The organism is Arthrobacter sp. P1_B9 (genome assembly GCF_056406495.1).
On record NZ_JBFUAA010000005.1, the window covers coordinates 115344 to 229322 of the forward strand.

Annotated in this window: 97 protein-coding genes, 1 tRNA gene, 1 other RNA gene and 1 pseudogene (2 of these 100 running past the window's edge); 52 read left to right on the top strand and 48 right to left on the bottom strand. The window is 68.3% G+C overall.

Features of this window, described 5'->3' with window-relative positions; translation table 11 throughout:
* The 11 genes from AC1D1A_RS09320 to AC1D1A_RS09370 all read right to left on the bottom strand — a co-directional run.
* Window positions 1-1382, bottom strand: the 5' portion of a protein-coding gene (locus tag AC1D1A_RS09320; protein WP_476947600.1) for a LutB/LldF family L-lactate oxidation iron-sulfur protein. The gene continues 211 nt to the left of window position 1, outside the view; the window shows 1382 of its 1593 coding nt (coding positions 1-1382); its start codon is at window positions 1380-1382; its stop codon lies off the left edge, out of view.
* Window positions 1379-2182 carry a (Fe-S)-binding protein gene (locus AC1D1A_RS09325; protein WP_476947601.1) on the bottom strand — a complete coding sequence of 268 codons (804 nt, stop codon included), beginning with the start codon at window positions 2180-2182 and terminating at the stop codon, window positions 1379-1381. Before AC1D1A_RS09325 ends, AC1D1A_RS09320 begins: the two co-directional genes overlap by 4 nt.
* A complete protein-coding gene (locus AC1D1A_RS09330; RefSeq protein ID WP_476947602.1) occupies window positions 2179-3696 on the bottom strand; it encodes a rhamnulokinase in 1518 nt (505 codons plus the stop codon). Before AC1D1A_RS09330 ends, AC1D1A_RS09325 begins: the two co-directional genes overlap by 4 nt.
* A gap of 11 nt (window positions 3697-3707) precedes the next feature.
* A complete protein-coding gene (locus AC1D1A_RS09335; RefSeq protein ID WP_476850643.1) occupies window positions 3708-5747 on the bottom strand; it encodes a bifunctional aldolase/short-chain dehydrogenase in 2040 nt (679 codons plus the stop codon).
* A gap of 5 nt (window positions 5748-5752) precedes the next feature.
* Entirely contained in the window at window positions 5753-6931 is a 1179-nt protein-coding gene (gene rhaI / locus AC1D1A_RS09340) for an L-rhamnose isomerase (protein WP_476850644.1), read from the bottom strand.
* Entirely contained in the window at window positions 6928-7311 is a 384-nt protein-coding gene (locus AC1D1A_RS09345; protein WP_223914439.1) for an L-rhamnose mutarotase, read from the bottom strand. Before AC1D1A_RS09345 ends, rhaI begins: the two co-directional genes overlap by 4 nt.
* The gene (locus AC1D1A_RS09350) at window positions 7308-8756 is read right to left on the bottom strand and encodes an arabinose isomerase (protein WP_476850646.1); all 1449 of its coding nucleotides are present in this window, start codon (window positions 8754-8756) and stop codon (window positions 7308-7310) included. Before AC1D1A_RS09350 ends, AC1D1A_RS09345 begins: the two co-directional genes overlap by 4 nt.
* 185 nt (window positions 8757-8941) lie before the next feature.
* Window positions 8942-10009, bottom strand: coding sequence for a rhamnose ABC transporter substrate-binding protein (rhaS, locus tag AC1D1A_RS09355; protein ID WP_476947603.1), 1068 nt, complete (start codon window positions 10007-10009; stop codon window positions 8942-8944).
* 74 nt (window positions 10010-10083) lie between these two features.
* Window positions 10084-11166, bottom strand: coding sequence for an ABC transporter permease (locus AC1D1A_RS09360; protein WP_476860444.1), 1083 nt, complete (start codon window positions 11164-11166; stop codon window positions 10084-10086).
* Window positions 11159-12205 (bottom strand): ABC transporter permease, encoded by a 1047-nt coding sequence (locus AC1D1A_RS09365; RefSeq protein WP_476857786.1) that lies wholly within the window; start codon window positions 12203-12205, stop codon window positions 11159-11161. Before AC1D1A_RS09365 ends, AC1D1A_RS09360 begins: the two co-directional genes overlap by 8 nt.
* Entirely contained in the window at window positions 12202-13746 is a 1545-nt protein-coding gene (locus AC1D1A_RS09370; RefSeq protein WP_476860445.1) for a sugar ABC transporter ATP-binding protein, read from the bottom strand. Before AC1D1A_RS09370 ends, AC1D1A_RS09365 begins: the two co-directional genes overlap by 4 nt.
* Window positions 13747-14005: 259 nt before the next feature.
* Here AC1D1A_RS09370 and AC1D1A_RS09375 point away from each other — a divergent pair, with 259 nt between their 5' ends.
* The 7 genes from AC1D1A_RS09375 to AC1D1A_RS09405 all read left to right on the top strand — a co-directional run bounded on the left by AC1D1A_RS09375 (window position 14006) and on the right by AC1D1A_RS09405 (window position 23078).
* Entirely contained in the window at window positions 14006-15016 is a 1011-nt protein-coding gene (locus AC1D1A_RS09375; protein WP_476947604.1) for a LacI family DNA-binding transcriptional regulator, read from the top strand.
* 12 nt (window positions 15017-15028) lie between these two features.
* Window positions 15029-15616 (top strand): SRPBCC family protein, encoded by a 588-nt coding sequence (locus tag AC1D1A_RS09380; protein ID WP_476860446.1) that lies wholly within the window; start codon window positions 15029-15031, stop codon window positions 15614-15616.
* Between the two features lie 171 nt (window positions 15617-15787).
* Window positions 15788-16033 (top strand): hypothetical protein, encoded by a 246-nt coding sequence (locus tag AC1D1A_RS09385; protein ID WP_028277167.1) that lies wholly within the window; start codon window positions 15788-15790, stop codon window positions 16031-16033.
* The gene (locus AC1D1A_RS09390) at window positions 16020-16154 is read left to right on the top strand and encodes a hypothetical protein (protein WP_275450882.1); all 135 of its coding nucleotides are present in this window, start codon (window positions 16020-16022) and stop codon (window positions 16152-16154) included. The genes AC1D1A_RS09385 and AC1D1A_RS09390 overlap by 14 nt, the downstream gene beginning before the upstream one ends.
* 142 nt (window positions 16155-16296) lie before the next feature.
* Window positions 16297-16929, top strand: coding sequence for a DUF4232 domain-containing protein (locus AC1D1A_RS09395; protein WP_476860101.1), 633 nt, complete (start codon window positions 16297-16299; stop codon window positions 16927-16929).
* Between the two features lie 133 nt (window positions 16930-17062).
* Complete coding sequence (locus AC1D1A_RS09400) at window positions 17063-22219, top strand: DNA glycosylase AlkZ-like family protein (protein ID WP_476947605.1); 5157 nt, start codon at window positions 17063-17065, stop codon at window positions 22217-22219.
* Window positions 22212-23078, top strand: a complete 867-nt coding sequence (locus tag AC1D1A_RS09405) for a DNA-formamidopyrimidine glycosylase family protein (RefSeq protein ID WP_476874482.1) — start codon at window positions 22212-22214, stop codon at window positions 23076-23078. Before AC1D1A_RS09400 ends, AC1D1A_RS09405 begins: the two co-directional genes overlap by 8 nt.
* A 29-nt stretch (window positions 23079-23107) precedes the next feature.
* Here the strand turns inward: AC1D1A_RS09405 and yczE are convergent, their stop codons facing one another.
* Complete coding sequence (gene yczE / locus AC1D1A_RS09410; protein WP_476857790.1) at window positions 23108-23821, bottom strand: membrane protein YczE; 714 nt, start codon at window positions 23819-23821, stop codon at window positions 23108-23110.
* Window positions 23822-23882: 61 nt separating this feature from the next.
* On the opposite strand from yczE, the gene yczR reads away from it, so the two are divergent.
* Entirely contained in the window at window positions 23883-25448 is a 1566-nt protein-coding gene (gene yczR, locus AC1D1A_RS09415; protein WP_476857791.1) for a MocR-like transcription factor YczR, read from the top strand.
* Between the two features lie 158 nt (window positions 25449-25606).
* On the opposite strand, the gene AC1D1A_RS09420 is transcribed toward yczR, so the two are convergent.
* Together AC1D1A_RS09420 and AC1D1A_RS09425 are read right to left on the bottom strand one after the other, a co-directional pair.
* Window positions 25607-26299 (bottom strand): SRPBCC family protein, encoded by a 693-nt coding sequence (locus AC1D1A_RS09420; protein WP_476888271.1) that lies wholly within the window; start codon window positions 26297-26299, stop codon window positions 25607-25609.
* Window positions 26292-27008, bottom strand: coding sequence for an ArsR/SmtB family transcription factor (locus AC1D1A_RS09425; protein ID WP_476947606.1), 717 nt, complete (start codon window positions 27006-27008; stop codon window positions 26292-26294). Before AC1D1A_RS09425 ends, AC1D1A_RS09420 begins: the two co-directional genes overlap by 8 nt.
* 676 nt (window positions 27009-27684) lie before the next feature.
* Between AC1D1A_RS09425 and AC1D1A_RS09430 the strand changes: the two genes are divergently transcribed.
* Entirely contained in the window at window positions 27685-28650 is a 966-nt protein-coding gene (locus tag AC1D1A_RS09430) for an RluA family pseudouridine synthase (RefSeq protein ID WP_476947648.1), read from the top strand.
* A gap of 27 nt (window positions 28651-28677) precedes the next feature.
* Window positions 28678-29313: a DedA family protein gene (locus AC1D1A_RS09435; RefSeq protein ID WP_476850577.1), complete on the top strand. Its 636-nt coding sequence runs from the start codon at window positions 28678-28680 to the stop codon at window positions 29311-29313.
* Here the strand turns inward: AC1D1A_RS09435 and AC1D1A_RS09440 are convergent.
* The 3 genes from AC1D1A_RS09440 to AC1D1A_RS09450 all read right to left on the bottom strand — a co-directional run bounded on the left by AC1D1A_RS09440 (window position 29310) and on the right by AC1D1A_RS09450 (window position 33480).
* Window positions 29310-29615, bottom strand: a complete 306-nt coding sequence (locus tag AC1D1A_RS09440; protein ID WP_476850576.1) for a hypothetical protein — start codon at window positions 29613-29615, stop codon at window positions 29310-29312. The two genes, AC1D1A_RS09435 and AC1D1A_RS09440, sit on opposite strands and share 4 nt — an antisense overlap.
* 131 nt (window positions 29616-29746) lie before the next feature.
* Window positions 29747-32560 (bottom strand): phosphoenolpyruvate carboxylase, encoded by a 2814-nt coding sequence (gene ppc, locus AC1D1A_RS09445; protein WP_223914454.1) that lies wholly within the window; start codon window positions 32558-32560, stop codon window positions 29747-29749.
* Window positions 32561-32799: 239 nt separating this feature from the next.
* Window positions 32800-33480 (bottom strand): NADPH-dependent F420 reductase, encoded by a 681-nt coding sequence (locus AC1D1A_RS09450; protein WP_028278076.1) that lies wholly within the window; start codon window positions 33478-33480, stop codon window positions 32800-32802.
* Between the two features lie 165 nt (window positions 33481-33645).
* Between AC1D1A_RS09450 and AC1D1A_RS09455 the strand changes: the two genes are divergently transcribed.
* From AC1D1A_RS09455 to AC1D1A_RS09470, 4 genes are all read left to right on the top strand, one after another.
* Window positions 33646-34662 (top strand): aldo/keto reductase, encoded by a 1017-nt coding sequence (locus AC1D1A_RS09455; RefSeq protein ID WP_476857861.1) that lies wholly within the window; start codon window positions 33646-33648, stop codon window positions 34660-34662.
* A complete protein-coding gene (locus AC1D1A_RS09460; RefSeq protein ID WP_476871000.1) occupies window positions 34659-35252 on the top strand; it encodes a TetR/AcrR family transcriptional regulator in 594 nt (197 codons plus the stop codon). The genes AC1D1A_RS09455 and AC1D1A_RS09460 overlap by 4 nt, the downstream gene beginning before the upstream one ends.
* Window positions 35253-35352: 100 nt before the next feature.
* Complete coding sequence (locus tag AC1D1A_RS09465; RefSeq protein ID WP_476857860.1) at window positions 35353-35973, top strand: TetR/AcrR family transcriptional regulator; 621 nt, start codon at window positions 35353-35355, stop codon at window positions 35971-35973.
* A gap of 18 nt (window positions 35974-35991) precedes the next feature.
* On the top strand, window positions 35992-36852 hold the full coding sequence (locus AC1D1A_RS09470) for a DUF1684 domain-containing protein (RefSeq protein ID WP_476860091.1): 861 nt from the start codon (window positions 35992-35994) through the stop codon (window positions 36850-36852).
* Window positions 36853-36879: 27 nt separating this feature from the next.
* On the opposite strand, the gene AC1D1A_RS09475 is transcribed toward AC1D1A_RS09470, so the two are convergent.
* Together AC1D1A_RS09475 and AC1D1A_RS09480 are read right to left on the bottom strand one after the other, a co-directional pair.
* A complete protein-coding gene (locus AC1D1A_RS09475) occupies window positions 36880-38124 on the bottom strand; it encodes an acyl-CoA dehydrogenase family protein (RefSeq protein WP_476887698.1) in 1245 nt (414 codons plus the stop codon).
* Between the two features lie 11 nt (window positions 38125-38135).
* Window positions 38136-38957 carry an SDR family NAD(P)-dependent oxidoreductase gene (locus AC1D1A_RS09480; RefSeq protein ID WP_476860089.1) on the bottom strand — a complete coding sequence of 274 codons (822 nt, stop codon included), beginning with the start codon at window positions 38955-38957 and terminating at the stop codon, window positions 38136-38138.
* 194 nt (window positions 38958-39151) lie between these two features.
* On the opposite strand from AC1D1A_RS09480, the gene AC1D1A_RS09485 reads away from it, so the two are divergent.
* The 5 genes from AC1D1A_RS09485 (at window position 39152) to AC1D1A_RS09505 (ending at window position 45638) form a co-directional block, all read left to right on the top strand.
* Window positions 39152-40342: a glycoside hydrolase family 76 protein gene (locus tag AC1D1A_RS09485; protein ID WP_476857858.1), complete on the top strand. Its 1191-nt coding sequence runs from the start codon at window positions 39152-39154 to the stop codon at window positions 40340-40342.
* A 180-nt stretch (window positions 40343-40522) separates the two neighbouring features.
* On the top strand, window positions 40523-41578 hold the full coding sequence (locus AC1D1A_RS09490; protein WP_476947607.1) for an iron ABC transporter substrate-binding protein: 1056 nt from the start codon (window positions 40523-40525) through the stop codon (window positions 41576-41578).
* 110 nt (window positions 41579-41688) lie between these two features.
* Window positions 41689-43188: an ABC transporter permease gene (locus AC1D1A_RS09495; protein ID WP_476947608.1), complete on the top strand. Its 1500-nt coding sequence runs from the start codon at window positions 41689-41691 to the stop codon at window positions 43186-43188.
* Window positions 43185-44369 (top strand): ABC transporter ATP-binding protein, encoded by a 1185-nt coding sequence (locus AC1D1A_RS09500; RefSeq protein ID WP_476857856.1) that lies wholly within the window; start codon window positions 43185-43187, stop codon window positions 44367-44369. The genes AC1D1A_RS09495 and AC1D1A_RS09500 overlap by 4 nt, the downstream gene beginning before the upstream one ends.
* Window positions 44370-44498: 129 nt before the next feature.
* Complete coding sequence (locus AC1D1A_RS09505; protein ID WP_476947609.1) at window positions 44499-45638, top strand: aminopeptidase P family protein; 1140 nt, start codon at window positions 44499-44501, stop codon at window positions 45636-45638.
* Window positions 45639-45775: 137 nt separating this feature from the next.
* Here the strand turns inward: AC1D1A_RS09505 and AC1D1A_RS09510 are convergent, their stop codons facing one another.
* Complete coding sequence (locus AC1D1A_RS09510) at window positions 45776-46051, bottom strand: DNA gyrase subunit A (RefSeq protein WP_476850567.1); 276 nt, start codon at window positions 46049-46051, stop codon at window positions 45776-45778.
* 108 nt (window positions 46052-46159) lie between these two features.
* The gene (locus AC1D1A_RS09515; RefSeq protein ID WP_476860086.1) at window positions 46160-47011 is read right to left on the bottom strand and encodes a lysostaphin resistance A-like protein; all 852 of its coding nucleotides are present in this window, start codon (window positions 47009-47011) and stop codon (window positions 46160-46162) included.
* Window positions 47012-47358: 347 nt separating this feature from the next.
* On the opposite strand from AC1D1A_RS09515, the gene AC1D1A_RS09520 reads away from it, so the two are divergent.
* Window positions 47359-49296 (top strand): glycogen debranching N-terminal domain-containing protein, encoded by a 1938-nt coding sequence (locus AC1D1A_RS09520; protein WP_476947610.1) that lies wholly within the window; start codon window positions 47359-47361, stop codon window positions 49294-49296.
* Here the strand turns inward: AC1D1A_RS09520 and AC1D1A_RS09525 are convergent.
* Together AC1D1A_RS09525 and AC1D1A_RS09530 are read right to left on the bottom strand one after the other, a co-directional pair.
* The gene (locus AC1D1A_RS09525; RefSeq protein ID WP_476947611.1) at window positions 49249-50031 is read right to left on the bottom strand and encodes a phosphatase PAP2 family protein; all 783 of its coding nucleotides are present in this window, start codon (window positions 50029-50031) and stop codon (window positions 49249-49251) included. The two genes, AC1D1A_RS09520 and AC1D1A_RS09525, sit on opposite strands and share 48 nt — an antisense overlap.
* 78 nt (window positions 50032-50109) lie before the next feature.
* Window positions 50110-50709, bottom strand: a complete 600-nt coding sequence (locus AC1D1A_RS09530) for a YdeI/OmpD-associated family protein (RefSeq protein WP_476887692.1) — start codon at window positions 50707-50709, stop codon at window positions 50110-50112.
* A 92-nt stretch (window positions 50710-50801) separates the two neighbouring features.
* Between AC1D1A_RS09530 and AC1D1A_RS09535 the strand changes: the two genes are divergently transcribed.
* Entirely contained in the window at window positions 50802-51575 is a 774-nt protein-coding gene (locus tag AC1D1A_RS09535; RefSeq protein ID WP_476947612.1) for a VOC family protein, read from the top strand.
* Window positions 51576-51653: 78 nt separating this feature from the next.
* Here the strand turns inward: AC1D1A_RS09535 and AC1D1A_RS09540 are convergent, their stop codons facing one another.
* The 5 genes from AC1D1A_RS09540 to AC1D1A_RS09560 are packed head-to-tail and all read right to left on the bottom strand — an operon-like array spanning window position 51654 to window position 59114.
* Window positions 51654-52916, bottom strand: a complete 1263-nt coding sequence (locus tag AC1D1A_RS09540) for a M20 family metallo-hydrolase (protein WP_476947613.1) — start codon at window positions 52914-52916, stop codon at window positions 51654-51656.
* A 9-nt stretch (window positions 52917-52925) separates the two neighbouring features.
* A complete protein-coding gene (locus AC1D1A_RS09545) occupies window positions 52926-54680 on the bottom strand; it encodes an amidohydrolase (protein WP_476947614.1) in 1755 nt (584 codons plus the stop codon).
* A gap of 19 nt (window positions 54681-54699) precedes the next feature.
* Window positions 54700-56127: a gamma-aminobutyraldehyde dehydrogenase gene (locus AC1D1A_RS09550; RefSeq protein WP_476857848.1), complete on the bottom strand. Its 1428-nt coding sequence runs from the start codon at window positions 56125-56127 to the stop codon at window positions 54700-54702.
* 12 nt (window positions 56128-56139) lie between these two features.
* Window positions 56140-57780 carry a thiamine pyrophosphate-dependent enzyme gene (locus tag AC1D1A_RS09555; RefSeq protein WP_476947615.1) on the bottom strand — a complete coding sequence of 547 codons (1641 nt, stop codon included), beginning with the start codon at window positions 57778-57780 and terminating at the stop codon, window positions 56140-56142.
* Window positions 57777-59114, bottom strand: coding sequence for an MFS transporter (locus AC1D1A_RS09560; protein WP_476850557.1), 1338 nt, complete (start codon window positions 59112-59114; stop codon window positions 57777-57779). The genes AC1D1A_RS09555 and AC1D1A_RS09560 overlap by 4 nt, the downstream gene beginning before the upstream one ends.
* A 222-nt stretch (window positions 59115-59336) precedes the next feature.
* Here AC1D1A_RS09560 and AC1D1A_RS09565 point away from each other — a divergent pair, with 222 nt between their 5' ends.
* The 8 genes from AC1D1A_RS09565 (at window position 59337) to tgt (ending at window position 67063) form a co-directional block, all read left to right on the top strand.
* Window positions 59337-60530, top strand: a complete 1194-nt coding sequence (locus AC1D1A_RS09565) for a PucR family transcriptional regulator (protein WP_476871011.1) — start codon at window positions 59337-59339, stop codon at window positions 60528-60530.
* A gap of 133 nt (window positions 60531-60663) precedes the next feature.
* On the top strand, window positions 60664-62064 hold the full coding sequence (locus AC1D1A_RS09570) for an MFS transporter (RefSeq protein WP_476871012.1): 1401 nt from the start codon (window positions 60664-60666) through the stop codon (window positions 62062-62064).
* Window positions 62061-62531, top strand: a complete 471-nt coding sequence (locus AC1D1A_RS09575; protein ID WP_476947616.1) for a RidA family protein — start codon at window positions 62061-62063, stop codon at window positions 62529-62531. The genes AC1D1A_RS09570 and AC1D1A_RS09575 overlap by 4 nt, the downstream gene beginning before the upstream one ends.
* The gene (locus AC1D1A_RS09580) at window positions 62528-63184 is read left to right on the top strand and encodes an RraA family protein (RefSeq protein ID WP_476947617.1); all 657 of its coding nucleotides are present in this window, start codon (window positions 62528-62530) and stop codon (window positions 63182-63184) included. Before AC1D1A_RS09575 ends, AC1D1A_RS09580 begins: the two co-directional genes overlap by 4 nt.
* 44 nt (window positions 63185-63228) lie before the next feature.
* Window positions 63229-63768: an NUDIX hydrolase family protein gene (locus AC1D1A_RS09585; RefSeq protein ID WP_223914477.1), complete on the top strand. Its 540-nt coding sequence runs from the start codon at window positions 63229-63231 to the stop codon at window positions 63766-63768.
* Window positions 63769-63888: 120 nt separating this feature from the next.
* Window positions 63889-64953 (top strand): DUF6707 family protein, encoded by a 1065-nt coding sequence (locus AC1D1A_RS09590; protein ID WP_476947618.1) that lies wholly within the window; start codon window positions 63889-63891, stop codon window positions 64951-64953.
* A 52-nt stretch (window positions 64954-65005) separates the two neighbouring features.
* Complete coding sequence (locus AC1D1A_RS09595) at window positions 65006-65731, top strand: SRPBCC family protein (RefSeq protein ID WP_476850551.1); 726 nt, start codon at window positions 65006-65008, stop codon at window positions 65729-65731.
* Between the two features lie 33 nt (window positions 65732-65764).
* The gene (tgt, locus tag AC1D1A_RS09600; protein ID WP_476947619.1) at window positions 65765-67063 is read left to right on the top strand and encodes a tRNA guanosine(34) transglycosylase Tgt; all 1299 of its coding nucleotides are present in this window, start codon (window positions 65765-65767) and stop codon (window positions 67061-67063) included.
* Window positions 67064-67185: 122 nt separating this feature from the next.
* On the opposite strand, the gene AC1D1A_RS09605 is transcribed toward tgt, so the two are convergent.
* Both AC1D1A_RS09605 and AC1D1A_RS09610 read right to left on the bottom strand, forming a co-directional pair.
* Window positions 67186-68205, bottom strand: a complete 1020-nt coding sequence (locus AC1D1A_RS09605) for a sugar phosphate isomerase/epimerase family protein (RefSeq protein WP_476887687.1) — start codon at window positions 68203-68205, stop codon at window positions 67186-67188.
* Window positions 68202-69380, bottom strand: coding sequence for a Gfo/Idh/MocA family protein (locus AC1D1A_RS09610; RefSeq protein ID WP_230008471.1), 1179 nt, complete (start codon window positions 69378-69380; stop codon window positions 68202-68204). The genes AC1D1A_RS09605 and AC1D1A_RS09610 overlap by 4 nt, the downstream gene beginning before the upstream one ends.
* Window positions 69381-69533: 153 nt before the next feature.
* On the opposite strand from AC1D1A_RS09610, the gene AC1D1A_RS09615 reads away from it, so the two are divergent.
* Window positions 69534-70547, top strand: coding sequence for a LacI family DNA-binding transcriptional regulator (locus AC1D1A_RS09615; protein ID WP_476947620.1), 1014 nt, complete (start codon window positions 69534-69536; stop codon window positions 70545-70547).
* A 190-nt stretch (window positions 70548-70737) separates the two neighbouring features.
* Window positions 70738-71679, top strand: coding sequence for a type IV toxin-antitoxin system AbiEi family antitoxin domain-containing protein (locus tag AC1D1A_RS09620; protein ID WP_476947621.1), 942 nt, complete (start codon window positions 70738-70740; stop codon window positions 71677-71679).
* Window positions 71680-71841: 162 nt separating this feature from the next.
* On the opposite strand, the gene AC1D1A_RS09625 is transcribed toward AC1D1A_RS09620, so the two are convergent.
* A complete protein-coding gene (locus AC1D1A_RS09625) occupies window positions 71842-72537 on the bottom strand; it encodes a queuosine precursor transporter (protein ID WP_476857838.1) in 696 nt (231 codons plus the stop codon).
* A 215-nt stretch (window positions 72538-72752) separates the two neighbouring features.
* Here AC1D1A_RS09625 and AC1D1A_RS09630 point away from each other — a divergent pair, with 215 nt between their 5' ends.
* Both AC1D1A_RS09630 and AC1D1A_RS09635 read left to right on the top strand, forming a co-directional pair.
* A complete protein-coding gene (locus AC1D1A_RS09630) occupies window positions 72753-73577 on the top strand; it encodes an ABC transporter ATP-binding protein (protein WP_476947622.1) in 825 nt (274 codons plus the stop codon).
* Window positions 73577-74359 (top strand): ABC transporter permease, encoded by a 783-nt coding sequence (locus AC1D1A_RS09635; RefSeq protein WP_476887683.1) that lies wholly within the window; start codon window positions 73577-73579, stop codon window positions 74357-74359. Before AC1D1A_RS09630 ends, AC1D1A_RS09635 begins: the two co-directional genes overlap by 1 nt.
* A 138-nt stretch (window positions 74360-74497) precedes the next feature.
* Here AC1D1A_RS09635 and AC1D1A_RS09640 read toward each other — a convergent pair whose 3' ends face one another.
* Window positions 74498-75952 carry an MFS transporter gene (locus AC1D1A_RS09640; RefSeq protein WP_476947623.1) on the bottom strand — a complete coding sequence of 485 codons (1455 nt, stop codon included), beginning with the start codon at window positions 75950-75952 and terminating at the stop codon, window positions 74498-74500.
* A gap of 157 nt (window positions 75953-76109) precedes the next feature.
* Here AC1D1A_RS09640 and AC1D1A_RS09645 point away from each other — a divergent pair, with 157 nt between their 5' ends.
* On the top strand, window positions 76110-77006 hold the full coding sequence (locus AC1D1A_RS09645; RefSeq protein ID WP_476857835.1) for a hydroxymethylpyrimidine/phosphomethylpyrimidine kinase: 897 nt from the start codon (window positions 76110-76112) through the stop codon (window positions 77004-77006).
* 31 nt (window positions 77007-77037) lie between these two features.
* Complete coding sequence (locus AC1D1A_RS09650; protein ID WP_476947624.1) at window positions 77038-77400, top strand: iron chaperone; 363 nt, start codon at window positions 77038-77040, stop codon at window positions 77398-77400.
* 91 nt (window positions 77401-77491) lie between these two features.
* Here the strand turns inward: AC1D1A_RS09650 and AC1D1A_RS09655 are convergent, their stop codons facing one another.
* The 3 genes from AC1D1A_RS09655 to AC1D1A_RS09665 all read right to left on the bottom strand — a co-directional run bounded on the left by AC1D1A_RS09655 (window position 77492) and on the right by AC1D1A_RS09665 (window position 82369).
* Entirely contained in the window at window positions 77492-78763 is a 1272-nt protein-coding gene (locus AC1D1A_RS09655; protein WP_476947625.1) for a serpin family protein, read from the bottom strand.
* A 107-nt stretch (window positions 78764-78870) separates the two neighbouring features.
* Complete coding sequence (locus tag AC1D1A_RS09660) at window positions 78871-80619, bottom strand: pyruvate dehydrogenase (RefSeq protein WP_223914492.1); 1749 nt, start codon at window positions 80617-80619, stop codon at window positions 78871-78873.
* 238 nt (window positions 80620-80857) lie between these two features.
* Window positions 80858-82369 carry a helix-turn-helix domain-containing protein gene (locus tag AC1D1A_RS09665; RefSeq protein WP_476947626.1) on the bottom strand — a complete coding sequence of 504 codons (1512 nt, stop codon included), beginning with the start codon at window positions 82367-82369 and terminating at the stop codon, window positions 80858-80860.
* Window positions 82370-82509: 140 nt separating this feature from the next.
* Between AC1D1A_RS09665 and aceA the strand changes: the two genes are divergently transcribed.
* Both aceA and aceB read left to right on the top strand, forming a co-directional pair.
* A complete protein-coding gene (gene aceA / locus AC1D1A_RS09670; RefSeq protein WP_476850538.1) occupies window positions 82510-83841 on the top strand; it encodes an isocitrate lyase in 1332 nt (443 codons plus the stop codon).
* Between the two features lie 200 nt (window positions 83842-84041).
* Complete coding sequence (gene aceB, locus AC1D1A_RS09675; protein WP_476860060.1) at window positions 84042-85706, top strand: malate synthase A; 1665 nt, start codon at window positions 84042-84044, stop codon at window positions 85704-85706.
* Between the two features lie 196 nt (window positions 85707-85902).
* Here the strand turns inward: aceB and AC1D1A_RS09680 are convergent, their stop codons facing one another.
* Window positions 85903-87087 carry an MFS transporter gene (locus AC1D1A_RS09680; protein ID WP_476857830.1) on the bottom strand — a complete coding sequence of 395 codons (1185 nt, stop codon included), beginning with the start codon at window positions 87085-87087 and terminating at the stop codon, window positions 85903-85905.
* A 137-nt stretch (window positions 87088-87224) separates the two neighbouring features.
* A complete protein-coding gene (locus AC1D1A_RS09685) occupies window positions 87225-88436 on the bottom strand; it encodes an ROK family transcriptional regulator (RefSeq protein ID WP_476947627.1) in 1212 nt (403 codons plus the stop codon).
* Between the two features lie 255 nt (window positions 88437-88691).
* Here AC1D1A_RS09685 and AC1D1A_RS09690 point away from each other — a divergent pair, with 255 nt between their 5' ends.
* The 8 genes and pseudogenes from AC1D1A_RS09690 to AC1D1A_RS09725 all read left to right on the top strand — a co-directional run bounded on the left by AC1D1A_RS09690 (window position 88692) and on the right by AC1D1A_RS09725 (window position 97090).
* On the top strand, window positions 88692-89447 hold the full coding sequence (locus AC1D1A_RS09690; protein ID WP_476947628.1) for a sugar phosphate isomerase/epimerase family protein: 756 nt from the start codon (window positions 88692-88694) through the stop codon (window positions 89445-89447).
* Complete coding sequence (locus AC1D1A_RS09695) at window positions 89444-90586, top strand: Gfo/Idh/MocA family protein (RefSeq protein WP_476947629.1); 1143 nt, start codon at window positions 89444-89446, stop codon at window positions 90584-90586. Before AC1D1A_RS09690 ends, AC1D1A_RS09695 begins: the two co-directional genes overlap by 4 nt.
* A gap of 9 nt (window positions 90587-90595) precedes the next feature.
* Window positions 90596-91617, top strand: a pseudogene (locus AC1D1A_RS09700) (Gfo/Idh/MocA family protein).
* Between the two features lies 1 nt (window position 91618).
* Window positions 91619-92614 carry a sugar phosphate isomerase/epimerase family protein gene (locus tag AC1D1A_RS09705; protein WP_476947630.1) on the top strand — a complete coding sequence of 332 codons (996 nt, stop codon included), beginning with the start codon at window positions 91619-91621 and terminating at the stop codon, window positions 92612-92614.
* A 470-nt stretch (window positions 92615-93084) separates the two neighbouring features.
* A complete protein-coding gene (locus tag AC1D1A_RS09710; protein ID WP_476874092.1) occupies window positions 93085-94188 on the top strand; it encodes a baeRF11 domain-containing protein in 1104 nt (367 codons plus the stop codon).
* 66 nt (window positions 94189-94254) lie between these two features.
* Complete coding sequence (locus AC1D1A_RS09715) at window positions 94255-94791, top strand: N-acetyltransferase family protein (RefSeq protein WP_476850529.1); 537 nt, start codon at window positions 94255-94257, stop codon at window positions 94789-94791.
* A 112-nt stretch (window positions 94792-94903) separates the two neighbouring features.
* Window positions 94904-95638: a DsbA family oxidoreductase gene (locus tag AC1D1A_RS09720; RefSeq protein WP_476947631.1), complete on the top strand. Its 735-nt coding sequence runs from the start codon at window positions 94904-94906 to the stop codon at window positions 95636-95638.
* A 129-nt stretch (window positions 95639-95767) separates the two neighbouring features.
* Entirely contained in the window at window positions 95768-97090 is a 1323-nt protein-coding gene (locus AC1D1A_RS09725; RefSeq protein ID WP_476947632.1) for a nicotinate phosphoribosyltransferase, read from the top strand.
* 51 nt (window positions 97091-97141) lie between these two features.
* Here AC1D1A_RS09725 and AC1D1A_RS09730 read toward each other — a convergent pair whose 3' ends face one another.
* Window positions 97142-97684, bottom strand: coding sequence for an ArsR/SmtB family transcription factor (locus AC1D1A_RS09730; protein ID WP_476871030.1), 543 nt, complete (start codon window positions 97682-97684; stop codon window positions 97142-97144).
* A gap of 74 nt (window positions 97685-97758) precedes the next feature.
* Here AC1D1A_RS09730 and AC1D1A_RS09735 point away from each other — a divergent pair, with 74 nt between their 5' ends.
* On the top strand, window positions 97759-99009 hold the full coding sequence (locus AC1D1A_RS09735) for an MFS transporter (RefSeq protein ID WP_476857675.1): 1251 nt from the start codon (window positions 97759-97761) through the stop codon (window positions 99007-99009).
* Between the two features lie 58 nt (window positions 99010-99067).
* Here the strand turns inward: AC1D1A_RS09735 and AC1D1A_RS09740 are convergent, their stop codons facing one another.
* The 3 genes from AC1D1A_RS09740 to AC1D1A_RS09750 all read right to left on the bottom strand — a co-directional run bounded on the left by AC1D1A_RS09740 (window position 99068) and on the right by AC1D1A_RS09750 (window position 102048).
* Window positions 99068-100048 carry an aldo/keto reductase gene (locus AC1D1A_RS09740; protein ID WP_476850524.1) on the bottom strand — a complete coding sequence of 327 codons (981 nt, stop codon included), beginning with the start codon at window positions 100046-100048 and terminating at the stop codon, window positions 99068-99070.
* A gap of 175 nt (window positions 100049-100223) precedes the next feature.
* Window positions 100224-101087 carry an SDR family oxidoreductase gene (locus AC1D1A_RS09745; protein WP_476871031.1) on the bottom strand — a complete coding sequence of 288 codons (864 nt, stop codon included), beginning with the start codon at window positions 101085-101087 and terminating at the stop codon, window positions 100224-100226.
* Window positions 101080-102048: a helix-turn-helix transcriptional regulator gene (locus AC1D1A_RS09750; protein ID WP_476857672.1), complete on the bottom strand. Its 969-nt coding sequence runs from the start codon at window positions 102046-102048 to the stop codon at window positions 101080-101082. Before AC1D1A_RS09750 ends, AC1D1A_RS09745 begins: the two co-directional genes overlap by 8 nt.
* A gap of 170 nt (window positions 102049-102218) precedes the next feature.
* Between AC1D1A_RS09750 and AC1D1A_RS09755 the strand changes: the two genes are divergently transcribed.
* Complete coding sequence (locus AC1D1A_RS09755) at window positions 102219-102857, top strand: TetR/AcrR family transcriptional regulator (protein ID WP_476860048.1); 639 nt, start codon at window positions 102219-102221, stop codon at window positions 102855-102857.
* Between the two features lie 49 nt (window positions 102858-102906).
* Here AC1D1A_RS09755 and AC1D1A_RS09760 read toward each other — a convergent pair whose 3' ends face one another.
* Entirely contained in the window at window positions 102907-103584 is a 678-nt protein-coding gene (locus tag AC1D1A_RS09760) for a LytR C-terminal domain-containing protein (RefSeq protein WP_476947633.1), read from the bottom strand.
* Window positions 103577-103876: a type II toxin-antitoxin system VapB family antitoxin gene (locus AC1D1A_RS09765; RefSeq protein ID WP_026266597.1), complete on the bottom strand. Its 300-nt coding sequence runs from the start codon at window positions 103874-103876 to the stop codon at window positions 103577-103579. The genes AC1D1A_RS09760 and AC1D1A_RS09765 overlap by 8 nt, the downstream gene beginning before the upstream one ends.
* Window positions 103877-104071: 195 nt before the next feature.
* Between AC1D1A_RS09765 and AC1D1A_RS09770 the strand changes: the two genes are divergently transcribed.
* Both AC1D1A_RS09770 and AC1D1A_RS09775 read left to right on the top strand, forming a co-directional pair.
* Window positions 104072-104986: a Cof-type HAD-IIB family hydrolase gene (locus tag AC1D1A_RS09770; RefSeq protein WP_476850520.1), complete on the top strand. Its 915-nt coding sequence runs from the start codon at window positions 104072-104074 to the stop codon at window positions 104984-104986.
* A gap of 203 nt (window positions 104987-105189) precedes the next feature.
* Window positions 105190-106728, top strand: a complete 1539-nt coding sequence (locus tag AC1D1A_RS09775; RefSeq protein ID WP_230007875.1) for a stealth family protein — start codon at window positions 105190-105192, stop codon at window positions 106726-106728.
* Between the two features lie 43 nt (window positions 106729-106771).
* On the opposite strand, the gene AC1D1A_RS09780 is transcribed toward AC1D1A_RS09775, so the two are convergent.
* From AC1D1A_RS09780 to AC1D1A_RS09795, 4 genes are all read right to left on the bottom strand, one after another.
* Complete coding sequence (locus AC1D1A_RS09780) at window positions 106772-107713, bottom strand: phosphodiesterase (RefSeq protein WP_476857671.1); 942 nt, start codon at window positions 107711-107713, stop codon at window positions 106772-106774.
* A gap of 243 nt (window positions 107714-107956) precedes the next feature.
* Window positions 107957-109168, bottom strand: coding sequence for a formaldehyde dehydrogenase, glutathione-independent (gene fdhA / locus AC1D1A_RS09785; protein WP_028278013.1), 1212 nt, complete (start codon window positions 109166-109168; stop codon window positions 107957-107959).
* Window positions 109169-109389: 221 nt separating this feature from the next.
* Window positions 109390-109875: a glutathione peroxidase gene (locus tag AC1D1A_RS09790; protein ID WP_476947634.1), complete on the bottom strand. Its 486-nt coding sequence runs from the start codon at window positions 109873-109875 to the stop codon at window positions 109390-109392.
* 138 nt (window positions 109876-110013) lie between these two features.
* The gene (locus tag AC1D1A_RS09795) at window positions 110014-111540 is read right to left on the bottom strand and encodes a M23 family metallopeptidase (protein WP_476887666.1); all 1527 of its coding nucleotides are present in this window, start codon (window positions 111538-111540) and stop codon (window positions 110014-110016) included.
* A 216-nt stretch (window positions 111541-111756) separates the two neighbouring features.
* Here AC1D1A_RS09795 and AC1D1A_RS09800 point away from each other — a divergent pair, with 216 nt between their 5' ends.
* Window positions 111757-112668 carry an oxygenase MpaB family protein gene (locus AC1D1A_RS09800; protein WP_476947635.1) on the top strand — a complete coding sequence of 304 codons (912 nt, stop codon included), beginning with the start codon at window positions 111757-111759 and terminating at the stop codon, window positions 112666-112668.
* A 307-nt stretch (window positions 112669-112975) separates the two neighbouring features.
* Here the strand turns inward: AC1D1A_RS09800 and AC1D1A_RS09805 are convergent.
* Window positions 112976-113060: transfer RNA gene (locus tag AC1D1A_RS09805), tRNA-Ser, on the bottom strand.
* 451 nt (window positions 113061-113511) lie between these two features.
* Between AC1D1A_RS09805 and ffs the strand changes: the two genes are divergently transcribed.
* Together ffs and AC1D1A_RS09815 are read left to right on the top strand one after the other, a co-directional pair.
* Window positions 113512-113608, top strand: an RNA gene (gene ffs / locus AC1D1A_RS09810) — signal recognition particle sRNA small type.
* Between the two features lie 27 nt (window positions 113609-113635).
* Window positions 113636-113979, top strand: the 5' end (the start) of a protein-coding gene (locus AC1D1A_RS09815) for a DNA polymerase III subunit gamma and tau (protein WP_476947636.1). The gene runs 2764 nt beyond the window's last position; 344 of the gene's 3108 nt are visible here — the first part of the coding sequence; it begins with the start codon at window positions 113636-113638; its stop codon lies off the right edge, out of view.

Consider the following 113979-nt stretch of genomic DNA (forward strand, 5'->3'; position numbering starts at 1 on the left):
TCCGGGCCGGCGGCGATCCGGCCCAGCGGGAGCGCCTTCTCCACGAGGCCGAGATTCTTTCCGGAGGACAGTGCCCAGGAGGCCGCCTTCATCCCCAGGTCCATCTGGCTCGGCAGGCGCTCCCTCCCACGCTTCCCGCGCTTGCCGCGTTTGCTGTCCACGTCCTCGCCGCGCAGGTGCACCAGGATGTCCGGGATGTTGATCTTCACCGGGCAGGCGTCGTAGCAGGCGCCGCACAGGGACGAGGCGTAGGGCAGGGAGTTGTTCTCCTCGGCCGTGATCCCGGTCAGCAGCGGCGACAGGATCGCGCCGATCGGGCCCGGGTAGGTGGATCCGTAGGCGTGCCCGCCGGTGCGTTCGTAGACGGGGCACACGTTCATGCAGGCGCTGCAGCGGATGCAGTGCAGCGCGGAGCGGCCCATTTCGTCGGCCAGGGCGGCGCTGCGCCCGTTATCCAGCAGGACCAGATGGACGTTCTGCGGCCCGTCATCGGGCGTGACGCCGGTCCACAGCGAGGTGTAGGGGTTCATCCGCTCGCCCGTTGAGGACCGCGGGAGCAGCTGCATGAACACTTCGAGGTCCTCCCAGCCCGGCAGCAGCTTTTCGACGCCCATGACGGTGATGAGCGTTTCTGGCAGCGTCAAGCACATGCGCCCGTTGCCTTCGGATTCGACGACGGCGAGGGTCCCGGAGTCTGCGAGGGCGAAGTTCGCGCCGGACACGGCCACCTTGGCGCTGAGGAACTTGCGCCGCAGGTGTGCCCGGGCGGCCGCGGCGAGGCGGGCCGGCTCGTTGGTGAGCTCGGGATCCACCCCCTCCATTTCGCGCAGGAAGATGTCCCGGACCTGGCTGCGGTTCTTGTGGATGGCCGGGACCAGGATGTGGCTGGGCTTGTCGTGGTCCAGCTGGACGATGAGCTCGGCGAGGTCGGTCTCGTAAGCCGCGATGCCCTGTTCTTCGAGGTATTCGTTGAGGCCGATTTCCTGCGTGGCCATGGACTTGACCTTGACCACCTCGTCGGCGCCCTGGTCCCGGATGAGGGCGGCGACAATGCTGTTGGCTTCGCCGGCGTCGCGGGCCCAGTGGATGGTCCCGCCTCTTGCGGTGAAGTTCGCCTCGAACTCTTCGAGCAGTTCCGGCAGCCGGGCCATGACGGATTCCTTGATCGCCCGGCCCGCCTCGCGCAGCTCCTCCCAGTCGGGGAGTTCGGACACGACGGCCAGCCGCTTGTCCCGGATGGTCCGGGTGGCGTGGCCGAGGTTGGCCCGCAGCTGGGTGTTGCCGAGTTCGCGGCGGGCGGCTTTCGGGAAGGGCTCGTGTTCGTGCAGGTTGCCGATGCCGAAGACCGGCAGGGACGGCATCCCCAGGAATGTGCCGCTCATCGTGCGGTCCTTCCGGTGGTGAGGCGGACGTCGCCGGAGACGGCGGCGGGATTCTCGAGGGTGCTGGCCAGGATCTCGGCGAAGTGCATCGTGGTGACGCCGCTGCCCTGCCGGGACAGTCCGCCGCCGATGTGCATCAGACAGGACGCGTCGCCGCCGGCGCAAAGTTCCGCGCCCGTGCCGCAGATGTTGGCGGTCTTGTCCGCCAGCATCGCCGAGGAGACGTCCGCGTTCTTCATCGAGAAGGTGCCGCCGAAGCCGCAGCACTGGTCGGCCTCGGGCAGTTCGGCCAGTTCGATGCCGCCGACCGAGCGCAACAGGTCCAGTTGGCGGTCGCCGAGCCGGAGCAGGCGCATGCCGTGGCAGCTGGGGTGGTAGGTGATCCGGTGCGGGAAGTACGAGCCCAGCTGCGCCGCTGCGTCGGTGACGCCCAGGACATCCACCAGGAGCTGGGAGAGCTCGTAGGTTTTGACTCCGACGGCGGCGGCCCGGGCTTCCAGCCCGGCGTCCCCGCAGCGGCGGGCGACCATGGGGTGCTGGTGCTTCACCGAGGCGACACACGAACCGGAAGGTGCGACGGCGACGTCGTACTCATCTTCTTCGAAGGCCTTCACATGGTTGGCGACGACGGGCAGCGCTTCCTTGAGGTAGCCGCTGTTGACGTGCATCTGCCCGCAGCAGGCCTGGCCGGCCGGAAAGATGACCTCGTGGCCGAGGCGTTCCAGGATGGACACCGTGGCGCGGGCCGTGGCCGGGTACATGGCGTCAACGATGCACGTGGCGAAAAGCGCGATCCTCACTGGGCACCTCCGCTGGGGACGACACTCTGGTGTGCGGCCCGGGCTGAGGGCACGTACTCCGCCGGGTGCTGGGAGGCACGCACCACGGCGCGCAGCTCCCCCAGCCCGCCGCTGAGCACGCCGGCGGCGCGGGCCTGGACCAGGACGTTGCCCAGGGCCGTGGCTTCCACGGGTCCGGCGATCACGCGTTTGCCGGTGGCGTCGGCGGTGAGCTGGCACAGGAGCCGGTTCTGGGATCCGCCGCCCACAATGTGCACGACGCCGGCCCGGACGTCCGCGAGCCGTTCGGCGTCGGCGATGGTCCGGGCGTAGCCGGCGGCAAGGCTGTCCAGGATGCACCGCACGATGTGCGCGGGATGCTCCGGCAAGACAGCGCCGGTGTTCCGGACCGCGCCCCGGATCCGTTCGGGCATGTTGTCCGGAGCGATGAAACAGGGGTCGTCGGCGTTGATGACCGGTCCGCCGGGCGGAAGAGTCGCTGCCGCGTCGAGCAGTTCCTCGAGCCCGGGCCGGTAGCCTTCGGCGGCCCAGGTGCGCTGGCATTCGCTGAGCAGCCAGAGGCCGCCGACGTTGCGCAGGTAGCGGATGGTGCCGTCCACGCCGCGTTCGTTGGTGAAGTTCGCGGTCCGGCTGGCCTCGGTCAGGACCGGGTGGGACAGTTCGACGCCGACCAGAGACCACGTGCCGGAGGAGACGTAGGCGAAATCGCGGCGGTCCGCGGGCACGGCGGCGACGGCGGAGGCCGTGTCGTGCGAGCCCACGGCCACCACAGCGGTGCTTTCGGGCAGGCCAGTCCGTTCCGCGATCTCCGGCAGCAGGGTGCCGACGGTCTCCCCGGGCTGGACCAGCGGCGGGAACAGTCCCGCCGGCAGGCCTAGGGCGGCCAGGAACTCCGTGGCCCACTCCCCCGCGACGGCGTCGAAGAGCCCGGTGGTGGAGGCGTTGGTGGCCTCAGTGCGGCGCTGGCCGGTGAGCAGGAACCCGATGAGGTCCGGGATGAGCAGCGCCTGCAGCCCCTCCAGCGCCGGCTCCGTGGCGAGCTGGTAGATCGTGTTGAACGGCAGAAACTGCAGCCCGGTGGTGGCGTAGAGCCGGGCCGGATCGAGTTTTTCGTGGACCCGGGAGATGGCGGCACGGGACCGGTCGTCGCGGTAGCTGAACGGCGCCGCGACCAGTTCACCGGCGTCGTTGACCAGCCCGTAGTCCACGGCCCAGGTGTCGATCCCGATGCTGGCGATGCTCTCGCCGCGGGCCGCGGCCGCCGTGGCGGCGGCCGCGAGCCCCGCGAGGACCTCGGCGAACAGCGCGTCGAAGTCCCAGCGGAGGCCGCCGTCGAGCTCCTTGACCCCGTTGGGGAACCGGTGCACGGTCTCCAGCTCGGCCCTCGCCCCACCGGGGCTGCCCGCGACCCGGCCCAGGATGACCCGGCCCGAGGACGCACCGATGTCGATAGCGACAAAGGAACTGCCGGCAAACCGGCCGCCGTCGGTATCCGCTGGTGGCACCGCGTTCATCGCAGGAAGGCTCATCGCAGGAAGGCCGCGGCCACGCCGGCGTCCACGGGGATGTGGAGCCCCGTGGTGTGGGAGAGCTCGCTGCCGGTGAGCACGGCGGCGGCGTTGGCCACGTTTTCGGGCAGCACTTCGCGCTTGAGCAGGGTGCGCTGGGCGTAGTACTTGCCCAGTTCCTCTTCCTGCACGCCGTAGACGGCGGCGCGCTTGGCGCCCCAGCCGCCGGCGAAGATCCCGGAGCCTCGGACCACGCCGTCGGGGTTGATGCCGTTGACCCGGATCCCGTACTCGCCCAGTTCCGCGGCGAGGAGCCTGACCTGGTGGGCCTGGTCTGCCTTGGTGGCGGAGTAGGCGATGTTGTTCGGGCCGGCGAACACGGAGTTCTTGGAGGAGATGTAGATGATGTCCCCGCCCATCTCCTGGCCGATCATCACCTGCGCGGTCGCCTTGGCCACCAGGAACGAGCCCTTGGCCATGACGTTGTGCTGGAGGTCCCAGTCCTTTTCCGTGGTTTCCAGCAGCGGCTTGGAGATGGAGAGCCCCGCGTTGTTGACCACCAGGTCCAGTCCGCCGAAGGCCAGGACGGCTTCCTGGATGGCGGCGGCGATCTGGGCTTCGTCGGTGACGTCGGCCTGGACCCCGATGGCGACGTCGGCGCCGCCGAGTTCCGCGGCCACGGCCCGGGCGTTGTCCAGGTTCAGGTCAGCGATGACCACGCACGCGCCGTCGGCGGCGAAGCGGGTGGCGATCGCCTTGCCGATGCCCGACGCCGCCCCGGTCACCAGTGCGATCCGGCCAACATGGGATTTCGGCTTGGGCATCCGGGCCAGTTTGGCTTCCTCCAGGGCCCAGTATTCGATCCGGAACTTCTCGGCTTCCTCGATCGGGGCATAGGTGGAGACGGCTTCGGCGCCGCGCATGACGTTGATGGCGTTGAGGTAGAACTCCCCCGCCACCCGGGCGGTCTGCTTGTTCGCGCCGAAGGAGAACATGCCCACGCCGGGCACCAGCACAATCGCCGGGTCCGCGCCGCGCAGGGCGGGGCTGTCCGGGGTCGCGTGCCGGTCGTAATACCCCTGGTAGTCCTCGCGGTAGGCGGCGTGGAGTTCCTTCAGCCGGGCCACAGAGTCTTCAACCGGGGCGTCGGCGGGCAGGTCCAGGACCAGCGGCTTGACCTTGGTGCGCAGGAAGTGGTCCGGGCAGGACGTGCCCAGGGCCCCGAGCCGCGGGTGTTCGGCGGCTTCGAGGAACGCCAGGACGGCGGGGTCGTCGCTGAAGTGCCCCAGTTGCGGCTTGTCGGTGGAGGCGAGTCCGCGGATCACGGGGGCCAGGGCGGCGGCCTTCGCGCGGCGCTCGGTTTCCGGGAGGGCGGCGTAGCCAGGCAGCTTGGGACCGAACGGTTCGTTCTTGCCGTGGTCCTTGATGTACTGCTCGGCCTGCTCAATGATCCACAGCGAGTTGGCTTCGGCTTCCTCGCTGGTGGCGCCCCAGGCGGTGATGCCGTGGCCGCCCAGGATGGTTCCGACGGCCTGCGGGTTGGCGTCCTTGATCGCGGCGATGTCCAGGCCGAGCTGGAAGCCGGGGCGCCGCCACGGCACCCACGCCACTTTCTCGCCGAAGATCTCCTTGGTCAGGGCCTCGCCGTCGGCGGCCGTGGCGATGGCGATCCCGGAGTCCGGGTGCAGGTGGTCCACGTGGGCGGCGTCGACCAGGCCGTGCATGGCGGTGTCGATCGAGGGGGCGGCGCCGCCCTTGCCGTGCAGGCAGTAATCGAACGCGGCCACCACGTCGTCTTCACGCTCGACGCCGGGGTAAACGTTCTTGAGCGCCTGCAGCCGGTCCAGCCGCAGCACGGCAAGGCCCTCGGCCTTCAGCGTGCCCAGATCCCCGCCGGAGCCCTTGACCCACAGGAGCTCGACGTCCTCGCCGGTCACGGGGTCCTTTTCGGTGCCCTTGGCGGAGGTGTTGCCGCCGGCGAAGTTGGTGTTCCGCTTGTCCGCGCCGAGGCGGTTCGAACGGGAGATCAGTTCTTCGACAGTCTTGTTCTCAGTCATAACTCTTAAGCGCCCCATCCGGCCTGGTGGCCGCCGACGCGGTCCTCGTTGATCTTCTTCTGGTAACCGCTGGCCTTGAAGGCGGCCATCGGGTCCGCGGGCAGGCCGCGGGATTCACGCCACTGCGCCAGCGCGGGGCGGACATCGGTGTAAAAGGCATCGTTGAAGATGCCGTTGGCGGCCAGGACGTCGCCGCTGCGCTGGGCCTCGGCCAGCGCATCGGTGTCGATCAGCAGGGCGCGGGCGGTCATTTCCTGGACATTGAGCACGGACCGGATCTGGCCAGGGATCTTTTCCTCCAGGTTGTGGCACTGGTCCAGCATGAGGGCGACGGCTGAGTTCTCTCCTGGGGACTTACCGAACCCGCCGCCGCGGATGACCTCGTGCATGATGCGGAAGAGCTGGAAGGGATCCGCCGCACCGACGATCAGGTCATCGTCAGCGTAGAAGCGGGAGTTGAAGTCGAAGGAGCCGAGCTTGCCCAGGCGCAGCAGCTGCATGACGATGAACTCGATGTTGGTGCCGGGGGCGTGGTGGCCGGTGTCGAGGCAGACAAAGGCTTTCTCGCCCAGGGCCAGGGTCTGGGCGTAGGAAGTACCCCAGTCCGGAACGTCGGTGTGGTAGAAAGCCGGCTCGAAGAACTTGTACTCCAGCACCAGGCGCTGCTCGTCGCCCAGGGCCGCGTAGATTTCCTGCAGCGACTCGGCCAGGCGGTCCTGCCGGCCGCGCATGTCGTCCTGGCCCGGGTAGTTGGTGCCGTCCGCGAGCCAGATCTTCAGATCCCGCGAGCCCGTGGCGTTCATGATCTCCAGGCACTCGAGGTGGTGGTCGATCGCGCGGCGGCGCACCGCAGGGTTCGAGGAGGTCAGGGAACCAAACTTGTACTCGTCGTCCTGGAAGGTGTTGGAGTTGATGGTGCCGAGTCCCACGCCGAGCTCCGCCGCGAACTCCTTCAGGGCCGCGTAATCATCCACCTTGTCCCAGGGGATGTGCAGCGCCACGGTGGGCGCGAGTCCGGTGAGTTCGTGGACCTTCGCGGCGTCGGCCAGCTTCTCGTGGACCGTGCGCGGGGTGCCGGGAGTGCCGAACACCTTGAAGCGGGTGCCGGAGTTGCCGTAGGCCCAGGACGGGACCTCGATGGCGAGTTCCCCGAGGCGGCCCAGGGCCGTTTCTGTGGTGTTCATGGTTGTTCCTTCTGCGGTTGGTGGTTGTCCCCGGCGGCGTTTGCTGCGGACAACTGGTCCTCGAGATTGAAGATTTCGGTGAGCTGGAGGAAGCCTTGGTCCGGCGCTCCGGCGAGGTCGTCGAAGAAGCCGGCCATGTCGGCCTGCCAGTGGGCGTTGACGTCAGTGGCTGCCATCCGGGCCTGGGCTTCGGTCAGGCTGTCCGTTTCGAAGTAGCCGATAAGTAGCCCGTCGGGCCGGAGGAAGAGTGAGTAGTTGTTCCAGCCCGAGGCCTTCAGGGCCCGGAGCATCTCCGGCCAGACGGCGGCGTGCCGGCGGGTGTATTCCCCGATCAGCGCGGGCTTGACCTGGAGCTGGAAGCAGACGCGTTGCGTGCTCATGAGAGCACCACGTGGCGGTGTTCGATGCCCAGCAGGGATGCGGCGGCCTTGATGTCGGCGGCGCGGTGGCCGACGCACAGGGCCCAGTGGTGGCCGATTCCGGTCTGGCTCCAGACGTCCACCCAGAGCCCGGGGTCCCCGCCGAAGTCCACCCGGGAGGTCGTGTTGCCGATCTGCAGGAGCGGGCCGGGAACCACCTCGCCCTCGGAGGTGACGAACACGTAGCTTCCGTCCGGGTCCTGGCCGAGGCCGAAGGTCGTGACGGGGCCGTGGCGAACATCGAATTCGACCGAGACGCCCCAGCCGCGTTTGCCGTGGTAGATGCCGAGTCCGCGCAGGAGCGGGTCCTGGGCGGACACGGCCAGGTGGGCCGGGCCGTCGTGTCCCATTTCGACCACGTTGTCGAGGAAGTTCAGGGCCTGGATCTCGGTAAATGATCCCCCGGCGCCGATCGCCTGGGCCGCCAGCATGGCGATGGAGGTCCGCAGCTCGAACTCGCCGGCCATCGGGATGCCCCGGGCCGTCAGGATGGAGGAGCCCAGGATCATCCCGGCGCCGAGCCGTTCGTGCTGTTCGCCGGCCAGTCCGCGGTGATAGTAGGCCACGGAGTCCAGGTCAAAGTCCTCCACAAGGCGGTCCAGGCCGACGGACACCTTGGCGCCCCACGCGAAGTCGTCGTCGTTCACGGAGTCATCCACAACGAAAAGTTCGCGGGCGAGCCCGAGCCGTTCGGTCACCTCCGCCTCCGTGACGGCGTTGACCCGTTCGCGGAGGTCATCGAATTCGAGCACCTCCACGTGGGAGCCGAAGGTGGTGGACACGGTGGTGAGGTCGGTGGCGACATCCAGCATGCCCGGATAGAGGTGGCCCATGAGCCCGTGCCGGGCATTGCGGAGCCGGGCGCGGACGCCGGCGGCGTGGACCCACGCGGTGATCCGCTCCCAGGCGGACTCCTGCTTAAGGTGCCCCGAGACTGAGCGGAAGTCGATCCCGGCCCGGCGGAAGACGTTGGCGACCTCCGGCACCGGGCACTGGCCGCAGTAGGCCAGCCACTTGCCGGTGTCAAAGTTGGCGTGGTCCATCGCTTCGGTTGGCTGCAGGTCGATCACCAGGACGGGGGTCTTCGCGCGCTGGGCGATGGGCAGGACCATGGAGGATGTCAGGTACGTGGTGAGGAAGATGACGATGAGGTCGCAGTCGGCGACGCGGAGCTTTTCGCCGGCCGCGGCGGCCTCCTGCGCGTCGGAGATGAAGCCGGTGTCGACGACGTCGGCGTCGAGCTCCTGGAAGCGGCCGGTGACGTACCGGACGGACTCCCGCAGCTGCGGCAGCAGCTCCGGGAACTGGGGCCAGTAGGCGCCGAGACCGCCGGAGACCAGCCCGATGCGGGTGGGGCGGCGCCGGTGCGGTTGCAGCAGCCGGTCTGCCGGTTGTTTCTGGTTCATGTGGGGGCCTTCCGGCATGAAAAGGGGGATCTGGGGCTCCGGAACGTGGTTTCCGGGCACGGCTGTGGAGTTGACGCCGTGGGCCCGGTGCTGCGGCACCGGTGAAGTGGAACGGAGTGAAGTGGTGAGGTGCCGGGCGGGCTGTCGGCGGCCCGCCCGGCCGCTCGGGATGGGTCAGGAACGGATCAGAAGTTGTACTTGTCGATGTTCTCGGCGTTGAAGACCGTCGGCGGGCCGACGATCACCAGGCCGCCCTTTTCGACCTTGCGTTCGCCCAGTTCGCCGGCGGTGAAGGTATCCCCTTCGGCGCCGGTGATCTTGCCGTCCTTGAGGGCCTTGCCGGCGAACGCCGCCACGTAGCCGAGCTGTGCCGGATCCCAGAGGGCGAACTCCTTGACGGTGCCGTCCTTCACGAAGGGCCGCATTTCATTCGGCAGTCCGAGCCCGGTCAGGGCAACCTTGCCCTTGTAGGCGGACGTTGAGAGGTACCGGGCGGTGGCGGCGATGCCCACTGTGGTGGGCGAGATGATGCCCTTCAGGTTCGGGTGGGCCTGCATGAGGCCCTGGGCTTCCTGGAAGGACTTGGTGTCGTTGTCATCGCCGTAGACCTTGGCCACAAGCTTGATGTCCTTGTACGCGGGGTTGGAGGCGAGCTCCTCCTCCATGTACTTGATCCACTCGTTCTGGTTGGTGGCGTTGGCGGTGGCGGACAGGATGGCGATCTCGCCGCTGCCGCCGATCTGCTCGGAAATCAGCTTGGTCTGGATCAAGGCAACGTCCTTGGCGACGACCTGGCTGATGAAGATGTCGCGGCAGTCGGGATTGGTATCCGAGTCGAACGCGACGATCTTGGCGCCGGCGGAACGGGCTTCGCCGAGGGCGGTGCAGACGGCGTCGGGGTCATTGGCGGCAATCGCGATGACGTTCGTGCCGGCCTGAGTCTCGGCGTTGATGAACGAAACCTGGCTGGAGGCGGAGGCTTCCAGCGGTCCGACGACCTGCGAGGAGGCGAATCCTGCCTCAGTGGCGCCCTTCTTGCCGCCGCCCAGAACAACGTCCGTGTACGGGTTGTTCAGCTGCTTGGGGATGAAGGTGATCTTCTGGTCCCCGCCCCCTGCCGAGGGGCTGCTGGTGTCGGTCGAGGATGCAGAGCCGCTGTTGCAGGCTGTCAGCGCCAGTGCGGCCACGGCGGTGATGACCACCATGCTTCCCAGTCGGCCGGTCCGGCCCTTGTTCTTGCGGTTCAACATCATTGTTCTTCCCTTTTCCTTCGTGCGGTCGGTACAGCCGGTCCCAGGCGGGCGCGGTTTGTTGTGGTGTGCAGATTTCAGGTGGCCTTGCGGGTGAAACTTCGGCGGACGCGGCGGGTGTGCCGCCATTGCCTGATGGCGGAGCCGATGCTCGGCGCCACCACTGAGAGGATCAGCAGCAGTCCGGTCACCGTGATGAGGACGACGTCGGACACCCGGGCCAGGCGGAGGGCGTAGTTGAGCGTGCCGATCAGCAGGACGCCGGCGATGACGCCGGGGATGGAGCCCTTGCCGCCGAAGATCGACACGCCGCCGAGCAGGACGGCGGCGATGACGGCCAGTTCCAGGCCGGAGGCGTTGTCGCTGCGGGCGCTTGTGTAGCGCAGCGTCCAGTAGATGCCGGCGAGAGCCGAAACGGCGCCGGACCCGACGTAGAGCCAGAACTTGCTGCGGGCGACGTTGATCCCGACGAAGCTGGCGGCTTCCTTGCTGTAGCCCATCGCATAGAGGCCGCGTCCGAACGGTGTGAAGTGCAGCAGCACGCCGAAGAAGACCATCACCACCACGACGCCGATCATCACCGTGGGGATGCCGGTACCGCCGATTTTGGAGGTGAAGAAGGCGGTCAGCGCCTTGGGGAAGTTGGCCACGGCGTTGTCGCCGATGATGACCAGGGCCAGGCCGCGGAACAACGCCAGGGTGCCGATGGTGACCGCCAGGGAGGGCAGTCCGAGGACCGCGATCAGGAAGCCGTTGAACATGCCGGCGGCAATTCCTGCCAGCAGGCTGATTGCCAGGGCCAGCCAGATGTCCGTCCCGCCGGCCCAGAGGACGCCCATCAGGGCGCTGGTCAGGCCGGCGGTGCTGGCCACGGACAGGTCGATTTCGCCCGTGATGATGATCAGCGTCATCGGCATGGCAATCAGCAGGACCGGGATCACGTCCAGGAGCAGGAAGCCGGTGGTGACCGGCGAGGCGAAGCGCGGGATGGCGATGGCGGCGTAGATCAGGAAAGCAATCAGGGCGTAGATGGTGACCGCGTCACGGCCCATCAGGATCCGCGCGGCCCCGGTCCGGCCCTTCGGTTCGCTGGCCAGCGGCTTGGTGTTGTCAGCCACGGGAGCCGGCGCCGTGCTGGTGGTGGACGTGGTTTCAGACATTGCGAGCCTCGCTAATCCGCAGTTTCTTGGCTGTGCGCAGGCTGGCCACGCGGTCGATGATGATGGCGGTGAGGATCAGCACGCCGACGATCGCCTGCTGCCAGAACTTGTCCACCCGCAGGGCGGTCAGGGAGCTGGTTATGGTGGTCAGGAGGACGGCGCCGAGCGCGGCCCCGGTCACCGATCCGCTGCCGCCGAAGATGGCCACACCACCGACGACGGCGGCCGCCACTACGGTCAGTTCCATCCCGGTGCCGGTGGTGGCGCCGACGGAGTTGAAGCGGCTGGCGTAAAGCACACCGGCCAGGCCGGCGAGCGCGCCGTTGGCCAGGAACGCGAGGAACACGCGCTTGGAGACCTTGATGCCGAAGGCGGTGGCCGCGTCCGGGTCCGAGCCGATGGCGTAAAGGTCACGGCCCGGGCGGGTGCCGGACATGTAGATGGCGACGGCGATTACGACGACGATGGCCAGCAGCGTGATGACGGGGAACCCCAGAAAGGTGTTCACCGAGAGGGCGCCAAACTCCTCCGGACGGTCGCCGGCGAAGTACTGCTTGCCGCCGGCCCAGGCGTTGTTCAGGCCGCGGTACACGTAGAGCGTCCCGAGGGTGATGACCAGGGCGGGTACTTTGGCGAGGGTGACCAGTGCGCCGTTGACGGCGCCCAGCAGCGCCCCGAAGGCCATGCCGATCACAAAGACTGCGATGATCGGCACGTCGGGCATGGCCGAGAAAAGGGAGCCGGTGCCGAAGGCGACCAGCCCCAGCATGGAGCCGACGGAAAGGTCGATGTTCCTGGTGATGATCAGCAGGGTTTGCCCCACCGCCAGAATCATGATGATCGTGGCGTTGAGCAGCAGGTCCTTCACGCCCTGCGCGGTGAGGAACAGCGGGTTGATCAGGTAGGTGACGAGTACCAGCAGTGCCAGCGCGACCAGCACGGGGAGTTCGCGCATCCGCAGCAGCGAGGCGACGGCGCCCCGGGCTCCGGCGTCGGGTGCCGGCGTCGTTGCGTTCTTGTGGTCCAGAGCTGAGCTCACAGGGTTCCTCCTGCGGAAGACGTGGCGGCGTGCATGACCGATTCGGGGTTCGCATCGGCACGGTCGAGTTCGGCGGTGATCCGGCCTTCGCGCATGACCAGGACGCGGTCCGCCATGCCGAGGACCTCGGGCAGTTCGGAGGAGATCATCAGGATCGCGATCCCGCGCCCGGCGAGGTCCGATATGAGCCGGTGGACCTCGCTCTTGGTGCCGACGTCGATGCCGCGGGTGGGCTCGTCGATGATCAGCAGCCGCGGGTCCGTGGCCAGCCACTTGGCGAGCACCACCTTTTGCTGGTTGCCGCCGGAGAGCGTGGAGACGGCGTACTCCTGCGAGCCGGTCTTGACCTGGAGCCGTTTGCTCCATTCCTGGGCCGCGCGCCGCTCCGCGCCCCCGTTGATCAGGCCCGCCGTCGTGTACTTGTTGCGCAGCGTGAGCGTGACGTTCCGGGCCACGGACAGGTCCATCACGAGGCCCTGCTTGCGGCGGTCCTCCGGCACGAAGCCCATGCCGGCGGTGATGGCCATCTGGGGATTCCTCGGCCTGAGCTTGCGTCCGTCGAAGGTGATATCGCCGGCGTCGTAGGGGTCGATTCCGAATACGGCACGGGCCACCTCTGTGCGGCCGGCGCCGACGAGGCCGGCCAAGGCAACGATTTCCCCGGCGCGGACCTCGAAGCTGATATCGCGGAACACCCCGGCGCGGCTGAGGCCGTCCACTTTCAGGACCACGTCGCCGATCTCGGCAGGGGTCTTGGGGAACAGGGCGCCAATGTCGCGGCCCACCATCTCGCGAACGATCTGCTCGACGGTGACGTCGGCCGTGCGGTGGGTGGAGATGTACCGGCCGTCCCGCATCACGGTGATGCGGTCGCACAGGTCAAAGACTTCGTCGAAACGGTGCGAAATGAAGAGGATGCCGGTCCCGCGGTCCCGGAGGCTCCGGGCCACGGCGAACAGCCGTTCCACCTCGACGCCGCTGAGGGCTGCCGTGGGCTCGTCCATCACCAGGACTTTGGCGTCCAGCGAAATGGCCTTGGCGATTTCAATGATCTGCTGGTCCGCGATGGACAGGCCTTCGGCGATGCGGGTCGGGTCGATCGGAACGCCGAGCCGCTCGAACAGCTTGCGCGCCTCCCTGACCATGGTCGCTTTGCTGATGAGCCCGAAGCGGCCCTTGGGCTGGCGGCCGATGAAAATGTTCTCCGCGACGCTCAGGTCCGGGAAGAGCGTGGGTTCCTGGTAGATGACCGAGATTCCGGCGTCCTTGCTCTCGGCAACATTGCGGAACTGGACGCTCTGGCCTGCCACCTGGAAGTCGCCGGAATCGGGGTGGTGCAGGCCTGCGAGGATTTTCACCAGCGTGGACTTGCCGGCGCCGTTCTCGCCGACGAGTGCGTGGATTTCGCCAGCCTCGATGTGGATGGTGCCGTCGGCCAGGGCGACCACCGGGCCGAAGGTCTTGGCTGCGTGGGAAAGCGAGAGGACCGGAACCTGCTCCCCCTCAGCGGGGCCGGACCGGGAACTGTGTGTCTGCTGCATAAAATTGACCGCACCTTTGGGGCTTAGTGAACTGTGCCTAGTGAACACGCAATGAATCGTTTCATAACGAGTTGTGATTTGAATCATAAGGTCTTCAAATCAACACGTCAACTGACGTCAGGCATTCGTGATGCGGCTTTTGATTCGTTTCAATGAAAGGGTTCAAAGTGGACCCCGGACGGGTATCCTGAAGTGACTATTTTGCGTACGCGCCGCCTGGCCCCAGGGGCTGCGGCGTCCACCTTCAGGAGCACAGGAAATGGTTTCAGCGAGCGTCAAGGACGTCGCGGCACTGGCCGGCGTCTCGGTGGGGACGGTCTCCAATGTGCTGAACCGGCCGCAGAAGGTTTCCGCGGAAGTTACCCTGAGGGTCCAGTCCGCCATCGACAAGCTCGGCTTCGTCCGGAACGACGCCGCGCGCCAGTTGCGCGCGGGCATGAGCCACAGCATCGGCCTGGTGGTCCTGGACGCTGCCAACCCCTTCTTCTCGGATCTGGCCCGGGGCGCGGAGGACCGCGCCGCCGCGGAGAACTTCACCGTCCTCGTCGGCAACAGCAACGAGGACGTGGGCCGGGAATCCGCGTATCTGGACCTCTTTGAGCAGCAGCGCGTGCGGGGCGTGCTGCTGTCCCCGGTAGGAAATGTGATTCCCCGGTTGGAGCAGCTCCGGCGCCGGGGCATCCCTACAGTGCTCGTGGACCGGCAGACAGAGAACACGAGCTTCTCCTCCGTGGCCGTGGACGACCTGGCGGGCGGGGAGATGGCTGCGGCCCACCTATTGTCGCTGGGCAGGCGGCGGATCGCGTTTATCGGCGGCCCGGCAAGCATCCGGCAGGTAGCGGACCGTTTGGCGGGGGCGGGGAAGGCCATCGACGCCGTTGCGGGTGCAACGCTGGAGGTCATCGCCACGGAATCCCTGACCGTGCTTTCGGGCAGGGCGGCCGGCGAGTCCATCCAGGCCCGGCCCGAAGCCGAACGCCCGGATGCGATCTTTGCAGCCAACGACCTGCTTGCCGTGGGTGCCCTGCAGGGCCTGATGCTCATGGGCGGCGTCAAGGTGCCGCAGGAGATAGCCCTGATCGGCTACGACGACATAGAGTTCGCCGCCGCCGCCGTCGTGCCGCTGTCCTCCATCCGGCAGCCCAGCGCCCTCATCGGCTCCACCGCGCTGGAACTGTTGCTCCGGGAGGCGGCATCGGAGGACGGCTTTGCACCCACCCAGGTGGTCTTTCCGCCCGAATTGATAGTGAGGGCATCCACGCAGGGCTGAAAGGAGGCCCCGATGGGCAGCACAGATTATGAGTTCAGGACCGTCTGGCGCGTGGCGGGCACGCCGGAGGAGGTCGCGGCCGTCCTGGGCGACGCCACGGCCATGCCGCGCTGGTGGCCTTCCGTCTATCTCAGCGTCGAGCCCGTGGCCGGCGGCCCGGAGCCCGGGCCCGGAATGCACAGACCTGTACGCCTCTACACGAAGGGCTGGCTGCCCTATACGCTCCGCTGGACCCTCACGGTTACAGAGCCCGTCACGGCCCGCGGCTTCGCCCTCACCGCGGCAGGCGATCTGAACGGCACCGGCCGCTGGACCTTCGAGCCGGACGGGCCGGAAACGGTCATCACCTACGACTGGCGCGTCAGTACCGCGAAGCCCCTGCTGCGGCGGCTGAGCTGGCTGCTGAAGCCGGCCTTCGCCGCCAACCACCGCTGGGCGATGGCCCGCGGCCAGGAGAGCCTCGCCCTGGAGCTGCGCCGGCGCCGCGCGGCAGCGGGGGGCACCTCGGGGCGCACGGCGGCCGGGCCAGCGGCTGTCCCGCCGCCCCCTCCGCCCACCTTTGCCTGGCTGACCCGCCGAGCCGCGCGCACGGACACGTAGACGGCCGCCTAGCGTCCGGAGTTCTGCCCGGGCTCTTGCCCTGAACTTCCGGCCCTGGACTTGTGCACAACAGTAGGTCAGTGTCTCATTCACTTGACCATTGAGGCGGGAGGCCATTCCACGGTTAGCTGGGTCACATCCTCGTTTCCCCGTGACCGTTCAGGACTCCTCATGACCTTGCAGAAAAACCGGCCTTCCGGCAGCGCCGCCCATTGGGACGATGTCGAGATCGGCGACGCCGTCCACCTCCACCGTGGCGGCCGCCTTGAGCACGCGGGCCTGGTCGATAACCGCACGCCCGACGGCGACGTCGTATGGGTGCTCTCCGACGGCGGGCACCGTCAGCTGTTCCACGTTGCCGACGGCTTTGAACTGAGCGTGGCAGACCCCGAAGGAGCCGGCCATGCTGGCAACTGACCGGCCAACGGCCCTGGCACGGCAGCCGGAAATCCTGTCCGGGTCCGCGGCCGGGACGGACCCCTGGGCCGCTTCCTGCCCCGACGACTGCCACTACTGCTCGGGGCCCGAGACCGACTAGGGCAGCTGCTCGCCGGCTGCGGAATAGAGCACGCGGCGCAGTTGACCTCGGCCGATGCCGGGAAATCACAATCCGGACATCAATCGGGCTCCGTCGCAGTGGCATCGTTGACTAAGGCAACGGCGGGGATAATGGTTGAGCCATGAGGTCTCAGCGAATGAAGCACGCACTGGTTGTGACAACGGCTGCCGCGGCGGCCCTCCTATTCAGCGGCTGCGGGGGCAGCTCGACGCAGGCCCAGTCGGCCACGTCCCCGCCCAGCCCGTCTGCCACGGAGACCAGCCAGCCGCCCGCGACGTCCGCCGCCGCGCCGGAATCCTCTGCGGCCGCCGCACCGTCCACCGCCAAGGGCGGCCCCCAGCTGTGCAAGGCCGCAAGCCTGACCGGCACCACCGACGCCACGGGCGGCGGCGCGGCCGGCAGCATCTACATGCAGCTGATCCTGACCAACTCCGGCACCGAACCGTGCCTGCTGAAGGGCTTCGCGGGCGTCTCCCTCACAGCAGGGGCCGACGGTGAGCCGATCGGCGCCGCCGCTACCCGCGACGACTCGGGCCCGGTCACCGACGTCACGCTTGCCCCGGGCAAGGCCGGCACAGCCACCCTGCGCTACACCCAGGCCGCCAACTACCCGGACTGCACCAAGACACCGGCGGCAGGATTCCGGGTCTACCCGCCCAACGACACCGCGTCGCTGTTCATTCCGCAGCAACTGGACGCCTGCACCAACACGGAGATCAACCTGCTGACCATCGGTGCCTTCCAGCCCAAGTAACACCCGTCCCCCGCGTCTCTGATCCAGCGCGTCTGCGCTCCCGCCCGTCCCGGGGCACCTGGCCCCCGCGGGACCCGCCGCCCCATGATGTTGCCCGGCCAATAGTGTCGGCGGGGTAGGGCATGATGGAGGAATGAAGGGGCAGGAGCTCGCCGGCGGCACACTCGCGGCCGACGCCATGGACCGGTTCAGCCGGCCGACCCGGGACTGGTTCCTGGGCGCTTTTTCCGCGCCCACACCGGCCCAGAACGGCGCATGGAATGCCATCTCCTCCGGTGCGCACGCCCTCGTCGTCGCACCCACCGGCTCCGGCAAGACGCTCGCCGCGTTCCTCTGGGCGCTGGACCGGTTGCTTGTCTCCGCGCCCGCAGAGCCCGAAGCCCTGCCCGGCCTGGACCCGGCGGTCAAGGGTGGGCGCCGGAAGCCTGCTCGAGGCAAGGCGCCCCAGCGCAAGACCCGCGTGCTGTACATATCCCCGCTCAAGGCTCTCGGCGTCGACGTCGAACGCAACCTCCGCGCGCCGCTGATCGGCATCACGCAGACCGCCAAACGCCTGGACCTGCCGGCCCCGCTCATTAGCGTGGGCGTCCGGTCCGGGGACACGACGGCGTCGGACCGCCGCTCGCTGCTCAGCCACCCGCCCGATATCCTCATCACCACCCCGGAATCGCTCTTCCTGATGCTGACGTCGAAGGCCCGCGAAACCCTCAGCGAAGTGGACACGATCATTGTCGACGAGGTCCACGCCGTCGCCGGCACCAAGCGCGGGGCGCATCTGGCAGTATCGCTGGAACGGCTGGACGCGCTGCTGCCCAAGCCCGCCCAGCGGATCGGGTTGTCGGCCACCGTGGAACCCAAGGAGCTGGTGGCGCAGTTCCTCGCCGGCTCGGCGCCGGTGGAAATTGTCGCCCCTCCGTCACGGAAGAACTGGGACCTGACTGTCTCCGTCCCGGTGGAGGACATGTCCGATCTCCAGGGCGCCGCCGGGGCCTTCGACTCCGGCCCGGCCTCCGGGCTGCAGCCCCAGGCCTCCATCTGGCCGCATGTGGAGGAAAAGATCGTGGACCTGGTGCTCGCCAACCAGTCCACCATCGTGTTTGCGAACTCCCGCCGCCTCGCCGAACGGCTGACCGCCCGGCTCAACGAGATCTACGCCGAACGCCAGCTCCTGGCAGCCGGCGGCGGCTGGACGGACTTTGGCGCCGGCGCCCCGGACTTCGAAGCCGGACCGAATGACGTGCCGAGTCCGGTGCCGTCCGGCGGCGTGGGCATGCCGTCCGGCGGCGCCCCCGCGCAGCCCACCTCCACCGCCACACCGGCCCACATGATGGCCCAGGCCGGGAGCACCGCCGGCGCCGATCCCGTGCTGGCCCGCGCCCACCACGGCTCCGTGTCCAAGGACCAGCGCGCCCTGATCGAAGATGACCTGAAATCCGGGCGGCTGCGCTGCGTCGTGGCCACGTCCTCACTCGAGCTCGGCATCGACATGGGTGCCGTGGACCTGGTGGTGCAGGTGGAGTCGCCGCCCTCCGTGGCCAGCGGCCTGCAGCGGGTGGGCCGCGCCGGCCACCAGGTCGGCGAAGTCTCCCAGGGCGTCCTGTTCCCGAAGCACCGGGCGGACCTGGTCCACACGGCCATCACCGTGGAGCGGATGCTCGCGGGCAAGATCGAGCGGCTGAGCGTACCGGCCAACCCGCTGGACATCCTGGCCCAGCAGACGGTCGCCGCCACGGCCCTCGGTGCCATCGACGTGGAGGACTGGTTCAACACGGTCCGACGGTCGGCGCCGTTCGCCTCGCTCCCCCGCTCCGCGTTCGAAGCCACCCTGGACCTTCTTGCCGGGCGCTACCCCTCGGACGAATTCGCCGAACTGCGCCCCCGGGTCATCTGGGACCGGAACGCTGGGACCATCGAGGGCAGGCCCGGCGCGCAGCGGCTCGCCGTCACTTCCGGCGGCACCATCCCGGACCGCGGGCTGTTCGGCGTCTACATCATTGGCACCGAAGTCGAGGGCACCGGCGGTAGCGGTTCCTCCGGCGGCGCCAGTGCGGACGGCAGGGCAGCCAGCCCGGCCGCCGCCGCGGCCAAGGGCGGGCGCCGGGTGGGCGAACTCGATGAGGAAATGGTCTATGAATCCCGGGTTGGCGACATCTTCGCGCTCGGCGCCACCAGCTGGAAGATCGAGGACATCACGCACGACCGTGTCCTGGTCTCGCCGGCGTTCGGCCAGCCCGGCAAGCTGCCCTTCTGGAAGGGCGACTCCCTGGGCCGGCCGGTGGACTTGGGCCGCGCCCTCGGCGCGTTTATGCGCGAACTGGCGGCGTCCGACGTCGGGCCGGCCACCGAGCGGTGCAAGGCCAGCGGACTGGACGATTACGCCGCGAACAACCTGATCCAGTACCTCGCCGAACAACGGCTCGCCACCGAGGTGGTCCCCAGCGACACGACCCTCGTGGTGGAACGCTTCCACGACGAGCTCGGCGACTGGCGCGTGGTGCTGCACAGCCCCTTCGGCATGCCCGTGCACGCACCGTGGGCCCTGGCCGTGGGCCAGCGCCTGCAGCAGCGCTACGGGATGGACGGCTCGGCCATGGCCGCCGACGACGGCATCGTGCTGCGCGTGCCCATGATGGAGGATGAGCCGCCGGGCGCCGAGTTGTTCCTGTTCGACCCGGAGGAAATCGAGCAGATCGTGACGGCGGAGGTCGGCGGGAGCGCCCTCTTCGCCTCCCGGTTCCGCGAGTGCGCGGCCCGCGCGTTGCTCCTGCCCCGGCAGAATCCCGGCAAGCGGCAGCCCTTGTGGCAGCAGCGGCAGCGTTCGGCGCAGCTGCTGGATGTTGCCCGGAAGTACCCGACGTTCCCGATTGTCCTCGAGACGGTCCGCGAGTGCCTGCAGGATGTCTACGACCTTCCGGCGCTGAAGGACATCGCCGCGTCGGTCGAGCGCCGCGAGCTCAGGATCGTCCAGACCACCACCCAGCAGCCCTCACCATTCGCGAAGTCCTTGCTCTTTGGCTACGTGGCCCAGTTCCTCTACGAAGGCGACTCCCCGCTGGCGGAGCGCCGGGCCGCCGCCCTGGCCCTCGATTCCACCCTGCTCAACGAGCTCATGGGCCGCGTGGAGCTGCGCGAACTGCTGGATGCGAAGGTCATCGAGGCCACCGAGCGCGAACTGCAGCGGCTGGCCCGCGACCGCCAGGTGCGCGGGCTGGAGGGCGTCGCGGACCTCCTGCGCCTCCTCGGTCCGCTCTCGCCGGACGAGGTCGCCGCCCGACTGGAGCCGGTGGCGGGCCCAGCCCAGGGAAGCGAGGCTGCCGGGACCGCCGGGACTGACCAGACCGGCCAGGGGGGCCTGCCTGTCGAAACCCCGGCAACCGAGGCCGACGCCGCCGCCCACCTCACCGCACTGCAGCGGGCCAACCGGGCGATCAAGGTCAACATCGGCGGCATCGAACGCTTCGCGGCCGTCGAGGATGCCGCCCGGCTCCGGGATGCCCTCGGCGTGCCGCTGCCCATGGGTGTGCCGCTGGCCTTCATCGAACCGGTCGCGGACCCCCTCGGCGACCTCGTCTCGCGCTACGCCCGCACGCACGGGCCCTTCACCGCCGCCGAGGCCGCGGCGCGGCTGGGACTGGGCGTCGCCGTCGTCGGCACGGCACTGAAGCGGCTGGCCGCGGACGGGCGCGTGGTGGAAGGAGAGTTCCGCCCGCACGCTGCGCCACCGGCGGGCACGTCGGGCAGCATGGCAGCCGGCGGTGAAGAATCCGGTGTGGAGGGATCCGGCGAGGAGGCATTCCAGCCCGCCGTTTTGCCCACTGTTTTGCCTCCCCTTTTGCCTCCGGCCAGCGTGAGCGAATGGTGCGACGCCGAGGTCCTCCGCAGGCTGCGCCGCCGTTCCCTTGCCGCGCTCCGCGCCGAAGTCGAACCGGTGGACGCCGCCGCCTACGGCCGATTCCTTCCCGCCTGGCAGAACGTGCGGACCCCGGGCGGCCGCGGGCAGTCCGCGCTCCGCGGCCTGGACGGCATCATCACGGCCATCGACCAGCTCTCCGGCGTGCCCATTCCGGCCTCGGCATGGGAGCCGCTTGTCCTGGCCAGCCGCGTCTCCAACTACCAGCCGGCCATGCTGGACGAGCTCATGGCCGCCGGCGAGGTCCTTTGGTCCGGTGCCGGCTCGCTGCCGGGCAACGACGGCTGGGTGAGCCTGCACCTCGCCGATTCGGCCGAACTGACGCTGAACCCGTCCATCGACTTCGAACCCGGCGACGCGCAGCGACGGCTCCTCGAGCACCTGCAGAACAACGGCGGCGGCTACTTCTTCCGGCAGCTGACCGAGGTTGCCGGCGGCATGGATTCGGTGCTCAGCGACCAGGACGTGGTGGCCGCACTCTGGGATCTCGCCTGGGCGGGCCGGATTACCGGCGACACGTTCGCTCCCGTCAGGGCCCTGATCGCCGGCGGCCACACCGCGCACCGGCAGGTGGGGCGCGCCCCGCGGGCCCGCGCGCCGCGGCTCAGCCGGCTCGGACGGGCGCACGGCACCGGCCTGCTCGGATCACCGGGACTCACCGGCGGCCGGTGCGGATCCGTGACCGGCACCGCGCCCGCTCCCCCGCTCGCTGCGGGACGCTGGTCCGCGCTGCCCTCCCCGGAGCTCGATCCCACCATCCATGCCCGGGCCACCGCGGAGCTGCTCCTGGACCGCTACGGCGTGGTCACCCGCGGCTCGGTCATGGCAGAAAACATCCTCGGCGGCTTCGGCCTCATGTACAAGGTCCTGGCCCGGCTCGAGGAAGCCGGACGCTGCCGCCGCGGCTACTTCATCGAACACCTCGGTGCGGCCCAGTTCGCCGTCCCCGCCACGGTGGACCGGCTGCGGTCCTACGTCGAAGACGCCGAACTGCACAAGGCCGAACCGGTGGCCCTGGCCCTCGCCGCGACCGACCCCGCCAACCCCTACGGCGCCGCGCTGCCGTGGCCCGCGCTCAACGTCGACGCCGGCACCGGCCACCGCCCGGGCCGGAAGGCCGGCGCCCTCGTGGTCCTGGTCAACGGCGCCCTGGCGCTTTATGTCGAGCGCGGCGGCAAGACCCTGCTCGCGTTCAGCGACGACCCCGACGTCCTGGCCGCGGCCGGCACGGCCCTGGTGGGTGTGGTGACCCGCGGCGCGGTGGACAAGCTGATCATGGAAAAGGTCAACGGCCACGGCATCCTGGACACCCCGGTGGCGGCTGCCCTCGCCCAGGCCGGGGCCTATTCCACGCCCAAGGGACTGAGGATCCGTGCCTGAGGGCGATTCGGTCTTCCGCGCCGCCGCACAGCTGCACGCAGCCCTGGCCGGGAAGGAACTGGTCTCCTCCGACTTCCGGGTCCCGCGCTTCGCCACCCTGAAACTCGGCGGCTGGACCGTGGCCGAGGTGGTGCCCCGCGGCAAGCACCTGCTGATGCGCGTCCAGGGCCCGACGTCCAGAGACCGGCTCACCATCCATTCGCACCTGAAGATGGAGGGCAGCTGGCAGGTCTACCCGCCCGGGGGCCGCTGGCGGAAGCCCGGCTTCACGGCCCGCTGCGTGCTGCGGACCGCCACGGCCGACGCCGTCGGGTTCTCCCTGGGCATCCTTGAGGTGGTCCGGACCGACCAGGAGGACACCATCGTGGGGCACCTCGGCCCGGACCTGCTGGGCCCGGACTGGGACGCGGCCGAGGCCGAACACCGGCTGCTCGCGGCTCCGGACGTTCCGATAGGCGTCGCCCTGCTGGACCAGAGCAAGCTCGCGGGGATCGGAAACATCTACCGGTGCGAGGCCTGCTTCCTCGCGGGAGTCCACCCGGCGTCGCCCGTCTCGGCAGTGCCTGATCTGGCCGCCATCATTACCGACGCCCAGGTCCTGCTCTCCGCCAACCTCGGGCCGGGCCGGCGGACCACCGTGCTGAACGCGCGGGGCGTGCCGGTGGGCCGCACCGCCGGGCGTCCCGGTTACTGGGTTTACCGGCGCGAGCACCAGCCGTGCCTCAAATGCGGCACTCCGATCCGCCGCGGCGTCCTGGGCAAGGAGAACGGCGCCGGCACTTTCACCGAGGAACGGGACATCTACTACTGCCCCACCTGCCAGCCCCTGCCGGGCCCCGGAAGAGAAGGCGCCGGCTGACGGGGCCCGCGGGAATTAACCCGCGGAAATCAATCGGCCGGCCCGCTGCCCGCCGCCACAGGGACTGCCGTCCCGGCAACGGCGGCTTCCGTTTCAGTTCCGGACGCTTCAGTTCCGGCCGTTTCAGTTCCGGACGCTTCAGTTCCTGCCGCAGGGACCGGACGCGCTTCCGGAACGGTGAACCGCGGCAGCAGCAACTGCACCAGGGGGCCAATGGCCAGCGCGTACAGCACCGTGCCCACACCGACCGAGCCGCCCAGCAGCCAGCCCGCGCCAAGGACCACCACTTCAATGCCGGTGCGGCAAACCCGGACCGGCCAGCCCGTCCGCCGGGCGAGGCCCGTCATGAGCCCGTCCCGTGCGCCCGGGCCCAGGCGGGCGCCGATGTAGCAGGCGGAGGCGACGCCGTTGAGCAGCACGGCCCCGACGAGCAGGCAGATCTGGCCGCCCAGATGCGAAAACTGTGGAATCAGGGCCAGCCCGATGTCCGCGAAGACCCCCACCAGCACCGCGTTGCACAGGGTTCCGACGCCGGGCCATTGCCGGAGCGGGATCCACAGCAGCAGCACCAGGAAGCTGACAACAACCACCACCGTGCCGAGGCTGAGCCCGGTCCTGGCCGCCAGCCCCTGGTGGAGCACGTCCCACGGCGCCGTGCCGAGGCTGGCGCGGATGACCATGGCGAGGGAAATGCCGTAAAGAGCGAGGCCGATGAGGAGCTGGAGGAGTCTGCGGGTCAACATGGTCTCCATCCTCCACGAAAACTGGCCTTGCAATCCATAGCCAGTTTGAAATACTGGCTCTATGTCCGTCTCTTTGACTCCGGGGTCGCTGGCCCGCCTGCTGGGCGAGTGGAACGTCGGTGCCGCCCCCGCTTACCGCGAGCTGGCCGACGTCGTCCGCCTGCTCATCCTCGACGGCCGCGTAGCCCTGGACGTCGCCCTGCCGAGCGAGCGCTCGCTGGCAGCGGCCCTTGGCATCAGCCGCACCACGGTGACGGCGGCCTACGCCCTGCTGCGAGAGCAGGGTTTCCTCAGCAGCGGCCAGGGCAGTCGGAGCCGGAGCTGCATCCCAAGCCAGGGGCCCTTGCATGCCGGCGGCCACGACGGAGCCCTGCGGCTAAGTGGCGCGCCCGGCCTGGCGGTGCCGGACGGGATCCTGGACCTGGCTTACGCCTCCCTGCCCGCGAGCGGCGAAGTGGTGCACCGGGCGTTTGCCGCGGCCCTGACCGAATTGCCGGCCCTGCTGCCTGGCTTCGGCTACGACGCCCTGGGCGTGGGCCCGCTCCGGGAAGCCATTGCGGCCCGGTACACCGCCGCCGGGGTCCCGACAACGGCCGCGCAGGTCCTGGTCACCTCCGGCGCCCAGCACGCGCTGAACATTGTGCTCCGCACATTGGCCGGGCGGTCCGGGACCAAGGTGCTGGTGGAGCATCCGAGCTACCCGAACGCCCTCGACGCGATCCGGGCTGCGGGCTGCCGACCGGTCCCGGTGGCCATGCCTGCCGCAACACCCGGCGGCACAGGCCATAACGGCGCAGTCCACGGCGGCCGTCTCCACAGCCCAGGCGGTAACGGCCTTGCCCACAACGGCGCAGGCGGCTGGGACCTCGAGGCCATGGAAACGGCGCTGCTCCAGCAGCGGCCCGCGATGGCATACGTGGTGCCGGACTTCCACAACCCCACCGGCCGGCTGATGCCCGATTCCCAGCGGCGCCGGCTCGTGAAGGCGGCCGCGGCGTCGGGCACTGTGCTGGTGGTGGACGAGACGCTGCGCGAGTTGAACCTCGACGGCGCCGCCTCGACCCCCATGGCCGCTTTCAGCCCGGCGGTGGTCTCCCTCGGTTCCCTCAGCAAGTCGCACTGGGCAGGGCTGCGCACCGGCTGGATCCGCGCCAGCGAGCCCCTCATTCAGCGTTTCGCCGCTGCCCGCACCACCCTGGACCTGGGCGGGCCGGTGGTGGAGCAGCTCGCCGGGGCGCATCTGGTCAATGCCATGACGGAGCCGCTCCCCGACAGGCTGGCCGCGCTGCGCGGGAACCGGCACAAACTGGTGGAACTGATTCGGGAGCACCTGCCCGGTTGGGAGCCCGAATGGCCCGTCGGCGGCCTGTCCGTCTGGTGCCGACTCCCGGCGCCGATCAGCACGGCACTGGCGGTGCTGGCCCCCGACGTCGGGATCCGGCTCGCCGCCGGCCCCCGGTTCGGCGTCGGCGGCGCGTTTGAGCAGTACTTGCGGTTGCCGTTCACGCTGCCACCGGAGCAGCTGGAGACGGCCGTGCTGGCATTGCGTTCGGCGCAGGACCGGCTGGAGGCCTCCCCGCAGCTGCGGCGCAACCTGTCGTCCCCGCCGGCCGCGGCCATCGCCTGAACCGAGTCGCGCACAGGCCCGTCCCGCGACGCCCTTTCTTTCCCGCGCCTCGAGGTCGCCGGAAACGTCCGAAGTCGCCGGACCATTCCGGCGACTTCGGCCCGTTCCGGCGAACTCGAACGTTCAGGGCATCGCCAGGCAGGATGCGCGTCGCGGGATCAGGCGTAGACCTTCGTCAGGAACCCGGCCCAGGCCTTCGCCGTCGCCCCGGCGTCCCCGCTGCCGCTGAAGTCGTGCACGGTCATGCCCACCGGCGCGCCGAAGGCGTTGCGCCCGAAGAAGCGGTACATCGTGTCCGCGGTCCGCAGGCCGAGGAAGTTCTCGTTGGCGAAGTCCACTTCGCCGGCCAGCGGCCCGACGCCGTCGAGCTCCAGTTCCACCGTCTCCCCCGGAGCGGCAGTGTCGACGCCCAGGGCCCGCTTGAGCCGGTCGAAGCCGTCCGGGGTCTGCGAAGCCGCGGGTGCCTGGATGTCCGCGAAGACCACGGGCTTGCCGTCGAAGTACTTCAGGTACTGGCCCAGGGTGTGCAGATAGAACGCCGTGTGCTTGCTGGCGCCGTCGTACTGCTCATCCCAGTTGTCCGCAAAGATGCCGCTGTGCACATAGTGCAGCCGTGCCCGGCCACCGTCGAGCGCTTCCAGGACGTGCTCCAGCTGGTTGAACCAGCCATCCGGACCGTCCATCCGGGACACCAGACGGGTGGGGTATTCGTCCACGGTCCGGACCGCCGGCCATTGGTCCGTGGGGAACATCCAGGCCGGGGTGTCCTTGGTGACGGCCTCCCACACCCGTTCCGGGGTACCGGGCAGTTCAGTGTCGTAGACGATTTCGAATTTCCGTTGGTCAGTCATTGTCCTGCTCCTTGGCTTGTGGGGTTGTTTGTGGGGTAGCTGTTGGTGGGTCTGAGTGCGCTGCCTTCGGCTGCGGCGCCTTGAGCGCCGGGTGCAGCGCGACGACCAGCCGGTGCTTGCGTCCCTCCGGCCGGCGACCTGCCTGGGAACCTGCCTGCTGATCTGCCGCGGAACCTGAGGGGAGGTCACCGCCGTCGTGGTATTTGTCCACGAGCCTGGTCACGGCGACGCCGAGCTCCTCGGCGAAGGCCGCCCGGTCCGCCGCCGAACGGAAGGTAATCTCGCCGTCGATGGCAAAGGTGGCGAGTTTCTGCCGGGCCGCGGACGCCCCGGCGATCAGCTGCCCCATCTCCTGGACCATGCGGGCAGCGAGTGCCAGCAGCCAGAAGGCGGAAAAGCGGTCCGAGAACCGGTGCGGGTCCGGCGCCACCGAGGCCAGCGCCGCCGGCGAAATCAGGTACGACGCCGCCGTCGCCCGCAGAATGCGTTCGGTCACGTTGCCGCGCCGCCGCTCCTCGACGAGCTCGACGAGCCCATGCCGCTCGAGCGCTTTGAGGTGGTAGTTCACCTTCTGCCGCGGCAGGCCCACCTTCGCGGCGAGCTGCGTCGCAGATCCGGGCTCGGCCAGTTCGCGCAGGATCCGCGTCCGGATCGGGTCCAGCGAGGCCTCGGCCGCGGCCGGATCCTCAATCACTCCGATGTCCAACATGCTTCCAGTCTGCCCGCCGACAATTTTAATTGTCAAGAACTTTTTTCTCGTCGGCGCTCGTGTGCGGGCGGCGGCGCATGGCGACGTCGCCGGAAGCCTACGAGGTCGCCGGATGTTTCCGGCGACCTGACACGGGTCCAGCGAACTGAAGCTCAGGGCGGCCGGCGGGAGAGGACGGCGGGTAGGCGAGGGACATGGACGCGGCAGCGCGCAGGGCGTGACGGGCACAGGGCGGCGGCGCATCGCGAGTTCGCCGGAAGCGTCCGAGGTCGCCGGACCTTTCCAGCGACCTGGCACGGGTCCGGCGAACTGGAGCACGGGCCCCGCGGCGGGAGAGGACTGCGGGCGGGAGAGGACTGCGGGTAGGCGAGGGACATGGACACGGCAGCGCGCGGGGCGTGACGGGCACAGCTCGGCTGCGCACCGCGAGTTCGCCGGAAGCGTACGAGGTCGCCGTATGTTTCCGGCGACCTCGAAGGTATCCGGCGAACTGGAACTCGCGGGGCGGCGCAGGCCCGGTCGCGGCGGCGGGGCTCGGACGAACTGGGGCCGGCCCGGGCGGGGCTGGGCTGCGGTACGGGGCCGGGGCACAGGGCCGCGGGGGCGGGATCGCGGCGGCGGTCGCGGCAGCACTGCGCAGGGGCGCTGGAGGCCGGGCCCGTAGAATGGTCGGGTGATGCAATCCCCCCTTCCCGTGCGCGACGGCGTCAACGCGACGCGTCTGCGCCTGCCGGACGAGGGTCCCTGGGAGACCGCGCTGGACTACATGATGCACCGCTGGGGGCACATCGATCCGCAGGGCATCGAGGACCGGTTCGACGCCGGCGAGATCGTCGGCGAGGCAGGGATCGCCCTGGACCGCACCACGCCGATGCAGGACCACACGTTCATCTGGTACTACCGGACCCTGCCGCCGGAGACCCGGATCCCGGTGGAGCTGAACATTCTGCACCAGGACGATCACCTGCTGGTGGTGGACAAGCCGCACTTCCTGCCCACCACCCCCGGCGGGACCTACATCCAGGAATCGGCCTTGGTTCGGCTCCGGAACCAGCTCGGCCTCCCGGACCTGATTCCCATGCACCGTCTGGACCGCATGACCGCCGGCATCCTGCTGCTCTCCACGAACCCCGAGACCCGGGGCAAATACCAGGTGCTCTTCGAAAAGCGCCAGGTCCAGAAGGAATACGAGTGTGTGTCCGCCGCGGAGCCCGCTCCGGGCCATCCCCCGGTGGACTTCCCTGTGGTGGTGCGGAACCGGATGACCAAGTCCCGCAGCTACCTGCTGGCCGAGGTCGTCGACGGCGAACCCAACGCGGAAACCCGGATCGAGCGTCTGCGCACGTTTGACGCTTCCGGCGCACCCGACGGTGACGCACCCGACGTCGACGGCGGCCCGCACCGCCGCGCGCTGTACCGGCTGGAGCCGCACTCCGGTAAGACCCACCAGCTCCGCGTGCACATGGCCTCACTGGGCCTCGGGATCGTCAACGATGCGTTCTACCCGGAACTGCTGGACAAGGCTCCGGACAATTACGCCAAGCCGCTGCAGCTCCTGGCCCGCGGGATCCGCTTCGTGGACCCCATCTCCGGCAGCCCGGTGGAATACCGCAGCAGACTGGAACTCAGCGAGGCCCGCTAGCGGCTGGAAGTGCGGTACCTTGTGCCCATGGACTTCGGAAATGCGGACAGCTGGGGCGCCGCGATCTATTTCTGGATCTTCCCCTTCGTGATCGGCGATGCGATTTTCCCGCCCGTCCCCTCGGAAATGCTGGTCATCACCGGCGGCGCGCTGTCAGCCGAGGGCCGCATCAACGGCTTCCTCGTCGTGCTCCTCGCCGCCGCGTCCTCATGGCTGGGTGACCTTCTCGTCTTCCAGCTGTTCAAGCGCCGGCTGAGCCACGTGCTCGACCGCTGGAAATGGGGCCTGGGGTTCCACGCGGCGGTGCATTCGGCGATCGCGAAAGCCGGCCGGTCCTCCACCTACGGCGCGATCATCGGCCTCCGCTTCATCCCCGGCGGGCGGCTGGCCACGACGGCCGCGGCGGGCATCGCCAACGTCTCCACCCGCGGGTTCAGCCTCTGCGCGGCCCTCGGCGGCCTGCTCTGGGCAACCTGGTCCGTGGCACTGGGCTATTTCATGGGCTCCGCCACCGGGCTGCCCTTCTGGGCGAGCTCCCTGATCGGCGTCGGCGTCGGGCTGCTGGTCGGAGCGGTCGTGGGCGTGATCGTGACGCGGCGCCGGGGCAACCCCTCCCCCGTGGAGTCCGCCGTGATCGACCCGGACGAGGAACTGGACTTTTAGACGGGCGCCCAGCGGCCGCGGCTGCGGCGCAGCACGGTCAGCGCGCCGGTGAGCGCAACGCGTTCGACGGCGTCGCGCATCATGGCTGCCGACTCCAGCGCCTGGCTGTTTTCGGCGCTGTAGGCGGTGGCCTCGACCAGGAAGCGCAGGTTCAGCTGCGGTACGCCGCCGGCGAGCTCAAGCTGGTGCGATTCGACGTGGTGCCGCGTCCCAAGCGCCTCGATGGCCGCGGCCATGACGGTTTCGGGAGCGGTGCCCGGCTTGAGCCCGGTGATCTTCAGTCTGGTCTGGAACGACGGCATGGAACAACCCTAGCCGCGCCGCCACGCTCCCTCACCTTCCGCACCCAAAACCCCAACGCTCCCTCACCGGGAGAGGGAGCGTCCGGGGAATAACCGCAGGATCTGAGGGAGCGTCTGGGCCGAGGTGCAGGCTACCCGGTGTTGCGCAGCCCGGCGGCGACTCCGTTGACCGTGATCAGCATGGCCCGCTGGAGCCGTTCGTCGATCTCGGCCCCGGTCATGCCCGCCGCGGCCTCGGCCCGGACGCGGCGCAGCAGTTCCACCTGCAGGTAGCTGATGGGGTCGAGGTACTGGTCCCGGATCTCGAGGGAGCGCTTCAGGGTGGGCTGGGCATCGAGGATCACGTGCTCGCCGGTGAGGTTCTGGATCTCCTCGACCGTGAGATCATATTCGGCCCGGATGGCACGGAACAGGTGGTGCAGTTCCGCCGGCACCAGGGTGGAGACGTAGTAGCCGGCAATGTCCATGTCCGTCTTCGCCAGGGTCATCTCAACATTGGAGAGCACCGAGCGGAAGAAGTGCCAGCCCTCGATCATCTCCTTGAGCTGGGCCGAGTTACCGGCCTCGCGCGCGGCTTTGAGGCCGGAGCCCACGCCGAACCAGCCCGGAACGATCTGCCGCGACTGTGTCCAGCCGAACACCCATGGGATGGCGCGGAGCCCTTCGAGCCCGGCGCCGGAGTCGGGGCGCTTGGACGGACGCGACCCGATGTTGAGGGAACCCAACTGCTCCACCGGGGTGGAAGCCATGAAGTAGGCGGGCAGATCCGGGTCATCAATCAGCGTGCGGTAGCGCGCAAACGCGGCGTCGGAGACGGTTTCCATGACGTGGCCGTAGCGCACGCGCTGGTCCTCCGAGGTGCGCGGGGTGCGGTGCAGGGCCGAGCCCTGCAGCACCGCGGCCAGGGAGAGTTCGAGGTTTTCCCGGGCCAGCTCCGGCAGGGAGTACTTGTCCGAGATAACCTCGCCCTGCTCGGTGAACTTGATCTCGCCCTCGAGCACGCCGTTGGGCTGGGCCATGATGGCATCGTAGGTCGGCCCGCCGCCGCGGCCCACAGAGCCGCCGCGGCCGTGGAAAAGGCGCACGCGGACGCCGTGCTTGGCGGCCACGTCGCGGAGCTTGCGCTGGGTCTTGTAGATTTCCCACTGGCTCGTCATGACGCCGGATTCCTTGTTGGAGTCCGAGTAGCCGAGCATGATTTCCTGCACGTCGCCACGGAGCCGGACGAGCTCGCGGTAGGAGGCATCGGAGAGCAGCCGGTCCACGATCTCGGCCGAGGCGCGGAGTTCGTCGACTGTCTCCAGCAGCGGCGCGAAGCCGATCTTGGCGTAGGGCGCCTCGCCGAACAGGCTGACCAGGCCGGCCTCGCGGGCCAGCACGGCCGCGGCCAGGACGTCGTCCGCGCCGCGGGTCATGGAGATGATGTAGGTCTCGATCACGTCGGGGCCGTAGGTGCGCAGGGCCCGCCGGATCTCCCGGAAGACGTCGTATGTGCCGTCGGCGACGCCGTCGAGCTTGATCGGGTGGCCGGAGAGCGGACGCCGGGACGCAAGTTCGGAGCCCAGCACCTCGAGCCGCTCGGCGCGGCTGAGTTCCGCGTACCGGACACCGGGCCCGCCAAGGCGGTCCATGAGCTGCCCGACGGCGTCGTGGTGGTGGTCGGCGTGCTCGCGGATGTCGAGGGTGGCCAGGTGCAGGCCGAAGGAGGCGATGGCGCGGCGGACCCGGGACAGGGCGCCGTCGGCGGCGAGGGCCGCGTGGTGGTTCCGCAGCGACCGTTCGAGCAGGCCGAGCTCGGCGAGGAGCTCCGCGGTGGCGGTGTAGTCGCGGCCGGGCTCGTGCGCGGATCCGGCCGCGACCCGGCGGCCGGTGTTGATCAGCTTGGCCTTGATGCAGGTGAGTTTGAGCCGGTAGGGCTCCTGAGCGTTCAGCTCGAGGACGCGGCGGTCCAGGCCAGGCAGGTTCCCCAGGTCGACGTCGATCGAGTCCAGGAGCTCCTGGTCCGCCCCGGCCAGCGCGGTCGAGTTGGACAGGATGGAGATGAGCCCGTCGATCAGGCCGATGCTGATCCGCACGGCGTGCTGGTTCTGGATCTGGAGGATTTCGCGGGTGACGGCGGCGGTGACGTTGGGGTTGCCGTCGCGGTCCCCGCCGATCCAGGAGCCGAAGCGGATCGGGGCCTTCTGTGGCGGCAGCGTGACGCCGTGCTCGGCAAGCAACTCGGAGAGGTCCGAGAGCATTTCCGGCATGGCGTCGCTAAGGATGCCGGTGAGGTAATAGATGGCGTTCCGGGCCTCGTCCACGGGGGTGGGGCGGACCTGGCGGAGCTCGTCCGTCTGCCACATCTGGTCGATCACTTCGGACAGGTGGCGGTCCTGGCGGCGGCGCGCGGAGGTGCCCTCCGCCGTGGATTCGGACAGGATGTCCGAGAGCCGGCGGATTTTGTCCAGCACGGAGCGGCGGGAGGCCTCGGTGGGGTGTGCGGTGAAGATGGGGCGGACGTCGAGTTCGTTGACGACTTCCTGCAGCACGGAGTTGCCGGCCTGGTCCGCGATCTCCTCCACGGCTTTGGCGAGCCAGCCGTCCTTCTCCTGCCGGGTGCGCAGCCCGCGGACCCGGTGGACCTGCTCGGCGGCGTTCGCCAGGTGGAAGTAGAACGCGAAGGCGCGGACCAGGTCGGTGGCCTGCTCCAGCGGCAGGGAACCGAGCAGTTCGCGGACCTGGGCGACGACGTCGTACGAGCTCCACGGCCCTGTAGCGTCGGCGCCGCCGCGGGCGGCTTCCTTGGATTCCTTGGTCAGCAGGCGCACCTGCTCCACCAGGTCCAGGAGCTCGGGGCCGTGCTGGCGGACCAGGGATTCGCCGAGGAGGGTGGAGACCCGGCGGACATCAGCCCGGAGTTCGGCGGCAAGATCGGTGTCGGAATGCATTGCAGTGTCAGCCATGGAAACTATCTTTCGAGGGGTCGACTTGGCTCGTACACTGCGCTGGATACTGTGAGCCCGATTACTTCTTCCCATGGGATGTTACCCGCAGGCACTCCCTGCTGGAATTCCGTCTCAGATAGTGTCAGGCCCCGCCGCGCCGCGCCGACGCCCCTCCCCCGGGACCCCAACCAGTTCGCAGCAGGGGCCGTTCTGAGCGCCCAGAACGGCCCCTGCTGCGGGCTTGGCGGGTGAAGGGGTTAGCGCGCGATCTTGAAGTTGAACTCGCCGGTTCCCAGCGCGCCCCAGATCCGCAGCCAGATCGGCAGGATCATTTCCGCCCCGCGGGCACTCGTGATGTCGCCGAGATCGATCACGTCGCGGTGGCCGAAGCCCTTGAGGAGTTCCGTCACGGCCGCCTTGGCGCCGGCGTCGTCCCCGGAGACGAACACCGTGTGGTCACCGCCGGCCACCCGTGCCGGATCGACCATCACGGACGCGGTCATGGTGTTCAGCGTCTTCACCACCTTGGCCTCCGGGAAGGACCGCTGGATCTCTTCGCCGAGGCTGTCCGTGTTCACCGGGTTCAGCGACGGCGGCATGCCCTGCGAGAAGTCCAGCGGGTTGGCGATGTCCATGATGATCTTGCCGGCGAGGTTCGGGGTCCCCGCTGCGGCCAGCGCGGCCAGCGAGCCGGCACCGTTGGTGGCATTGACGATCAGCTCGGCGCCGGATGCCGCGTCAGCAAAGGCGGCGACGTCGACTCCGGCGTTTGCGGCGTGCCACTCGGCGAACGGCGCGGTGCCCATCATGTCCGGCTCGGTCCGGGCGAGCGTCGCCTGCGGGTCGCGGGTGCCGATCACGACGTCGTGCCCCAGCCCTGCCAGTGCGCCGGCAATTGTGCGCCCCACCATGCCGGTTCCCAGTACTGCAATCTTCATGGCGTCCTCATTCTGAAGTCGTGGAGTAGACAGGTTCGTCTACGTGTGGGCATGACGCTATCAGACAGACCTGTCTACGGCAATAAGCGCATGCCGAGGCCCCGTCCACCCCATCTCAGCTGACAAAGATTGAAATCTGTCAGCTGATTGTTGTATGGTCATCGCATGACAACTTCTACTCTCGGCACCCCCCGCACCCTGGGCTCCACCGGCCCCAGCACCGCCGCCATCGGCCTCGGCCTGATGGGCATGTCCGATCTTTACGGCCCCGCCGACGACGCCGAGAGCGTCGCCACGATCCAGGCCGCCCTCGACGCCGGCGTGACCCTGCTGGACACCGGCGACTTCTACGGCATGGGCCACAACGAAATGCTGCTGCGCGAGGCGATCCGCGGCCGCCGGCGCGAGAGCGCCCAGATCAGCGTGAAGTTCGGCGTCCTGCGCGATGCCCGGGGCGGATGGAACGGCGTGGACACCCGTCCGGTGGCCATCAAGAACTTCCTGGCCTACACCCTCCGGCGCCTCGGCACCGACTACGTGGACATCTACCGGCCGGCCCGCCTGGATCCGTCCGTTCCGGTGGAAGAGACCGTGGGAGCACTGGCCGAGCTCGTGCAGCAGGGCCTGATCCGCCACATCGGCCTCTCGGAGGTCGGCGCCGACACCCTGCGCCGCGCCAACGCCGTCCACCCGGTCTCGGACCTCCAGATCGAGTACTCCCTCCTCTCCCGTGGCATCGAGCAGGACATCCTGCCGGTGGCCCGGGAGCTGGGCATCGGCATCACGGCATACGGCGTGCTGTCCCGCGGCCTGGTGTCCGGCCACTGGCCGGCCGCCGGAACTGGGAACCGGCGCGACTTCCGGGCCCACCTGCCCCGGTTCTCCGGCGAGAACCTGCAGCGGAACCTCGAGCTCGTCGAACGGCTCCGCGAAATCGCGGACCGCAAGGGCGCGACCGTCGCCCAGCTCGCCATCGCCTGGGTCCTCTCCCGCGGCGAGGACATCGTGCCCCTCGTCGGCGCGCGCCGCCGCGAGCGGCTCACCGAATCGCTGGGAGCAGCCGAACTGGTCCTCTCCGGCGCGGACCTCGCGGAGATCGAGGCCGCCGTCCCGGCCGACGCCGCCGCGGGCACCCGCTACGACGCAGGCCAGATGGCCATGCTCGACAGCGAACGCCGGTGACCCCTGCCGCCGTCGTCCTGACGGAAGAGCGCATCCTCGACGCCGCGGAAGACGTGCTGCGGCGCTTTGGGCCGGCCAAGGCCACGGTGGTTGACGTCGCGAAGGCCCTGGGCGTCAGCCACGGCAGCGTGTACCGGCACTTCCCCACGAAGGTGGCGCTGCGGGACGCGGTGGCCCGGCGCTGGCTGGACCGCCTCGCGGAGCCGCTGGATCCCGCCCGCGATACGGACGGCCCTGCCGCGAAACGCCTGCTCCGCTGGCTCGAACGCCTCGCGGCCATCAAGCAGGGCATGGCGCTGAACGATCCGGAGCTGTTTGCCACGTTCGGCCAGCTGACCGCCGAGGCGCGGGAAGTGGTGGCGGCCCACGTTGACCACCTGGCCGCAGCGCTCACCGAGATCATTGCCGACGGCGTCAGCAGCGGCGAATTCGCCGTCCCGGATCCGGTGCCGGCCGGCCGCGCCGTCCTGCACGCCACGGCGCGGTTCCACCACCCGCTGCACGCTTCGGAATGGTCGGACCCCGCCATCGGGGCCGAGCTGCGCGAGGTCTGGCGGCTGCTCGTGCGGGGTCTGGCCGCCCGCCCGTAGCCGCCGGATCAGGCGGGGGCGGGCCGGCGGTACGTCATTGACGAGGTTCAACGCGAATGACATTGCGGCGTAGACAGACTTGTCTGTGTACGATTGAGCCATGACCTCGCCAGCAGCCACTGCCGCCCCGGCTGCCCGCACCCCCGCCGGGCATGCCAGGGAGAAGATCCTGGCCACTGCCTTCCGGCTCTTCTACGCGCAGGGTTTCCGGGCCGCCGGCATCGACACCATCATCGCCGAGTCCGGCGTCGCGAAAGCCACGTTCTATAAGTACTTTCCGGCCAAGGACGACCTCATGCTGGCCTACCTGGAGAAGGTGGACAGCGTCTGGACCGGGCAGCTGCACGCCGCCGCCGAGGCCGCCGGCGAGGACCCGGCCGCGCAGCTCGTGGGCCTGTTCGATGCCCTGACAGCCGCCTGCCGGCGCGACGGCTACCGCGGCTGCGCCTTCATCAACGCGGCCGCCGAGTCGGCCGCCGGCACCCGCGTCCACGACCGGACCGTGGCCCACAAGCGGCAGATCCGCGCCTGGATCCGGGACCTCGCCGCGCGCGCGGGCGCCCGGGACCCGGACCAGCTCGCCCGCAGCCTGACACTGGTACTCGACGGCGGCCTGGCAAGCGGGGTGCTCGACGGCGACCCGGCCGCGGCCGCCGCAGCCGGAACTACTGCCGCCCAGCTCGTTGCGGCCAGCCTTAACACCCCACCCGCCACCAGCTGAAACCCCTTGGAGGTGCCCATGACCGCCCCTGAACCCGGGACTGGCTCGAAGCCCACGCCTGATGCAGTGCAGAACCCGCAGCTGGCCCGCTGGCAACGCTTCCGGAACAGCCGCAACACGGCCCTCGCCAGCGAGCACGGCTGGCTCACGCTGACCTCCTTCCAGTGGCTGGAAGGCGAGCCGGCCGCCGTCGAGCTCGCCCCCGGCCTCTGGTCCACGGACGGCACCGCGGCGTTCCTCACGGCCGTCGCGTCCGACGGTCTGACCCTCGTCGAAACCGGCGAACCCGTGGACGGGACCATCAGCGCCGTGCTCGCCGACGAGGAATCACTGATGTGGGTCCGGTACGGCGGCGACGACGGCCGCCAGGTGGTGGTGGAGCTCGCCATGCGGGCGGACAAGTACGCCATCCGCACCCGCGACTCCCAGTCGCCGGTGTTCACGGAGTTCGATGGCGTGCCCACCTTCGGCTTCCGCCCGGACCTGGTCATCGAGGCCCGGTTCGTGCCCTACCCCGAGCCTGTGGATGTCCCGATCGGCACGGCCAACCCGCTCGTGGACGGGGTCCACCGCTCGGTCGGCGAGCTGGTCTTCCGGCTTCCCGGCGCGGACCACGAGATCCACCTGCAGGCCGAGGAGGAGAAGCTCGGTGCCCTGACGGTGACGTTCCACGACGAGACCAATGGGGAAAGTACGGACGAGTGGCGGAAGGTGTCCACCGCAAAACCCCGCCCGGACAATACCGTGATCCTGGACTTCAACCGGGCCATCAACTACCCCAGCGCCTTCACCCCGTACGGCACCTGCCCCATGCCGGTGCGGAACAACAGCCTTGATGTGAAGATCGAGGCCGGCGAGAAGGAACCCGGCCTCTTCTAAAACGGTCTAAACGGTCAAAGCCGTCTTCTAGACGATCGCGGACACCCCGGTGACGGCGCGGCCCGTGATCAGGGTGTTGATCTCGAACGAGCCCTCGTAGGTGTAGATCGCCTCGGCGTCGGAGAAGATCTTGGCCATCCGGTAGTCGGTGACGATCCCGTTGCCGCCCAGCAGGGACCGGCCCATCGCGACGGTTTCGCGCATCCGGGCGCTGACATAGGACTTGGCGAGGGCCACCTGCGGCATGTCCGCAGCGCCGGCGTCCTGCAGCTGGGCGATCCGGACCATCATGCCCATGCTGGCCACGGCGTTGCCGAGCATGGTGACCAGCTGCTGCTGGACCAGTTGGAACTTTGCCAGCGGGCGGCCGAACTGCTGGCGTTCGACGGCGTACTGCCGGGCGACGTCGAACGCCGCGAGCTGCTGCCCCACACCTTGCCAGGCCACCATGATCCGGGAACCGCGCAGGAGTTCGTTGGTGTCCTCGAAGCTGCTGATCCCGGCGAAGCGGTCCGTTTCGGCCACCCGGACGTCGGTGAAGACGATGTCCGCGTTCTGCACCGTGCGCAGGGCAATCTTGTTCTCGATCCGGCTCCGGCTCACGCCCGGCAAGGTGGCGTCGACGATGAAGCCGCGGATGCCGCCGTCGGCCTCGTCCCGGGCCCAGACCAGCATGTAGTCGCAAAACGTGCCGTTGCCGATCCAGCGTTTGGCGCCGTTGAGCACCCAGATGTCGCCGCCGCCGGCCGCGCCGCCGGGGACCCGGCGGGCCCGGGTTTCCATGCCGCCGGCAACGTCCGAGCCGTGGTCCGGTTCGGTGAGGGCAAAGGCACCGGTGGTGCGCAGGCTTGCCGCGTCCTCGAGCAGGCGCGCCTTCTGCTCCTCGGAGCCGAAGCCGTAGAGAGACTCCACGAAGAGGTCATGGTGGACCAGGAAGAAGGTGGCGAGCGAGGTGTCCACCCGGGTCATCTCGGCGATGACGATCCCGGCGAACAGGTTGCTGTAGCCGCGCTGGGCCGGGGCACTGAGCTCCAAGGCGGCCAGCTTGGGCAGGATGTGGGCCGGGAATTCGGCCTTGTTCCACCAGTCCGTGGCGAACGGGGCAACCTCGGCGGCCAGGAACTCGCGCAGCTGTGCCAGCTTGGCCCGCTCCGCCGTGCTGAGCAGGGCTTCGTAGTCGAAGAAGTCCGCCGTGGGCAGCCCCGCCACAGACGGTGCGGCCAGGGCCGCCGTGGCGGCCGGCCCTGCCGCGGTCACTTCGGCAGCGGCCATCTCAGACCCGGTCATTTCGGGCCCATGCGGATGGCACCGTCGAGGCGGATTGTCTCGCCGTTGAGCATGGCGTTCTCCACAATGTGCGCGGCGAGGTTCGCGTATTCGGCCGGCCGGCCCAGCCGCGACGGGTGCGGCACCTGCTGGCCCAGGGAGTCCTGCGCCTCCTGGGGCAGGCCGGCCATCATGGGAGTCTCGAAGATGCCCGGCGCGATGGTGACCACCCGGATCAGCGAGCGCGCGAGTTCGCGGGCAATCGGCAGCGTCATGGCGGCGACGGCACCCTTGGAGGCGGCGTAGGCGGGCTGGCCGATCTGCCCGTCGAACGCGGCAACGGAGGCGGTGTTGATGATGACGCCACGTTCGGGGCCGCCGAGTTCCGTGGCGGCGGGCTCGGTGGCTGCCATGGCGGCCGCGGCGAGGCGGATCACGTTGAAGGTGCCCACGAGGTTGATCTGGATGACGCGGTTGAAGGCCTCCAGCGGGAGGACGCCGCCGCGGCCCAGGACCTTGCCGGGGGTGGCGATCCCCGCGCAGTTGACCACGATGCGCAGCGGGCCCAATGCTGAGGCGGCGTCGACGGCGGCCTGCACCTGCGCCTCGTCCGTGACGTCGGCCGGGACAAAGACGGCCCTGCGGCCGCCTCCGGCAGCAGCTTCTCCAGCGCCGGCAGCGGCGGATGCGGTCAGTTCGGCGGCAAAGGCGTCCCCGGCGGAACCCGGCAGGTCCACGAGGACCACCGACGCGCCGGCGTCGAACAGGCGCCTGGCCGTGGCCGCTCCGAGACCGGAGGCCCCGCCCGTGATCAGCGCGACAGTACCCTTGATGTCCATCCATCCTCCTTGATGTGGAACCGAACCCCGGCGGCGAAGCCTCGACGCGGGCGGCGCCCGCAGAGGCGGCCCGCGGGGAACATTAGTTAGTGAATGTTAACTGGAATGCGGCCAATGCGCACCTTTGGGCCGCACACGCCGAGGGCGCAGTCACAGTCGCGGGCCGGACGGGCTCCCGCGATTACGCTTGAGCCATGACCCGAGCCGACGCCTCCGCCCCCAACTGGTCCTTCCGTGCGGACGAGGCCGCCCGCTCAGTGACCAGGCTCTTCGGGCAGCGGCTCTTTTTCCTCCCCGGCACCCACATCGCCGCGATCCTCCGGCCTTCGGGCCGGCTGAAGAACCTGTCCCGGCCCTGGCACTACTGGTGGCAGGCACACTACCTGGACTGCCTCGTGGACGCCGGCCGCCGGGAACTGGGGTCCCCCGGGCATCCGGGCGCCAAGTTCGACGGCGAGAACCGGCCCAGCGCCGGCCGGCTCGCCTCCCGGCTCGTCACAGGCATCCGGCTGCGCAATTTCCTCACCGTGGTCAACAACTACTACGACGACATGGCCTGGCTGGCCCTTGCCACGCTCCGGCTGGACAAGCTCGCCGAGGACACCCGCAAACACACCGGCCGGGAGCGCAACGCCAAGGTCCTGCAAAGCCTGACCCTGCAGTTCGACTCCGCTTCCACGGACGACCTCGGCGGCGGTACATTCTGGAGCACGAAGCGCGACTTCAAGAACACCCCCGCCACCGCACCCGTGGCCCTCTACTACGCGCGGACCGGCAACCGGACCAAGGCGCAGTCCCTGCTGGACTGGCTGGACGCCAGACTCTACGAGCCCGGACAGGGCCTGTACCGCGACGGCCTCCGGATTTCCGGAACGGGCGAGGCGGTGCTGGAAGAGACCATCTACACCTACAACCAGGGGCCCGTCCTCGGCGCCCTGCTGGAACTCGGGGGCGAGCCCAACCTCGGGCGTGCGGCCGCGCTGGTGGACGCCGTGGCGGCCAACCTCACGCAGCCGGCCCCGCTGCTGGGCCGCACCGCCGCGGTGCTGCGCTGCGAGGGAACGGGCGACGGCGGGCTCTTCACGGGGATCCTCGTCCGCTACCTGGCCCTCGCCGCCGTCGACGAACGCCTCCCAGCCGAAACCCGGGCCACGGCGGCGGCGCTCGTGAACGATACGGCGGAGGCCCTCTGGGAGGGCCGCCGGATCCTCCCTCCGAACGACCGCCTCGCGCGCCGCGGCAGCCATCTGGTCTTCTCCGACCGCACCGACGCGCCGGCACGCCGCAGTTACCCGGAAGGCGCCGCCGTCGAGCTCTCCACGCAGCTGCAGGCCTGGATGGTGCTGGAGGCGGCCGCCTCGATCGCGCAGGCGCCCGCCCGATAACCCAGCGACAATTACGTCACGCAATAGTATCGTAATTGATGTGATCCTCATCACTTAAACCAGCCTCAGGTTGGTCGCTTAGGTTTGGCTAACCTACAGTCTTTCTTAGTGAGCATGCCCTAACTTCCCCGCTCACGGGGGGCAGGGCACTACGACGACTTCCTTGTAGAAAGTAGCCCCATGAAGATCCGCACCAACGCGCTGGCGGGCATCGCCCTGGCCGCCACTGCCGCCCTGGGCCTGGCCGCCTGCGGCTCCGGTTCCTCCGCCACGGCCGGCAGCAGCGCAGCCGCCAACGGCTCCGCCGCCGGCGAGATCACGGTCTATAACGCCCAGCACGAATCCCTGACCAAAGAGTGGATCGACGCCTTCACCGCCGAGACCGGCATCAAGGTGACCGTGCGCCAGGGCGACGACACCGAGATGTCCAACCAGATCGTGCAGGAAGGCCAGGCCTCACCGGCGGACGTCTTCCTCACCGAGAACTCCCCCGCCATGGCCCAGGTGGAAAACGCCGGCCTCTTCGCGGATGTGGACAAGGCCACCGTGGACCAGGTCCCCACCGAATTCCGCCCCTCCACCAACAAGTGGACCGGCATCGCGGCCCGCTCCACCGTGCTGGTCTACGACAAGAACAAGATCAGCGCCGACAAGCTGCCCAAGTCCATGCTGGACCTGGCCAACCCCGAGTGGAAGGGCAAGTGGGCTGCCTCGCCATCGGGCGCCGACTTCCAGGCGATCGTCTCGGCCCTGCTGGAACTCAAGGGCGAAGCCGCCACTGAGGCCTGGCTCAAGGGCATGAAGGAAAACTCCAAGCCGTACAAGGGCAACAGCACGGCCATGAAGGCCGTCAACGCCGGTGAAGTCGACGCCGCCCTGATCTACCACTACTACTACTACGGCGACCAGGCCAAGACCGGCGAGAACTCCAACAACGTCACGCCGTTCTACTTCAAGAACCAGGACCCGGGCGCCTTCGTCTCCATCTCCGGCGGCGGCGTGCTGAAGTCTGCCAAGAACGCCGCAGCGGCCCAGTCCTTCCTGAAGTTCATCACCGGCAAGAAGGGCCAGGAAGTGCTCCAGAAGGGCACCTCCTTCGAATACGCTGTCGGCTCGGACGTCCCGTCCAACGACAAGCTGGTTCCGCTCAAGGAGTTGCAGGCCCCCACCGTGGATCCCGCCAAACTCAATTCCGCCAAGGTCACCGAGCTGATGACCCAGGCAGGACTGCTGTAGCCGCAGTGACTAACAAGCTGGCGATCCCCGGTCCCTCTGGGGATTTGACGACTGACACGACGACGGCGGGCAGGGGTAAACGCCCCCGCCCGCCTTTCGGCGTCTCTGTCGTGTCCATCATCGCGGTCCTGATCGCCCTGTTTTCCCTGGTGCCCCTGGCCTACGTGGTCTTCATGACAGCCTCCACCGGCTGGGACACCGCAATGGCCCTGATCTTCCGCCCGCGCGTGGGCGAACTCCTGCTCAACACGGTGCTGCTGACCGTGGTGACGGTGCCGCTGTGCCTCGTCCTGGGCGTCGGCGGCGCGTGGCTCGTCGAACGCACCAGCCTTGTGGGCCGCAAGTGGTGGGCCGTGCTGCTCGCCGCCCCGCTGGCCATCCCCGCCTTCGTCAACAGCTACGCGTGGGTTTCCGCGGTGCCGTCCCTTGGCGGGCTGTGGTCCGGGGTCCTGATCGCCACCCTGTCCTATTTCCCGCTCGTGTACATCCCGGCCGCCGCGACGCTCAGCCGCCTGGACCCGGCGATCGAACAGTCCGCCGCCTCCCTCGGCCTCGGCGCCTGGCGCGCGTTCTTCCGCGTGGTGCTCCCGCAGCTGCGCATCGCCATGACCGGCGGCGGGCTGCTGGTCGCGCTGCACCTGCTGGCCGAATACGGGGCCTTCGCGATGATCCGCTTCGACACTTTCACCACCGCGATCATGGTCCAGTACCAGTCCACGTTCAACGGCACCGCCGGGAACATGCTGGCCAGCGTCCTGGTGTTCCTCTGCCTGATCCTGCTGCTCGTGGAGGTCCGCAGCCGCGGCAGCGCCCGGTACGCCAGGATCGGCTCCGGGGCCCAGGCGCGCGCCTTGCGGCTGCCCCTGCACGCCTACCAGCTCCCCGCCCAGCTGTCCCTGATCGCCCTCACCGGGCTGGCGTTCGGGCTGCCGCTAACGTTTGTGCTGCGCTGGATCGTCGCCGGCGGGCCGGAAATCTGGGCCGCCGAGGAATTCATGCCGGCCCTCCTGCAGACCTTGGCCTACGGCCTCGCGGCGGCCGTCGCCACCACCGTGGTCGCGTTCCCCATGGCTTATCTGGCAGTGCGGCGTCCCGGCTGGTTCAGCAAGTCCCTGGAGCTGTCCAACTACATCACCAGCTCCATGCCAGGGATTGTGGTGGGCCTGGCCTTCGTGACCGTGAGCATCCGGATGGTTCCCAGCATGTACCAGACCTCAGCGCTGCTCATCGCGGCCTACGTGCTGCTGTTCCTCCCCCGGGCCCTCGTGAACATCCGCTCGGGGCTGTCCCAGGCACCGAAGGAACTCGACGAGGCCGCCCAGGTGCTCGGCAAGCCGCCGCTGCTGGCCTTCCTGCGCGTGACGCTGCGGCTCACGGCCCCCGCCGCGGCTGGCGGCGCCGCCCTGGTGTTCCTGGGGATTGTCAACGAGCTCACCGCCACCCTCCTGCTCTCGCCCAACGGAACCCGCACCCTCGCCACCGAGTTCTGGAGCAAGAGCAGCGAGATCGACTACGCTGGCGCCRCCCCCTATGCGCTGCTGATGATCCTGATCTCGGCGCCCATGACCTATCTCCTCTTCCAGCAGTCCAAGAAAGTAGCCGGACAGTGACCGATGTCTACCCGTCGCGTGAGGCCCCCTCGCGCCTCCCCGAGCCGCGGGTCGCGGCTTCCGTGGCCACCAGCACCAACAGCCACCTGGAAATCGACGCCGTCACCAAGAACTTTGGGCCCCAGGCCGTCCTCAAGGGAGTCAACCTCTCCGTCGCCAAGGGCGGAACGACGGCGATCGTGGGACCCTCCGGCTCCGGCAAGACCACGCTCCTGCGCCTGATTGCCGGCTTCGAGCACCCGGACACCGGCAGCATCTCGCTCAACGGGTCCAAGGTGGCCGGGGAGAACGCCTGGGTCCCCGCCCACAAGCGGCACGTCGGCTACGTCGCCCAGGACGGCGCCCTGTTCCCGCACCTGACGGTCGGGCAGAACATCTCCTTCGGCCTGGACGCCGCCCAGCTGCCCGGCGGCCGCCGCGGCGTCAAGGCGCGGGTGGGCGAGCTGCTGGAAATGGTCTCACTGGACCCGGCCATGGCCAAGCGCCGCCCGCACCAGCTCTCCGGCGGCCAGCAGCAGCGGGTTGCCCTCGCCCGGGCGCTGGCCCGCAAGCCCGCGCTCATGCTGCTGGACGAGCCCTTCTCCGCCCTGGACGCCGGCCTGCGGGTGGCCACCCGCCGCGCCGTGGCCCAGGTGCTGAAGGACGCCGGCGTCACCACGATCCTCGTCACGCATGACCAGGCCGAGGCGCTGTCCTTCGCCGACCAAGTGGCCGTGATGCGCGGCGGCAAGCTGGCCCAGATCGGCAACCCGTTCGTCGTCTACACGCGCCCGGCTGACCGCGCCACCGCCGAGTTCCTGGGCGACGCCGTGATCCTGGATGCCTGGATGGAAGGCTCCCTGGCCACGTGTTCGCTCGGCGGGATCCCCGTGCGCCGCCCGCCGGCCCAGGGCCGGGTCCAGCTGATGCTGCGGCCCGAGCAGATCCGCATTTCCGAGGACGGCCCCATCCGCGGCACGGTGGTGGACACGGACTACTTCGGCCCCGAAACCACGGTGCGGCTCCAACTCCCCGTCCCGCCGGTCCTTGCCGCCGGCGCCATCCCGGACCACCGCTACCCCGGCGGCGGGGAAATCATCACGATCCGGCACTGGAACGCCTCGATCGCCCGCCCCGGCACGGAGCTGCGGCTTCGCGTGGTGGGCGAAGCTGTCGCCTTTCCGATGGATGAGCAGCCGTAACGTCGGGATTCGGCATCCTGAAGCGTCTGTGCCCGAAGGCTCACCCGCGACGGGTGATTCCAGAGTGACTGGAGCGGTTGTCCGGGCGATGGGTTGACCGGTGATGCCCCGCGCACGAGAATGCGAACCATGAGTGATCACCGCGGCCTTTCCGAGCCGGCTCCGTTCACCGCCGGTGACTTCGCCGATCGGTTGCGGCGAGCAGCCCACGCCGCCCAGGATGCCGGGCTCGACGGCATCCTGGTCACTCCCGGACCGGACCTGCTGTACCTCACCGGGTATGCACCCGTGGCCATCACTGAACGCATCACCATGCTCGTGATCCCCGTCGACGCGGAGCCCGCCATGATCGTTCCGAGGCTCGAGAGGTCCGACGCGGAAGCGGCCGCCGGCGCCTCGAATCTGCGGATCACGGACTGGACCGACGGGAGCGACCCCTACACGGAATCTGCCACGCTGATGGCCGGCACCGGACGTTATGCCGTCTCTGACTCGGCCTGGGCCATGCACCTCCTCGGCCTGCAGGATCGGCTGCCCAAGTCGTCCTACGTCTCGATGACGACCGCCCTGCCGATGCTTCGGGCGATCAAGGATGACGACGAGATCGAGCGGCTGGCGGCGGCCGGCGCGGCCGCAGACCAGGCGTATGAGGAGATCGTCACCGTGCGGTTCGCTGGGCGCAGCGAGACCGACGTCGGATCTGATCTCGCCGACCTGCTTCGCCAGTTCGGTCATTCGCAGGTGGACTTCACCGTCGTCGGTTCGGGTCCGAATGGAGCCAACCCTCACCACGAGATCGGCCCGCGGATCATCGAGGACGGGGACATGGTGGTGCTCGACTTCGGCGGCCTCAAACACGGCTACGGATCAGACACGACGCGGACCGTGCACGTCGGCGAGCCCACCGCCGAGGAGCGCGAGGTTCACGACATCGTCAGACTCGCGCAGCAGGCCGGGTTCGAGGCCGTGCGTCCAGGCGTCGAGTGCCAGGAGATCGATCGCGTGTCCCGGGCGGTGATCACTGAAGCCGGCTACGGCGACTACTTCATTCACCGCGTCGGGCACGGAATCGGGCTGACGACTCACGAGCCGCCGTACATGGTCGAGGGCGAAACCCAGATCCTCCACCCCGGCATGTGCTTCTCGATCGAACCCGGAATCTACCTGCCGGGCAGGTTCGGCGTACGGATCGAGGACATTGTGACGGTCGTTCCCGACGGCGGACGGCGACTCAATCAGACCTCGCACGAGATGAGAATCGTCCACTAGTTAGCCGACCTGGTCCACGATCTGGCGTGGCCTCGGAACGAGACCGCTTCTGAGAGTCCTCAGGAGCGATCTCGTATTGGCCAGGCTGAGCGCCAGTCAGAACCCATGCGACCACCGATGCCGCCGTCAGGCGCGGTTCAGTGTCCATCGGGCAACCTTGATCTAAGTTCTTCTGCATGGGAAGCGATGGCCTGACGCTGGTCTCGGGTGAATCTTCTGGCCTGCATGTCGAGGACTGCCCGGCTGGGCACTTCTCCCACGCCCAACAGTTGACCCACGCGACGGATTGCTTCGTCCAAGTCCTCTGAATCCTCAATCACCTGGAAGACCTCGTCCCGCCGATCCATCGCCTGCACCAGAGCCTCGACGATCATCAACTGCTGTTCCCTCATCTGCCGGTCATGCTCATCCATGCCGCGATTCTTGCACGACCGCAGTCTTGGAGCATTTCCGTCCAGTTTGGGGATCGGCTTACGGGCGCTAGTGCGACGCCGAGCGAGTTGTTGAGCTGGCCCCTCAGGTCAGGCCACGGCGGGGACTGGGGGGATGTCGTGTGTCCGGTTGGCGCGGCCCTTGACGAGGAAGATGGCAAGGAGCGCCAGGAGTATATAGGCCCAGTTGAAGAGCCCCGCGAGTGATATCAGTTCTTCCGCCCCAGCTGTGGCTGAGGTGGCGTCGATCCCACCGGTGGCGAGGAACGTTGTGGGGTCTGTGGCGGCATGCAGCAGGATGGCCCACGTGATCCGGCCCGTCGCGCGCATGGAGAGGTACATCATGGCACCGAATCCAAAGGTGTAGACGACGGTAACGGCAACAACCAGGGGGGCCATTCCGGTGAGGAGGTTTCCGCTGTGCAGCAGCGCGAAATACAGGGATGACAAGACAAAGACCAGTCGTTCGCCATAGCCGCCGTTTCGGAGCATGTTCACTACTATTCCTCGCGTGGCGAGTTCTTCAGTGAACCCCACACACAATCCGAAGAACGCCATAACCAGAACAAGCCCGATGGAGTAGGCGGACCAGTTGGTTGCCATCAGCCGTAGGAAGATTGGGATGACGACGAGGAGGACTGCGACCCACATCCAGGCCTTCCCGCGGACGGGTTGGGGACCGAAGATTTCCTTGACCCAGCCGAGAGAGCGAGCGAAGAGAAAGAGGAGTATTCCCGAGAGCAAGATAGGGAGTGCTAAACCTAGGAATGCGCTGAGCGGATCGCTCAGGGGGCTTCCCAGGTCGATGGAGCCCCCAACCAGTGCACCTATTCCCAGCCCGATCAGTTCGTACACGCCCCAATACACGGCGACGATCAGGAGCGCTTTCCACCACGTCCCCCGGTTCCAAAACCGGACCCACGTAGAACTGTTATTTTCCATGATTAGAACTTCCCTCCCCGTTCGTTCCCCCACTTAGTCGGGCCACCACGCTAAGAATAAGCGATCGAGCGGAAGCGAAAAGTTCTCTCTGATGTTCGGCAAATCATCTTTGGCCACCATGGCAACGTGACGAAGAGCGACCGCCAAGATGGTTCTGATGAACCCGATGGAAGCGTCCCGTAGGTCGGACACACGACGAAGCTAATCGGCTACGCACGCGTTTCGACGCGGCCGCAGTCCACAGCCCGGCAGCCCGGCAGCCGGCGGCCGACGCCATGACCTCCTAGGCGGTCGGCAGCGGGCTGTGGCGCATTGAGACCGCCCAGTGCCCGGCATAGGGTAGGCGGATGACTGTTCAGCCCGGCCTGCACCGCCAACTCTGCTCCGTTGCCGCCCCCACCCAGCTGTGGCTCGATCCTGACGGCCGCTTGGCCGGCGAGGTCAAACCGCCCGGAGCCGGTGACTCCGCTGATCCGGCCGGGTTCACCGGGCTGCTCCACGGCGACACCCGGATGCTCTGCCGGGCGCTCGTGCGCGTCAACGGACTGGAACCCGAACCGGCCACCGTCGAGGCCGAGCCCGGCGGCGTCCTGCGCGTCCGGGGCCTGGTCCGGGGCATCCCGGGACCCACGGAGGATCCCGCCGTCGAGCTCCTCCAGACCTGGACAGTGACGCCGGGCGTGGTGCGGCACACCCTGCAGCTGCGCACCTCGCTGGATTCCCTCGACGTCGAAATCGACGTAGCCCTCGCGGCCGACTTCACCGACATGGCCCAGATCCGCCTCAGCCGCTTCCGTGACCCGTCCGCGCCGGTCTCTGCCGATGAGTCCACGCTGCGCTGGCAGGAGGGTGGCAAGACCCTGGCGGTCGCGGCCCCCGGCGCCGTCACCCCGGAAGGCCACCTCGCCTGGCGCGGAACCCTGGGCCGGGGCCGGCCGTTCGAGGCCGAATGGCAGGCCGACCTCACCGATGACGATGACGCCGTGGTGGCTGCCCGCCCGCCCGCGGCCCGGCATCCGCGGACCGGACCGGCCGGGGCCCTGGGCCTGCTCCTGGATAACTCCCTCGATGACGTGGCCGGGCTCCGCCTGGCCACCCGCCAGCTGCCGGACGCCCCGTTCATCGCCGCCGGGGCGCCCTGGTACTTCACGCTGTTCGGACGGGATTCGCTGTGGGCTGCGCGGCTGCTGCTGCCTCTGGACACCGGCGCGGACAACGGGCTGGCGGCGGGCACCCTGCGCGCGCTGGCTGCTTTCCAGGGCACCCGGACGGACGCGGCGGCCGCCGAGGAACCCGGCAAGATCCTGCACGAACTGCGGTCCAAAGAACTGGTTCTTGAAAGCCAGAACCTGCGCCTGCCGCCGGTGTACTTCGGGGCGGTGGATTCCACCCCGTTGTGGCTTTGCCTGCTCGGGGAACTCTGGCGCACCGGCCGGGACGAGGACGCCGTGCGGTCGCTGCTGCCGAACGCGGCACGCGCCGCGGAGTGGCTGCTCGCCGCCGGCTCCCCTGTAGACGGCGCAGCGGACGGCGCAGCCGGCAACGGCGGGTTCCTCAGCTACCGTGACTCCACGGGCCACGGCCTGAGCAACCAGGGCTGGAAGGATTCCCGGGACGCCATGCAGTTCCGCGACGGCCGGCAGGCCGAGGGGCCCATCGCCCTGTCCGAGGTGCAGGGCTACGCGTACCAGGCAGCCATGGGGACGGCGGAACTGTTCGACGCGTTCGGGGAACCGGGCGCTCAGGCGCTGCGCGACTTCGCCGCGGCCCTGCGGCTCAGGTTCCGGGAGCGTTTCTGGGTTGAGGACGACGGCGGGCCGTTCCCGGCAATGGCCCTGGACGGGCACGGGGTCCCCTTGGACATCCCGGGCTCGAACATGGGACATCTGCTGGGCACGGGCATCCTGGACGCGGCCGAAGCCCGGATCGTCGCGGACCGGCTGGTGAGCCCCGAGCTGTTCTCCGGCTACGGCGTGCACACGATCTCGCGGCGGGCCGCAGGGTTTTGGCCCTTCAGCTACCACTGCGGCTCGGTCTGGAGCCACGACACCGCCATCGCGATCCGCGGCCTCCTGGCCGACGGTTTCGTCGCAGAGGCACGCACCCTCGCCGACGGCCTGATCGCGGCGGCGGCCTCCTTCGGGCACCGGTTGCCGGAGGTGTTCGCCGGGGTGCGGGCCGAGGACTCGAGCGTCGCGGTACCGTATCCGGCGTCGTGCCACCCGCAGGCGTGGTCCTCAGCCTCGGCGGTGGTGATCGCCCAGGCGATGGGCGTCGGACTCTGACGGTCCCGCCTCCACTGAGTGTTGCCCGGACGGGGCCGCGGCGGCGCGCAGCCCGTCGGCCAGGATAACGATCCCGGTAACGGCGAGCGCCAGGCCCATGGAGGCGAGCACGTCCGTCAGCCAGTGGTACCCCAGGTACAGGCGGCTGAAGGCAACCACCAGTGTCCCGGCAGCCGCTGCCGCGAAGCCGAGCACCGACGTCGTCCGTTTGCCCGTCCGCGTGCCGCGGGCCGCCAGCAGCAGGTAACTGAGGACGCACAGGAAGACGCCGGCCCCGAAGGTATGGCCGGAGGGAAAGGACAGGGCGTCGTCCGGTCCCAGCATGAAGCCGCTGGCGGCGGGCCGGCTCCGGCCGACGTCGTGCTTCACCAGCGTGGACACCGCGAAGGTGGCCGCCATGGCGCTGACCAGCAGGGCGGGACGCCAGACTTCACGCTTGAAGACCGCCCAGGCAAGTGCCACGGCGCAGCCGATCACGGTCATCCATAGCGGCGACGTCACCGTGGTCACGGCCGCCAGGATGGCGGTAGCCAAGGGGTTCCGGGACGCCACGATTCCGTCGTGCACGGGCGCGTCCAGGTCGGCCACGCCGCTGTTCGACTGCACGGCTGCGAGCACGGTCCAGAAGATCGTCTCGCCCGCAATTAACAGGCCCGCAGCCACGAAGAAGAGCCGCCGCTGGGACGGCAGCGGCAGGCTGGCAGGGGGTCGCGGGGCACGCTGGGCAAGGAGCATCGCCCCATCCTGCCAGAGGCAACTCCCCGCAGCCAGCAAGGGCGCTGGGAATTCTCTGGGATGCGCGGCGGGCGAGCGCTACGGTTCCGGGGGACGCCTGGTCTGCGGGTACGGCGTGTCGAACCTGGCCAGCATCTCCACGAACCCGGCGATCTTCCTCTCCCGGGTCGAGGCCTGCTTGACCGAGTTTGTGCGGTAGATCAGGGCATACCGGTTCACGGACGTCAGGACCTCGAACATCGCCTGCGCCCGCGGCTCCGCCGCGATGGCGGCGGCGAGGTCATCCGGGACCTCCGCCGTCGCCGCGCCCGAATAGGCGGCCTCCCAGCGCCCGTCCGCCTTGGCGGCGGCGACGGCCGCCTGCCCGGCGGCGGCCATCCGCCCTGCCGCCTCCAGGCGGTCAATCCGCTCCACGTTCCGGGCCGACCACACGCTCTTGGGTCCCCGCCGGGTCATCCGCTGGAACGAGCTTTCCTCGTCCCGGCGCCGCCCCTGCCCGTCGATCCAGCCGAAACACAGCGCCTCCCGCAGCGCTGCTTCGTAGTCCAGCTCCGTCACCGATCCGCCCTTCTTGTGCAGCACGAGCCACACCCCGGGACTCTGCGCGTGGTGCTGCTCCAGCCAGGCGCGCCACTCGGCGGCGTCCTTCACCAGCAGTTCCTCCAGTTCAACAGCCATGGCCCCATTGTGCCCTGCCGTGCTGACCGGAGGGGTGCTTTGGTGGCACCATGTCAGGAGGAGCCAAAAACCGTCCCTCGCAAGGAGATCCCATGCTGCGCGTCCGCCCGATCCACTACACCTCCCGCATGGACCAGTGGGAGGGCCTGCTGTCCGCCCTCGGCATGGTGCGCACAGTCGACGACGGCGACTGGCAGGAGTTCGATGCCGGCTCGGGCCGCCTCGCGCTGCACCGGGTCCCGGCGGGTGCCGCCGGGGCTGATGCCGGGGACGGTGCCGGTGCCGGAATGGTGCTGGATGGAAAGACGGACTTCGGCGTCGAGGTCGGAGACCTGGCAGAATTCGCGCGCCGCACCAACGCCGCCGCGGAGGACGGGACCACCCCGGCCGAGCTGGTCAGCGCCCGCCATGGCGATACCTGCCGGATCACGGGCGGGGACGGGTTCGGCTTCTTCGCGGACAAGGCAGCCCACGGCGCACAGTGCGCGGACGCCGACCCGGCCCTCGCCGTCGTCGAAGTCTGGTTCACGCCGGACGCGGCCGCCGCCGAGCAAACCCTGCGGAACATGGGCGCCCGGCTGCGGCCTGCCCCGGACGACGACGAAACCGCGGATTTCACGGCGAAGAACGGCGGCGTGCTGATGGTCCGGCCCGCCAGCGGCGCGGCCCGGACCGGCCTGGGGTTTGAATACACCGGCGACCTCGCCGGCCTGCGGGACCGCCTCGCGGCCGCCGGCCACCGGGTCAGCCTGACGGAAGAGGCCTTCGGCCGGACCCTGCACGTGGCCAACCCGGACGCCGCTGACCTGCCGGAGAACCCCCACGGGGCGATGCTCTGGATCTCGCAGAAGCCCGAAGGCGCCTGAGAAGGCACTCGCCAGGCGCCCGGGGGTTTCCGGGGCGGCCGCGGAGGACCTGTGGAGTTCAGCCGTTGGTGGCCGCGGTCAGTCCTCCAGCGCCCCGTTGCAGAGCCGGTTCACTACCTCGGTGAGCATCGCCAGGCCCGCCACGATGTCCTCGTCCGTGGTGTATTCGTGCTCGTTGTGGGAGATCCCGTCCACACTGGGCACAAACAGCATCACCGTCGGGACCAGGTCCTTCATGTTGGTCGAATCGTGCCCGGCCAGGGTCATGACCTGCTTGTTCGCAAGGCCCAGGTCCGCCGCCACCTTGGCCGCGAGTTCCACGCCTTCGGGCTGGTAGGGGGTCACGGGCCAGGTGTGGGCGTGGTTGCGCTCCACCGTGACGTTTGCCAGCCTCTCGATCCCGGCGATGCGCTCGTCCAGCAGGGCGTCGGCCTCGGCTAGGACAGCTTCATCGGCGCTGCGCAGGTCCAGCAGCAGGCTCACCCGGGACGGCACCACGACGGGCGAGTTGGGGTAGACATTCAGTTGCCCCACGGACGTGTGCAGCACGCCGGGGAAGGTGTCGGCGAGTTCCCGGGCGGCGACCACCATCATGGACGCACCCAGCAGCGCGTCCTTCCGGTCCGCGATCACGGTGGATCCGGTGTGGGCCTGCTCGCCGTGGACCACGAACTCGTACTTGTTGGCCGCCCAGTTGGAGTTCACCAGGCCGATGGTGATGCCTTCGCGTTCCATGCTCCGGCCCTGTTCAATGTGGATTTCGGCGCAGTACGCGGCTTCGGGGCCCTCGTAACTGCCCCGGCAGCCGATCACGTCCAGGGCCTCGCGGACCGTGACTCCGGCCGCGTCCTTGGTGGCCAGCGCGGTTTCGAGTTCGAGCTTTCCGGTGTAGACGGAGGAACCCATCATGGACGGCTTGAAGCGTGAGCCCTCCTCGTTGAACCAGTTGACCACCGCGATGTTGAAACGGGGCTGCCCGGCGTCCCCGGCCGCGGCCCACTGCTCCACGAGGCGGAACGCCGCGTGGGCTGCGGCAAGCACGCCGTACGCGCCGTCGTAGCGTCCCGCCGTCGGCTGGGAATCCATGTGGGAGCCCACCACGACGAAGGGAGCGCCCGGCACGGCCTCGTACAGGCCCCACTGGTTGCCGGCCCGGTCGAACCGGACGGTGAAGCCGTTGGCCTCCAGCAGGCCGGTGAGCCACTGCCGCTGCTGGCCGTCCGGCACGCTGGCAGCCTGCCGGTCCACGCCGCCGTTCTCGGTAGCGCCGAATTCGCTCATGGTGTGGAAGTCCCGCACGAACGCGGCGTCGCGGGTGCTGAAAGTGGTGTGAGTGGTCACGGTTTTCCCCTATGAACGGTTGGTAGCTGGGTTGAAGAATGGACCGGTTGCGGCCGGACGGGCCGCAACCGGGGTCATGATGCCGGCGGTCCGGAACGAAAAGTCCCCCCCGACGGCGGTGGCCAGCACCTGGAGCCCGGCGATGCTGGCCGCGGTGAGCGGGGACCCGGACAGGACGGTGAAATCGGCGAGCTTCCCGACGGTCAGCGAGCCTTTGACACCGGAGGCGCCGGTGGCTGCGGCGGCTCCGGTGGTATACGCCGCCAGGGCCTGGAGCGGGCTCAGCCGCTCGTCCGGGTTCCCGAAAACGGCCCCGGAGGCGGTGCGCCGGTCCACGAACGCCTGCATGCCGCGGAGCACGTTTCCGTCGGCCACGGGGCGGTCGGAGCTGCCGGCGAGTGTCACACCGGCGGACAGGAACGACGCCGCACGGTAGGCCCAACCGAGCCGTTCCGGGCCGAGGGACAGCGTCATGCCGTCCCCGCCGTCGGCGAAGAAGCTCGCCTGCGGGGTGACGGCGATGTCCGCGGCGGCCAGCCGTTGCAGCTGTTCCGGCCGGGTCATCGAGGCGTGTTCGATCCTGTTGGGCACGGCCCGGGGGCCGTATTTGGCGGCGCAGCTGGTGATGATGTCGATCGCGAGGTCAACGGCGCGGTCGCCGATGGCGTGCGCCGCGATCGACCAGCCGGCCGCGTAGGCGGCCTCGATCTTTGCCCGCAGCGCGTCCGGTTCGGCCTGGAAGTAGCCGGTGTTGCCGGTGTTGTCCGTCCCGCCGTGGCTGCAGTAGTCATGGCTGACCGCGGCCGTTTCGCCGAGCAGTGACCCGTCCAGGAACACCTTCGCCGGGCCCAGGGACAGGAAATCGCCGCCGAAGCCGCTGGCGATGCCCAGATCCAGTCCGGCCGGCGTGGGACCCGGCGGGTGCTGCCCGCCGAGCGGGTGGAGCACATCCAGGACGGGCATCAGCTGCGCCCGGGCGTGGAGCCTGCCCGCGGAGGCCGCCCGCTGGTAGGCGGCCAGCTCCACGGGGCTGTGGCCGATCCAGCCGCCGCCGATCCCGGCCTCGGTGAAGCTCGTGATGCCCTCCGCGGCGTAGTAGGTGGTGGCCCGGTCCAGTGCGGCTTCGATCGCCTCGGACGAGTACGGCAGGATCAACTGCTGGATCAGCTGCTGCGCGGTTTCCTGGACCAGCCCGGTGGGGCGGCCGTCGGCGTCGCGGACAATGACGCCGCCGTCGGGGTCCGGAAACGACGCCGGTTCGGCGCCGGCCAGCCGGAGGGCGGCCGTGTTGACGACGGCCATGTGCCCGGAGTTGTGCCGCATGAACAGCGGCCGGTTTCCCGTGATCCGGTCCAAAACGGTGATGTCCGGGAACTCGCCGCCGTGCTGCTGCTGGCTGAAGCCGGTGGCCAGCAGCCAGTCCGGCGCCGGTCCGGTCCCGGGTTCTGGCCCTGCCTCAGGCTGCGCGCTGTCTGCCGCCATGCCGGCCTCCAGCAGGGCGTAGAGCTGGTGCAGGCCGCGCGCGGCGGAGACGTCCAGTTCGCCCAGGCCGAGCCCGAACCAGGTGGTGTGGCAGTGGGCGTCGATGAAGCCGGGGGTCACGGTGGCGCCGCCGAGGTCCAGGACTTCGGCCGCGTCCAGGCCGGCCAGGTCGTCGTCGAGGCCCACAATCCGGCCCTGCCAGACTCCCAGCGAGGTGGCATGCGGGCGGCGCTCATCCATGGTGATGATGTCCGCGTTGCGCAGCAGCAGATCGAGTTTCAAGGGTTACCTACGTGGTTCTTTAGCGGTGGGAGGTGGTGACTGACTTGATGCGGGTGTAGTCCTCCAGGCCAAAGACGGAGAGGTCCTTGCCGGTCCCGGAGTGCTTGAAACCGCCGTGCGGCGCCTCAGCGGGGATCACCTGGTGGCAGTTGATCCAGACGGCGCCGAAGTCCAGCTCGTTCGAGACCCGCGTGACCACTCCGTGGTTGTTGGACCAGACGCTGGAGGCCAGCGCGTACTTGGTCCCGTTGGCCAGCTCCAAGGCTTCGGCCTCGTCCCGGAAGGGCTGGATGGTGACGACGGGTCCGAAGATTTCCTCGCAGACCACCTCGTCGGCCTGGAACACCCCGTCGATCACGGTGGGTTCGAAGTGGAAGCCGGCGCCCGTCCGCTTGCCGCCGGCCAGGACCCTGGCGTTCGCGGGCAGCCGGGACATGAAGCCTTCCACCCGGTCCAGCTGGGCGGCGCTGTTCAGCGGGCCCAGGTCCGCGGCGTCGCCGCCCACCTGCAGCGCTGCGGCTGCCGCGGCGAGCGCGGCACCGAACTCCTGGTGGATGGAGTCCTCGACGAGCACACGGGTCACGGCGGTGCAGTCCTGCCCGGCGTTGAAGAACGCACCGAGCGCGATCTCCCTGGCCGCCACGTCAATGTCGGTGTCGGCGAAAACGATCGCCGGTGCCTTGCCGCCGAGTTCCAGATGGACGTCCTTGAGGGTCTTCGACGCCGCGGACATCACCTGGGCCCCGGCCCTGGTGGAGCCGGTGATAGACACCATTTCCGGGATCTCGTGATCCACCATGGCGGCACCGGTCCCCCGGCCACCGCAGATGACGTTGACGACGCCGGCGGGGTAGGCCTCCTGCGCCAGTTCGCCCAGCACCAGGGTGGACCAAGGCGTGGTGTCGGCCGGTTTCAGGACCAGCGTGTTGCCGGCGGCGAGCGCCGGTCCGATCTTCCAGATGGCCATCATGAACGGGTAGTTCCACGGGGTGATCTGGGCGACCACGCCGAGGGGTTCACGCCGGACGGTGGAGGAAAAGCCGCGGACGTATTCGGTCTGGGCGGTCCCGGACACCACGCGGCAGGCGCCGGCGAAGAAGCGCAGCTGGTCGGCGCCGCGGAGGATCTCGATCTCGCGGGTGATCTGGCGCGGCTTGCCGGTGCAGGCTACCTCGGCGTCCAGGAGCCTGTCGACGTTGGCCTCGATGAGGTCGGCGAGTTTGAGCATCATGGCCTGGCGTTCGGCGGGGGTGGTCCGCTTGTAGCTCTGGAAGGCGGTGTGGGCGGCCTGGAAGGCGCGGTCCACGGTGGCGGCGTCGCTGTCCGGGGCGGTGCCGAGCTGGACTCCGGTGGCGGGGTCGAAGAACGGCAGGGTGGCCGCGTCCGAACCGTCGGCGGCGCTGCCGGGGACGATCTCACCGTTGATGATGTTGTGCAGGGTGATCATGACGGGCTCCGGTCAGTTGCTGGCGGTCTTGGGTGAGCGGGTGGTGGGGTCCTGCGGGAGGTGCAGGACCGCGGGCAGCCCGGAGTCGACGGCGCGGCGGAACGCGGCACCGAAGTCCTCGGCCTTCTCGACCCGTTCGCCGTAGCCGCCGTAGGACCGGGCCAGCGCGGCGAAGTCCGGGTTGGTCATGTGCGTGCCCGAGGCCCGGCCCGGGTAATGGCCTTCCTGGTGCTCACGGATCGTGGCGAAGATGCCGTTGTCCACCACGAGGGCGATGAACTTCCCGCCGTGGCCCATGGCCGTGGCCATTTCCTGGCCGTTCATCATGAAGCAGCCGTCACCGGCCACGGAAATCACCTGGCGGCCGGGGTAGGCCAGGGAGGCAGCCACCGCCGCCGGGATCCCCATGCCCATGGCCCCGTTGCGGGGTGCGGCGAGCGAGTTCGCGGTGTTGTGCTTCAGGTAGCGGGCCGGCCACAGCGAGTGGTTCCCGGCCCCGTAGGTGATGACGGCGTCGTCGTCCATTTCCTGCTTGAGGATTTCCATCACGACGTCGAGGTCCACATATTCCGAGTCCACTCCGTTCCCGCTGTCCGGCTGCGCCGTGGAGAACTTCTCGTAGTCCGCGCGGGCCCCGGCCAGCCAGCCGGCCGCGGGATCCGCCGCGGAATCCGTGGCGGCGAGTGCCGTGGCGAAGGACGCGACGTGGGCCGGGATGTGCTGGTCCAGCCGGCCGAAGTGGCCCAGCAGATCGGCGCCGGGGTGGACGACGACGGTGACCGCATCCAGTCCGCGCTTGTAGCCGTCGGAGAGCACGTCGGCGCGGACGCAGCCCACGAAGACCAGCAGATCGGCCTCGTCGAGGCGACGGGCGTTGGCGTCGCTGCGGGCGTAGCCGAGGTAGCCGGCGTAGGAGTCGCTGCCGTGCGGGACGGCGTCGTAGGCGCGGAAGTCCGCGAGCACGGGGACGCCGTGGCGGGCGGCCCAGCCGGCCAGCGCGTCGGAGGCTCCCTGGTCCCAGCCTTCGCCGCCCACCACGATCAGGGGCTTCCTGGACGCGGCCAGGCGCGTCTCGAGGCCGGCGAGATCGGCTGCTGCAGGTTCAGTCCGGGCGACTGTCCGGGGCTCCACCGTGGCCGATTCGATGGAGTGGACCAGCACGTCTTCGGGCAGGCCGATCACCACGGGTCCCGGCCGGCCGCTGAGTGCTGTGAAGATCGCGTCGTCCACCACGCGGGCGGCGGAGGCGGCGTCGTCGAGCGTCAGGACTTTCTTGGCGGTGCTGCCGAACCAGGCGTTGATGTCGAATTCCTGGAACGACTCCCGGCCGCGGTCCGCGACCGGGATGAGGCCCACGAACAGGATCATCGGGGTGGCGTCCTGGTATGCGGTGTGGATGGCGATGAAGGCGTTGGCCGCGCCCGGACCACGGGTCACCATGGCCACGCCCGGAAGCTCCGTGAGCCGGCCTTCGGCGAGGGCCATGAATCCGGCGCCGCCCTCGTGGCGGGTCACCACCGTTTCAATGGAGGATCCGTGCAGGCCGTCCAGCACGTCCAGGAAGCTCTCCCCGGGGACGCCGTAGACGCGCTGGATACCGGCTCGTTCCAGCTGGGCAACAATCAGGTGCCCGGCGGTAGTTGTTGTGCTCAATGCTTCATTCCCTTTTCTTCGATGCTCAGTGCGGGGAGGAAAATGCCGGACAGTGCGGTCAGCGCGGAAACCACCAGCAAGATGACGGCGCCGGGCCAGAACGAGTTGCCGTTGGCGGCCACGAGGGCCGTGGCGATCAGCGGCACGAAGCCGGAGATGACGCCGGCGCTGTTGGAGGTGATGGCGACGCCGGTGTACCGGACCTTTGTGGCGAAGAGTGCGGTCAGGGCCGTGCCGGACACCGCGTAAGGGATGGACAGGGTGGATACGCCGACGATCATGGCGATGATGACCAGGGCGGGGTTGGCGGTGTCGATGGCCAGGAAGACGGGTACGGCGATGACGGCGGAGGCGATGCCGCCCCAGAGGATGACCTTGCTGGCGCCGTATTTCTCGCCCATGCGGCCGGCCCAGATCAGGGCGAAGATTTCCACGACGGCGGCGAGGAGCGAGCCGAGCAGCAGCGTTTCGTAGGGCATCTTGAGCACCTTGGTGCCATAGAAGACCACGAAGCTGGTGATGAGGTAGAAACCGCCGATACCCAGCAGCGCGGAGCACATGCCCACCAGGATCTGGCGCCAGCTCTTCGTCAGGACTCCGCGGATGGGTGCGTGCTCGGTCTCGCCGGACTCCATGAGGGCTTCGAATTCCGGGGATTCGCTGAGCTTGCTGCGGATCCACATCGAAACGGCCAGCAGCGGGATCGCCGCGATGAACGGGATGCGCCAGCCCCACGCGTCGAAGTTGGCCTGGCCCACCAGGTACAGCATTCCGAAGAACCCGCCGGAGGACAGGATGGTGCCGATCGGCGAGCCGAGCTGCGGGAGGGCTGCGTAGCGGGCGCGTTTGGCGACCGGGGCGTTTTCGACGGCGATAATGACGGCGCCGCTCCACTCGCCGCCGACGGCGAGGCCCTGCAGGATGCGCAGCGCGACCAGCAGGATGGGGGCCGCGACGCCGATCGTCATGTAGTTCGGCAGCAGGCCGATGAGCCCGGTCACGAGGCCGATACCCACGATGGTGACCATCAGGATCTTCTTGCGCCCCACCTTGTCGCCCAGGGCACCGAAGATGAAGCCGCCGATCGGGCGGGCCACGAAGCCCACGGCCAGGGTAGCGAAGGAGCTCATGGCCGAGACGAAGGGGTCCTGGGACACGAAGTACTGGGCGTTGAACACGAGCGCCGCGGCGGTGGTGAACAGGAAGAAGTCGTACCACTCCAGCGCTGTGCCGACGAGGGCCGCGAGGGCGACTTTCTTGGCCACGCTCTCATCGACAACCCCGGGCAACTGCGGACTGGCGGTGGTAGTGGCGTTGCTTGCGCTGCTTGCCATGATTACTCCAAAGAAATGTGACGGGTCTTGACGGTGGCCCTGTGCGGTCACCCCCATCCGCGGACAGTTCCGTCCGTGACGATTCGGGCCGAGACGATTCGGGCGCCGACGCTTCCGGCGGGTGTGAGTGGGCTCACGCTTGGTGCTTCATTCCATTCTGCCAGTAGCTTTTCCCAAAATAACTAGCAGTGCGCCACGCTTTACAGACCCTAGAATGTGAGAATGCACAATTTTGAATCGCCGGGCGATGCTTTCCGCTGGAGCGAGCTGGTGGACCAGCTGGAAGGGCGGCTGGACCTCCTGGCCCAGGCGTTCACCGCCCGGGTCCGGCAAATCCCGGAATACGGCGACAGCCAGGTGACTGTCCTGGAAATCCGGGACACGGCGCGGGAAACATTCCGCCGGCTCATCCATGGGCTGCGGGGCGGCCCGGCGGACACTGCACGGGACGGGCTGCTCGCCTTTGCCTCGGACCTCGGGTCCAAACGGGCGAGGGCCGGGATACCGCCGGAGTCCCTGACCTCGGCGGTGCGGCTGGACTTCAGCATCCTGTGGGCAGACCTCCTGGAGATCGCCGCACCGGAGGATGCCGGTCTGCTGGCCTCCCGGGTGGACCAGGTCTGGCGGGTCGTCGACGAGTTCGCCACCCGCACCCACATGAGCTACCTGACCGAGCGCGTGCGCATGGCCCAGGAGGAGTCCAGCATCCAGCACGAATTTATCGCCCGGCTGTTCAACCAGAGCACGCCCTCGGCCGAGACGTCCGCGCAGGTTGGCTCCGCCCTGGGCATCGGGCCGGATGCCCGCTGCGGCCTCGTGGCTGCCAGCGGCGACGCCGGCGCCCGCCTTCGTGCGGCCGCTACCCAATTCGGCGCCGCCCAGCGCCGACAGAAGATCTTCCTGCACGAATCCGGCGGAAACACGTACCTGTTTTGGCCGCTCTTGTCGTGGACACCGTCGGGGAGGTCCGGAGAAGCGCGGAGCGCGCCGCAGCCCCCGCCGCTCGTGGCGGATATTCCCTCCGGATATGTCCCGGAGGTGCACGGGCTGCGCGGCCTACCCGCCGCCGCCCGGACCGCAGAGAGCCTTGCGGCCCTGTTGCGCCCCAGCGACGCCGGTCCCCTGTCCGCGGATGCCGCATGGGCCCGGTTTGCCCAGCAAAACCTCCAGGACGCCGGGCTCGACCTCGCCGCCCAGCTGGAGGAAGCCATGGAGGAATGCCGCGGCGGGGAACGGGAACGTCTCCGGGAAACGGTGCAGCACTATCTCTCCACCGGCAACATCACGGCCACGGCGGAACAGCTGTTCTGCCACCGGAACACCATCCTGAACCGGCTCAACCGCTTCCAGGAACTGACCGGGATCGACCTGACCATTCCGGCCCAGGCCGCGCGGCTGGTGGTTGCGTGGGCCTGATAGTTGTGTGAACACACACTTCGAGGCCTTTACTGGTGGGGTTTTTGCCATTGAGCTGTGATCACCAACACAGAATAGTTGGCTACTACCTTGCACTGGACATTCGTCCCCGCACCCCCATCTGGAGATATTGATGGCTCAATCGGTAGAAACCACCTCCCACGCGGCTGCCCGTCTGGACCTCGCAAAAATGCGCAAAATCGCTCTCGCCAGCGTCATCGGCACCACCGTTGAGTGGTACGACCTCTTTGTTTTCGGCACGGCATCCGCGCTCGTGTTCAATAAGATCTTCTTCCCCAGCTTCGACCCCATCGTGGGCACCATGCTCGCCTTCGGAACCTTCGCCTCCGCCTACATTGCACGCATGGTCGGCGCCATCATCTTCGGCCACTTCGGGGACCGCCTGGGCCGCAAATCCATGCTCCTGATTTCACTGCTGACAATGGGCGCCGCCACCTTCGCCATCGGCCTGCTGCCGGATTACAACAGCATCGGGATCATGGCGCCGCTGCTGCTGCTCTTCCTGCGCGTCATCCAGGGCCTGGCCCTGGGCGGCGAATGGGGCGGAGCGGTCCTGATGACGGTGGAGCACGCTCCCGCATCCAAGCGCGGGTTCTACGGCTCATTGGTCCAGGTGGGCGTGCCCGCCGGAACCCTGATCGCCAACGTGGCGTTCCTCATTGTCGCCTCGACGGTCAGCACCGAAGAGCTTCTCGCCTGGGGCTGGCGCATCCCGTTCCTGGCCTCCGCGCTGCTCGTGGCCGTGGGCATCTACATCCGGCTGCACATCGAGGAAACCCCGTCCTTCCAGGCGGTCAAGGAAGCCGGCGCCAAGGCCAAGTTGCCGTTCGCCGCCCTCATGGCCAAGTACTGGAAGCAGGTCATCCTCGGCGGCGTTGCCACCCTGTCCACCGGCAGCACCTTCACCCTGCTTGTGGCCTCGGGCGTCTCCTACGGCAAAAAGGAACTGGGCCACTCGGAGGCCCTGATGCTATGGGTCGTGCTGGCCGCCTGCGCCCTGTGCTTTGTCCTGATCCCTTTCTTCGGCCGACTCTCTGACAAGCACGGCCGCAAGCCGATCATCTACGCCGGAGTGGCCGCCGAGGCAGCCCTCGCGTTCCCGATGTTCTGGCTGATGGACACCAAGTCCGTGCCGCTGCTCTTCGTCGCGTACCTCGCCATGATGACGGCCTTCGCCGCGAACTACGGCCCGATCGCCACGTTCCTCGCCGAACTCTTCGGTTCCAAGGTCCGCTACTCGGGACTGTCGGTGGCCTACATGCTCTCCGGACTCCTCGGCAGCGCCGCCACGCCGTTCATCACCACCTGGCTGCTCGGCATGACCCACCAGAGTTCCTCCATCGCGTGGTACATCATGGCCGCCGCCCTCGTCTCGCTCGGCGCCTTGTTCGTCCTGACCGAAACCCGGCACGGCAACATCGACGCCGTCGACTCCGCCCCGACTGACGCAGTCACTGACGCAACCACCGACGCGAGCACCGGCCCGGCCGCCGAAGCGGTGGCTGCCAAATGACAGCTCCACAGGCCGTTCTCCCCGCTGCCGACCCCGCTTTTCAGCCCGCTGTTCAGCCCGTAACAGAGTCCGTCCGACGGATCGTGCAGATCCCGGGCGGCGCGGCCGCCGTCGGCCCGTTCTCCCAGGCGGTCGCCGCCAACGGGTTCGTGTTCACCGCCGGCCAGATCCCCGCGATCAGCGGGCTGGAGGACCAGCCGGACACGTTCGAGGACCAGGTCCGCCAGACCATCATCAACCTCCGGTCCGTGCTCGAGGCGGCAGGGTCCGGCCTGGAGCATGTGGTCAAGGTCAACGGCTACCTCACGGATCCCAGCCAGCTCGAGGCTTACAACCGGGTTTACTCGGAGTTCTTCGGGGCGGCCAAGCCGGCGCGGACCACTGTCTGCGTGAGCCTGTGGGGCGTCGCGCTGGAGATTGAGTGCGTGGCCGTGGTTGCCGGCGCCACGGCGCCGGACGCGCCGTGAACGTCGTGAACGCGGTGAACGCGGTGAACGCGGTGAACGCAGGGCTCGCCGAGGGGCTCCGCGAGGGGCTCGCCGCCGTCAGCTTCCCCACGATCGGGCACTTTCTGGAGGACGGATTCGTGGATCCGGCCATCCGGTCGCTGCTCGACGGCGTCAAGGTGGCGGGCCCCGCGGTCACGGTGCGCATTGCGGAAAATGACGCCTACGCCATGAACCGCGCCCTGCTGGAGCTGTACCCCGGCGCGGTGCTGGTCGTGGACATGTCCGGGGACCACCGGCACGCACCGGTGGGCGCGGTCACCGCCGCAGCGGCCACCGCGCAAGGCGCCGCCGGCGTCGTCGTCGACGGCGTGGCCACCGACATCCTGGAGCTCCGTGCGACCGGCCTGCCGGTCTTCGCCCGCGGGACCTCGTGCCTGACCACCAAGCGGGTCCGCAGCGCCGGCTCCGCCGTCAATGTCCCGGTGCAGTGCGGCGGCGTCCAGGTCAATCCGGGCGACTGGGTGCTCGGTGACGACAACGGCGTGATCGTCCTGTCCGCGGAGGCGGCCGCCAACGTCCTGGGCCTGGCCCTGGACTCGGACGCCGCCGAGCCGGCGCTGCTGGCACGGATTGCCGCCGGCGAGCCACTGGAATCGGTGCTGGCGATCTGAGTGACGGCGCGGGGTTCGGGGACGGGATGGGGTAGAACTTAACCATGAATGTGCGCACCCCTGACCCGAATCCCGGCTGGCTCTCCGACGACGACCTGTTCGAAGCGCGGGGCCGGCTGCCGATGGTCTATGTCGAGGCCGTTCCGGTCCGGCTGGACCCCCTCGGGTTCGTGAACGAGGTCGGCACCCTCCTGCAGGCCGACGAGGACGGCACCATGGTCCGGTCCCTGGTGTCCGGCCGCGTTCTCTACCGCGAGACCATCCGCGCCGCCCTGCTCCGCCACATGGAGAAGGACCTGGGCCCGCTCGCCTTCCCGCAGCTTCCGGTCAGCCCGGTGCCGTTCACCGTGGCCGAGTACTTCCCGTCCCCGTCCCACACCGGCTTCACGGACGACCGCCAGCACGCCGTTGCCCTGGCGTACGTCATTCCTGTGACCGGCGAATGCTCCCCGCGGCAGGACGCCCTTGAGCTGACCTGGATGACCCCGCAGGAGGTCATGAGCACCGACGTGCAGCTGGAATTCAGCGGCGGCCGGGGGGCCCTGATCCGGCAGGCGCTGGCCTTCGCGGGGGTCGGCAACTAGCCGGTTCCCTTGGGCCCGGCTCCGGCCGGGGACTCTCGGGGCCTCCCCTGCGTCCCCGACTTCACGCAACCGATTTTGTAGACTGTTGGGCGGACCGCAAGAGAACTTTAAGGACTCCCGATGACCCACCCCCCAGCCTTCCGGAACTACAGTGAACAGCAGGCTGGATCTCTGCGGGCCGGCGACCACCTGATTCTGCCCGACGGAAACCGCTCCGCAGAGATCCATCGCGTGGATGTCGAAACCGACGATTTTGGGACTCCCGCCATGGTGTTGACGACCCTCAGCGGCGGCGGTGTGCTGCGGATCGCGGCGGGATCACTGGTCCGCGTCACGGACGACGCCGGGGCCGGCACCCCCGTGTCCGACGGCGGCGCGACCGGCACGCCAACTCCTTCCGATGGCGGCGCCCCCGCGCCGGACGAGGCTGAGCCGGTCGCACCCGGGCCTGGCGCAACTGAATCCGACGCAGCTGAATCCGACGCTGCCGGGCCCGACAATACGGCGGCCGCCGTCGTCGTTCCTCCCCAGCCCGCTGCGCCGCCCGCGGTGAGCGGACCCAGCGAAGCGGACCTGGCACTCATCCCGGCCCCCGACGGCACGCCGGAGTCTGTCGTGGAGGCCGCGGCCGAGGACCATCCGGGCGCCGTCGGTGTCCTCCTGCTCAGTGAACGGCTCGCCAAGGGCATCAACACCAAGTCCGGGAGCTGCCTGAAGGATCTCAGCGACCTCGCGCACGAGCTCTTCGTCACTCTCAAGGACCCCGACAACGCCCTGGCGGTCGCGGACCTGCTCAACGTCCTGCCGTTCGACGGCAACCCCGACCGCTGGGCCTCCGTGGAGTCATCGCTGGCGCTCTCCAGCTACATCTGCCGCCAGCTGGGTCAGGACCAGCGCGCCGGGATCTACGAGAAACTGCTCCGCGCGCCGGAGGCCATGGAAACGGACCCGTTCAAGGCCAGGATCAACGCCAAGGTGCGCCAGCGCTCGCTCAACGAGCCCAACCTGTACGACAAGGAAATCTTCCGCTCGATCGACAACGCGAACCAGGATGCGGAACGCGACTGGCGCCTGCTGCGGCTCGAGGCGCTCCTGTTCCTGCGCGCGCACGGCGGCTCCGAAACAATTGGCACCGTTGAGCTGGAACGCCGGATCGCCAACGAGCTCGAATCGGTCCGCGCCTGAGGTCTAGCGTTGGGCCCTACCCGTGGCGGGCCCGGAGTTGTAGATTCACCCCATGACGAACAATCTGAGCGTTGTGATCAATTCCGACGCGCAGCAAGTTTGGACCATGCTGCGCGAACCCGCCAAGATCGCCCAATGGCACGGCTGGGTGGCCGATGACCAAGAGGCCGAAATCAACGAAATCTACTTCGGCCCCAATGTGGTCGAAGGCGCCGACCACACCTCCCTGGTGGTCGACGGCGGCGACGTTTTCACCTTGAAACCTGTCCCCACGGGCACGGAGGTCAGCGTCACCCGGGCGGCAATCGACCACAATTCCGAGTGGGCGGCCTGGGACGAGGACATCACCCAGGGCTGGCTGACATTCCTCCACCAGTTGCGCTTCGCCCTGGAACGGCACCCGCACGGCAAGCGCCGGACCTTCTTCTTCTCCGTGCCCGGCTCCGGCGGGTCCGCGATAGAGAAACTGGGGCTCAGCGATGTCCCGTCGCCGGGGGACCCTTATTCGCTCACCCTGCCCACGGGCGAGGAAATCTCCGGCAAAGTGTGGTTCCGCAGCAACCACCAGGTGGGTCTGACCGTCCACAACTATGCCGAGCACGGGGACGGCCTGCTGATCGTGGCGGACCAGCCCGCCATCGCCGACGTACGGCCCGACGGCGGATCCCTCGCAATCGTCTCCACGTACGACCTCGGGGCCCACCAGCTGGAGGCGGTCCGCGACTACTGGGACAAGTGGCGGGCTGAGAACTACCCCACATCGGATCCCGTCCACTGAGTCCAGAGCTGCGTTAGCTGGCACACTTGAACCGTGCCAGCCAATCCTGACTTCGAGTCTTCGTCCCCCGCGCCTGCCCGGCAGTCCGAGTTCTCCTTCCGCGTGGGCAAACGCCTGAGCGAGACGTGCCCGCCGTCGGCCGGGCAGGTTGCCGCCAACGGCGGTGAGTTCCTGGGCCGGACCGGCACCATAGCCACCCCGCACGGGGAGATCCAAACCCCGGCGTTCATCGCCGTCGGCACCAAGGCCACGGTCAAGTCCGTGCTGCCGGAATCCATTGCCGAACTCGGCGCGCAGGCGGTGCTGGCCAACGCCTACCACCTGTACCTGCAGCCGGGCGCGGACATCCTGGACGAGGCCGGCGGCCTGGGGGCGTTCATGAACTGGCGCGGTCCGACGTTCACCGATTCCGGCGGGTTCCAGGTGATGAGCCTGGGCTCGGGGTTCAAGAAGGTCATCGACATGAAATCGGTGGACCATTCGGGGCCGGACGACGCCGTCGCCCCCGGCAAAGAACGTCTGGCCCACGTGGACGAGGAAGGCGTGTGGTTCAAGAGCCACCTCAACGGCGACCGGCACCGCTTCAGCCCCGAGATCTCCATGAACGTCCAGCACCAGATCGGCGCGGACATCATGTTCGCGTTCGACGAGCTCACCACGCTGCAGAACTCCCGCGGCTACCAGGAGGAGTCCCTGGAGCGGACCCGGCGCTGGGCCGAGCGGTGCATCACCGAGCACTTCCGGCTCACGGACGAGCGCGCCGGCAAGCCCTACCAGGCCCTGTTCGGGGTGATCCAGGGCGCCCAGTACGAGGACCTGCGCCGCAAGGCCTGCCGGGACCTCGGCGCCATGAACTTCGACGGCTTCGGGATCGGCGGGGCGCTGGAGAAAGAGAACCTCGGCACGATCGTGCGCTGGTGCAACGAGGAGCTGCCGGAGAACAAGCCGCGGCACCTGCTGGGCATCTCCGAACCGGACGACATCTTCACGGCCATTGAAAACGGCGCGGACACTTTCGACTGCGTCTCCCCCACCCGGGTGGCCCGCAACTCGGCGTTCTACCACCCCACCGGCCGGTACAACCTCTCCGGCGCCAAGTACAAACGCGACTTCGGCCCGCTGCAGGAAGGCTGCGACTGCTACGCCTGCCTGAACTATTCGCGGGCCTACATCCATCACCTGTTCAAGGCCAAGGAGATGGTCTCGGCCACCCTGATCTCGATCCACAACGAGCGCTTCGTGGTGAAGATGGTCGACGACGCCCGGCTCGCCATCGAGGCCGGCAACTTCTTCGAGTTCAAGGCCGAGACCCTGGCGAACTACTACTCCTAGGTCGCCCAGGCGTCGGTGCGGCCCCGGCGTCGAGGTCGCCGGAACCGTGCGAGATCGCCGGAAGTTTCCGGCGACCCCGCAGTGTTCCGGCGACTCGGCGGCAGAACTCGGGTGCCGGGCCGTCAGTTGGTGAGGTGCAGCGACGCCGCGAGTGCCGAGTCGGCGTCCCGCAGGACCTTGGCCGCCACCTGGAGGCCCTCGATCCGGCCCAGGGAGACGTCCTCGTGCTCGATGTTGACCAGCATCTCCGGGTCCACCTCGTAGAGCGCGCGCAGGAACTCGGTCCAGTAGGCTGAGTCGTGCCCGCGGCCCAGGGCAACGAAGTCCCAGGCGGAGTCCTTGGGCCATTCGTTGGCCCACTCGTCGCCGCCGAGGTTGGTGCGGTTTTCGTCCGGGGACAGCCGCCGGAAGCTGTTGTCGAGGACACCGTAGAGCGCTGCGTTGGCGGTATTGATGCGGACGTCCTTCGCCGCGGCCTGGAAGACCAGCGGGCCGAGTTCGCGGACCACCGCGACCGGATCCATCTGCTGCCAGAACAGGTGCGAGGCGTCCAGCTCGACGCCGACATGGGTCGCGCCGGTAAGCTCAATGAGCTTGTGGACATCGGCGGTGTTGAACACGATGTTCTGCGGGTGCAGCTCGAGGGCCACCTTCACGCCATGGTCGGCGGCCAGGCGGTCGGTTTCCTTCCAGAAGTCGGCCGCGATGCCCCATTGGTAGTCGAGCACGTCCAGGGCCGCCGAGTTCCAGGCGTTGACCACCCAGTTGACCGTGGTGGCCCCGGGTTCGCCGCCGGGCAGGCCGGACATGGTCACCACACGGTCCTGTCCCAGCCGCTGCGCCAACCGGATGGAGCGGCGGATGTCCTCGGCATGCTTCCCGCCGATCTCACGTTTGGGGTGCAGCGGGTTGCCATTGCAGTTCAGGCCGGCAATCGAGACACCGGTGCCCTCGAAAATCGCGAGGTAGTCATCGCGGGCCGCATCGCTTTCCAGGATCTGGTCCATGGTGGGGACGTGAACGGCCGGCAGGAACCCGCCCGTGTTGATTTCGATGCCGGTCAGTCCGAGGTTGGCGATGACCTTGAGGGCCTCGGGAAGGGGCCGGTCGTGCAGGATTGCGTTGTAGACGCCGAGTTTCATAGCGTGATTTTCTTTCCGTTGTTGAGGGCGGATTCGGTGACTGCGCCGAGCAGCTCCATGTTGCGCACGCCCTCGTCGAACGTGGCGCAGCGGGGCAGGGAGTCCGCCTCGCTGAGGCCGGCGACCTCCTCGAGGAAGGCCCGGGCCTGGTAGCCGAAGGCGTCGTTCTGGCCGAAGCCGACGCTGGGCGCGTCCATGGCCAGCCCGCCGGCGATGTAGGGGTGTCCGGGGCCGAGGATCACCTGGCGGTAGCCGTTTTCGTTGGCCGGGCCGTCGTTGAGGAACAGCTCGATCTCCGCGGGGCGGCGCTGGTCGAACCGGGCGGCGCCGTTCTCGCAGAAGACCTCGAAGATGAGGCTGTTCGCGTGCCCTGCGGCGACCCGGGAGACCTCGAAGCCGCCTGCACCGTTCTCGAATTCGGCGGAAAACACCGCGTAGTCGTCGTTCTCGACCGGCTCGAACGTGTCGCTGACCGCGGCGTGGTCGTGGCCCATGACGGCGCCCAGCGGCAGCGGGCGCTTGTCGATCACGGTGCTGAGGCGTCCGCCGCTGATGGACTTGATGTCGCCGCAGAGGAACTCAGCGACGTACGTCAGGTGGCTGCCGACGTCGGCCAGGGCGCCGGAGCCCGGGCCGCCCTTGTAGCGCCAGCTCATGGGCGCCGACGGGCTGAACCCGTAGTCGGTCCAGTAGCGGCCGCTGAAGTGCAGGACGTTCCCCAGCACGCCGGTGCGGATGAGGTCCCGGATGTAGGCGATGCCCGGCGTGCGGCGGAAGGTAAACCCGATGCGGGCAATCGAACTGGCACTGCGGGCCGCCTCGGCCATGGCGCGGGCGTCCTCGATTGAGTCGCTCAGCGGCTTCTCGCACAGCACATGCTTGCCGGCGGCCAGCAGGCCCTCCACGACCTCGCGGTGGAGGGAGTTCGCGATCACGACGCTCACGACGTCGATGTCGTCGGCCTCGGCGATCGCCTGCCACGAGGTGTCGTGGCGATCGTAGCCGAAACGCTTCGCGGCCAGGGAACCGAACTCGGCGTTGACGTCGCCGATGGAGACCAGCCGGATAGGAGGAAGAACCGGGCTGTAGAGCGCCGACGCCGTGCGGTACGCGGCCGCATGCGCTTTTCCTGCCATTCCGGCGCCGATTACGGCAACTCCCAAACTGTCAGCCATCGATTTCTCCTTTGAAATTCGGTCAGGCCGACGGCCCGACGGTAGAAATTGGAGCGCTACAAAATCTGGCGCTGAACAAAAGCGTAACTATGTGCATATGTCCTGTCAATGGTTGACCGGTTATCCTCGGATGAGACGTGAAAGGCCCTGCAGATGTCGTTGAATACCCCCAGAACCCGCCGCCCGACGATCTACGACGTCGCCAAGAGCGCCGGCGTCTCCCCGTCGCTGGTCTCGCTCGTGCTTCAAAACCCGTCAAAGGTCAGCGAGAAGCGTCGGGAGGCCGTCCGGGCGGCCATGTCGGAGCTCGGTTACCGCCCCAGCCGGGCGGCGACCACGCTCGCCAGCAGCCAGACGAAAAGCATCGGGCTGGTCATTGACGACTTCCGGAACCCCTGGTTCGTGGACCTCCTGCGCGGCATGGAATCCGTGTTCTCCCCCCACGGCTACCAGGTCACCCTCGCCGATTCCCGCCCCGGCGAGAACCGCATCACGGAGGCCGTGGACGGCCTGCTGTCCATGCATGTGGAGGGCCTCGTCATCGCCGCCGAGCCGAGCGAGTCCATGATGGCCGGCACTTGGGTTCCCGCCGTCGTCGCCGGCTGGCGGAACGGCGTTCCCGCCGGCGCCGGGCTCATCACCAACGACGACGACGGCGGCGGCCGCATGGCGGCGGAGCACCTGATCGGGCTCGGCCACACACGCATGGGACACCTCTCGGGCTCCGGCGGCGCCGCGGCCCACCGGCGGGAGGGCTTCCGCCGCCGCATCCTGGAGGCCGGCGTCGAGGCCCGGATCGCCGGCGAATCCCGCGGCACCTCTGAGGAGGACGGCTATGCGGCCGCCTGCTGGGTCCTTGACCACCACCCCGACACGACCGCCCTGTTCGCCGCCAATGACACCATGGCCCTGGGCGCCTTCGCCGCAGCCAAGGCCCGGGGCTTGTCCATCCCGGAAGAGCTCTCCGTGATCGGCTACGACAACTCCCCGCTGGCCAAGTCGCGGTATCTGGACATGACCTCGGTGGACAACCGGAGCGACATTGTCGGGTCCGGCGTCGCAAGCGCCCTGCTGGCACGGATCCAGGACCCCACCCTCGAGCCTGAGCGCCAGCTGATCGAGCCGGACCTCATCGTCCGCGGAACCACCGCCCGCGTTCCCGGCTGACGCCCCCGCCGAATTCGCGGGAAACCACCGAGTTCGCCGTAAATTGACGGCGCCTTCGCCGCGTTCCGGCGAAGTGAGCGGCGTCCAAGGCCGCCGTCTCCCAAAGTAGCCAAGGTGCGGCCGCCTCGTGTTTTCCACATAGCGACGACGGGGCCTCCTGCCCGCTCCTGCAGCGGCCGAAGCTGGTGGCATGACGCATAGCCCCGCGCTGGGGCTGCCGCCGACAGGTAACCTCTGGCGCACCGAACAGCTCCTGGATCTCGGCTTCAGCTCGCGCGCCATCCGCTCGCTCCTCGATTCAGGCACCCTCGTCCGGCTCCGGCACGGCTGCTACATCCGCGCCAGCCTCTGGAACGCCCAGTCGCCTACTGTCCGGAGCCGGCAGCTCATCTACGCGCACGCCCACGGAACGCGTACGACGTCGACAGGAGCCTTCCACTACAGCCACACTTCCGCGGCGCGCCTCCGCCTCCTCCACCTGTGGGAGGTGGATGACGTGATCCATGTCCTCCAAAAAGTACGGCCCTCGAACGAGCGTCACGGCAGTGACGTCCGCTGCCACACGCGCCCCTTCGCCGACCACGACGTCGCCGTGGTGAACGGCCTCCGGACCACGTCCTTGGAGCGCACGACGGCCGACTGCGCCATGATGCTGCCCTACAGGCAGGCGTTGATCCTCACGGACCACGCGCTTCGACTCGGCGCGGACCCGGGCGCCCTGCAGGCCATGGCAGATGACCTGGACGGCCGCCGGGGCATTCGGACTTTCCGCCGTGTCCTGGCCGCGGCCGATCCGCGCTCCGAATCTCCCGGCGAGACCCTGACCCGCGACCTGATCCTGCGGCTGCGGATCCGGCCACCCGAGCCGCAGCTGGAAGTGTCGAGCCGCGCCGGGCGCCATCGCCTGGACTTTGCATGGAAGGAGGAAAAGGTCGCACTCGAGTTCGACGGCAAAATCAAGTACTTCGACTACAGTCCCACGGCCGAGGTGCTCTTCGAGGAACGGCGCCGGGAGAAGGCCTTGGTTGAAGAGGGCTGGCGGTTCGTCCGCGTGGAGTGGAAGGACCTCTTTCGCGAGCAGGAATTCAAGCACCGTCTGCTTCGTGCGCTGGCCGGCCGCCGGCACCCCTGAGCGTCGAATGCGTTGCGGCGCCCGGCACCCCGCACCCCAACGACTCGAATTCGCCGGTACCCCGCCACGTCGTCGGAAACTTACGGCGACACCGCGGGTATCCGGCGAATTGGGCGGCTGCTGGCTCCGAACTGGCCGGCGGCCGGAGGATGAGGAGGAGTCCTAGGCGCCGTAGCTCGGTTCGCGCTTCTTGACCCAGCCGATGGCGAGCGAGGTCAGCGGGACGAAGGCGAACTCCACGAGGGTCTTGTAGAGGAAGCCCACTAGGACATAGTTCATGAACATCGCGGCGTCGGTAATTCCGATCACGGATGCGGCGATGCTGCAGAAAATCAGGGTGTCCACGAACTCACCCGCCACGGAGGAGCCCATGATGCGCGCCCACAGGGACCTTTCCCCGGTCCGCGCCTTCATCTTCACCAAGATCCAGGAGTTGATGGTCTGGCCGGCGAGGAAGGCCAGCAGCGATGCCAGCACAATCTGCGGGACCGGTCCCAGTGCGCCTTCCAAGGCTGCCTGCTTGGAGGAACCGTATTCGTCGTCGAACCCCGGAAGGGCGATGATGACCCAGTAGCAGAGCGACGCGAAGACGGACAGCGCAAAGCTGGTGATGATGGCCTTGCGCGCCACTTTGAAGCCATAGACCTCGCTGATGACATCGCCCAGGATGTACGCCAGCGGGAAGAGGAAGAAGCCGCCGTCGGTGATCACGGGGCCGATCGCCACGCCCTTGGACGCCCCGATGTTGGACAGGATCAGCACCACGGCCATGACAGCGAGCATGATGCCGAAATGTGGGGAGCCGATCGAGGCGAACCTTGGTGCGGCTGACGCCGGGAAGGTCTTGGCGGAAGTCATGGGTATTCCATTCGTAGTGGTTCGCTCGGCGGCCCGCACCCGCAAGGGGAACACGCTGGGCGGCCGGCTGTATTAGCACTGGACGGCCCCGGTAACACAAGCAGCCGGAACCGCCTCCATTCTCGCACCCGACGGTGCGGGAGCCTGATGCAGCCGCAGCTTCACCCTGTGAACGCTCCGGGCGTGGTGGCAGGATGGGGCCATGGAGGAGCCCCATGCCTGACTCCGCGGTTTCCACGCGCGCCCTCGTCAAGCGGTACCGCGACGTCACCGCCGTCGACTCGCTCAACCTTGACGTCCGCCGGGGCGAGATCTACGGGTTCCTCGGCAGGAACGGGGCGGGCAAAACGACCACAATCCGTATGATGCTCGGCCTGATCCGGCCGAGCAGCGGGGAGGTGACCGTCCTGGGCCAGCGCATCATCCCTGGCGAGACCGCTGTGTTCGCCCGCGTTGGCTTCCTCGTCGAGACCGCGACCGCCTACCCCAACCTCACCGTGCGCGAGAATCTGGACATCCAGCGCCGGCTCACCCGTTCGCCGCCGCGGTCGGTCGCCGACTCGATCACGCTGCTGCGCTTGGATCCTTATGCCGATCGGCGTGCCGGGCAGCTCTCGCTCGGCAACAAACAGCGTCTCGCTCTCGCCCGCGCGCTGCTGCACTCCCCCGAATTGCTCGTGCTCGACGAGCCCGCCAACGGCCTTGATCCGGCTGGCATTGTCGAGATCCGCGAGCTGCTCCGTTCGCTCGCCGACGGGCGCGGCGCCACCGTCTTCATGTCGAGCCACATCCTCGCCGAGGTCGCTCACTTGGCCGACCGCATCGGTATCGTCCACGACGGCCGTCTCATCGAGGAGTCGTCGCGCGACGAACTCGCCGCGAAGGCGCGCGCGTTCGCGACCGACGCCTACACCCCGGAAGAGCGCGAGCAGGCGCTGCTCACACTGGATCTGGAGCGCTACTTCCTGGCGCGGACGGGCGATGCGCGCGGTGCCGATGGCCGGAGGACCGGCCCTTCGTCCGAAGGCGGCGCGGTTTGATGTTCGGTCAGGTTCTTGGCACCGAGTTCATGAAGCTCCACCGTGCCAAGGCGACGTGGGCCACGCTGGCGGTGCTCGCGATCATGCCGCTCGGTATTGCGCTTTTCATGTGGATAGTGCGCGAACCGGGGCGGGCGGCCCAGCTGGGGCTTCTGGGTACCAAAGCGAGCCTTGCCGGGCTTGAGGCGACGTGGCTCCAATACTTCTACATGCTCACGCTGGTCTTCGGTGTCGGCGGGATGCTGCTGCTGACCTTCATCATCGCCTACCTGTTTGGCCGGGAGTACGGTGATGCCACCGCCAAGAACATGCTCGCGCTGCCCGTGGCCCGTCATTGGTTCGCCGTCGCCAAGCTGGCGGTCGCGGCCGTGTGGTGGATGGCGCTCATCGTCATAGTCCTCGTCGAGGCCATGGCGATCGGACTGGTGTTGGGGCTGCCGGGGTTCTCGGCAGAGTTGGCCGCGGCGGGAATCGCACACGTGCTCCTCGCTGCGACGATCTCATTCCTGCTCGCGCCAGTGGTCGCCTGGATCGCTGTGTGGAGCCGAGGCGAAGTGGCCCCCATCGCTTTCTCGCTCGTTATGCTGGCCCTGGGCAATCTGTTCGGCAAGACCGGCTGGGCGGAGTGGTTCCCTTATTCGATCGTCCCGCTGCTGATCGGCATGGTGGCCGATCCTGTCGGCTCGCTCCAGCCAGGCAGCTATGTTGTGCTCGCGGGAACGTTCGTGGCGGGCACCGCCGCAACGATCCTGCAGCTGCGGTTCGCAGACAACGCCCAATAGCGTGGGACCGGGCCGCCGTCGTTGTCGCCGTCCATTCGCTCCTTAGGCCGCGAGTTCGCTGGAAACGCGCCAAGTCGCCGTAAACATACGGCGACCCGGCGCGCTTCCGGCGAATTCGAGGACGGCTTGCGGCCTGCCCTAGCGGCGCGAGGCGTCGATGAGGTCCTTGTCCTCGTCCCTGCCGCCGTCGCCCGGACCACCAGCAGCCGCGCCCGGACCACCAGCAGCCGTCCCCGCAGCCGTGTCCGGACCAGCGGCCGCCCAGGCGTGGCCCTGCTCGTGGTCCAGGTGCGTGGACTTCTTGTTCTTCAGCGCGAAGATGTAGACCAGCAGGGAGATGGCGATGGCCACGGTGACGTAGGTGAAGAACAGCTCTTCCTGCCCGGTCTTCTGCAGAGCAGCGCCGATGAGCGGGACGGTGCCGCCGAAGAGAGAGTTGGCGATCGCGTAGCCCAGGCCCACCCCGAGGGCGCGGATGGACGCGGGGAAGAGCTCGGCCTTCACTAGGGCGTTGATGGAGGTGTAGCCGCCCACGATCAGCAGACCGCCCATCATCAGCAGGAACGCGGTGATCGGATCCTTGGTCCCCGCGAGCGCGGACAGGAGCGGACAGGTGAACAGGACGCCGGTGATGCCGAACCACAGCAGCAGCGGTTTGCGGCCGACCTTGTCCGAGATGATGCCGTAAACCGGCTGGAGCAGCATGAAGATGAACAGTGCCCAGAAGTTGATGACCGACGTGTCCGTCTTGGCGATGCCGGAGGTATCGTTCATGAACTTCAGGATGAAGTTGGTGTACGTGTAGAACGCCACCGTGCCGCCAAGGGTGATTCCGATGCAGATCATGAGCGGTTTCCAGTAGCTGGTGAACAGCAGCTTCATGGTCCCGGGCTGCGCCTGGCCTCCCACGGCAGGGGCCTTTGCGGCCTCGAGCTGTTCGGCCGAGACGGTTTCCTCCATGGAGCGCCGCAGCCAGAGGACCACCAGCGCGGCCACGCCGCCCACCGCGAACGGGATGCGCCAGCCCCACTCGGTCAGCTCAGCCTTGGGCATGGCGTTCTGCAAGACCACAAGGACCAGCAGTGCCAGCATCTGTCCGCCGATCAGCGTGACGTACTGGAAGCTGGAGAAGAAGCCGCGGCGCTTGGAGGTGGCAGCCTCGGACATGTACGTGGCGCTGGTGCCGTACTCACCGCCCACGGAGAAGCCCTGGATCACGCGGATGAGGACCAGCAGGATCAGGGCCCACAGGCCGATCACGTCCTGGGTGGGCAGCACCGCGATCGCGAAAGAGCCCGCGGACATCATGGTCACGCTCAGTGTCAGCGCGGCTTTGCGGCCCTTGCGGTCGGCGTACCGGCCAAAGAACCAGGCACCGATCGGGCGCATCAGGAACGACGTCGAGAAGACGGCCATGGCCTCTAGGCCGGCCTGGAGCTCGTCCTTGGAGTTGAAGAAGTGCGCCTGGAAGTAGGCCGCGAACACGGTGTAGACGTAGAGGTCGTACCACTCAACAAGGTTGCCGGCCGAGCCTTTGAGGATGTTGCCGACGGCTTTCCGGGTCTGGGCCGCTTCGGTCAGTTGGGTGCTCATCAATGAACCTTCCTGGATCCGGCGCCGCCTGTAAGCAACACCGTCCGCCACCCTAGTCCGCGTGATCCGGAACACTCAGGTTTTGTTCATACTGTTCATGGAACGCTTGTTCATGAGCACAATGCGCGCGGTTTTGGCGGGATGGCAGGATGGGACCATGACTTCTACCGCATTCGATTCCACCGCCCTGGCGGATGGCGCTGCTGCTTCCGATACAGCTACCGAGCCCGCCTCCTCCCCCGCCGTCGCGCTGACCATCGCAGGCTCCGAAGCGACCGGCGGCGCCGGCGCGCAGGCTGACCTGAAGACGTTCCAGGAACTCGGCGTCTTCGGGATCGCGAACCTGACCTGCATCGTGTCCTTCGACCCCAAGGACAACTGGAACCACCGCTTTGTCCCGGTGGACCAGCAGGTCATCGCGGACCAGCTGGAAGCCACGACGGCGGCCTACGGTGCCGCGTCCGGCGCACCGGCCGTGCTGGACACCGTCAAGATCGGCATGCTGGGCAGCCCGGCGACGATTTCGACCGTGGCCGCGGCGCTGGCGGCCGGGCAGTTCGCCAACGTGGTGCTGGATCCGGTGCTGATCTGCAAGGGCCAGGAGCCGGGCCACGCCCTGGACACCGACCAGGCGCTCAAGTCCCACATCCTGCCGCTGGCCACCTTCGTCACGCCCAACCATTTCGAGGCCGAGTCGCTCTCAGGGCTGGAGATCACCGACGTCGAGTCCCTCAAGGCCGCCGCGGTCCGCATCCATGAGCTCAGCGGCGCCGCGGTGCTCGCCAAGGGCGGCGTGCGGCTCGAAGGCCCCGACGCCGTCGACGTCTACTACGACGGCGAAACCCTGGAAGTCCTGTCCGCCCCGAAGGTGGGCGAGGTGGCAGTCTCCGGCGCCGGGTGCTCATTGGCCGCGGCGGTGACGGCCGAGCTCGCCAAGGGTGCGACGCCGCTGGCCGCCGCCCGGACGGCGAAGGCGTTTGTGACCGCCGGCATCCGGAACCGTGTGGCCTCGGGCGCGCCGTTCGATGCCTTGTGGCAGGGCGGCCCGCGCTAACTCGTTGCTGGGATCGTTGGAGGGAACGGCAATGGCACAGCACTTTGAGTCCGTGGAGGAATACATCGCCTCGTTTCCTGCTGACGTGCAGGAGGCGCTGCAGGAGATCCGGCGATGCTGCCATGCCGCGGTACCCCGATCAGGGGAGATGATCAGTTACGGCATCCCGACGATCACGCTCGGGGGCAGATACGTCGTATATTTCGCGGGCTGGGCGCACCACATCTCCGTCTACCCCGTGCCCGACGGCGACGAATCGCTGAGCACGGAACTCGCCCCCTACCGCGCAGCGAAGGGCACCCTGAAGTTCCAGTTGCGGAAGCCTGTCCCGTACGAGCTGATTGGAAAAGTGGCGGCGGCCCTGGCACAAGAGCGCCGGAGCGGGACGCCCTAAGCCGCCGAGTTCGCCGGAGTCCCTCCAATTCGCCGGAAGTTTACGGCGAACTGGAGGGCTTCCGGCGATGTGGGTCCCGGTAGGCCGCCCCTCAGCGCGGGTCCGCGACCTTCCCCATGAAGATCGGGAGCCCGGTTTCGGTGTGCACGACCTGGTAGAGGAACGGCCGGTCGAAGTCGATGGTTTGGTCCGGGAGGGGCGGCACCCCGGTCACGGCGCCGTTGATCTGCGTCACGGCGGCGGCCACCGTTCCCTTCTCGGCAACGGTGATGTTGGCGGCCTGGGCGGCCTGCGTGAGCGTCAGCTTCGGCTGGATGGCGTCGAAGTCTTCGGTGGTGACCAGGGTCCTGGCCAGCCCCAGCGCTTCAAATACCTTCCGCAGGTCGAAGGTGCTCTTGTGGTCCCACTTGGGCAGGGAGATCAGTGCGGAGACCTCCGGGGCCGTGTCCAGGGCCGCCGCAATTGCCGTCAGCTTGGCCGCCGTGAGGCTCTCCGGCCCAACGCCAGGACCGGGCAGCACCAGCCGCATGGCAAAACCTTCTGCGTACGGCAGCTCGACCGCCCGCCAGCCAGGGCCCTCCGCATAGGCCAGCTGCAGCGAGTTGTACATGGTCGGCACGCTGATTTCCTCGCCACCGGACTTCGTGAAGGGGCTGTCCGAGGTGTCGTTCGGGTCGAAAGGCGACTGCCATGCCGCGGCGAAGTACAGGGCATTGAGGAGGCTGAACGTGTTGTCGCGATCGTACTCCGCGGGTGCTTTCTTGATCCGGCCGCCCGTGTTCCGGTCCACCCAGGCATCCAGGGCCGGCCCCGTGGCGGCCTCATCCCGGAAGTCCACGGGGTACACCCCGGTGCCGTAGTGCCGGGCAAGGGTTTCCAGGTAGTTCTTTCCGGTTGGTACGTCCTTGTCCACAAACAGACCGTTGGCCGCATGCATGACCGGCTTCCGGGGCGGGTCCTTTTCGTCGACCGAGCCGGGATCACCGTCGTACGCAGCCAGGGACTCGAGCAGGGCGTTCATGGCCTCATCCCGGTTGCCGTCGGGGAGCCCCAGCATCTGGTCCATTTCGACGGCGGTCTCCCCGGACGCCCCTGCCCGCAGCATGGCGAGCGCGATCAGCAGGCTGCCGGGGGACGACACCACGTTCCCTTCGGCCCCTTCACCGCCGTCGGCCAGCAGCGCGGCTCCCAACGTCAGGGCGGAGGCCCGGAATGCCTGAAATTCGGCAGCGTACGCGGCGCGGTCCACCGGAACCCGTTCGACGCCGTCGGCCTTCACAAGCCCTGGTACCGGGGGCGCACAAGCCGTGAGCACCGCGATGGTTCCCACCGCCACAATTTTCGCCATGCGGTGATCTTTCATGGCCACCCCCTTCGCCTCGATTGGTGCGCAGTTCGCCGGAATGTCTCCAGTTCGCCGGACATGTCCGGCGAGCTGGGCAGCTTCCGGCGAGTTCGCCGGGCCCGCCCCTAGCGCCGCGGGACGTTCCGCAGGTTGCTCCGTGCCATGCTGACGGCCTCGCCGGCGCCCCGGTTCAGGACCACTTTGGACATGGCCGTGGCGAAGCCCAGGACCTGTGCGCCCTTGATCTTCGGCGGGAGGGACAGCGCCTTGGGGTCCGTGATGAGCTCCACCAGCGACGGGCCGGGGTGGGCGAAGGCTTCCCGGTACGCCGCCTCGATGCGGGACGGATCCGTGACGCGCTCGGCGTGGAAGCCCAGGGCCCGCGCAACGTCCGCGTAGTTGGCGTCCGGGACGTCGACGCCGAAGTCCGGGAGCCCGTCCACCAGCATTTCAAGTTTCACCATGCCCAGGGTGGAGTTGTTGAAGACCACCACGTTCACGGGCAGCCGGTGCGCGGCGACCGTAATGAGCTCGCCCAGCAGCATCGACAGGCCGCCGTCGCCGGAGACCGAAACCACCTGCCGGCCGGGGTATGCCAGCTGGGCGCCGATCGCGTGCGGCAGCGCGTTGGCCATGGACCCGTGCAGGTACGAGCCGATCAGCCGGCGGGTGCCCAGCGGGTTGATGTACCGGGCGGTCCAGACATTGCACATGCCGGTGTCCGCCGTGAAAATCGCGTCCCTCGCCGCCACTTGGTCCAGCAGCGAGGCCGCATATTCCGGGTGGATCGGCTGTTTCGTCCCGACGTTGCGGGTATATGCCCCCACGGCCTTGTTCATGAGCCGGTCGTGCTTCTTCAGCATCGCGTCCAGGAAACGGCGGCTCTTCTTGGCCGTGACCAACGGCATGAGGGCGGCAAGGGTGGGGAGGACGTCGCCGTGCACTGCGACGTCGACGTCGGTCCGCCGCCCCAGTTTGTGCGCGGCCCGGTCCACCTGCGCCGTCCGGGTTCCGGGAAGGAACTGGTCGTAGGGGAAGTCCGTGCCCAGCAGGATCAGCAGGTCCGCGTCCTCGATGCCCTCGGCCGCGGCGCCGTAACCCAACAGCCCGGTCATGCCGATGTCATAGGCGTTGTCGTACTGCATGAAGTCTTTGCCGCGGAGGCTGTGGCCGATCGGCGCGGCGATCAGCCCGGCGAGCGCAATCACCTCGTCGTGGGCGCCCTCGACGCCGGCACCGGCAAAGATGGCCACCTTGCCGGCGGCGTTGATGGCGTCGGCCAGTTCCTGCACACTCGCGGGGTCCGGCATCAGCGTCGCCGGCCGGAAGGTCGCCGGGGCCGGCGTTTCGGCCGTCGCCTCCAGGCCGGCGATGTCACCGGGAAGGGTCACGACGGCGACGCCCCTGAGGCCGACGGCGTGCTGGATGGCGCTGTGCATGACGCGGGGCGCCTGCTCCGCGGTGCTGATCAGCTCGGAGTAGACCGAGCACTCGTTGAAGAGCCGGTCGGGGTGGGTTTCCTGGAAGAAACTGCTGCCGATCTGCTTGCTGGGGATGTGAGAGGCGATGGCCAGCACCGGCGCCCCGGAACGGTTGGCGTCGTACAGGCCGTTGATCAGGTGCAGGTTGCCGGGTCCGCAGGAGCCGGCGCACACCGCGAGCCGGCCGGTCAGCTGGGCTTCCGCCGCCGCGGCGAAGGCGGCCGCCTCCTCATGCCGGACATGGATCCAGTCGATACCGCCCTGTTGCGAGCCGCCGGTCTTGCGGACGGCGTCGACAATCGGGTTGAGGCTGTCCCCCACAATCCCGTAGATCCGCTGCACGCCGGCAGCCTGGAGTTGTTCGATGAGCTGGGTGGCAAGTTCCTTGGCCATGGGCGCACGCTCCCGCGAGATGGATCGATGAGCTGACACAGGCCAATATAGTCCGCCCGCCTGCCAGCCGCCCCCCCACGGAACGCTCCCTCAGCTTTGGCAACCGATCGCCGAACGCTTCCTCACCTGATCTGAGGGAGCGCCGGGGAGCTTCGGGCCGGATCTGAGGGAGCGTCCCGCCAAAAACCGCAGGACCTGAGGGAGCGTCTGGGAAAATCCTGCAGAAGCTGCGGGAGGGTCAGCTCCCCGAGTGCGCCTGCAGGAAGGAGTAGACCTCGGTCTCGTCCACGCCCGGGAAGGCGCCCGGCGGCATGGCCGCCAGCAGGTGGGAGTGGGCCCGGGCCGAGGGCCAGGCGTTCCCGGCCCATTCGGCGGTCAGCGATGCCGGCGGGCGGCGGCAGCAGCTTTCGTCCGGGCAGGTGGACTTGGACCGCTCGGTGGTGTCGCGGCCGCGGAACCACTTCACGTGCGCATACGGGACACCCACGGACAGGGAGAACTCCCCGTTCGCGGAGCGTTCCGTCCGGGCCGTGCACCAGTACGTCCCGGCCGGGGTGTCGGTGTACTGGTTGTAGGCGCTGAACTTGTCCGGGACGTCGAACACCACCCGGGACGTCCAGTTCCGGCACGAGAACTGACCCTCGATGGCGCCGGTGTGGTCCTGCGGGAACGTCACGCCGTCGTTCTCGTAGGCCTTGTAGATGATGCCGCTCTTGTGCGTCTTCTGGAAGTGCGTGCGGATGCCCAGGTGCTGGGTGGCCAGGTTGGTGAAGCGGTGCGCGGCGGTCTCGTAGGACACCGCGAAGGCATCCCGGATGTCCTCGACCGCGATTTCCTTGGCCTGCTTGGCCTCCTGCAGGAATGCCACGGTGGCCTGCTCGGGCAGCAGCAGCGCGGCGGCGAAGTAGTTCGTGGCCACGCGCTGCATCAGGAAATCGCCGTAGTTGTTCGGCGTCTGGTGGCCCAGGACGTAATGGCCCAGCGCCTGCAGCAGCACCGAACGGGGGTCGTGATCGCTGCGGGCGTTCTGCGTGAGATAAATTCGGCGGTTCTTAAGATCAGTCACCGAACGCGTGGAATGAGGGAGATCACCCACATGGTGGAGGCTGAATCCGAGATGCCCGGCGATGTCCGAAATGACGTGGTGGGACAGCGGACCGCTGGTGTGGCCCACCGAGGCCAGGACCTTCTGCGCCTCGGCCTCATACTCGGGGAAATAGTTGTTCCTCTCGCGCATCATCGCGCGCAGTTCACCGTTCGCGCGGCGGGCCTCCTCCGGCGTCGCGACCTGCTCATTGAGCCGGCGTTCAAGCTCATGCTGCAGGCCCACCATCGACTCCAGCACATCCATCGGAAGCCGCGAACTGATGCGGATCTTGGGCAGGTTCAGGGACTCATAGATGGGGCTGCGCTGGTACCGTTCCAGCTCGATCTCCAGCGCCGCACGCCGGTTGGGCGGCTCCGCGCCGAGCAGTTCGTCGATGCTCACCCCGAGTGCCGCTGCAAGCTGCTGGAGCAGACCAAGCTTGGGCTCGCGTTTGCCGTTTTCCATCAGGCTCAGCTGGCTGGGGGCCGTCCCGACGGCGGCACTCAGGTCGTCGAGCGTGAGCCCTGCCGCCTTGCGCAGGTGCCGGACGCGCCGGCCCAGGCTGATGACGTCCACCTCCGGCGCTGCGGGCGCGGACGGAGAAAGAGCCTGACGGTTCCAGCTGGTTGAGTGCATTTCTTGAGCATACGCGAAGAAGTGCATTTCTTTCCATGGCTTTGGTCTAGAAACCCCTTGGAAAGTGCAGAAAAGTAGATCTCACGGAAAGATTCGCAACGGGAACAACCGACCAGGCTCTGCAGAGACGCAGACTGGCCGGCCCCGGCCCCACCAAGGAGACAAAGATGACTGCAGCATTTGAGCCCACCCAGCAGACGCCCGAGCAGCAGGCCGCCGCACTGGAGCTCGAGTGGGCCGCCAACCCCCGCTGGGAAGGTGTGACCCGGGACTACAAGGCCTCCGACGTCGTCCGCCTCCGCGGCCGCGTCTCCGAAGAACACACCCTCGCCCGGCGCGGCTCCGAAAAGCTGTGGAAGCAGCTCACCGAGGAGCACAAGACCGGCGGCTACACCAACGCCCTCGGCGCCCTGACCGGCAACCAGGCCGTGCAGCAGGTCAAGGCCGGCCTCCGCGCCATCTACCTCTCCGGCTGGCAGGTCGCCGCGGACGCCAACAACTCCGGCCACACCTACCCGGACCAGTCGCTCTACCCCGCCAATTCCGTTCCCACGGTGGTCCGGCGCATCAACAACGCCCTGCTCCGCGCGGACCAGATCGAGTTCTCCGAGGGCATCCAGACCGTCGAGGACTGGATGGTCCCGATTGTGGCCGACGCCGAGGCAGGCTTCGGCGGCCCGCTGAACGCCTACGAGCTCATGAAGTCGATGATCCAGGCCGGCGCCTCGGGCGTGCACTGGGAAGACCAGCTCGCCTCGGAAAAGAAGTGCGGCCACCTCGGCGGCAAGGTCCTGATCCCCACCCAGCAGCACGTCCGGACGCTGAACGCTGCCCGGCTCGCCGCCGACGTCGCCGGTACCCCGTCGGTCATCATCGCCCGCACCGACGCCGAGGCGGCCACCCTGATCACCTCCGACGTCGACGAGCGTGACCAGGAATTCATCCTCCGCGAAGGCGGCCAGCCGGTCCGCACCCCGGAGGGCTTCTACAAGGTCCGCAACGGGATCGAACCCTGCATCGCCCGCGCCAAGGCCTACGCCCCGTACTCCGACCTCATCTGGATGGAGACGGGCACCCCGGACCTGGAGCTGGCCCGCAAATTCGCGGAATCCGTCAAGGCCGAGTTTCCGGACCAGATGCTCTCCTACAACTGCTCGCCGTCGTTCAACTGGCGCAAGCACCTCGATGACGCCACGATCGCGAAGTTCCAGCGCGAACTCGGCGCCATGGGCTTCACCTTCCAGTTCATCACCCTGGCCGGCTTCCACGCCCTGAACTACTCGATGTTCGACCTCGCCCACGGCTACGCCCGGGAAGGCATGAGCGCGTACGTCGAGCTGCAGGAGAAGGAATTCGCCTCCGAGTCCCGCGGCTACACCGCCACCAAGCACCAGCGCGAAGTCGGCACCGGCTACTTCGACGACATTGCCACCGCGCTCAACCCGAACGCATCCACCCTGGCCCTGGTGGGATCCACCGAAGAAGGCCAGTTCCACTAGAACTCACGACGGCGGCAGTTCCGCCAGCGGACCGAACGCTCCTCCGCGTGCTATTCCCCATTGCCGCCTTCGCCATTGCCCACCTCGGCGGGGCGGCAATGGGACCCCTTTTACGCACGCTTCCGGAGCATCCGGCCCGCCGTCTTCAGCGCACGTCACCACCCGCCGTCGAACTTTTGCTTCTCCAAGGAGAGATTGAGATGAACAGCTTCACTGACAACTTCACTATCAACGGGATCACGTTGACCGCGCAGCCGATTTGCCGGCAGAGCGAGGTCCTCACGCCGGACGCGCTGGCGTTTGTTGCCAAGCTGCACAAGGCCACGGCAGGGCCCCGTCGGGAGCTGCTGCAGGCACGGCAGGAACGCCGCCAGCAGATCTCCAAGGGCCAGGACCCGCGGTTCCTGCGCGAGACCGAGTCCGTCCGCAACGACCCGAACTGGCGCGTCGCTCCCCCGGCCCCGGGCCTGGAGGACCGCCGCGTGGAAATCACCGGGCCGGTCGACAAGAAGATGACGATCAATGCGCTGAACTCCGGCGCCAAGGTGTGGCTCGCGGACATGGAGGACTCCTCCACGCCGTCCTGGCGCAACGTGATCCAGGGCCAGCTGAACCTCACCGATGCGCTGGAGCGCCGGATCGACTTCACTTCCCCGGAGGGCAAGGAGTACAAGCTGCGCCCGGCCGGGGAACTGCCCACAGTCGTGGTCCGCCCCCGCGGCTGGCACCTGCCGGAAAAGCACATGCTCATCGATGGCACGCCTATTGCCGGCGGGATCGTGGATTTTGGCCTGTACTTCTTCCACAACGCCCGCCGCCTGATCGCCCAGGGCAAAGGTCCGTACTTCTACCTGCCGAAGATCGAGAGCCACCTCGAGGCCCGGCTGTGGAACGACATCTTCATCATGGCGCAGGACCTGCTGGGTATCCCGCAGGGCACCATCCGCGCGACCGTGCTGATCGAGACCATCACCGCGGCGTTCGAAATGGAGGAGATCCTCTACGAACTCCGGGACCACGCCGCGGGCCTGAACGCCGGCCGCTGGGACTACATCTTCTCCCTGATCAAGAACTTCCGCACCCGGGGACCGCGCTTCGTGCTCCCGGACCGCGGCCAGGTCACTATGACCCAGCCGTTCATGCGCGCCTACACCGAGCAGCTGGTCCGGGCCTGCCACAAGCGTGGCGCCATGGCGATCGGCGGCATGGCCGCCGCCGTCCCCAACCGCAAGGATGCGGACGCCAACGCGATCGCCTTCGAGAAGGTCCGCGCGGACAAGACCCGTGAGGCGAACGACGGCTTCGACGGTTCCTGGGTGGCGCACCCGGACCTGGTGCCGGTCTGCCGCGAGGTGTTCGACGCCGTCCTCGGCGAGCGTCCGAACCAGCTCGAGCGCCTCCGCGAGGACGTCACCGCGGACGACCGCGCGCTCCTGGACATCTCCGCGACCACCGGAACCATCACTGAGCAGGGGATCCGGAACAACATCGAAGTGGGGATCCGCTACATCGAGTCGTGGCTGCGCGGCAACGGCGCGGTGGCCATCCACAACCTGATGGAGGACGCCGCCACCGCGGAAATCTCCCGCTCGCAGCTGTGGCAGTGGATCTTCGCCCGGGCCATCACCGACCACGGCGACGTAATCACCCGGGAGTGGGTGGAGGACATGCTGGACGAGGAATTCGCCAAACTGGAGCGCTTCGAAGGAGACCGTTTCGCCGACGCGCGGGACATCTTCGAGGAAGTCACCCTCAGCAGCGAGTTCCCGGCCTTCCTGACGCTGCCGGCCTACGACCGCTTCCTGCATGAAGCGCGCGACGGCGCCGACGCCGCCAGCGGGGACCCCGCACTGGTTCCGGCGTAGGTCCGCACAGATTTCCGTTGGCTGGGCTGCCAGGCCCTTCGCAACAGGCACCCCGAAATCCGGGTGGCAGTCCAGCAACGGAAAATCCCCCCGTGCTCGACAACGGCGTCGAGACGACAGGTAAGGCCCATGTTCCCCGCGAACATGGGCCTTACCTGTCGTCTCGATTGACATCACCCCGGCGCGCGACAGCGAATCAGTGGGGCTTCGGCACCCGCCGCAGTGACAGCGAGGTGCCCAGGATGAACGCGGCCACCGAGCCCAGGATCATCAGCAGCGGTCCGGTCCAGGCGCCGGTGGTCCCGTGGACGTAGCCCAGCAGGGTCGGCGCCACTGCCCCGAAGGAGTATCCCGTCCCCTGGACGACGGCGGACATCCGGGCCGCCGAGGTCTGGTCCCGCGCCAGCCGGATAATGGCCAGGAAGATCAGCGTGATGCCGCCGCCCTGGGCCACACCGCCGAAGGAACACCACAGCCACCACAGCTCCGGTGCGAGCAGCAGGCCCACGGGTACGGTGAGCCACAGCAGCCCCAGGGCGAGGCCCACCGCCGTCGTACTGGCGAACCGGGCCGCCAGCGGCACGCCCAGTCCGCCCACGATGGCCAGGATCTGGAAGAGCGAGGACCCTGCCCCGGCGGCTGCGGGCGCCATGCCGAGTTCGTCCGAGAGCAGGCTCGGCAGCCAGGCGGTCACTCCGTAGTAGGAGAACGCCTGCCCGGCGAACCCGAAGGTCAGCGCTGCCGTGGTCCACCGGGAGGTGAGCTTGCCGGGCCGCCGCGGGTCCGCCGCGGCGACGGCGGCCGGAGTGAAGGCCCGCCGGCCAACCGCGATCACCCACACGGCGGCGGCCGCCACCGCGAACAGGCCACTGGCGGCAATCGCGGGCCGCCAGCCCAGGAGTTCAGCCAGCGGCGCCGACACCATGGAGGTCAGGAACGAGCCGATGTTCAGTGCCGCGGTGTAGGTGCCCATCGCCGCGCCTTGCCGGGCGGGGGTGAAGTCACGGCGGATGATCAGCGGGACCACGATGTTGCCGATCGTAATGGCGACGCCGAGGATCACCGTGCCCAGCATGACCAGGGCACCCCCGCCGGCCGAGCGGACCACGACGCCGAAGAGCACCCCGAGCAGGGTCAGGGTGATGGCGAATTCGGGCCCCAGCTTGCGCCCGGCCAGCGAGGCCAGGGGCGCGGCCAGGGCAAAGCACAGGACCGGGATGCCGGTCAGGAATCCCAATTCCACCGGGGTGAACCCGAGATCGTCCTCCAGTTGGGCGATCACCGGCGCCACCGCCACCAACGGGCCGCGCATGTTCAGCGCGATCAGCCCGATCGCGAGCATGAGGAGCCAGCCGCGCGGCGCCCGGGCCACGCTGCTCATGGGGCGGCCCGTAGCCCGGCGGCCGGGCAGAAATATGATTTCATCAGTCCCATTGCTATCACGGGCCCCGGCCGCGCCTTCGGAATGTGACGCTTTCCGGGACACCCCTGCCGGGCGCGCCGCTTTCCGGGACACCCCTAGCCCGTGGCCTGCAGGGTCGCCTCAATGACCGCGGGTGAGAGCACATGCTGCGTGACCATCTGGCTGGCGCCGAGGATCGCGGCCTGGTCACCGGCCCGGGACACGCCGATCCGCAGGTGCGCCGTGGCCAGCGGCAGCGAGCGCCGGTAGACCACCTCGCGGACGCCGGCCATCAGATGCTCCCCGGCCTGGCCGAGGCTTCCGCCGATCACAATCACCGAGGGGTTCAGCAGGTTCACGACCATGGAGAGGACGTCGCCGAGGTCCCTGCCGGCCTGCCGCAGCGCCTGGATGGCCTGCAGGTTCCCTTCGGCGACCAGGCGCAACACATCGCCGCCGTCGTACGCCGGCAGGCCCTGCCGCGTCAGCGCCTTGGCGACAGCGGGCCCGGACGCCAGGGCTTCGAGGCACCCGTAGTTCCCGCACCGGCACAGCACGTCATCGCCACGCGGAACCCGGACGTGTCCGAGGTCGCCGGCCGTCCCGTTGGCTCCGCGCTGGAGCTGGCCGCTGCTGATGATGCCCGCCCCGACGCCGGTGGCCACCTTGATGAACAGGAAGTTTTCGTCGTCAGGCCAGTGCGCCGTGCGCTCCCCCAGCGCCATGATGTTCACGTCGTTGTCCACCAGGACCGGCACCGGAAGGGACCGCTGGATGTGGCGGACGACGTCGAACCCGTCCCAGCCGGGCATGATTGGCGGCTTCACCGGCATGCCGGTGGCGTGTTCCACGGGCCCCGGGAGCCCGATGCCGGCGCCGGCCAGGTCCCCAATTCCCCGGCCGGCCCCGCCGAGCAGCTGCAGCCCTTCCTCGATCACCCGGTCCAGGACAACCACCGGGCCGTCGGCGACATCCTGCGCCAGCCGGCGCTCCGCGAGCACCGTCCCGCCGAGGTCCGTGACGGCGATGATCACGTGGGTGGCCCCGACATCCACCGCCAGGACGACGCGGGCCGCCGGGTTGAAGGCAAAGCGCGACGGCGGGCGGCCGCCGCTGGAGCTCGCCTCCCCGGCGGGGCCGACGAGCCCGGAGACCATCAGCGCGTCGATGCGGGAAGCGACAGTGGACCGGGCGAGCCCGGTGGTCAGGGCCAGTTCCGCGCGGGTCCGGGCCCTGCCGTCGCGCAGGAGCTGGAAGAGGTCTCCGGCGCGGGACAGGCTGCCCCCGGCCTCGGGGGTTCCGGGCTCGGTGCCGGTGGGCGTACTCATGAGTAAGTGATAGCACGAAGATCTTCTGCATGTCACGCTTCACAAAGATTGACACGTAGTTTCCAACTTTTGCTTGACGCCCGGCAAAAGTCTCCCTAGTTTGGAGCCATCGTGTTCCTCCGCTCCAGACAAACCATCTCGCTGCCCGTGGGCGTGCAGTCCTTCTTCGCGCAGAATCAAACGGAATGGACGCCCCTTCCCGCCGTCAGGGCTGACCCTCACACCTTCGAAGCCGAACTCGTGCAAAGGAATCCCGTGTCTTATTCAATCCAGCTGTACACCCTCCGCAACGCCCTCCAGGAAGACTTGCCCGGCACCATCAAAAAGGTCGCCGAACTCGGTTTCACCCAGGTTGAGCCCTACAACTTCGTCGCCACGGCCGCCGAGCTCGGCGCTGCCCTGAAGGAGAACGGCCTGACCGCCCCGTCCGGCCACGCCCCGCTGCTGAGCCAGGACCAGGACGAAATCTTCGCCGCGGCCAAGGAGTTGGGCATCACCACGGTGATCGACCCCTACCTCCCGGCCGAGCACTGGCAGTCCGCCGAGGACATCCAGGCCACCGCAGCGAAGCTCAACGCCGCCGCCAAGAAGGGCGCCGGGTACGGCATCCGCGTCGGCTACCACAACCACGCCTGGGAGCTGGAGTCCAGCATCGAGGGCCAGACCGCCCTGGAGTACTTCGAGGGACTCCTGGACCCGGAACTCGTCCTGGAAGTGGACACCTACTGGGCCGCCGTCGGCGGCCAGGACCCGGTGCAACTGCTGCAGCGCCTCGGCGACAGGGTCAGATTCATCCACATCAAGGACGGCCCCGTCTCCACGGACACCAAGGCGCAGCAGCCGGCCGGGCAGGGCAAGATCGCCGTGCGGGACGTCATCGCCGCGGCGCAGTCCCTCGAAGTCGGCGTCGTGGAATTCGACGACTACTCCGGCGACATCTTCGACGGCATCGCCCAGAGCCTGGGCTACCTGCAAAGCGGTTCCGCCGGCGCGCAGGGCGTGAACGCATGAGCGCCGCACCGAACCGTGTAGCAGCGAACCGTGCCGCCGGCCGCGGCCCCGTGGGCGTCGCCGTCATCGGCGCCGGCAACATCAGCAAGCAGTACCTGGACAACCTGACCGTCTTCCCCGACCTTAAGGTCCACGTGATCGCCGACCTCTTCGAGGAGGCGGCCGGGGCGCGGGCCAAGGAATACGGCATCCCGGAGTGGGGCGGGGTGGACGCCGCCCTGAACCACCCCGACGTCGAAATCATCGTCAACCTGACCATCCCGGCCGCGCACGTGGAAGTGGCCACGGCCGCCGTCGATGCCGGCAAACACGTCTGGACGGAAAAGCCGTTCTCGCTGGACCGCGATTCCGGCCTGGGCCTGCTGAAAACGGCCGACGCCGCGGGGCTGCGGCTGGGCTGCGCCCCGGATACGTTCCTGGGCGCCGGGCTGCAGACTGCCCGGCGGCTGATCGAACGTGGCGACATCGGCACCCCGCTGACGGCCATGACCACGTTCCAGACGCCCGGGCCGGAATCGTGGCACCCCAACCCCGCGTTCCTCTTCCAGCACGGCGCCGGGCCGCTGTTCGACATGGGCCCGTACTACCTCACGGCCCTGGTGCAGACGTTCGGCTCCGTGCGCCGTGTGGCCGCGACCGGTTCCAAGGCAAAGGAGGTCCGGGTCATCGGTTCCGGGCCCAAGGCCGGCGAGGAATTCACGGTCGAGGTCCCCACCCACGTCTCCGCCATGGCCCAGTTCGAGTCCGGCGCGTCCTCCCACAGCGTGTTCAGCTTCGAGTCCCCGCGGCTGCGGATGGGCTTCGTGGAGATCACCGGGACCGAGGCCACCATCTCGCTGCCCGATCCAAACTACTTCGACGGCGACATCAGGCTCTGGCGCGCCGGCGACGAGGAATGGACCGCTATTCCGGCCACCGGCCCCAGCCAGGGCCGCGGCATGGGCGTGCTGGACATGGCACGCTCCATCCGCGCCGGCGTTCCGCACCGCGCCACCGGCAACCTCGCCTACCACGTCCTGGACACCATGGTCTCGATCTCCGAGTCGGTCGATTCCGGCACGTTCATCGATGTGGAAAGCTCCGCGCCCACCTCCGCAGCCCTCCCCGAGGACTGGGACCCCACCGCTTCCACACTCTAGGGACCAGCAATGAATTCCCACGAAACCACCCCCGGCCCCGCCGCCGGTTCACGTTTGGGTGTGGCCATGATCGGGTACGCGTTCATGGGCAAGGCCCACTCGAACGCCTGGCGGAATGTTGCCAGCTACTTCGACGTCCCGGCGTTCGAACGGCGCGTCCTGGTCGAAAACCGCTGGCCAACACCCTCGCCGAGGCCGAGGCCATGGCGGAGGCGGCCCGGACCGCGCGGGGGCAAGGCGTGCAGTCCATGATCGGCTTCAACTACCGCCGGGTCCCGGCCCAGGCGCTGGCCCGGGAGCTGATCGCGGAGGGCCGGCTCGGCGCCGTCCGGCACGTCCGCGCCGCCTACCTGCAGGACTGGCTCGTGGACCCGGATGCGCCCATGACGTGGCGGCTGAACAAGGACACCGCCGGGTCCGGGGCGCTGGGCGACATTGCCGGCCACGCGATCGACCAGGTGCTGTTCCTCCTGGGCGAGCCGGTCACCGAGGTCTCCGGCCGGCTGCACACTTTCACGCCGCGACGCCCGGGCGCTGCCGGGCTGGAGGAGGTGACGGTCGACGACGCCGCCTGGGCCACGCTGACCCTCGCCTCCGGGGCCATCGCCTCGGTGGAGGTCTCCCGGGTGGCCGCCGGGCGGAAGAACTCGCTCACGCTGGAGATCTATGGCGACAAGGGAGCCCTGCTCTTCGATCTGGAGGACAGGAACGAGCTCGGCTTCCTGGACGCCACACTGCCGGTCCGCGAACAGGGCTTCCGCCGGATCCTCGTCAACGAACCCGAGCACCCGTACCTTGAAGCATGGTGGCCGCAGGGCCACGTGATCGGCTGGGAACACACGTTCACGCACGAGATCCGCGACTTCCTCACCGCGGTGGGCAACGGAACCCAGCCGTCGCCGTCGTTCGAGGACGGCCTGAGCGTCCAGCGGATCCTCGCCGCCGTGGAGGAAAGCACCGCGGCCAAAAGTTCACTCATCCAGCTCACCCCGTCCGCACGGACCACCCAAACGATTACCGAAGGAACCTGACATGCCCCGCCCGTACACCCTGTTCACCGGCCAGTGGGCCGACCTGCCCTTCGAGGAAGTCGCCCGCCTGGCCTCCGGCTGGGGCTACGACGGCGTGGAAATCGCCGTCTCCGGCGACCACCTGGACGCCTGGCGCTGGGACGAACCCGGCTACGTCGAGTCCAAGCTGGCCGTGCTGGAGAAGTACAACCTCAAGGTCTGGGCCATCTCCAACCACCTCAAGGGCCAGGCGGTGTGCGATGACCCAATCGACTTCCGGCACGAGGCGATCGTCGGGGCCAGGGTCTGGGGCGACGGCGAGCCAGAAGGCGTCCGCCAACGCGCTGCCGAGGAAATGAAACACACCGCCCGGCTCGCCAAAGCCCTCGGCGTCGACACCGTGGTCGGGTTCACCGGATCCTCCATCTGGCAGTACGTCGCGATGTTCCCGCCCGTGCCGGAGAAGGTCATCGAGGCCGGCTACCAGGACTTCGCCGACCGCTGGAACCCCATCCTGGACGTCTTCGACGAAAACGGTGTCCGCTTCGCGCACGAGGTCCACCCCTCCGAGATCGCCTACGACTACTGGACCACCGTCCGGACCCTCGAGGCGATCGGGCACCGCGAGGCCTTCGGCCTGAACTGGGACCCCTCCCACTTCATGTGGCAGGGCATCGACCCCGTCTCCTTCATCTGGGACTTCAAGGACCGGATCTACCACGTGGACTGCAAGGACACGAAGCTGCGCCCCACCGGCCGCAACACCGTGCTGGGCTCGCACCTGCCCTGGGGCGACCCGCGCCGTGGCTGGGACTTCGTCTCCGCCGGCCGCGGCGACGTGCCCTGGGAATCGTCCTTCCGCGCCCTGGCCGCGATCGGCTACGACGGCCCCATCTCGATCGAATGGGAAGACGCGGGCATGGACCGGCTCCACGGCGCCCCGGAGGCCCTCGCCGCGCTGAAGAAGTTCGACTTTCCGGCCTCGAACACCTCCTTCGACGCCGCCTTCAAGCAGTAGCGGGGCGCCGCAGGGTCCGGATCCGCTACGTTTCCGGACAGACGCGGCGAAACCGGTCCGGCGCACCGCGGATCCGCGCTGCGCCGGACCGATTCCGTGGCCCTGGTCCGATTCCGTAGCGAAACTCATCCGTCCACAGCTGTCATCGCCTGGAGCCTCGAGTGCCGGAACTCCCGGAAAACACCATCGCACCGCGGGAACTTCAGCACGGGCAGCGCTGCGAGGTCTGGATCGCGTCCGTCACCGGTGAGCGCGAGCTGGCGTTCCCCGCCGGGGACGTGCTCCTTGAGGCGCCGAACACCTCCCGAGTGCAAGTTCCGCCGACTGTTGACATGGGACTCCGAGCGGTCCGATGCTGAGCTGATCCGGTATTGCTTACCCCTCGGTGCGGCTTTGCGCATCGAGCAGGTGCAGGAACATTCCCCCTCCTCGTGCGACCCAGCCGAGAGATAGCAAAAAGGAGCACCCCCATGCACATCGATATGCCGACCCGGGACGACGTGGAACGGCTGGCCGCCGCGCGCGATCCACACAGCGTCACCGTGTATCTTTCGACGAGCAGCGTCCCTGCCCATTCGGAGGACAATCAGTCCAGAGCCCGGTCCTTGTTCAGTTCCGCCGTCGCACAGCTCCGCGAAGCGGGAAGCAACGACGCGGTCGTCGCGATAGAAACGTTTCTCGACGAGCTGCTGGGATCCCCGGAATTCTGGTTTGAGATGGGGCGGAGCCTGGCCATCTTCGTGACGCCGACTTCGATTCTCGAGTTCCGTTTGCCCAACGATCTCGAAGACCACGTAAGCGTGGCCGATCGTTTCGCCATCACACCGCTGCTCCGTGCCCTCACCTTCCCCAACGCGGCGCTCGTGCTCGCCATCTCCCAGAACGGGGCACGGCTCATCGAGGTCACGGCGGACCGACCGGCCGAAGAGATCACGGTACCGGGCATGCCACAGGGTGCAGCCAGTGCCGTCGGGCTCGAATCGATCGGCGGCCGCTCCCACTTCGGGCGGCTGCATGGCGACGAGGGACGAAAGGTACGGCTAGCCCAGTACGCCCGTTCCGTCGACCACGTACTTCGTCCATTGTTGAACGGGCAGTCCCTGCCGCTGGTGATCGCTGCGACGGAGCCGCTCGCGAGCATCTACCGCAACCTCGCAGGATACGCCCACCTCGCGTCCGAGGGCATCGAGGGGAACCCCGATGAACTGACCCCTGCCCAATTGGCGGAAGCGGCGCGTGGCGTACTTGACCGGATCTATGCGGCCGACCTTGTTGCCCTGCAAACGACGTTTGAAGAGCGTCGCCCCAGCGGCCGCGGCACCGCCGACCTCAGCGACTTGGCGCGGGCCGCCGCCTTCGGCGCCATTGCGACGCTTGCTGTGGACATGGATGCCAGTGTCAAAGGTGCTGTCGGAGACGACGGCGCGCTCACCCTTGACGGTGACACCGGACAGGACGTGGTCGAGGAAATCGCCCGTCGGGCCCTCGGCTCGGGCGCCCGGGTCTTCGCCGTGCGCCGATCCGACATGCCGGAAAATGTGGAGGCCGTCGGGATCCTCCGCTACGCCATCTGATATGTAGCCCCCAACCACACCAGTTCTTATTGATGCCCGGGCCCCGCCGCGGGCTAGGGTTTAGCCATGACGCACCGGATCCGGACAGCAACCGCGGACGACGCCGGGAAGCTGGCCGCACTCGCGGCCGTCACCTTCCCGCTCGCGTGCCCGCCGGAGTCCCGGCCGGAGGACATCGCGGCCCACCTCGCCAATACCCTGAGCGAGGCCAATTTCCGGGCCTATCTGGCAGATCCGGAGGTCACGGTGCTGGTGATCGACGCCGACGGTGACCTCCGCGGTTACAGCCTGCTGGTGGCCGGCCCTACCCGGGATCCGGACGTAGCCGCGGTCCTGAGCGAATTGCCGTGCACCGAGCTCAGCAAGTGCTACGTCCATCCCGAGCACCACGGACTCGGCGCCTCGGCCGAACTGATGCACGCCAGCATCGGCGCGGCTGCGGAAGCCGGCGCCCGCGGGCTCTGGCTCGGCGTGAACAGCCAAAACGCCCGCGCCATCCGGTTCTACGAAAAGTCCGGCTTCCGCAAGGTCGGCACCAAGTCCTTCCAGCTCGGCAACACCGTGGAGCACGACTTCGTGATGGAGCGCCCAGTCGCGCCGTGAGGCCGCGGGCGCCGGCCGGCCCTCAGCCGGGGAGGACCCTTAGCCGTGGGGCCGTGACGAAGCCGACAGGCCGCCGGGGAATGGACCCGGCGGCGGCGCGGTTGTTGCGGGCATGAAGATTGAGATCTGGTCCGACGTCGCCTGCCCCTGGTGCTACATCGGCAAACGCCGTTTCGAAACCGCCCTCGCGGCCTTCCCACACCGCGATTCCGTGGAGGTGCAGTGGCGCAGCTACCAGCTGGACCCCACGCTCCCGGAGCACTACGACGGCACCGAACTGGACTACCTGAGCACGCGCAAGGGCATGGCGCCGGCGCAGGTATCGCAGATGTTCGAGCACGTCGCGGCCCAGGCCAAGGGCGAGGGGCTGAACTACCGGTTCGACGCCGTCGTGGTCGCCAACAGCTTCACGGCCCACCGGCTGATCCACCTCGCCGCCGCCCACGGCCGGCAGGACGTCGCGAAGGAACGCCTGCTCAGCGACCACTTCGAGCATGGCAAGGACATCGTCAGCCAGGACTACCTGACCGCCCTGGGCCTGGACCTCGGACTCGACGCGGGCGAACTGGCGGAACTGTTCAGCACCGAGGCCTACGCCGACGCCGTCCGCAACGACATCGCCGAGGCCCGCGCCCTGGGCATCAGCGGCGTCCCGTTCTTCGTGATCGACCGGAAGTTCGGACTCTCCGGTGCCCAACCCGCCGAAACCTTCACCGCCGCCCTCGAGCAGGCGTGGCAGGACAGCCACCCGCTGGTCATGGTGGGCGCCGGCGCGGAGGCTGCGGACGCCACCACCGATTCCCCCGCGGAATCCGGCGCCTGCGGCCCGGACGGCTGCCCCGTCTGAGCCCGGCATCGTCGAAGTCGCCGGAAACTCCCGGACTCGCCGGAAGTTTCCGGCGACTGGGGGCGTTTCCAGCGAACTCCCGGCACGGGTGGCACCTGCGGCTTCGGGCGGCCCGGCCTAGAGTGGATCATGGACACTTCGGCCGGACCGGACGGACCCCGGACCTCCCTGTTTACCGACCACTATGAGCTGACCATGTTCCAGGCGGCCCTCCACTCCGGGGCCGCGCACCGCCGGTCCGTCTTCCAGGCCTTCGCCAGGGGACTGCCGTCCGGGCGCCGGTACGGGATCGTGGCCGGCACCGGCCGGCTCCTCGAGGGAATCGCGAACTTCCGCTTCAACGAGGACGACGTCGATTTCCTGGCCGCCACCGGAGTGGTCCATGAGGACACCCTGGAGCATCTGGCCGCCTTCCGGTTCTCCGGCGACATCTGGGGCTATCCGGAAGGTGAAGCCTACTTCCCGCACTCCCCCGTCCTGATCGTCGAATCGACGTTCGCCGAGGCCTGCGTCCTGGAGACCTACGTCCTGTCGGTGCTGAACCATGACAGCGCCATCGCCTCGGCCGCATCCCGGATGACCAGCGCCGCCGGCGGCAGGCCCTGCATTGAGATGGGCTCCCGCCGCACCCACGAGGAAGCGGCCGCCGCGGCGGCCCGCGCGGCTGTCATCGCGGGCTTTTCCGGCACCTCCAACCTGGCCGCCGGGCGGCGTTACGGCCTGCGGACCATCGGCACCGCGGCCCACTCCTTCACCCTGCTCCACGACTCCGAGCGCGACGCTTTCGCGGCGCAGCTTGCCTCGCTCGGGTCCGGCACCACGCTGCTCGTGGACACGTACGACGTCGAACTGGCGGTCCGTACCGCCGTCGACCTCGCCGGAGACAAACTTGGGGCCATCCGGCTGGACTCCGGAGACCTCGTGGCCCAGACACGGTGGGTCCGGGAACTCCTGGACAGCCTCGGCAACGTGCACACCAGGATCGTGGTGACCTCGGACCTGGACGAATTCGCCGTCGCCGCGCTCCGCTCCGCCCCGGCCGATTCCTATGGCATCGGCACGTCCCTGGTGACCGGATCCGGGGCGCCAACGGCCGGGATGGTCTACAAGCTGGTGAGCCGGGCCGGTGACTCCGGTGAGCTGGCTGCCGTGGCGAAGACCTCGAAGGACAAGATCAACATGGGCGGGCGCAAGTTCGCCGTGCGCCGCCTCGACGACCGCGGCACCGCCACCCACGAGGTCCTCGGCGTGGACCACCCGCCGGCCGCCGGAAGAAACGGACGCCCCCTCCTGCAGCAGTTCATGAAAGACGGCGAAATCCTGCCCGGCTGGACCGGCCCGGACGGGGTGGGGCGGGCGCGGGACCGGCACACGGCCTCCATGGCGGAGCTGCCCCGGGTGGTGGACAGGCTGCAGCCCGGCGAGCCGGCCATCCCCACCATCTACGAATAGAGCCCGCCAAGGCGGCGCAAGACCCAAATCCCGTTCCGGGAGGACGGCGACCTAGTCTGACGTCCGGTGCAGGACAAAGATGCCGCCGTAGGCGGGCTGGTCCAAGCGCTGCCGGTCACTGTCGGTGTATTCGCTCAGCACAGCGTGGATGCGCGTGGTGAGGTCCTCAGCATCTTCCTCGGAGAGGTGCAGAACGAAGCGTGAGAGGCTGGCGAGCGCGGCCGGTCCTGCTTCCGTCAGCTCTTCCCGGAACGCCTCGAGCGGGGCCAGCGGACCGGCGGGACCGGCTTCACTCAGTGCGGTGTCCAGCTTCCAGGACCGCCCCGTGGAACGATACGGCTTCTCCAGCGCGCCACTCTCGCCCGTGCGGACCCCGGCGGGTTCAAGGAACCCCGTTGAGAGCAACTGCCGCACGTGATAAAGCACCGTTCCCGGGTCCTGGCCCAGCCGGTCGGCGAGTTGTTTGTTGGTCAGTTCGTGGAGCCCGCACAGGCGCAGGATCCTCAGGCGCAGCGGATGGGCCAACGCCTTAATTTCCCGGGCGCTCGCGACGGGTCTTTTTTGGTCCGCGCTCGACTGCTCTGCGTCCGTCATGTCCCAATCCTACAATTCGATGTACTGGATTCAATCACCTTGAATTTTCTCAATCACTGTGGAATGGTCCACCTATGACTAGTCACGCCGCGCAGGTGAAGGAACGGCATCGTGCGCCGCTGGGTGCGTCCTACTGGAAGCTGTGGACCTCGTCCGGACTCTCGAACCTCGCGGACGGCGTCTTCAAGATCGCGCTGCCGCTGCTGGCCATTCAGTTCACCCAGTCACCCACGCTGGTTGCCGGACTGAGCGTCGCAGCGACGCTTCCCTGGCTCCTCTTCGCCCTCACTGCCGGCGCGCTGGCCGACCGGCTGGACCGGCGCAAGCTCATGTTGTGGGCCAACCTCAGCCGGGCGGTGCTGCCGGCCCTGCTGGCCGCCGTCGTGTTGCTGGATGCGGGCTCCGTCTGGGCTCTGTACGTTGTCGCACTGATGGTGGGTGTGGCTGAGACGCTCTACGACACCTCCGCGCAGTCGATCATGCCCCAGCTGGTGCACAGGGATCAGCTCTCGCGCGCCAACGGCCGGCTCTACGCCGTCGAGCTCACCACCAACCAGTTCATTGGTCCCCCGCTGGGCGGGCTGCTGGTGGCCATGGGCCTGGTTGCGGGCGTTGCCGTGCCGGCGGCTCTGTGGCTTGCGGCCGTCGGCGGCCTGCTCCTGGTCCCGGGGGCATTTCGCACAGAACGTGAGCAGAAGACGACACTGCGATTCGACATTGCTGAGGGGCTGCGGTTCCTCTGGAACCAGAAGATCCTGCGCACACTCGCGGTGATGACTGGGGTGTTCAACTTCGCATCCAGCGCGGCCTTCGCGGTCTTAGTGCTGTTTGCCGTGGGCCCGGCTTCACAGATGGGGCTGTCCGAAGTGGGGTTCGGCCTGCTTTTGACCACCTCCGCTCTCGGCGCCTTCGTTGGCTCGTTCATGTCCGAGCGGGTGGAGGCCAGGCTCGGCCGGTCCACGTCCCTGATGCTGACGATCTTCGGGGCCGCGCTGTTCGTGGGTGCGCCCGCCCTGACCGACAACCCCTATGTTCTTGGCCCAATCTTCTTCGTGGGCGGCATGCTGATCGTGCTTTGGAACGTCATCACCGTATCCCTGCGCCAGCGCATTACTCCCAACCGCTTGCTGGGCAGAGTCAACAGCGCCTACCGCCTGCTGGCGTGGGGCACCATGCCGCTTGGTGCAGCAGCCGGCGGTCTGCTGGCCCAATGGCTGGGCCTGCAGGTCATGTTCGGCATCATGGGAGTGCTGACGCTCGCGCTGCTGGGGATGATGCCCGTCCTCACGAACAAGGCAATGGCCGCGGCCGACGTCGAATCCTAAGTTGCTGCCAGGGGCGCGGATCGGGCATCCGCGCCCCTTGTTTGGTGCCGGGTTCCTGTCAGCTGTCGATCGAGGCCATGTTGGCCTCGTCGTGGCGTTCCCCCGCGGCGGGCCGGAGCGAGTTCAGCCGATCCAGCTGGTCACGGGTGAGTTCGATGCCGTCGGCCGCGGTGTTTTCCTCGACCCGGGAGACCCTGCGGGTGCCGGGGATCGGGGCGATGTCGATCCCGCGGGTCAGCAGCCACGCGAGGGCGGTCTGCGCGGGGGTCGCGCCGATCTCGGCGCCGATGGCCTTCACCTCGTCGACGATCGCGAGGTTGCGGCGGAAGTTCTCACCCGTGAACCGGGGGTTGGTCTTGCGCCAGTCGTCGTCGGCGAAGTCCTCGACGGAGCGGATCTGGCCGGTCAGCAGCCCGTGTCCGAGCGGCGAATACGGAACGAACCCAATTCCGAGGTGGCGCAGCAGCGGCAGGATCTCCGCCTCCACGTCCCGGGTCCACAGCGAGTACTCCGTCTGCAGGGCCGAGACCGGCTGCACGGCGTGTGCCCGGCGGATGGTCTCCGGGGAGGCCTCGGACAGCCCGAAGTGCAGCACCTTGCCCTCGGTGATCAGGTCCGCAACCGCGCCGGCCGTCTCCTCGATCGGGGTGTTCCGGTCGATCCGGTGCTGGTAGTACAGGTCGATGTGGTCGGTGCCGAGGCGCTTGAGGGAGCCCTCGACGGCGGCCCTCACGTTCGCCGCGCTGCTGTCGACCACGCCGGGGCCGCCGCCGGAATGGGAGACCAGGCCGAACTTCGTTGCAATCCTGACCTGATCGCGGCGTCCCTTGACGGCTTGGCCGACGATCTCCTCGCTCAGGAACGGCCCGTAGATCTCCGCGGTGTCGATGTGGGTGACCCCGAGGTCAAGGGCGCGGTGGATCGTCCGGATCGACTCCGCGTTATCCAGGGCGCCCTCGCTGGTGTAGGTGCCGGCCATGGTCATGGCGCCGAGTCCGATGCGGGAGACTTCCAGGCTTCCGAGGCGTGCGTTCTTCATGGTGTATTTCCTTTGGGTGTGGTTTCCCGGCCTGGAATGTGGGCATGGCCCACAGCGTGGCGAGGGTTTTGGGGCGGCCGGTAGCCATTGGCGTCCGGCGGGTATGTCGAGACTAGGTGGACGACGGCGGGAGGCTCCCGACGTCATCCGTTTGCCTCGGTGTCAGGCGTCGGTGTCAGGCGTCGTCGTGGGCCAGGTTGCTGGAGAGCTCGCGGTGGGCGTCGGCCTGGACCTGGAGTTCCTTGGCCCGGGCCTCAAAGACTCCAACAGCGTCCGCTCCCGCGGCGAAGCGCAGCGGCGGTTCATCCAGCTCCGCCAGTTGAATGAGGGCGACGGCGAGCTTGGCCGGGTCCCCGCCCTGAAGGCCGTTCATGCCTTTCCACGCGGTGACTGTCTGCTCGGCCCGCTCGGAATAGTCCCCGATAGTGGATGCCGCGTAGCTGGTGGATTCCGGGGTGAGGAGCTCGGTGCGGAAGAATCCCGGCTCAACGATCATGGTGCGGATTCCGAACGGCGCGACTTCGGGGGCCAGGGATTCGGCCCAGCCCTCCACACCGAACTTCGAGGCGGCGTAAGCAGAAAGGAACTCCCCGCCGGCGATGCCGGCGGTGGAGGAGATCGTGACCAGCAGGCCCGAGCGCTGGGCCCGCAGGACGGGCAGGGCCGCGCGGGTGACGTTTATGGGTCCGAACATGGTGGTTTCGATTTGGGCCCGGAAGTCCTCCGGGGTGATTTCCTCGAAGAACCCGGCGTAGAAGTTGCCGGCATTGTTTACGAGCACGTCGATCCGGCCGAACCGGTCCACGGCGGCGGCGATGGCGGCGGTGGCGTCGGCGGGGTTGGTGACGTCGAGTTTTACGGCCAGCAGGTTCTCGTTCTCGCCGACGGCCTGGGCGACCTTGTCGGGGTTTCGGCCGGTGGCGACGACTGCGTGGCCGGCGGCCAGGGCGGCCTTGGCGATGTCAATGCCCATACCGCGGCCTGCCCCGGTGATGAACCAGACTTTCTGTCCGGTCTTGGCGTCGTTGTGCTCAGTCATGTTCTGTCTTTCCTGGGTTGGGTGTTCCGGGCCGCGCGTGGGAGCGCAGATCCGGGATGGAAGGGTCGCTGGTTGCGGTTTTCGCCGGGGGCGATGCCGCCCAGCTGGCAAGGAACGCCAGCGCGTTTTCGGATGCGGACCCCGGCTCTGCAGTGAAGGTGTACAGGGTTTGTCCCTCATCGCCGGGAAGGTCGAGCGTCTCGAACTGCAGCGACACGTCGCCGGCGACCGGATGGTGGAAGCGCTTGGTTCCCGTGGTGTGGATCCTTACGTCATGGCCGGCCCACAAGGCGGCGAAGTGCCCGCTGCGTGTGGTCAGCTCGCCGACCAGTTCGTTCAATGCGCGGTCATGGGGATTCCGTCCCGCTTCCGATCGGAGCATCGCCACCGTGGTGGCAGCGATTGCGGACCAATCGGGGTAGAAGTCCCCTGCCCCCGGATCGAGGAAGAGGTACCGGGCCTGGTTCGGCAGCTGGCCCGGAGCCTCCGGACCAGCGGCTGCTGTGGACTCGAACACCGGCCCGTACAGCGCGCGCCCCAAGGAGTTGGCGGCCAGCACGTCCGAGCGTCCGTTCTGCACCAGGGCGACCGCTCCGGTCATCCCGTCCAGCAAACGCAATACTCCGGGACGGACCCTCTGCTGCGGTGGACGGCGCGCCGGCCTCCGGGAGGACGGCGTGTTGGCCGTCCTGGCCAAGTCCATCAGATGTGTCCGCTCTGCCTCATCCAGCTGAAGGGCGGAGGCCACAGCGTCGAGGACCGAGTCCGAGACGCCGCGGATGCTGCCGCGTTCCAGCCGCGTGTAATAGTCCGTGCTTACCCCGGCCAGCTGTGCCACTTCCTCCCGACGCAGCCCCGGAACGCGGCGCAGTTCGCCATAGTTGGGGAGCCCGGCCTGATCCGGGGTGATCTTCGCCCGGCGCGAGATCAGGAAGTCTCGGATTTCGTCTTTTCTGTCCACATCCACCACGCTACGCAGCCCGGACGGGCGGTGGCAGTGTCTATCAGACACCCCCAGTTGAGGCGGTGGATACAGGTGTGGCCCCTCAGAACCGGTCGATGTTCGTAGCCCGGCCGTGTCACAGTCCGCCGCCCGGCTGCTTTGGTGACAGATCGCGCTAAAGTGTGCGTATGCCTAGGATTTCGGCCGCGAGCAACGCCGCCCAACGTGCCGAGACCCAGCGTCGCATCCTGACCGCATTCGGGGAACTCCTCTTCACCCACGGGCTCCCCGGCCTGACCATGACGGATGTCGCGCGCCATGCCCAGATCGGCCGGACCGCCGTCTACAACTACTACGCGGATATCGAAGAGCTCCTCATCGCCTACGCCCTGGATGAAACCGAGCGGTTCCTGCTCGATCTGCGCGAATCCCTCGATGCGCTGGAGAACCCGGTGGAGCGCCTGGCCGTCTACGTCCGCGCCCAGGTGGAGGACCTGAGCCGGCGCCACCTGCCGCCGGGCCCGGCCATGGCGGCGGTGCTCTCGCCGTCGTCGTTTGCCAAACTTGCCGACCACGTGGGTGAGCTCAGCGTGCTCCTGCGGGGCATCCTGCGCGACGGCATGGCCCAGGGGTACCTGCCCGAGTCGGACATTGCCCAGCTGGCCCAGCTCATCCACGGCACGCTCTCCTCAAGCGCTGCGCGGGGCGACGGGGCGGGCCAGGACGCCGGGGCCGAGGCACGGCTCGCCCGGACGGTGCGGTTTGTCCAGCTGGGGGCCGGGGCGAGGTTTGACGACGCCGGCCGGCCGGTCCGCACCATCCGCTAGGCCGCGGCGCCGGGAAGGCTGGAAGGCTGGAAGGCTGGCAGGCCGTGCCTTAGCCCGTGCCGGGCGTCGCCGTGGGTACGGCGGGCAGCGTGGCCTCATCCACGATGCGCCGGTTCTCGCGGGGGCAGCTGAGCTGGCCCGGCGTCTGGTCCACGAGTTCCGGCTTGGCCAGTTCCTTGAAGTCGCCGGTAATGATCACGTCCACGCTCGGGTCAGCGCGGCCGTCCTGGACATAGTCCGAGCCGGGCACGTGGCGCTGGACGCTGAAGGCGGCCGACTGGCCGGCGGCACCGGAGACCACCAGCGCCACGCCGCGGTAGCTCGACGTCGTGTTCCCCACGGCACCCACCAGGAACTTCCGGGCGACGAGCTGGTCGGCCACGCTCCGGGCCAGGCCCGGCCGGCTCGTGGAGTTGTAGATGTTGACGTGGACCTTCTCCGGCGGCGCGTAGTCGTAGGTGGCCACCGGGCACACCGACACTGCCGCCCTGCTCCGCTCCGCCCCGGGGATCTTGATCTGGCCGTTCATGATGGCGAGGGCCACCACGATCGCGGCCACGATCAGGCCGACAAGCATCACCAGCACAACGCCGTGCAGGATCCTGCGCCGCAGCCGGTGGGGGTTCTCTGCCGTATCGTCCTGCTCCACGAACGTGGCCCGCAGCTCGGAGCCACTGATGACGCGGTGCCCGTGCAGGACTCTGACGTCTGGCGGCTTCCTAGCCATTTATCACGAGGACCCGCGCGTGGATTGCGGTGCGCTGGTGCAGCGCGGTGCGGACTGCCCGGTGCAGGCCGTCTTCAAGGTAGAGGACGCCGCGGTATTCCACGACGTGCGGAAAGAGGTCGCCGAAAAACGTGGAGTCCTCGGCCAGCAGGGCTTCAAGGTCCAGTGTGCGCTTCGTGGTCACCAGCTCATCAAGCCGGACAGGACGCGGGGGCAGGGCCGCCCAGTCCTTGGGCGTGGTGTAACCATGGTCGGGGTACGGGCGTCCCTCGCCCACAGCTTTGAATATCACCATGCCAGCCTAGGGAACTTGGACGCCCGAAGGAACGAATGTCCCCCGGCGGCGTGAGGTTGTGGCCAAACGGTAACCATTTGTCACACGACGCATTGACACGACCAGCGCCTGCCGCCTGTCACATCCAGCGCCGGGCCGTCGATCTGCTGCGCGGTTCACCCAAACGTCCCGTGCGGCTGACAGAATGGCCGTATGACTTCACCCGAGACTGTCCCTGTTCCGTCGCCGTCGGCTCCCGTGCTGGCGCTGCTGCTCGACGTCGACGGTCCGGTCGCGAGCCCGGTCACCCGCGAGGTGCAGCCCGGCATCATCGCCGATCTGGTGGCCCTGGCCGCCGCCGGCGTGCCGGTCATCTTCAACACCGGCCGGTCGGACGCGTTCATCCGCGAGCAGGTCATGGAACCGATGATCGCCGCCGGGATGCCCGCCGGCACCCTCATCCACGCCATTTGCGAGAAGGGCGCCGTCTGGTTCAGCTACACCGCGGAGGGCCCCGGCCCGGTCCACGTGGACCACGAGCTCGCCATTCCGCAGGCCTTCGGCGATGACGTGCGCCGCCTGGTGGCCGAGGACTACTCCGCCCACATGTTCTACGACGAAACCAAGCGGGCCATGGTCTCCGTGGAGCAGCACATTGCCGTCCCCAACCCCGACTACCGGGCCGAGCAGGAACTCTTCGACGCCGACGCCATGGGCCTCATGGCCCGGCACGGGCTCGGCGTGGTGCGGCTGGACCACCACGTCCCCGATTCGGATGACCAGGTCGACTTCCGCGTCGATCCGACCATCATCTCCACCGATATCGAATCGGTCCGGCTGGGCAAGGACCTGGGCGCGAGCCGGGCCGTGGAGTTCCTGGCCGCGCAGGGGATCACGCCGCAGGCCTGGCGCACGGTGGGCGATTCCCGCACGGACTACGCCATGGCCGACTGGCTGCACCACAACGACCACGCCGTGAAGCACGTCGACGTCCGGCCCGCGGACGGCATCCCGGTCAAACCCTACGATGTCCTCACCGCCGCCGATCTGGGGCTCGGCGAAGACGTGATCCACGACGACGCCGGTGCCGCCTTCCTGCACCACTGGCTGGCCGTCGTCACCGGCTGAGGCCCCGCTCCGCCGTTACGCTTCACCGTTTACGGTCCGTCACATTTCGTCCTCACGCACGCCGCGCGGCGGCCGGTTTTCCGCGGCAATTTTGAGGCCCGCGTTATCATGCAAGTAGACACCAACGCACTCAAAGAAGCGGGAGCTCAGACATTACCGAAGCAGCGATCCAAGACGAGATTTACTATGGCAGCCAGGCATCTGTGGACGCCCACGCCGAGGTCACGTCGGCGGCCGCAGTCGCCAGATTCCGGACCCGCTCCGATGTTGTCCGCCACCGCGGCCGCTATGCGCTGATCAACGAAAACCGCACGCCGTACCAGGCCATGGTCGAGGACCTGATGTTCCTGCGTTCGGTCCTGGCCGGCGCCGGTATCGGCTACCTGCTGGTCCGCGGCAACAACCACCGCCCTGTGGTCGCCGTCGACTGGAAAGACCGCAAGGAACTCCGCGACGCCCTCGTGGAGGCGTGCCGCGATGAGCCGATGTATTCCATGAGCGTGGATGCAAAGAAGAAGTCGTCCGTGCTGGTGGCCGACGGCGAGCTGTCGCCGAACCGCCAGGCCCGGATCTTCCGGCTTTACCGGCCCAGGGTCGAGCCCGAAGGCGGTTTTGAATTCGGGGCTTCCGCCGGCGTCCAGCTGGAGCTGTGGAGCTTCGAAGGCGATCAGCTGATCCTGCCGATCGAGAACTCCCTGACGCGCCGCACCATGCTGGCCCAGGATGCCGTGCGCGGCACGGTGGAACGCTACGGGCACACGTGGCCCACCATCGAGAACATGTTCGCGGACCACGCCAGCGACATCAGCTTCGACGTCGACCTGGTCTTCTCATGGGTTGACGGCAGCTCCCCCGAGTACATCGCGGCCCGCCGCGCCCGCATGGCCGGCGTGGTGGTGGGCGAGGGCGATGACCACGAGGCCCGCTTCCGCCAGATCGATGAGCTCAAATACGCCCTGCGCTCGGTGTACATGTTTGCGCCGTGGATCCGCCGGATCTTCATCGCCACGGACTCCCCCGCGCCGTCATGGCTGGCCGACCACCCGAGTGTGACGATCGTCCGGAGCGAAGAGTTCTTCGCCGACACCTCGGTTCTGCCCACGCACAATTCGCAGGCCGTGGAGTGTCAGCTGCACCACATCGAGGGGCTCTCCGAGCACTTCCTGTATTCGAACGACGACATGTTCTTCGGCCGCGCCGTGGGCCCGGACATGTTCTTCACCCCGGGCGGCATCACGAAGTTCATCGAGGCCGAAACCCGGATCGGCCTGGGCGACAACGACGCCGAACGCAGCGGCTTTGAGAATGCCGCCCGGGTGAACCGCAAGCTGCTCTGGAACCGCTTCGGCCGCATCACCACCAGGCATCTGGAGCACACGGCGGCCCCGCTGCGGCGCAGCGTGGTCGAGCAGATGGAGCAGGAGTTCCCGGCCGAGTTTGCCAAGACCGCCGCGAGCACCTTCCGGGCAGCGGACAACATCTCCGTGACCAACTCGTTCTACCACTACTACGCGCTGCTCACGGGCCGGGCCGTGACCCAGACAGCTGCCAAGGTGAGGTATGTGGACACCACGGCGCGGGCCGGCCTGAACTACCTGCCCAAGCTCCTGGCCAAGCGGAACATGGACTTCTTCTGCCTCAATGACGGCAGCTTCCCCGAGGTCCCGGCGGAAGAGCGGGCCGAACTGGTCACGGACTTCCTGGAGAAGTACTACCCCATCAAGGCGCCCTGGGAGAAGTAACGGAACGTGACCAAAACGGGCGCCGCGTCGGCCGGGGAGTGAATCAGTTCAACGTGGTGTACCTGCGGTGCGCCGGCGTCCGGGACGGGGCCTCGAGCCTGGCCTTCCCAGGGATATGGATCCCTGCGGCCGTGAGCCGGCGCTGGACTTCCTCCGGAGAGACCAGCTCCCCCACCGCCGGGGTGTCGCCGAGCAGCACCACGGAGTGCACGATCGTGTGTTCGTAGACGTGGACCAGGTTGAACGCCTGCCCGCCGTCGCGGCCCCGGGTGCCGCCGACCGGGACGTTCAGATCCTGCGTGTAGCAGGTCGCTGAAGCCACGGACACAGGGATGCCCGCGAACGTTGCGGTGGTCGAGTAGTGCAGGTGGCCGCCCAGGATGGCGCGGACATCGGAGTTGCGCAGGACGCCGGCGAGCGCCGGCTGGCCCCGGAGCTCCACGAGCACGGCAAGGTCCAGCACGGACGGTACCGGCGGGTGGTGCAGGGCAAGGATGGTCCCGTCCGGGGCCGGGGTGGCCAGTTCAGATGCGAGCCAGTCCAGCTGGTCGTGGCTCAATTCACCATGGTGGAAGCCGGGCACGGAGGTGTCCAGGGTGATGATGCGCAGCCCGTTGACGAAGTAGCTGTGGTCCACGGGCGCGTCATTGTCGGCCTGGTCCAGGAGCCCGGCCCGGAAATTCGCCCGGTCGTCGTGGTTGCCCATCGCCCAGATGACCTTGGCCCCCAGGGCCTCGCACGCCGGATCCACGATGGCGCGGAGCTTGGCATACGCCTCGGGTTCGCCCAGGTCAGCCAGGTCGCCCGTGAAGATTACGGCTTCGGGGCGGGCCCCGGAGGCGTGGACCTCCTCGAAGAGTTGCCTGAGCAGGGCTTCGCTGTCCACGACGCCGTGCAAGGGTTGCGGACCCCCCAGCAGGTGGGGGTCGCTCAGGTGAAGTAGGAAATGACGTGGCCGGGGGTGTTCGGCCTCGATGCGCTCCATTGCTGCCTTCTTGGTTGGGTGGAAGCGGTGCTTCCAGGGTCCCTCTCAGTAAGAACTATCCAACCAGACATTGGGCAAACAATGTAAAAACTGGGACAGGCATATTGGAAAAATAAGCGTTAACAGGTGGCGTGCCCTCACATGCCCTTTCCGGCATATACGGGGCTGTGAAGCCCGGCGGCACTCCCGAAACCCCGGGGCTTCGGGGCGGGACGGACAGTGCCGCCGGGTTCACGGTTTGCGCTAGCTCAGGTAGCCGTTCGGGTTAAGCACGAACTTCGTCGCCGCGCCGGCGTCGAATTCCGCGTAGCCCTTCGGCGCGTCCTCCAGGGTAATCGCCTTCGCGTTGACGTTCTTGGCGATGTGCACCCTGTCATGCAGGATGGCCATCATCAGCTGCCGGTTGTACTTCATGACCGGACACTGTCCCGTGGTGAAGCTGAGTGACTTTGCCCAGCCCGTTCCGAGGCTGAGCGAGAGCGAACCCTTCTTCGCGGCCTCGTCCACGCCGCCCGGGTCCCCGGTGACGTAGAGCCCGGGGATGCCCAGGGCACCGCCGGCGGCCGTTACCTCCATCAGCGAGTTCAGGACGGTGGCGGGGGCCTCGTGGGCTCCGGCCCCGTGCCCCTTGGCCTCAAATCCCACGGCATCCACGCCGCAATCGACTTCCGGGACGCCCAGGAGTTGCTCAATCTGCTCGGCCGGGCCGCCCTTGCTCAGGTCGATGGTCTCGCAGCCGAAGCTGCGCGCCTGCGCCAGGCGGTCCGCGTTCATGTCACCCACAATCACGACGGCGGCACCCAGGAGCTGGGCACTGGTCGCCGCGGCCAGGCCCACGGGCCCTGCGCCTGCCACGTAGACGGTGGAACCGACGCCGACGCCTGCGGTGACCGCACCATGGAATCCGGTCGGGAAGATGTCCGAGAGCATCGTCAGGTCCATCATCTTTTCGAGGGCCTGGTCTTTGTCCGGGAACTTCAACAGGTTCCAATCGGCATACGGGACCAGGACGTAGTTGGCCTGGCCGCCTACCCAGCCGCCCATGTCCACATAGCCATAGGCGCTGCCCGGGCGGTCGGGGTTGACGTTCAGGCAGATGCCCGTCTTGCGTTCCTTGCAGTTCCGGCAGCGCCCGCAGGCGATATTGAACGGGACGGAACAGATGTCCCCCACTTTGATGAATTCAACATCCGGACCCACTTCCACCACTTCTCCGGTGATCTCGTGCCCGAGCACCAGGTCGGCGGGAGCCGTGGTGCGCCCCCGGACCATGTGCTGGTCCGAACCGCAAATATTCGTGGCCACGGTTTTGAGGATTACGCCGTGGCGCACCTGCCGGCCCACGTTGGCGGGGTTGACCCCCGGGCCGTCCTTGAGTTCGAAGGTGGGGTAGTCAATGTCGATCAGTTCGACCTTGCCAGGCCCCTTGTAGGCAACGGCTTTGTTCCCTGTCATCTATTTCCTCCTGCTTTCACGGGCCCCGTGGTGGGCGCCCTGGTGTGATTCACGAAGTTCTTTGATGCGCCCTCCACAGGAACACCCGGCCATACTGCCGACGGCTGCCAGAGTTGCTTGCGCCGCGGGGAAGCCCGGAATGTTGGAGGGTCCGGCCAGTCTAGGCGCTAAGCATGCTTAGGGATAGGGCTGAGTTCCTCTGGACCCCGGGGCAGGTCGGGTCAGTCGAGGGCGGACTGAACAGCCTCGATGATCTCCGGCGCGTCCGGCTCAACGGTGGGCGCAAAGCGGGCGATGACCTCGCCGTCGCGGTTCACGAGGAACTTCTCGAAGTTCCACTTCACCAGGCCGGGCAGGATTCCCGTCTTGAATTTGGTGAGCTCGGCGTAGAGCGGGTGCTGGTTCCTTCCCCGGACGTTGGCCTTGACCGTCAGCGGGAAGGTCACCCCGAAATTGCGCTCGCAGAACTCGGCAATCTCGGCCTCGCCGCCGGGCTCCTGCCCGGCGAACTGGTTGCAGGGGACGCCGAGGACCTGGAAGCCCTGGCCTCGGAACTTGTTGTGCAGCGCCTCGAGTCCAGCGTACTGGGGCGTGAAACCGCACTGGGACGCCACGTTGACCACCAGAACCACCCCGCCCTTGAATCGGCCAAAATCGGTCTCGGTCCCGTCGATGAGGGTCAGGGGAATGGAGTGCAGAGCTGTCATGGGGCGCGTCCTTGCGATGTCGATGGTCCGGAGCAGGGAATCTGAACTGGTCACTCCATTATTCGGCACCGGGGCCTGCGGGTATGGGTGTGCCTCCCGGACATGACGCCGGAACAACGCCCTGCGGCGCGGCGGGGGCTAGCCGCCGGGCGTCGCTGAGGGCGTCGCTGAGGGTTCTGTTGTCACTGCCGTCGTGGCCGACTGCGTGACCGCCCGTGGCTTCGGCGTATCGGCCGGCGCGGTGACCGGGTCCGGCTCCACAGTGAGCGGGGCCGGCACCGGAGTGGCCGTCTTGGCGGCAGCCTCCGTCGCCGTTGCGGAGACTGACGCGGGCGCGGAGGACGGCGGTGCCACCGGCGGCGGGACGGATAACGGTGCTGATGGCTTGGCTGAGGCTGTTCCCGTCTGGGTTGGTGCCGGCGTCGGGGTGGCGGTCGCCGTCGGCGTCGGGGTGGCCGTTGCCGACGGGGTCGGAGTCGCGGTCGCCGACGGGGTCGGGGTGGGCGCGGCAGGCGCGGTCGTCGTGGCAGTGCCGGTCGGCGTCGGCGTCGCGGACGCAGTGCCGGTGGGTGTCGGCTTAGAGGTGGCAGTGCCGGTGGGCGTCGGGGTCGCGGAAGCAGTGCCGGTGGGTGTCGGCTTAGAGGTGGCAGAAGGCGTTGGGGACGGTTTGTCGGCGGCGGCTTCAGTAGCCGCAGGCGAGGCACTCGCCGACGGCTTGGCGGCCACCGCGGCCGGCTGTTCCTGAACGCCGCCGGCCACCACATGGGTCAGGTCCTCCCGGACAGGAATCGCCCAGCCAATCCCCGCATTGGTTGCCTTACCGGCGTCGGGTGCATAACTGGTCATGTCGATCGGGCCGAGTTGATCCACCTGCTTGATGGGGAGAAATGTCCAATCGCGCGGATCAGTGTGGGAGCCATTGAGGATGGTTTCGAAGTGAAGATGGCAGCCGGTAGAGGATCCGGTGGTACCTACCCGGGCAATAATTTCCCCCACCCGCACGGAGTCGCCCTTCTTGACCGCGATCGCCTCCAGATGGTTGTACGTGGTGATGAGACCGTTGCCGTGGTCGATTTCCACCCGGTTTCCGCCGCCCCACGGGTGCCACCCGACGGCCCGCACCACACCGGCGTCGGCGGAGTAGACCCGGGTGCCGCAGGGGGCCGCGAAGTCCTGGCCCCAGTGGAATTCGCCCGCGAATCCCGTCAGGGGGCTGGTGCGCAGCCCGAACGGGGACGAAGGCACCAGTGATTCAAGGGGGGCCATGAGGAAACCCACCGCGGGCCGGTGCAGCGACGCCGAGGCCACATTGAGCTCGCCCCGCACCCCTGCCCGGGTGGCCGTGTCCACCGTGCTCCGGCTAAAGGCCACGAGCGCCTGGGCATCGGCGGTGACAGCGCCGGCGCCGGGAGTCCCCGCCGGCGCGGTCGCGGCGGAGTGGGCCAGCGGGTCCAGGGCCTCCGGTCCCACGTCGCCGGAGGCAGGCATGGCGGCCGTCGGGACGGCGGTGGGCGCGCCGTAGGTCGCAAAGGCGCTCAGTCCCTGAAAGCCGCCGAATGCCAGCACGGCCAGAGACAGGCACAGGCCTCCGGACACGCAGCGCACGGCAATGGTCCGTGCCCTCGCTGACTGCTCACTCGATGAGTTTCCCCAGTGTTTTCCCACGAAATGACTCCCGCAATATGTCCGCCAGACCCCAATCTTCACGGACTTACCTCCCTATGTGACCACAGACGGCCGGGTCTGTGAACCGTCAGCGTGTTCCTTTTGCGGGACCAATCGGAGATCCGCGGATGTCCCCAGTAGCTTGCCAGCGGCGCCCCAGTAGTTCTCCGCACAATTGCAGGTGCCGCACGCCGCCGGGACGGGTAAGAATGAAGGATGCGAAATGTCCTCAGGGAATGGCAGGCGGAACTCAAACAGACGTTCACGGGGACGCGCGATTCGGTGCCCGAGTGGGTGCCGGGCCTGGCCGAGGGGGACGACGCCGGTTACCACTTGCCCGGCTCGGCCGTCTGGGCCGTGCACGGGGACATGCCAACCATCGTGGCGGGCATCCGGGCACTGCTGATGCAGGCGCTCCATCCCGGTGCGTTGGCCGGAGTCCACGATCACTCCCGTTTCCGCGAAGACCCGCTGGGCCGGATGGCTGGCACGATCCGCTGGATCTTCACCGTGACGTATGGCTCCACGGATACGGCGAAGGCGGCGTCGGACTGGGTTCTTCGGCTGCACCGGACGGTGCGGGGAGAATTTGTGGATGGCCACGGCATCAGGCGCAGTTACGCGGCCAACGATCCCGAGCTGCTCCGGTGGGTTCACATTGCCTTTACAGACGCTTTCCTCTCTGCCCACAAGCTGTGGGGGCGGCCAATTCCTGGCGGACCTGATGCCTACGTCCGTGAGTGGGCCCAGGCCGGCCGGCTGATGGGCGTCGAGGCACCGCCGCTGAGCGAAGCGGAAATGCGGCAGCAGCTGGACCGCTGGTACGACGCCGGCGAGCTCCGCTGTGACGAACGGGTCACCGAAACGGTGGCGTTCATTCGCGACCCGCCCCTGCACCCCGCGCTCAGGCCTGGCTACCGGGTGCTGTTCGCGGCCGCAGTCGTCAGTCTTGAACCTAAGTACCGCGAGCTCCTGGGCCTGCGGACCGCGCGGCTGGGCCCGATACCGCTGCCGGTAACCCTGGCCACCCGGGTCACGCTCGGCGTGGTGCATGTGGCTCTCGGCCGGATGGGCCCGAGCGAGCAAGCTGCCCGGGCCCGGCTGCGCCGGCTGGGATACCGGGCCTGAGTCTGGGCCGGCGGCCGGCGGCGGCGGCTTGCTGGTTCGGGGCGGGCCGGGGGCGCAGTGCGGCTGGGGCACGGGGCGGCTGGGGCACAGGGGGCTGGGGCACAGGGGGCTGGGGCACAGGCGGCTGGGCCTCCGAGCCGACTTGGCGGATAAATCGGTACCGGTACTGCCGGAGGACGCAGTCTTGGCCAGAACCTCACGAGAAGCTCACGAGAAGCTCACGAGAAGCTCACGAGGATAGAAATGCCCGAGACGCGAAAGGCCCGTAGACGCAAAAAGGCCCCGGTCCGAGGACCGGGGCCAACCGCGGAGAATGGGGGATTTGAACCCCCGAGGGCGTTAACCCAACACGCGTTCCAGGCGTGCGCCATAGGCCGCTAGGCGAATTCTCCAGTTGCTTCTGAATCAAAAGCAGATACTAGAATACCTGAACTTTCCGGCTTCGCCCAATTGAGCCTCCCCGCCCCGGCCTGCGGCTCCTCCGCGGGACATGCCCCGCGGCCCGCCCGAGGGCTGGACATAGCCCCAAATAACCCCCTCCTTCCCGCCAAGAATGGGCATGCCCCACACTGCCCACTCCCGCGACTGGACATGCCCCACAGCCCGCCCGAGGGCTGGACATAGCCCCAAATAACCCACTCCTTCCCGCCAAGAATGGGCATGCCCCACACTGCCCACTCCCGCGACTGGACATGCCCCGCAGCCCGCCCGAGGGCTGGACATAGCCCCACCGCGCCCACGCCTGCAGCCCGCAGCTGCCGCGAAGAATGGGCATGCCCCATCGAGGATCAAGGGCCAAACCGGGCCAATTCGGGGCACACCCAATCGTCAGGTAAACTTGCTGACGGCCCCTCATGTGGCGTCATCCTGTTGAACTCCCCCAGGACCGGAAGGTAGCAAGGGTAAACGGGCTCTGGCGGGTGCATGAGGGGTCTTTTATGTCTGTGCCGATTGGTAGGGTTTATCTGTGACTGTTACTACCGCCCTCTACCGTCGATACCGCCCCGATTCGTTCGCGGACGTTATCGGGCAGGAGCACGTCACCGAGCCTCTCATGACGGCCCTGCGCAAGAACCGCGTCAACCACGCCTATCTCTTTTCGGGCCCCCGCGGCTGTGGCAAAACCACCTCCGCCCGTATCCTGGCCCGCTGCCTGAACTGCGCCGAGGGCCCCACGGACACCCCCTGCGGCAAGTGCCCCAGCTGCGTGGAACTCGCCCGCGGCGGCTCCGGCTCCCTGGACGTCATCGAGATCGACGCCGCCAGCCACGGCGGTGTGGACGACGCCCGCGACCTCCGGGAACGGGCCAC

Coding starts and splice junctions, on each gene's coding strand:
- AC1D1A_RS09330 (WP_476947602.1), bottom strand. CDS start 3,696: ATGAACGCGGTGCCACCAGCGGATACCGACGGCGGCCGGTTTGCCGGC.
- AC1D1A_RS09335 (WP_476850643.1), bottom strand. CDS start 5,747: ATGACTGAGAACAAGACTGTCGAAGAACTGATCTCCCGTTCGAACCGC.
- rhaI (WP_476850644.1), bottom strand. CDS start 6,931: ATGAACACCACAGAAACGGCCCTGGGCCGCCTCGGGGAACTCGCCATC.
- AC1D1A_RS09345 (WP_223914439.1), bottom strand. CDS start 7,311: ATGAGCACGCAACGCGTCTGCTTCCAGCTCCAGGTCAAGCCCGCGCTG.
- AC1D1A_RS09350 (WP_476850646.1), bottom strand. CDS start 8,756: ATGAACCAGAAACAACCGGCAGACCGGCTGCTGCAACCGCACCGGCGC.
- rhaS (WP_476947603.1), bottom strand. CDS start 10,009: ATGATGTTGAACCGCAAGAACAAGGGCCGGACCGGCCGACTGGGAAGC.
- AC1D1A_RS09360 (WP_476860444.1), bottom strand. CDS start 11,166: ATGTCTGAAACCACGTCCACCACCAGCACGGCGCCGGCTCCCGTGGCT.
- AC1D1A_RS09370 (WP_476860445.1), bottom strand. CDS start 13,746: ATGCAGCAGACACACAGTTCCCGGTCCGGCCCCGCTGAGGGGGAGCAG.
- AC1D1A_RS09375 (WP_476947604.1), top strand. CDS start 14,006: ATGGTTTCAGCGAGCGTCAAGGACGTCGCGGCACTGGCCGGCGTCTCG.
- AC1D1A_RS09380 (WP_476860446.1), top strand. CDS start 15,029: ATGGGCAGCACAGATTATGAGTTCAGGACCGTCTGGCGCGTGGCGGGC.
- AC1D1A_RS09385 (WP_028277167.1), top strand. CDS start 15,788: ATGACCTTGCAGAAAAACCGGCCTTCCGGCAGCGCCGCCCATTGGGAC.
- AC1D1A_RS09390 (WP_275450882.1), top strand. CDS start 16,020: ATGCTGGCAACTGACCGGCCAACGGCCCTGGCACGGCAGCCGGAAATC.
- AC1D1A_RS09395 (WP_476860101.1), top strand. CDS start 16,297: ATGAGGTCTCAGCGAATGAAGCACGCACTGGTTGTGACAACGGCTGCC.
- AC1D1A_RS09400 (WP_476947605.1), top strand. CDS start 17,063: ATGAAGGGGCAGGAGCTCGCCGGCGGCACACTCGCGGCCGACGCCATG.
- yczE (WP_476857790.1), bottom strand. CDS start 23,821: ATGTTGACCCGCAGACTCCTCCAGCTCCTCATCGGCCTCGCTCTTTAC.
- yczR (WP_476857791.1), top strand. CDS start 23,883: ATGTCCGTCTCTTTGACTCCGGGGTCGCTGGCCCGCCTGCTGGGCGAG.
- AC1D1A_RS09420 (WP_476888271.1), bottom strand. CDS start 26,299: ATGACTGACCAACGGAAATTCGAAATCGTCTACGACACTGAACTGCCC.
- AC1D1A_RS09425 (WP_476947606.1), bottom strand. CDS start 27,008: ATGTTGGACATCGGAGTGATTGAGGATCCGGCCGCGGCCGAGGCCTCG.
- AC1D1A_RS09430 (WP_476947648.1), top strand. CDS start 27,685: ATGCAATCCCCCCTTCCCGTGCGCGACGGCGTCAACGCGACGCGTCTG.
- AC1D1A_RS09435 (WP_476850577.1), top strand. CDS start 28,678: ATGGACTTCGGAAATGCGGACAGCTGGGGCGCCGCGATCTATTTCTGG.
- AC1D1A_RS09440 (WP_476850576.1), bottom strand. CDS start 29,615: ATGCCGTCGTTCCAGACCAGACTGAAGATCACCGGGCTCAAGCCGGGC.
- ppc (WP_223914454.1), bottom strand. CDS start 32,560: ATGGCTGACACTGCAATGCATTCCGACACCGATCTTGCCGCCGAACTC.
- AC1D1A_RS09450 (WP_028278076.1), bottom strand. CDS start 33,480: ATGAAGATTGCAGTACTGGGAACCGGCATGGTGGGGCGCACAATTGCC.
- AC1D1A_RS09455 (WP_476857861.1), top strand. CDS start 33,646: ATGACAACTTCTACTCTCGGCACCCCCCGCACCCTGGGCTCCACCGGC.
- AC1D1A_RS09465 (WP_476857860.1), top strand. CDS start 35,353: ATGACCTCGCCAGCAGCCACTGCCGCCCCGGCTGCCCGCACCCCCGCC.
- AC1D1A_RS09470 (WP_476860091.1), top strand. CDS start 35,992: ATGACCGCCCCTGAACCCGGGACTGGCTCGAAGCCCACGCCTGATGCA.
- AC1D1A_RS09475 (WP_476887698.1), bottom strand. CDS start 38,124: ATGGCCGCTGCCGAAGTGACCGCGGCAGGGCCGGCCGCCACGGCGGCC.
- AC1D1A_RS09480 (WP_476860089.1), bottom strand. CDS start 38,957: ATGGACATCAAGGGTACTGTCGCGCTGATCACGGGCGGGGCCTCCGGT.
- AC1D1A_RS09485 (WP_476857858.1), top strand. CDS start 39,152: ATGACCCGAGCCGACGCCTCCGCCCCCAACTGGTCCTTCCGTGCGGAC.
- AC1D1A_RS09490 (WP_476947607.1), top strand. CDS start 40,523: ATGAAGATCCGCACCAACGCGCTGGCGGGCATCGCCCTGGCCGCCACT.
- AC1D1A_RS09505 (WP_476947609.1), top strand. CDS start 44,499: ATGAGTGATCACCGCGGCCTTTCCGAGCCGGCTCCGTTCACCGCCGGT.
- AC1D1A_RS09510 (WP_476850567.1), bottom strand. CDS start 46,051: ATGGATGAGCATGACCGGCAGATGAGGGAACAGCAGTTGATGATCGTC.
- AC1D1A_RS09515 (WP_476860086.1), bottom strand. CDS start 47,011: ATGGAAAATAACAGTTCTACGTGGGTCCGGTTTTGGAACCGGGGGACG.
- AC1D1A_RS09520 (WP_476947610.1), top strand. CDS start 47,359: ATGACTGTTCAGCCCGGCCTGCACCGCCAACTCTGCTCCGTTGCCGCC.
- AC1D1A_RS09525 (WP_476947611.1), bottom strand. CDS start 50,031: ATGCTCCTTGCCCAGCGTGCCCCGCGACCCCCTGCCAGCCTGCCGCTG.
- AC1D1A_RS09530 (WP_476887692.1), bottom strand. CDS start 50,709: ATGGCTGTTGAACTGGAGGAACTGCTGGTGAAGGACGCCGCCGAGTGG.
- AC1D1A_RS09535 (WP_476947612.1), top strand. CDS start 50,802: ATGCTGCGCGTCCGCCCGATCCACTACACCTCCCGCATGGACCAGTGG.
- AC1D1A_RS09550 (WP_476857848.1), bottom strand. CDS start 56,127: ATGATCACCCTGCACAACATCATCAACGGTGAGATCGTCCCCGGCAGC.
- AC1D1A_RS09560 (WP_476850557.1), bottom strand. CDS start 59,114: ATGGCAAGCAGCGCAAGCAACGCCACTACCACCGCCAGTCCGCAGTTG.
- AC1D1A_RS09565 (WP_476871011.1), top strand. CDS start 59,337: ATGCACAATTTTGAATCGCCGGGCGATGCTTTCCGCTGGAGCGAGCTG.
- AC1D1A_RS09570 (WP_476871012.1), top strand. CDS start 60,664: ATGGCTCAATCGGTAGAAACCACCTCCCACGCGGCTGCCCGTCTGGAC.
- AC1D1A_RS09575 (WP_476947616.1), top strand. CDS start 62,061: ATGACAGCTCCACAGGCCGTTCTCCCCGCTGCCGACCCCGCTTTTCAG.
- AC1D1A_RS09585 (WP_223914477.1), top strand. CDS start 63,229: ATGAATGTGCGCACCCCTGACCCGAATCCCGGCTGGCTCTCCGACGAC.
- AC1D1A_RS09590 (WP_476947618.1), top strand. CDS start 63,889: ATGACCCACCCCCCAGCCTTCCGGAACTACAGTGAACAGCAGGCTGGA.
- AC1D1A_RS09595 (WP_476850551.1), top strand. CDS start 65,006: ATGACGAACAATCTGAGCGTTGTGATCAATTCCGACGCGCAGCAAGTT.
- AC1D1A_RS09605 (WP_476887687.1), bottom strand. CDS start 68,205: ATGAAACTCGGCGTCTACAACGCAATCCTGCACGACCGGCCCCTTCCC.
- AC1D1A_RS09610 (WP_230008471.1), bottom strand. CDS start 69,380: ATGGCTGACAGTTTGGGAGTTGCCGTAATCGGCGCCGGAATGGCAGGA.
- AC1D1A_RS09615 (WP_476947620.1), top strand. CDS start 69,534: ATGTCGTTGAATACCCCCAGAACCCGCCGCCCGACGATCTACGACGTC.
- AC1D1A_RS09620 (WP_476947621.1), top strand. CDS start 70,738: ATGACGCATAGCCCCGCGCTGGGGCTGCCGCCGACAGGTAACCTCTGG.
- AC1D1A_RS09625 (WP_476857838.1), bottom strand. CDS start 72,537: ATGACTTCCGCCAAGACCTTCCCGGCGTCAGCCGCACCAAGGTTCGCC.
- AC1D1A_RS09630 (WP_476947622.1), top strand. CDS start 72,753: ATGCCTGACTCCGCGGTTTCCACGCGCGCCCTCGTCAAGCGGTACCGC.
- AC1D1A_RS09635 (WP_476887683.1), top strand. CDS start 73,577: ATGTTCGGTCAGGTTCTTGGCACCGAGTTCATGAAGCTCCACCGTGCC.
- AC1D1A_RS09640 (WP_476947623.1), bottom strand. CDS start 75,952: ATGAGCACCCAACTGACCGAAGCGGCCCAGACCCGGAAAGCCGTCGGC.
- AC1D1A_RS09645 (WP_476857835.1), top strand. CDS start 76,110: ATGACTTCTACCGCATTCGATTCCACCGCCCTGGCGGATGGCGCTGCT.
- AC1D1A_RS09650 (WP_476947624.1), top strand. CDS start 77,038: ATGGCACAGCACTTTGAGTCCGTGGAGGAATACATCGCCTCGTTTCCT.
- AC1D1A_RS09655 (WP_476947625.1), bottom strand. CDS start 78,763: ATGAAAGATCACCGCATGGCGAAAATTGTGGCGGTGGGAACCATCGCG.
- AC1D1A_RS09660 (WP_223914492.1), bottom strand. CDS start 80,619: ATGGCCAAGGAACTTGCCACCCAGCTCATCGAACAACTCCAGGCTGCC.
- AC1D1A_RS09665 (WP_476947626.1), bottom strand. CDS start 82,369: ATGCACTTCTTCGCGTATGCTCAAGAAATGCACTCAACCAGCTGGAAC.
- aceA (WP_476850538.1), top strand. CDS start 82,510: ATGACTGCAGCATTTGAGCCCACCCAGCAGACGCCCGAGCAGCAGGCC.
- aceB (WP_476860060.1), top strand. CDS start 84,042: ATGAACAGCTTCACTGACAACTTCACTATCAACGGGATCACGTTGACC.
- AC1D1A_RS09680 (WP_476857830.1), bottom strand. CDS start 87,087: ATGAGCAGCGTGGCCCGGGCGCCGCGCGGCTGGCTCCTCATGCTCGCG.
- AC1D1A_RS09685 (WP_476947627.1), bottom strand. CDS start 88,436: ATGAGTACGCCCACCGGCACCGAGCCCGGAACCCCCGAGGCCGGGGGC.
- AC1D1A_RS09695 (WP_476947629.1), top strand. CDS start 89,444: ATGAGCGCCGCACCGAACCGTGTAGCAGCGAACCGTGCCGCCGGCCGC.
- AC1D1A_RS09705 (WP_476947630.1), top strand. CDS start 91,619: ATGCCCCGCCCGTACACCCTGTTCACCGGCCAGTGGGCCGACCTGCCC.
- AC1D1A_RS09710 (WP_476874092.1), top strand. CDS start 93,085: ATGCACATCGATATGCCGACCCGGGACGACGTGGAACGGCTGGCCGCC.
- AC1D1A_RS09715 (WP_476850529.1), top strand. CDS start 94,255: ATGACGCACCGGATCCGGACAGCAACCGCGGACGACGCCGGGAAGCTG.
- AC1D1A_RS09720 (WP_476947631.1), top strand. CDS start 94,904: ATGAAGATTGAGATCTGGTCCGACGTCGCCTGCCCCTGGTGCTACATC.
- AC1D1A_RS09725 (WP_476947632.1), top strand. CDS start 95,768: ATGGACACTTCGGCCGGACCGGACGGACCCCGGACCTCCCTGTTTACC.
- AC1D1A_RS09730 (WP_476871030.1), bottom strand. CDS start 97,684: ATGACGGACGCAGAGCAGTCGAGCGCGGACCAAAAAAGACCCGTCGCG.
- AC1D1A_RS09735 (WP_476857675.1), top strand. CDS start 97,759: ATGACTAGTCACGCCGCGCAGGTGAAGGAACGGCATCGTGCGCCGCTG.
- AC1D1A_RS09740 (WP_476850524.1), bottom strand. CDS start 100,048: ATGAAGAACGCACGCCTCGGAAGCCTGGAAGTCTCCCGCATCGGACTC.
- AC1D1A_RS09745 (WP_476871031.1), bottom strand. CDS start 101,087: ATGACTGAGCACAACGACGCCAAGACCGGACAGAAAGTCTGGTTCATC.
- AC1D1A_RS09755 (WP_476860048.1), top strand. CDS start 102,219: ATGCCTAGGATTTCGGCCGCGAGCAACGCCGCCCAACGTGCCGAGACC.
- AC1D1A_RS09760 (WP_476947633.1), bottom strand. CDS start 103,584: ATGGCTAGGAAGCCGCCAGACGTCAGAGTCCTGCACGGGCACCGCGTC.
- AC1D1A_RS09770 (WP_476850520.1), top strand. CDS start 104,072: ATGACTTCACCCGAGACTGTCCCTGTTCCGTCGCCGTCGGCTCCCGTG.
- AC1D1A_RS09780 (WP_476857671.1), bottom strand. CDS start 107,713: ATGGAGCGCATCGAGGCCGAACACCCCCGGCCACGTCATTTCCTACTT.
- fdhA (WP_028278013.1), bottom strand. CDS start 109,168: ATGACAGGGAACAAAGCCGTTGCCTACAAGGGGCCTGGCAAGGTCGAA.
- AC1D1A_RS09790 (WP_476947634.1), bottom strand. CDS start 109,875: ATGACAGCTCTGCACTCCATTCCCCTGACCCTCATCGACGGGACCGAG.
- AC1D1A_RS09800 (WP_476947635.1), top strand. CDS start 111,757: ATGCGAAATGTCCTCAGGGAATGGCAGGCGGAACTCAAACAGACGTTC.